We start from the raw sequence: 115,343 nt of genomic DNA, 5'->3' as shown, positions 1-115,343 counted from the left end.
TGCTGCGCGAGTGGCAGCGCCCCAGCCAGCGCACGGCTGGCGAATGAAGCCAGGAGTGCGTAACCTTTTCTCAACCTGTGCGGTCTATCTGGTGTGCGACCGGAGTCGTGGCCGGTCGCACAGAGCATTCGCAGCATTGCCTATCTGAGTTAACACATTCGGCTTCCCCGGCAGGCTTCCCTCATGACCTGCGCATCGCCTGAACAGGCGTTTCGCCGCCTCAGGTAGGCGCAACAAGGAGACGAACATGCGTCAGGTCAGAGGAACCGTCAACACAGTCGAACTCATCGGTTGGCTCGGCGATACGCCCGAAATGCGCTCTTTCCCTTCGGGATCGAGCGTATGCCTCTTCAACGTCGCAACCAAGCATCTCGGCGCACGCAGCGAGAACGGCGAACGATCAATCGAAACCGATTGGACGCTGATCGAAGCGTGGAACAAACTGGGAGAACAGTGCATGCGCTACCTGCATAAGGGAAGTCGTGTGCGCATTGTCGGCAGCCTGCGCACCCATAGCTGGTCAGACCGGGAAACCGGTCTGCACCGCCACCGGACGTTCGTGCGCGCCGATGAGGTGCTGTTCCTCGATAGCCGACCGGGGACCGACGATACTGACCAGGACGTCGCTGAAACTGCGGACGAGACGGAGGACGTGCCGTTCTAAAGCGTTACCCGGGAGAGACGGATCGGGAACGGGCGGGTGGCGGCGACCGCGTCGCCTGCCCTGCTCCCCTGCAATGTGGGGTAAACACCCCCTCACCCCTCATATTCGCCAATCGTCGCCAGTTGTCGCCGGATAAAGTGGCGAACCGCTTTTGCCGACTCCAGGGTAAGCGCCTGGTTTGCCCATTGCTGCACATCCCTGAGCGTCAGTTGTCGCACGAGTTCTTTCGCCTGCGGGATCGAACCCGGCGACATACTGAGTTTCTTCACTCCCAACCCGACCAGTATTGGCAAAGCCTGGCGATCCGCAGCCAGTTCACCGCACACGCTCACCCATTTTCCGGCGGCTTCGGCGCTCTGCACCACCTGGCGAATCTGGATCAGGACTGCCGGGTGCAATCCATCCTGGAGATAGGCGACAGATGCATTGCCCCGCTCGGCGGCAAGGGTATACTGCGTCAGATCGTTGGATCCGATACTGAAAAAATCAACCTCAGGCGCAAAGATATGCGCCAGCAAAGCCGCAGACGGCACTTCAACCATCATACCGACATCCACGTGATCGGGAATCGGCACACCCCGGTTCCGCAATTCGGCGATGGTTTCGTCCAGGATGCTGCGCGCGCGCCGCCACTCGCCAATATCGGCGATCATGGGAACCATGATTCGTATCCGATGACCAGCGGCAGCACGCAGGATAGCGCGCAGTTGCGGTTTGAACAAATCGGGACGTTCCAGACACAACCGGATGGCGCGTTGCCCCAGAAATGGATTCTCTTCGCGCGCCATATGAAGATACAGCAGCGGCTTATCGCCCCCCACATCAAGCGTGCGGATGACAACCGGCCGCTGATCCATCAGACGAGCTATGGCATGATACACCTCGAACTGCTCATCCTCATCGGGCGCCGTCGCTCGATCAAGAAAGAGAAATTCAGTGCGCAGCAATCCAACCCCGTCGGCGCCGTTCGCCAGTGCTGCGCGTGCATCTTCGAGATTGCCGATATTCGCTGCAACCTCGATACCGATCCCGTCTTTCGTCACGGATGGCGCGGCACTCGATCTCTGTGCACGCTCATACGTGGTACGCCATTGCGCAAGTTTCGCTGCATAATCGGCAGTAATCGACTCATCAGGATCGATCCAGACCAGACCGGCGAAGCCATCAATAATAAGCGGCGTCTCTGGTCGCACCTGTGCGACTGCCGGACCGACGCCGACGACGGCAGGGATGCCGAGCGTGCGCGCCAGAATGGCGCTGTGCGAGGTCGAACTTCCGCGTTCGGTACAGATACCCAACACGTTTGCCGGATCGAGCCGCGCGGTGTCGGACGGCGAGAGATCGTCAACAACGACGATCCCGGACTGATCGACATGCGTCACGGCAGTATGTCCCAGCAACTGTGTCAGCACCTGCAATCCGACATCCCGAATATCGACGGCGCGTGCGCGCATGTAATCATTGTCGAGCGATTCGAACGCCTGTACCGACTCGCGCACTGCCTGTTGCCATGCCCACTCGACATTGACGCGCTCACGCTCGACGATCTGCTGGACGCGCGACAACACATCAGGATCGCTGAGAAACATCAGGTATGCGTCGAAGATCGCCGCCTCGTAGGGATGGTGTTGGGCAATCTGATCACGCACCTGGCGTGTCTTGCTGCGAACGGCTTCCAGAGCGACAGAAAACCGGGACATCTCGGCTGCAGGATCGTCGATAGCAAGGCGCTCAATCTGTGGTTCGACGTTGCGCAGCACCACCGCCTGACCAAGAGCATACCCGGGTGATGCGGCAATGCCACGCAGCGCGCCAGGAGGCGTATCTGTCGATCGAGGCGATGGCAGCGGTTGCGGCTCGTCCGCCACATCATCGGCTTCTCCAAACTTCTCTGCCGCGAGTCGCTGCAATGCCGCCAGCGCTTCAGCAGCATCCGCACCGGTGGCGGAGACGACGATCTCGTCGTACTGCCGGATGCCAAGCGCTGCCACTGCGTTGAAACTTTTTGCATTGACCTGCCGGGAGTCATGAGCACGGGCAACACGAATATCGGATTGAAAACGACCGGCAGTCTGGACAAACAGCGCAGCCGGTCGGGCGTGCAGTCCCAGGCGATTTTCAACAACCAGTCGCACCTGCTGCACATCGGTCGCAACCGGAGACGCAGACGATGGTGGGGGTACGGCAGCATCTGTGCCCGCACGCTGACTCAGACTCTCGATCTTGCCGGACAGCGCCCCTTCCGCCTCTGCCGCCACGCGATCAAGCGACGCACCCAGACTGGCTTGAATAGCGGCAGCGATGGCGCCTTCGACGAGCGGAGCAGCGCACAATCGTACACGATTCCGCTTTTCTTCGGCAAGAAAATCGAGCGCCATCTCCGCACTCAGCACTGCGCTGCCCAGATCCATCAGCACCAGCACACCATCATCGCTGTACACGTCTTCGATGGCATCACGGATCTTTGCCGCATCTGTTCCAAGCGTCTGTGATGAGTCGTCGGCGCCTGCCGCCACAGCAATTGAGACCTGCGACTGCTGCATCACCATGCGCATCATGTCCACGATCCCGGCAGCCAGCAGGGAACTATGCGACACAAGGACGATATTCACCATAATCGATACCAGCCTGCAAGATACAATCAGGACAGAGAACGACATCGACGATATCGTTCACCGAGTGTGCGGTGATCGATGCAAACTCAGGCGCAGTGAACCCTATCGCGCCGCAGTGGCAGGCGTACCAGCCAGCCCGATCCGGATCGTACCGCCGGTTATGACCGAGATCGATCACCTCCACGCCCATTTTCCAGCGCGCATTTGTCACCAATCTTCGACAACCAGCCTGCTTCAAACGCTTCACATAGGTCGCAAAATGGTCACGAGTGCAGTGACGCATAAGCAACACCGCCAGGGTCAGATCGTCCGGCAGTTGCCAGACCAGGGCATCGACATTGATCACAACCAGGTTGGGATATGGTTCCAGCAATGGCAACACGCGCTGAACAAGGTCACAGTTTCGTTCGACTGCATAAACCCGGCGAACCATCTGCGCCAGCTGCCGTGCCAGTCTCAGATCGCCAGCGCCAATATCGACCACAACATCGTCTGCACCCACCTGCGCCAGGACGTACTGATACGTCTCATCATCGTATGGCGCCCACATGCTTTCCCAATCGATGGCGTCCATCGGTCGCAATTGTCATCGAAACGAAAGCCAGCATTCGATGAGTAAAAAGCGCATGCCATGATCGGTCGCGTGACTCTCGCTCGATCATGCTGTGATCGGAAGTCAACGGCGACGAATCAGGCATGCGCAGGCGGGATCGCCCTGTGTCAGCGGTCAGTCAACCCAATCGAAGGTACGGGTCACCGCTTTTTTCCAACCGCTATAGAGACGTTCGCGGGTTGCGCTATCCATCTGCGGCGACCACTCGTGATCCTTGCCCCAGTTGGCGCGCAGATCCTCGACTTCTTTCCAGAAGCCGACTGCGAGACCGGCAGCGTAGGCGGCGCCCAGCGCCGTTGTTTCTGACACGGTTGGGCGGATGACCGGCACACCCAGAATATCAGCCTGGAACTGCATCAGGGTGTTGTTGAAGACCATGCCGCCATCAACCTTGAGCGCCGTCAGATCGACGCCCGAGTCCTTATTCATCGCATCGAGCACTTCGCGCGTCTGATAGGCGGTTGCCTCAAGCGCAGCGCGGCAGATGTGGTTCTTCGTAATATAGCGAGTCAACCCGACGATAGCACCGCGCGCGTTGCTCTTCCAGTACGGCGCGAACAGACCTGAGAACGCTGGCACGATGTAGATGCCGCCGCTATCTTCGACCGCATTGGCATACTCCTCGATATGCGAGGAGAAATCGAAAAAGCGCAGATTATCGCGCAGCCACTGCACCAGCGCGCCGGTAATAGCAATCGAACCTTCCAGGCAGTACACCGTCGGCTGATCGCCGATCTTGTACCCGACGGTCGTCAGCAAGCCATTCTGTGACGGCACCGGTTTGAGACCGGTGTTCAGCAGCATGAAGCAACCGGTTCCATACGTATTCTTCGCCTCACCGACGCTGAAACACGTTTGACCGAAGAGCGCCGCCTGCTGGTCGCCAAGGTCGCCAGCGACCGGAATGCCTTCGAGCGCGCCGACTGCGGCGCCATAGACTGCAGCCGACGGCATGATCTTCGGCAGCATTGCGCGCGGCACGCGCATGACGTCCAGAATGTCGTCATCCCAGTCGAGTGTCTCCAGATTCATCAGCATCGTGCGCGAAGCGTTCGACACGTCGGTAATGTGGACGCCGCCATTGACACCGCCGGTCATATTCCAGATCAGCCAGGTATCGATGTTGCCGAAGAGCACCTCGCCCTGCTCGGCTTTTTCGCGCACTCCCGGCACATTGTCGAGGATCCAGGTGATCTTTGGACCGGAGAAGTAGGTCGCAAGCGGCAGACCAACTTTGGGGCGGAAACGATCCTGCCCGCCGTCCTGCGCCAGTTGATTACAGATCTGGTCAGTGCGCGTGTCCTGCCAGACAATCGCGTTGTACACCGGCTTACCGGTCGCCTTCTCCCACACCACCGTCGTTTCGCGCTGGTTGGTCACGCCGACGGCTGCAATCTCGCTGCGTTCCACTCCCGACTTGCGCAACGCCCCGTCGATCACCTCCTGCGTGCGCGTCCAGATCTCCAGCGGATCGTGCTCAACCCAACCCGGTTGAGGATAGATCTGGGTATGTTCCTTTTGATCCACTGCCACCACACGCCCCGCATGATCGAATATCATGCAGCGCGTGCTTGTCGTTCCCTGATCGACCGCTGCCACGTATTTCGCCATAGCCATGACTCCTTTGCACACCAGCAACACTGCCGGCGACTACTCTGTCGTCCAGGCTTCCTCCATCGCCTTGAACATCAAGTATGAAGAGGTCGCCCCCGGATCCTGATGCCCGGCGCTTCGTTCCGCCAGGTACGAAGCCCGTCCTCGTCGCGCCACCATCGGAATGGTGTTCTTCATCCCCTGTTCGGCTGCGACGACGCTCTGGCGCAACGCTTCCCGTTCATCGACGCCATCGGCAACCGCCTGTTTGAGCGCATGCAGCGCCGGTACAAGCGCATCGACCATCGTCTTGTCGCCGACATTCGCCTTTCCACGCGCCATCAGGCTGACGATAGCGCCGTCGATGGCTGTGACCCAGTCGGCAAGCGATAGTTCCATCTTGTTTGCCGTGGCGACGCCCGCCTGCAAGAAGAACGTCCCGTACAACGGTCCGCTTGCGCCGCCAACGGTCTGAACCAGCGTCATACCGACCGACTTCAGAATCGTACCGATATCCTTATCGGCAACTGTCGGCAACTTTCCCAGCACCGCCTTGAACCCGCGGTCCATGTTCACGCCGTGGTCGGCATCGCCGATGCTCGAGTCGAGTTGCGTGAGATAATCCTTGTTCTCCGCCAGCGCCTGGCTGTAGACCCTGAGCCAGGACAGAACGTCGTCGCGACTGATCGGCATAGATCACACTCCCCACCGCAGCGCAGGAGTCTTGACCGGAGCGTCCCACAACCTGATCAGTTCGTCATCCATTTTCAGCAGCGTGATCGAGCAACCCGCCATCTCCAGCGAGGTAATGTACGGTCCGATCAGGTTGCGTACCACCTTAAGACCCGCGTTGACTGCGATCTCATACGCCTTCCGATACACCACATAGAGTTCGATCAGCGGGGTGCCGCCCATGCTGTTGACAAACAGCAGCACATCGTCACCCGCGCGGAACGGCAAATCGTTCAGGATCGGCTCCATCAGCATCTCGGTGATCTCGTCGGCAGACTTGAGTTTCATACGGGTGCGGCCCGGTTCGCCATGGATGCCGATGCCGATCTCCATTTCGTCGTCGGGCAGATCGAAGGTTGGCTTGCCCGCATGCGGTACGGTGCAGCTGGTCAGCGCCATACCCATGCTGCGCCCCCAACCGTTGACCTTGCGGCATATCTCAGCGACCTCGCCGAGCGAACGCCCCTCCTCAGCCGCTGCGCCGCAGATCTTCTCCGCCAGCACCGTGACGCCCACACCGCGTCGGCCCGCAGTGTAGAGCGAATCCTGCACCGCCACATCATCATTGGTCACAACCGATTCTACCTCAATTCCTTCCGCACGCGCCAGGTCGGCCGCCATATCAAAATTGAGGATGTCGCCGGTGTAGTTCTTGACGATGTACAGCACGCCAGCGCCGCCGTGGACCATTTTCGCCGCTTCGAGCATCTGGTCGGGGGTGGGGCTGGTAAAGACAGCGCCAGGACAGGCTGCGTCCAGCATGCCCATACCGACGAAGCCGCCGTGCATCGGTTCGTGACCGGATCCGCCGCCGGAGACGATCGCGACTTTGCCCTGCACCGGCGCATCGGCGCGATAGATAAAGTTCGGATCGTAGTGAACCTTCACCAGATCGGGATGCGCGTATTCAATGCCCTTCAACTCCTCGACAACCACATCCTCGGGTTTGTTGATCAGCTTTTTCATGACTCCTGCTCTCCTTACGTGAGCAGTTCTGGTGTTGTGGAAGGCGACGCAACCCTGCTGACAACACCAGAACCTTCCACATTACGTCCAGGCGGCTCTCTCAGAAAGCCCCCAGAGCAACATACAACGCTGCCGCGACGGCGCCGCCGATGATCGGACCAACAACCGGTATCCAGGCATATCCCCAGTCGCTGCTCCCCTTGCCGGGGATGGGCAGCACTGCGTGAGCAATACGAGGACCGAGGTCACGTGCAGGATTGATGGCATAACCGGTCGTACCGCCTAACGACAGACCGATCACCCACACCAGAAAGGCCACCGGAATAATTCCAAGCGCGCCGAAGCTGCCATTGTTCATGACCGGTCCATCAATGGCAAGAATACCGAAGACCAGAACGAACGTCCCAATAATCTCACTGACCAGGTTCCACGCCACACTGCGCACCGCCGGACCGGTGCTGAACACGGCGAGTTTCAACCCTGGATCGCTGGTTTCCGCCCAGTGCGGATAGTAGTGCAGGAAGACAAGCACAGCGCCAATAAACGCACCGATGAACTGCGCGCCGATATACATCGGCGCCATGGCTGCTTCAAACTTGCCGGCGACAACCAGACCGATGGTCACTGCCGGATTCAGGTGCGCGCCGCTGATCGCCGCAACGGAATAGGCGCCGACAAAGACGGCCAAAGCCCACGCCGTGGTGATCACAATCCACCCGCTGCTGTTGCCCTTCGTCTTGCTCAATACCACATTAGCGACAACACCGTCGCCAAGTAGAACGAGCAGCATGGTCCCGATCAGAGGGCGATCAGAAAACCGGATTTGTGGTATCATGATGGCGACCATGCCGTTCTGATGAGGAGCAATCTCGTATGCCACGACGTGCACGTCGATCCTATCCAACCAAGGATGCGACCGATCTGACCGATGCGCAATGGGCCGCCATCGCGCCACTCGTCATCACCCCGTCGCCCAACGGCGGGCGTCCGACCGAAATTGATCGCCGCGCGATCGTCAACGCGCTGCGCTCCAAAAATCGCACGGGCTGTCAATGGCGCATGCGTCCAAAAGATGTTCCGCCAATGAGTTCGGTTCGGTACTCTTTCGACAAATGGAATCGTGATGGAACATTCATCAAAATCAATGATACCTTGCGCAAACTGGCGCGACAAGCGTTGAATCGCGACCCGGAGCCGTCCATCAGCGTCCTGGACTCCCAATCCGTCAAAACGACCGAAGCAGGCGGAGAACGCGGCGACGATGGGGGAAAAAAAGGTCAATGGGCGCAAACGGCAATGCTGGGTTGATACAAATGGGTTCTTGCTGCGCGTGCTCGTCCATCCGGCAGACATTTCTGATACCGAAGGCGCGGAGTGGCTTTTGGCCGCGCATCATCAATCGTTTCCTCGGATGCAAGAAATTCGGGTGGATGAAGGCTACAAACAAGGGTTAAATGAATGGATGCAACAGAACACGACGATACGCCTGAATGTCATCGAAAAACCGCCTGAACAAAAGGGATGTGCGGTCATCCCGAAGCGATGGGTGGTAGAACGCTCGATTGCGTGGGCGGGACGCAATCGGTTGTTGCGGCGAATAATTATTCGCCGCAACAACCGCAACCCAGAATCAAGCGAAGCCTTTCTTTATCTCGGTTCTATTGCAATGCTCCTGAATAGGCTTTATCCGAGGTTTTAGTTTTTGATCACGCTCTGAGATCGCTGAAGAGGCTCCCTGAAATCGATATTGCTCACAGAGATATCTATTTTGTACGTGGAAACTATCAAGGTCTCCAGATCGATGTTCTCTTGACGAGTAATCCATTATTTTCGCACGTAAAGAAACGCCATGTCGTCAGACAGGATTTTTTCGAGCGATCCATTCCTTCTGCGACAGTTCGTGGACTCATACTGCTGAAGCTGTATGCACTGCCGTCGCTCTATCGCCAGGGTGATTTCGTTCGGGTTGGATTGTACGAGAACGACGTTGCCACGCTTATGTTCTACCACGCCCCCAACATGTCGGAAATACTCGCCGAATTAACCCCATTCGTAAGTCCACAGGACATGTCCGCAATCCAGGACATCATCTCCGATCTTAAGCAACGAATTGCTCGCCTGCGGCGTGATCGTGTATAATCCACTGGACCGCCTCAATCACCGTATTCAGAGTATCGAAGTCCTGGTGGCGCCTGTTTCCTGGTTGGAGCAGCGTTGCAGGTTTCCGCCTGCGTGCAGTGCATCTGGTACGAACGGAACGGTGACACGGCGTCTCGTTGTCGATAGTGCGTGTTTCGCACACCAGTCTGACGAAGGAGGACTCTCAGTATGGCACCGTCCGGCGCAGTCGAACTTCTTCCCTCGGAAACGCCAAACGCCGCCCGCATCTACAGTTATACCCTGGGCGGTTCGTACTATCTGCCGGTTGACAGGGCGGCGGCGGAATACATGTTCTCGCTTGTACCTTCCACACCAAAGTGGGTGCGTATGCTGCGCAATTTCCTCCAGCACGCCGCCCGTCGTCTTTGGGTGGAAGGATTCACCCACTTCATCGACTTCGCCTCCGGACTCCCGACCGACGATCATATCCATCACGTGCTTCCAGACGCCCGTGTGGTCTACTCGGACCTGGATCCCGAAACATACGACATGGCGCAGCAACTGGTTGGACACCTTCCGAATGTACTCTACGTGAGGCATGATGTGCGCGAGGCGCGTTCGCTGCTTGAGTCGCCGGAGGTGCAGAACTTCCTGGGTGGTGAGCGGCGGGTGGCATTCGGGCTGAATGGCATTACCGTCTTTCTCTCCCCCGAGGAGATTTCACGGCTCTTCCACGATCTCTACGAGTGGGCAGCGCCCGGTTCCCGGCTCTACATCACCTACGAAACCAAAATGCCAGGGCTGATGACCCCGCGCATGGAACAGTTCATCGACATGTTCCGTCAGGCGGGATCGCCCTTCTGGCTCTATTCGCTTGAGGAGTGCATCGCGTTCAGCCGACCGTGGCAGATCCCCCCAACAGGATTAATGCCGCTCCACGAGTTCCTGGGGCTTCCCTCCGACTACATCACTGAAGCCGATCAGGAAGGCGTCGGATTGCAGTTCTACGCTGCGATTCTCGCAAAGCCGGAGTGATATTGGTAGAACACGGGGTGGATTTTTTGGGGAAGCCCCTGCGTTCCTTCTCTCGTTTCAGGCTTCAGGATGCTCAGACTCCCCCTTCTCCCCTTATGAGAGAAGGGGGCAGGGGGATGAGGGGCAAAAGCGCGCCGGAACGCAAAGAACTGGCGATCGCTCCCAAGAATTCTACCCTTGAGAGCGGGAGAGAAGGCGGAGGGCAAGGGAAAAAAGGGCGACAGGATGCAGCAAACAATGCACGTGGTTCAATCGTTCTGCTCTTCGTTATCACCGATGCATTGGGTAGAGGTAACGCAGAGAGAGCAGGGTTTCGTGTCAGGACAACATTTCCGCAACGAGGGGCTACAGATTCGCCTCGAAGATGACTTCTTCGCTGGGTTGAGCAGCAGTATCGACTTCGTCCAGCGTAATCATCACCTGGTCATAGGCGTCCATCGGTTCCGGCGCATCGACCACAAATTCGGCGACCCCATCAGGTCCAACCGTAACGACGCCGATAGCGATTGGCTGATTTCCTTTCGCCAGCCACAACCGATAAAGTTTCCCCGGTTCGGCGGATTTCAGCCCATAAATCATCAGCACCAGGCGATTATGCCCCGGTTGCATGAACATGCGCGCGCTTGCATCATCAGGAGCGCGCTCAGTCGTTCCCAGCGGCCGCGAGACGGTCTGCGGCGCAGCAATGAACGAAACGAGTTGTTCATCCTGTCGCTCTGATGTTCTCAACGCCTGGATTTCCTGCTGGCTCTTTGCGAGTTGAAGGCGGGTCTCATCAAGTTCTCGCACACTGGCACGCAGTTGCGCCTCTACTATCGTCGCAGTCTGGCGCACCTCGGCTATCTGCAGCTCCATCGAACGCAGCATCTGCTGATTGGATGCGAGTTGCACTGCAAGCCGGTCAGCGCGTCCGCGCGCCTCGAATGCCGCTGTTCCCAGACCGATAATCAGCGCCAGCATCGCTGCGAATGCTGGCAAAACCCAGCGACCTGGACGGGTAGAACGGGGCATCGCCATTGGGCGCGACGCTGGTGCGGTTTCGGTGGAAGCATCATCATGTGCGGCGGCAATACGCGCAAAAAGTTGACGTTTGACTCGCGGCGGGGGGGTGAGCGCCCCGGACGCATAGGGCAACAACCCGACGACATCGCGGAACGACTCCGCTTCGGCGCGACAGCGGGGGCAGTTGGTGATATGTGCTGCCACTCGTGCGGCTTCGTCCGCATCGAGCGCGCCCAGCACAAACGCAGGAACGAGTTCCAGGATCTCATCGCAGTTCGACAATGTCATTGGCGCGCTCATCAATCGTGCAGGTCGTCTGCCCCTATCTTCTGGTTGTGTAACAGATCGCGCATCTTCTGCAGCGCAAGCCTTGTGCGTGTTTTGACCGTACCGATTGGACTGTTCAGCCGCTGGGCGATCTCGCTTTGAGAAAGTCCACGAAAGTATGCCAGTTCCAGCACTTCACGCTGTTCAGGCGGGATCTGCGCCAGCGCTTGCAGAATGATCCGTCGGCGTTCGCGTTCAATGGCAGCGCTGACGACATCACTCTGTGCATCCGGTTGATCGAGCATCGCCTGTTCTTCATGCTCATTCTGAGCTGTTGTCGGACGGGAGCGTTGCCGGCGCAGTTCATCGATGCACAGATTATGAGCGATGCCGAAGATCCACCCTGCCACCTGTCCGCGTCCGATGGCAAACGACGTACTGCGCCGCCAGACTCGCCAGAACGTTTCCTGAACGATATCTTCCGCAAGTTCAGCGTTACCAAGCATGCGGAGCGCTGTCGCGTACACGATGCGCGCATACCGGTCGTACAATTGCTCAAGTGCACTGCTATCGCGACTCGCAACGCGGGTGATCAACACCTCGTCGTCCAGTGCAGACGAATCAGCGGCTGGCATCCTGACCTGACTCATCGCACTGCCCCGCAGTGTTGCACTGTTTTCTGAGTAGTCATACGGATAATCTTCACAATCGGATGCTGCACAATTATAGCAAAAGGCGCAACCCTGTCTGCCACGCCGATTGTAGCAGATCAGAGGTGCGCCTGATAGTGCGTGCAAAACGCTGAACATTCCGCCGATGTTCAGCGGATCCGTTCCAGCCGTTCCAAAAACCCTGCAATGATCGGCGCCTGCTGGTCGATATCGACCAGGAATGCGTCGTGACCGGCGATTGAGTCGATCTCGATGTGCTCGACCGGTTTCTGATTCCGGCACAGCGCATCGGCGATGGCCAGCGACTCTGCCGTCGGGTAGAGCCAGTCGCTGCTGTAGGAAATGACGAGGAAGTGCGCCTGGGTTTGGGCGAACGCTGCGTCCAGCGAACCGTAGCGCGCCGGCAAATCCCAGTAATCCATGGCTTTCGTAATGTAGAGGTACGAATTCGCGTCAAAACGCGCGTTGAAACTTGCACCCTGGTGCTCGAGGTAACTCTCGATTGCAAATTCCTGCGCCATTGTGTACGAAGGACCGCCGCGCTGGAACGCGCGCCCGAACTTGCGCTCCAGGGCTGGTTCGCTCAGATAGGTGATATGCCCGATCATACGCGCAGTCGCCAGCCCGTCAACCGGCGGCTCGTGACCGTAGTAGTCGCCGCCGCGCCAGCGCGGGTCTGCCATGATTGCGCGCCGTCCGATCGCATTCCATGCCACCGTCTGCGCCGATGAGCGCGCCGTTGTCGCCAGCAAAAGAGCGCCGCGCACCCGTTCCGGGTACGCCGTGGCCCATTCGAGCGCCTGAAAGCCGCCCATCGAGCCGCCAGCGACGGCGAGCAACTGATCAATCCCCAGGTGGTCGATCAACCGTGTTTGCGCGCGCACCATATCGCTGATCGTAATGACCGGGAACCGCAAACCATACGGCTTGCCGGTCGTCGGATCGATGCTGGAAGGACCGGTGCTCCCCTTACACCCGCCGATGACGTTGGAACAGATAATAAAGTAGCGGTCAGTATCGAAAGGACGACCGGGTCCCACCATCGCATCCCACCATCCTGGCTTGGGATCGGTCAGACTGTGACGACCGGCAACGTGTGCATCGCCGGAGAGGGCGTGCAGGATCAGAATGGCGTTGTCACGCGCCGGGCTGAGTTCGCCATACGTCTCATACGCCAGCGTTACCGGCGCCAGCAAAGCGCCGCTATCGAGCGGCAGCGGCTCGAGCCAGGTGGCGTAACGTGTCTGGACGAGACCGACACCGAGTGGTGCGCGCTCTGTCGCATATGCAATCATAGGATGCCTTCCTGGTTCGGTACACACGTGTCCTGGTTTGTTCAATCCTGATGGGCGCCTGTCAGAGGCGACCCGGTGCTGCCTGTTCCCTGGAACCGTCTCGTCTGTGCATCTGCGAATGCACCAGGCGCTGCGGAGGGTGCAGCGCAAACCCTCTGCAACCCTCTGCGCACGTTCAATCCCGTCCTTACACTTTTGCCAGCGCCTGATCCAGGTCGGCGATAATATCGTCGATGGTCTCAATCCCGACCGACAGACGCACAAAATCGTCGGTGACGCCGGTGAGCCGCTGCTCATCGGGCGTCAACTGGCTGTGGGTCGTGCTGGCTGGATGAATCGCAAGACTCCTGGCATCGCCGATATTCGCCAGGTGCGAGAACAGGCGCAGGCTGTTGATGAACTTTGCACCGGCTGCGCGCCCGCCTTTGATCCCGAACCCGACAATACCGCTCTGTCCCCTGGGCATATACTTCTGCGCCAGCGCATAACTCGGATGCTCCGGAAGTCCGGGGTACAGCACCCATTCCACCTTGCTGTGCTCTTTGAGGAACTGGGCCACTGCCAGCGCATTCTGACTGTGACGCTCCATCCGCAATCCCAGTGTCTCGATGCCCTGGAGCAGCAGGAAGGAGTTGAACGGGCTGAGGCATGCGCCAATATCGCGCAGCAACTGCACCCGCACCTTCAAGATGTATGCCAGGTTGCCGAACGCCTGTGTATACACCAGACCGTGATAGGAAGGATCGGGGGTCGTAAACTCAGGGTAGCGCCCATTGGTCCAGTCGAACTTCCCGCTATCGACCAGCAGACCGGCGATGCTGGTCCCGTGCCCGCCGAGGTATTTGGTCGCAGAGTGGACGACAATATCGGCGCCCCACTCGAACGGGCGGCACAGATATGGGGTTGCAGTGGTCGAGTCGACCATCACCGCCACGCCGTGTTCGTGGGCGATATTGGCGATGGTTTGCAGATCGACAATATCCAGACGCGGGTTGCCGACCAGTTCGAGGAAGACCAGTTTCGTGCGATCATCGATTGCCCGGCGAAACCCTTCGTGATCGCGGGCATCGACGAAGCGAGTCGTAATGCCGAGTTTCGGGAACGTATGGCGGAACAGATTGTAGGTGCCGCCGTACAGGTCGCTCGATGAGACGATATTATCACCGGCGCCTGCTACATTCAGGATGCCCAGCGTTTCCGCCGCCTGCCCCGATGCCAGCGCCAGAGCGCCGACGCCGCCTTCGAGTGCGGCGATGCGCTGTTCAAGCACATCGGTCGTCGGGTTCATAATCCGGGTATAGATATTGCCGAACTCCTGCAACCCAAACAACCGCGCAGCGTGATCGGTATCCTTGAACTGATACGATGTCGTCTGATAGATCGGAACGGCGCGTGCGCCGGTGGTCGGGTCGGGTTGCTGCCCCGCGTGGAGCGCCAGGGTCTCGAAGCCGGTGAAACGGATTTCGTCTGTCATGGTGGTGATCGTCTCCTTGTGTTGCAATTGTGCGTACCAGCCCAGTGCACGGTTTCAAAGGAACAGCAGAGCCAGGGCAGCGCAACCTGTCTGGTGGATGCGCTGCCATCTGGTAAGCAATCTCTCGTGCAGCGTGAGGGCAACAAAATTGCCCTCATCTGTACGATGAGGGCTGTCTGTGTGAGCTTTGGGGGATACCGCAGGGTGGGCATCTACTCCCGCAGCGCACGCCTCTCATCTTCCAGATATACTCTGCCGGAATTGGCACCTTCCAGTGTGAACAAGATGCTCAGGTTGCCTGGAGTGAGGAGGCATCGTCACTGACGCCAGTCTCAGCACCTGAACGTCTTACCCTGCACCGGAGGTTGCCGAGGCTTCATCGGGCCGGTCCCTCCGCCTCTCTGGATAAGAGTTGCGCTTATTGACTTGTTTGTTGAGATAGTATACGACATTGGGCGAGATTGTCAAGCGGCATTGGATGCAATCTGGCGGAAATGGGCAAGGTATGCTATACTTCCTCCTGTCTTTACAAGGTTTGGTCGTAGCGAGCTGCTTCTGCACCCTCTGATCCTCGCAGGCGTGCTGTCTTCAGGCTCATCATTCCCCAAACCAAGGACACGGTACGGTATCATTCATCAAAAGGAGCTGGCAAGCGATGAGCTTTGCAGACAAGACACTCACCTGTCGGGATTGTGGCGTGGATTTCGTTTTCACTTCAGGCGAACAGGAGTTTTACGCCCAGAAAGGGTTCACCAACGAGCCGACGCGCTGCCCGTCGTGTCGACAGCAGCGGAAGACGTCGGGAGGCGGGCGCGGCTACAGCGACCGCAACGGGTATGGACGGAACGATAGTTATGGCGCGGGTCGCGGCGGTTACGGCGGCGAGCGCCAGATGCACAGCACAACCTGCGCGTCGTGTGGTCGTGAGGCGCTTGTGCCGTTCGTGCCGCGTGGCGATAAGCCGGTCTACTGCTCCGACTGCTTCCAGGATCAGCGCCGCAGCAGCGGGCGCGGTCGCTGGTAGGCAGGGTGTGCGCACAGGTTCAATGTGCTGCGCCATCTTCACGGTGCACCTTTGAATGAATGCGGCAAGCAAAACCCGATTCCTCCCGCTGGCGCTGGCGCCAGCGGGAGGAAAGTTTGTGCTGTCGCTACGAACTGTGGAAGTGTGCATTCCCGTGATGGTTAGAGGGCGATCAGAAAACCGGATTTGTGGTATCATGATGGCGACCATGCCGTTCTGATGAGGAGCAATTTCGTATGCCACGACGTGCGCTTCGATCCTATCCAACCAAGGATGCGACCGATCTGACCGATGAACAGTGGGCCGCTATCGCGCCACTCGTCACCGCGCCGTCGCCCAACGGCGGGCGTCCGACCGAAATTGATCGCCGCGCGATCGTCAACGCGCTGCTCTCCAAAAATCGTACGGGCTGCCAATGGCGCATGCTTCCGAAAGATGTTCCGCCAATGAGTTCCGTTCGGTACTATTTCGACAAATGGAATCGTGATGGAACATTCATCAAAATCAATGATACGCTGCGGAAACTGGCGCGACAGGCGTTGAATCGCGATCCGGAGCCGTCCATCAGCGTCCTGGACTCCCAATCCGTCAAAACGACCGAAGCAGGCGGAGAACGCGGCGACGATGGGGGAAAAAAAGGTCAACGGGCGCAAACGGCAATTCTGGGTTGATACAAATGGGTTCTTGTTGCGCGTGTTGGTCCATCCCGCCGATATTTCGGATACTGAAGGCGCCGAGTGGCTTCTCGCCGCGCATCATCACTCATTTCCCCGGATGCGCGAGATTCGCGTGGATGAGGGATACAAAAAAGGGTTAGATGAATGGCTGCAACAGAACACGGCGATACGCCTGAATGTTATTGAAAAACCGCCTGGACAAACGGGATTTGCGGTCATTCCGAAGCGATGGGTGGTGGAACGCTCGATTGCGTGGGCGGGACGCAATCGGTTGTTGCGGCGAATAATTATTCGCCGCAACAACCGCAACCCAGAATCAAGCGAAGCCTTTCTTTATCTCGGTTCTATTGCAATGCTCCTGAATCGGCTCTATCCGAGATGTTAGTTTTTGATCACGCTCTCAGTATTCCGACCCTGAACATATCTCAAGAGAGCAATACCCTCGACCAGTGCATAACTGATCCTGCGATTTTGCAGTAAATCAAACAAATCATTCACCACATCGAGCAGATCATCCATCCTGAACCGCACTTCCGGCCAGCGCTGCGTATTGAATACAACAGCATGACGAATAACTTTTCCGATATGAATACCCTGCGATTCTGTCACGCTAGCCGCCTTGCGATCTGTCTTGTTCAGAACATGGCGATGTTTCCCGCCATATTGTAGCGCATAACGAATTCGGAGAGCAAACCGTGCCCCTGACCGCTTCTCGAACAGCAGGTTTTCCCGGTCATCTGCGAAACTACCGAAATGATCCGTCCCAGACTTCGCCCGGCACACTATATGAACAGCGCCCGCCCTGCGCAGTCACGAAGCTCAGGAGTATATAGCAGTTCTCGTAGAGGTTGAACCTCCTCGGACGACCGCAGTCACCATCGCGCTCCCCGCACGGCGACCGACATGCATGTCGGTCGGTAAGAGAAGACATTCGACATCGTCCGTCGTCAGGCGTGACTCCGCACGTGCGGGCTGATGGAGATTGAGAATTACAGCATTTCTCAGATACATCGACCATTATTCCTAGATTATGGAGATTGAGAAGCAACTACTCAGGCTGCCTTGGCGTTCAGCGATTGAAATCGCCTCTGGAAGGCTTTTCGCCGGGCGTCCACCTGCGTGGACGCTGCCACGGCGATCGCAGAGGCGGTCGCCCGGCGCGAAGCGTCCGCTCAGGCGCGGTTTCAACCGCATGCCTGAGCAGTTACGTTGAGAATTATAGCAGTTCTCACAAAGATTGGTCTTGTTGGGCAGGGTTGCACCCACTATCGAAAGCAGACGCCGTGTACGCCATCCCTTCGCGTGCTTCGCGTCTCTGTGTGCATCAGACCGGCTCACGCGGAGGCGCGGAGGCGCGGAGAGCGCGCGCAGGTCTTGCAAGGTCTGTCAGACGGGGCTGCACCCGTCGCTGGAAACGAGCGCTTCACGTGCCACCTCGAGGCGGCGCCGTGGGGGGCACGGCATGCCGTGCCCCCACACCCGTCGCTGGAAGTGGGCGCCTCGTGCAACGCGGCAGACCCGGACGAGGGTCAACGTATTTGAGAACTGCTATAAATCCGGTATCCCGTATAGCCGTGGGGCTGAAGCCCTCGGCTATGCAAGGCAAAGCCCGCCTGCGCGGGCTAGACCGGATTATTTATTCCAAGACCATACGTCCTCGGCTATGGAATGCGAAGCCCGCCTGCGCAGGCCAGACCATATTGAATTCTGAAAACTCATTCCTGCACTCCTGGCGATTGGACTGATGGACGCCCTGCGCCGGAGCGATGTTGCTCATCCACGCCAGGAGCGCAGAATCAATGAAAACAACGCAAGATACAGTAATGCGCGCACATGAACGATGCTTCTCATCCGCGCCACGAACGCCGGATCAATCCCTGATCGGTGTTGAAGACCGGATCGACGCCGCGGGCAAAACAGTCGAGGCTGTTGGCGCCCCACGAGACGCAGGCAGGCGACGATGCGATATTGCCGCCCAGGTCTTCCCATCCAATCCAGCGACTGCCGTCCCAGTAGCGGTGCAGCAGGTTGCCGTTGTCGCCCCGTGCAAACAGACTGATCCGGTTCGGTCCCCACGATGCGACAGTTGGCGCGGAGGTTGCATTCACCCCCATGTCTTCCCAAATGGTCCACTGGATACCGTTCCACACGCGACGGTAGAGCCGATTGTTGCTGCCGCGCACGAAACATTGCACCTGATTGTCGCCCGGCGAGGTGCAGGCGGGCACCGAGGTGAGTATGCCTTCGTGGTTGATCCAGCTGATCCAGCGCTGACCGTCGTAGTATGCCTGGTACATCTTGTTATCGCTGCCGCGCACGAACACCGCCACCCGCTGCGCTCCCCACGAGACCGCCGCTGGCGCTGAGGTGGCGATGCCTCCCAGGTTCTGCCATTCGCTCCAGCGTTCACCGTTCCACCAGATGTGCCAGACGGCGCTGCTCCCCTGCCGAAGAGCGAAGCAACTCATCCGATTCTGCTCCCAGGCAGCGCAGGCAGGCGCCGATGCCAGCCCACCGCCGATGTTGCGCCATCCCGACCATTTCCCTCCGGCGAATGTCTGCCACAGCAGTGCACCGCCATCGCCGCGAACAAAGACTTCCAGCCGATCGCGGCTCCAGGTCGTCACACTTGGCGCTGATGTCGCCAGCACCGCGCCGGGAACCGCTTCCCAGTTTCCCCAACCGCTCTGGGCAACCGGTGACAACCCAACCGGACTGTCCGCAGCATCACCCGTTGTTGCCGGCATCAACACGAGCGTGGTCAGACCCATATCGGCGGACGACGGCGACCGTGTGACACGCGCGTGGAGGGGAACGAATGAAGCAGACGTGAACCAGAGTGCCAGCACCAGCAGCACTCCAGAGACCCGATAGCGGTTCATTCCTGTTCTCTCTTTCTCCTGGCTGTTATTGAGGTGATGCGTACTGCTTCTTTGAGGAATAGCGCAAGAACATATGAGGTGCATGGTACGCTTATGCATTATCATACTATGAAGGGGAGTAAACTTCAAGGGAGGAAGGGCGAGCTCTCAAGGGTAGAGTTCTTGGGAGAGATGGGCGGTTTTCTGCATTCCCGTGCGCCTTTGCCCCTCATCCCCCCAACCCCCTTCTCCCACACGGGGTTGAAAGGGGGGGGATTCGCAGGCAGATTGTCAACCGTTTCCGTTCCACCGAACGCACGGGCCGATCCGTCGGTATCATGATCATGGAAGGATCGCGAGACACGGAGGATGGAATGGCCCGCACGCCCACGGAACGGTTGCTGCAGCAGCAGATCCAGACCCTCTTCCCGCGCTTGTCGCGTCACTGGCGCCGCGCCCTGGCCCGCTGGGTCTTGGGCGCCCTCTTGGCGGGGAGCGCCAATCGTCCCGCGCTGGCGCCAGCGCTCGCCACTGCCGGGATCGCCCGTGCCGCCACCCTGGCGGACGCCTGGGACGCCTGGATCGCCGCCCCGGCCCATCTCATAAACACCGCCGACCCACCTGCGGCGGGTGCGCCACCGGTGGTCAGTCCGCTGGCGTGCGGCGCCGACCTGCTCCGCTGGATTCGCGCGCACTGGACCGGCGGACCGCTCGTGCTCGGGCTGGATGCCTCCCATCGGCGCGCTGACGTCGTTCTGCTGCGCATGAGCGTCCTCTATCGGGGCGCTGCCCTGCCGGTCGCCTGGGTGATCGTCCCGGCGAACCAACCGGGCGCGTGGGAACCGCCCTGGGAGCGGATGCTGCGCTGGGCCCGCAGCGCGCTGCCGCTCGACCAGGAGGTCCTCACGCTGGCGGATCAGGGGTTGTGGAGCCCCCGGCTGTGGCACGCCATCCGGTCGCAGCAGGTCCATCCCATCATGCGGGTGCGTCCCACGTCGACCTTCGCGCCGACCGGTCAGGTGCGCCAGTCGGTGCTGCGTCTGGCGCCCGGACCGGGGCATGGATGGGTGGGCGCGGGGGTCGCCTTCACGCACGCACCCAAGCGGATTGCGGGCACGCTGGCGGTGGCGTGGGGCGCCGGCCATGCGGAACCGTGGGCGCCGCTCGTCGAGCGTTCAGCCGCGCGGGTGGATGCCGCGTGGTATGCCCTGCGCAGTTGGGACGAGGCGGGCTTCCGCCAAAGTACGTCGATGGGCTGGGACTGGCAACGCGGTCAGGTGACGGACCCGGATGCGGTGGCCTGGCAGTATCTGGTGGTGGCGACGGTCACGCGGTGGACGGTGGCCGTCGGCACGCGGATCGACGATGCAGAACCGCAGGGGGTTCCGCCCGGTCGCTTGCGGCGGGCGCCGCCGACGACGGGCGCACCGCTGCGCCGTCGCTGGAGCGGCACGGCGCAGCGGGTGATCAGCCTGCTCCGGCGGGGGGCAGGTCGGCGCCTGCGCTGGTTGCTGGCGCAAGGGCGTTGTTGGGTCCGCTTGTGGTTGCGCCCGGAGCCCTTGCCCAAAATAGGTGACAGCGTAACCATGCATATCGATGACCCGTCCCAATGCCTGAAATCGCCCTAAATCCCCCCCCTTTCAACCCACACGGGGAGAAGGGGGCGTTTGGGCGTCCTGATGGCTGAAACGGGAGATGGCACGCAGGGGCTTGCCAAAACATCCACCCCTGTGAGATTCCCCCAACCCCCCTTCTCCCACAAGGGGAGAAGGGGGCGTTTGGGCGTCCTGATGCCCAAAACGAGTGAAGGAGCTCAAGGGCCTCCCAAACAACCTGCCCCTCATCGATCAAGATTTGATATCAGAGCGAGCGCAAGGCATCGGCAGCGGCGGCAATTGTCTCCTGAATGAGCGCGTCGCTGTGGGCGAGCGATACGAACGCCGCCTCGAACTGCGCCGGGGCAAGGTAGACGCCGCGTTCGAGCATGGCGTGGAAGAATCGTGCATATCTGCGGGTATCGGCTTTCTTCGCCGAAGCGTAATCGACCACCGGATCGCCGGTAAAGAAGAAGCCCCACATACTGCCAGCATACGCTGCGCGCAGCGGAATGTCGGCGTCTGCAGCCGCGCGCTCGAAACCGGCGCACAAGGCGGCTGTCGCCTGTTCCAGACGCTCAAAGACGCCGGGCGCTCCGATGATGCGCAGTGTGGCAATACCTGCCGCCATCGCCAGTGGATTGCCGGAGAGGGTGCCAGCCTGGTAGACAGGACCGGCAGGCGCGATCAGTTCCATCAACTCACGCCTTCCGCCATACGCAGCAGCGGGCAAACCGCCGCCAATCACCTTTCCCAGACAGGTCAGATCAGGAGTGATGCCATACCGTCCCTGAGCGCCGCCATACGCCACACGGAAGCCGGTCATCACTTCATCGAAGATCAGTAACGCACCGTGTTCATCAGCCAGGCGGCGCAGGCCAGCAAGAAAGCCAGGTTGCGGCAGCACCAGTCCCATATTTCCTGCAACCGGCTCGACCGCAATCGCGGCTACCTCGCCAGGGTTCGCCTTCAACAATGCTTCAACCGCATCCAGATCGTTGTAGGGCGCCGTCAATGTGCCGGCAGCCGTCGCCGCTGTGACCCCAGGACTGTCGGGCAGACCCAGCGTTGCCACGCCCGATCCCGCCTGTACGAGAAATCCATCGAAGTGCCCGTGGTAGCACCCGGCGAACTTGATGACTTTGTCGCGGCGGGTTGCGGCGCGCGCCAGGCGCAGCGCGCTCATCGCCGCCTCCGTGCCCGACGATACGAAACGCACCATTTCGACCGCTGGCATCGCCTGGATGATCAGACGCGCCAGTTCGCTCTCCAGTTCGGTCGGTGCGCCGAATGACGTACCACGTGCTGCCTGTTCCGCAATTGCGGCAACCACATCGGGGTGGGTATGCCCTGCGATCAGCGGTCCCCACGAGAGAACGTAATCAATGTAGCGGTTGCCATCGACATCGAAGATCAGGGCGCCTTCGCCACGCGCGATGAATCTGGGTGTTCCGCCGACCGCGCGAAAGGCGCGCACCGGGCTGTTGACGCCGCCGGGAAAGAGCGACTGCGCTTCGGCAAATAGTGATTCTGAACGGGTTGTCTTCATAGTTGTGACCAGGCAATCATAGGGGTTGCGAGAACCGAGAACCGAGAACCGAGAACCGAGAACCAGGAACTGAGAACCGAGAACTGAGAACTGAGAACTAAGAGCCTATCCGAATAACCCAGCGGCACGCACGGCGATCACGCCACAGGCGAAAAGGTTACAGTTTTTCAGATAGGCTCTGAGCACACCGGGTCGCATGACGGTTGCGAGTGTCGGAACGACGAACCTGGTGCGACAGGGTGTTTCCGCTCGCCGCCTGGCGACTGAAGTCGCGGCTGGCAGGCGGGAAGCCCGCCTGCGCGGGCGTGAGGGAGCGCATCCCGCTCGCCCGTAGACCAGCCCGTCGGACTTCCACGTCTTAGAGCCTATCCGAATAACCCGGCGGCACGCACGGCAATCACGCCACAGGCGAAAAGGTTACAGTTTTTCGGATAGGCTCTGAGCACACCGGGTCGCATGACGGTTGCGAGTGTCGGAACGACGAACCTGGTGCGACAGGGTGGTTCCGCTCGCCGCCTGGCGACTGAAGTCGCGGCTGGCAGGCGGGAAGCCCGCCTGCGCGGGCGTGAGGGAGCGCATCCCGCTCGCCCGTAGACCAGCCCGTCGGACTTCCACGTCTTAGAGCCTATCCGAATAACCCGGCGGCACGCACGGCAATCACGTCACAGGTGAAAAGGTTACAGTTTTGCGGATAGGCTCTGAGCACACCGGGTCGCATGACGGTTGCGAGTGTCGGAACGACGAACCTGGTGCGACAGGGTGTTTCCGCTCGCCGCCTGGCGACTGAAGTCGCGGCTGGCAGGCGGGAAGCCCGCCTGCGCGGGCGTGAGGGAGCGCATCCCGCTCGCCCGTAGACCAGCCCGTCGGACTTCCACGTCTTAGAGCCTATCCGAATAACCCGGCGGCGCGCACGGCGATCACGCCACAGGTGAAAAGGTTACAGTTTTTCGGATAGGCTCTAAGAACCAGGAACTGAGAACCGCGAACCTGGAGTCAGGCGTTAGGGGTTAGATCGCTTGCCTTCCCATAGGCGCCCTTTCCACCTTTCCACCTGTAACCCGCAACGCGCAATGCTTTCCGACCGTTCAACAGAAAAATGATCGAACGGTGGGTTCAACCTGCAACCTGCAACCTGCAACCTGCAACCTGCAACCTGCAACCTGCAACCCTCTCGCCTCACTCTGTAGCAATCCAGCGCGCGGCGTCTTTGGCGAAGTAGGTGATAATCATATCCGCGCCAGCCCGTCGAATGGCGATCAGGCTTTCGAGTGCAGCGCGACGCTCGTCGAGCCAGCCGAGTTGCGCTGCCGCTTTGATCATGGCATACTCGCCGCTCACCTGGTACGCTGCCAGCGGCAGGTGGTAGCGCTGGCGCACGGCGCTGATGATGTCGAGATAGGCGCCAGCCGGTTTGACCATGATCATGTCGGCGCCTTCGGCAACATCGAGATCCACTTCGCGCAACGCCTCACGCCCGTTTGCCGGGTCCATCTGGTAGGCGCGCCGGTCGCCGAATGCCGGAGTGGACTCGGCCGCTTCGCGGAAGGGACCGTAAAAGGCGGAGGCGAATTTGGCGGCATACGAAAGGATCGCCACCTGGGTATGACCGGCAGCATCGAGGGCGGAGCGAATGGCAGCGACCTGCCCATCCATCATCGCGCTGGGAGCAACGATGTCGGCGCCAGCGTCGGCATACGCAACCGCACAGCGCGCCAGGATGTCGAGCGTGGGATCGTTGAGCACATCGCCGCTGCCGGGCGTTTCTGCCAGAATGCCGCAGTGACCGTGGCTGGTGTATTCACAGACGCATACATCTGCAATCACGGTCAGTTGCGGGGCGCGTTGTTTGATCGCGCGGATCGCCTGCGGCACCGGTCCTTCTGGATCCCATCCGCTGCTACCGATCGGATCTTTGTGCGCTGGAATGCCGAAGAGCAGCACCGCCGGTATCTGGAGTTCGGCAATCTCGTTGATTTCGAGATCGAGTTGATCGACAGACAACTGGGCATGACCCGGCATCGAGCGGATCGGGCGCACAATGCCGCTGCCGGCGGCAATGAAGAGCGGCGCAATCAAATGGTCGACGCTGAGCGTCGTTTCGCGCACCATGCGACGCAGCGCCGGTGTGCGGCGCAATCGCCGCGGACGCTGGATCAGCATACGATCCTCCTTCGACCTTTAACCTTTTTCTGCCAGCCCATCATACAACGCCTGAAGCACGCCTCCGGTATCTGGCGTTGGCGCCTGCGCTGCAACCGGTAACCCTTCATCCCGCAACGCCCGCGCCGTTGTCGGTCCGATAGCGATCAGCGCCACGCCAGTCAGCAGCGCCCGCGCAACCGAACGGTCGATGCCGAACTGTTCCATGCCATCGAGCAGGTAGCGCAGCGTCGATGGGCTGCTGAACAGAATTGCATCGAGCGCACGCCCGCAGAGCAGCGTGATCAACTCACGCGCCCCTGGACCAGGAACCGTTCGATAGGCGATGACCATATCCGCCACAGCCCCACGCGCGCGAAGACCGGCAGCCAGTGCGTCGCGCGCAATGTCGGCAACAGGCAGGAGAAAACGTTTGCCAGCGACATCGTGCAGCGCCGCCAGCAACCCCTCCGCATTCTGTTCGGCGGGGATCAGATCGACCCGCCCGCCACGCGCTTCGATTGATGCAGCGGTTGCTTTGCCGACCGCTGCCACGCGCACGTGCGCAGGCGGGGGCAGCGCCCCCTGTTCTGCGAGCGCATCAACCGCAGCCGCGCTGGTGAAAACAATCCAGTCGTACCGATCAAGCCGTCGCAACGCTGCTTCGAGCGGCGCTGGATCTTCTGGCGGAGCATAGGCAATGGTTGGGCAGATCGACACCTCCGCGCCTTCCGCGCGCAACGCCGACGCCAGACCTTCGGCGCGTTCGGCGGCGCGGGTGACCGCAATCCGTTTGCCCTGCAATCGACCAACGGCTTTCATAGTCCTTCGTTATCCTGCAAGCAATGCCCGCCCGCCCTGGTCGAGCAACTCGTCCGCCAGCGCACAACCCAGACCAACCGGATCGGACGCTGAGCCACGCTGCATCCCGCGCACCATCCGCCCGTCGCGCGCGCCGATCATCCCGCGCAGCAGCAATTCATCGCCTTCGAGATGCGCCAGCGCTCCGACCGGCACCTGACAGCCGCCGCCAATGCGCGCCAGAAATGCGCGTTCGGCGGTAATGGCGATGCGCGCCGCCTGATCGTCCAGCGGTGCAAGGAGGCGGAGCACCTCCTCATCGTCGGCGCGCGCCTCGACGCCGATCACCCCCTGCCCCACCGCCGGAATCAGCACGTCCGGTTCGATCAACTCGGAGATCGCACCGTCGAGACCAAGGCGCTTCAAGCCGGCTGCGGCAAGCACAATCGCATCGTACTGCCCTTCACGCAACTTTCGCAACCGTGTATCAACATTCCCGCGCAGATCGACCAGCGTGAGATCGGGTCGCAGGGCGCGCAACTGACAGGCGCGCCGCAGGCTGCTGGTTCCGACACGCGCGCCGGAAGGGAGGGCAGCCAGCGTCATACCCGGTTGCGCCACCAGCGCATCGCGCGGATCGGCGCGTCGCGGGCATGCCGCAAGCGTCATATCGGGCGGCAACACCGATGGCAGATCTTTGGCGCTGTGAACTGCCAGATCGATTCTGCCGGCACGCATCGCTTCCTCGATCTCGACGACGAACAACCCCTTGTCGCCAATCGCATTGAGTGGACGATCAAGAATGATGTCGCCGCGTGTTGTAATATGCTCGACAGCGACCGTCAATCCGGGATGCGCCGACTGCAAGGCGTCGCGGACCATATACGTCTGCACCAGTGCAAGTTTACTGGCGCGCGTGCCGATAATCAGAGTCTGTTTCATACGCGCTGCCGGAGTGCATCACGAACCAGCGACACCAGCACGTCCACGAATTCATCATCGGCGTTCGGCATACGTATGCGCCGGAGTTCCATCCCCAACTCCGCCGCCTTATCCTGCGCTTCACGGTCGATGTCCCACAACACTTCGAGATGGTCGGCAACGAACCCGAACGGTGCGCTGATGACGGCACGCACCCCTTCGCTGTGGAGTTCTTCCAGATAATCGAGGATGTCGGGACCGAGCCACGGTTCGCCGGTCATCCCGGCGCTCTGATAGCAGAGGCGCCAGTCGGTCAGACCAAGCAAACCGGCGATGCCTGCCGCGCTCTCGCGCAGTTCATCGGGGTACGGGTCGTTCCATGACAGAATGCGCTCTGGCAGACTGTGCGCGCTAAAGAGCACCAGCGCCTGGTCATGCAAGTCGGGCGGCAGTTCGGCGCGCGCTGCAACAATCCGATCCGCAATCAGGCGGCGAAATCCCGGATGGTCGTGCCAGCGTTCGATGAATGTGATCTGGAGCGGTTGTTCGAGCGTCGCATTCGCCTCATCGACATACCGGCGATAGCCGCCGACGCTCATGCGGGAATAGTGCGGCGCCAGCACAAGCGCAACCACGTCGCGCACCCCATCAGCAGCGATGTGCGGCATCGTTTCGGCAATGAACGGATGCCAGTGCTTCATACCGACATAGACGCGGTAGCGTCCCGGCGCTTCAGCATCCAGCCGCGCCTGCAATTTGTCGGCAGTCGCAAAGGTCAGGTCTTTCAACGGCGTACGCCCGCCGACCAGGCGGTAGCGCTCGCGCAGATTCTCTACCGCTTCGGGTGACGGCTTACGTCCTCCACGGATGTGGGTGAAATACGGCTCGACATCGTCGAGGCTCTCCGGCGTGCCATACGCCAGCAGAAAAACGCCCACAGGCGGTGATGTGTGTGTCATAGGTTATTCCGCTGAATACTCATGAACGAACTCAGCCAGACGACGCACCGTATCGACCGGCGTCTCCGGCACAATCCCGTGACCCAGGTTGAAAATGTGCCCCGGACGACCGGCGGCGCGGTCGAGAATATCGGCGGTGCGGCGGCGCACTTCGGTCCACGGCGCCAGCAGCGTATGCGGATCGAGGTTGCCCTGAACGGCGACGCCGGGACCAACCTGCGCCCATCCATCATCGAGGTGAATGCGCCAGTCGAGACCAATCACGTCAGCATCGGTCTGACGCAGCAACCCCAGCATGCCCGACAGTCCAACGCCGAAATAGATGATCGGCGGCGGGGGAACGATGCCGCAACCGGCGCGCACTGCAATGATGCACTTTTGCACAAACGGCAAAACATAGTCGGCATAGTCGCCGGGCGCCAGCGCCCCCGCCCAACTATCGAAGATCTGCACCGCATCCGCGCCCGCCTCGATCTGTGCAATCAGATAGGCGCTCACCTGCGCCGTCAGACGTTCCATCAACTCGCGCCATGCCTGCGGTTCGGCGTACATCAGCGCCTTGGTAAGCCGGTGATCACGCGATGAACCGCCTTCAATCGCATATGCTGCCAGCGTGAACGGCGCCCCGCTGAAACCGATCAGCGGTGCACGTCCTTCCAGGTCACGTTTCACCAGGCGGATCGCCTGGATCGTGTACGCCACCGTCTCACGCGGATCGGGAGTGCGGAGTGCCGCAACATCGGCGGGCGAACGCACCGGGTTGTGGATGACCGGACCTTCTCCCTGTTCATACGTCAGGTGCAGCCCCATGCCTTCGAGCAGCGGCAGAATATCGGCGAAAATAATCGCAGCGTCAACCGAAAAGGCGCGGATCGGTTGCATGGTGATTTCCGCCGCCAGTTCAGGCGTTTTCACCATCTCCAGAAAGCCGTAACGCTCGCGGATCGCGCGATACTCCGGCATATAGCGCCCCGCCTGACGCATAAACCAGACCGGCGTGGCATCAACAGGCTGACGACGACACGCCGCCAGAAAACGTGAATGTGTCATAGGTTCATCCAATCAGCGCCAGCGCTTCGCGCAGGGGTCGGTGAATAGCGGTGATGATCGGCGTATCGCGCAGCGTGTAACGGCGCGCTTCGGTCGCGCGCAGGTCGGTGACTAACTGGCTGAAGCGCGGCAGGTCTTCGGTTTCGTAAGCCACCACGAATTCCTGATCATCAAGACCGGTGGCGTAGAGCAGCACCTGCCGGATATCGGCATACTCATGACCGACGCGCATATGTTCATTCATCATTCCCTGACGCGCATCGCGGCTCATCAGATACCAGTCCGTCGTTTTGCTGAACGGATAGACGATCAGATAGGTCTGGCGATCATTCAGATCAATCGCCTGTTCCTGACTGGTCGGACGGCGGGTGTACACCGAGGGGCGGGTATAGCCGAAGAGCTGGTAGGAAATCTCGCTGTAACAGCCGATGCCGCTGGTCAGCAGGCGCGCCGTCATCTCCTGCATCGGTTTTGGGTCAATGCCGCGCCGCCAGAGGAGGAGATCGGCGCCGATCTTCAAGCCGATGCCACTGTATGCCCAGGTCGTTATCGACGAGGAATACTCATCGACGACGGCGGCAAAGGCTTCACGTCCATCGGCGCGCGCGCCCTGCGGCAGACGACGCCAGGCAGGATCGACCTTGAAAGCGGTAAACTGAACAAACCAGGGAGTTACGGACGTGGTTGGGTGATCCTGATCGGTCATACGTTTGTGCTTCCTCTCCAGGCTATTGCTTATGTCATGTTAGCCGACGTATAGACTGCGGTATCATCGATATTGAACAACCGGCGCACAGCGGTCAGCAGTTCGCCGCTGGCTTCCGGATCGCGCAGCGCCACAATCGGCTCGTGCAGCAACTTATTGATAATCGCCGTGCTCAGCGCAATGACGGTTTCGCGCTGCTGCGGCGACAGTTCCGGGCAGCGCGCCAGCGCCCGCCGGATCTCGGCGTCGCGGATATCTTCGGCGCGCTTGCGCAAAGCGCGAATGGTGGGAACCGCCTGTTGCACCGCCCACCACTCCATAAACTTCGCAACCTCGCCCTCGATGATCGTCTCAGCGCGTTCAGCTTCCGCAGCGCGCAGCGCGCGATTCGTGCGACAGATCGGCTCAAGCGCATCAACGTCATGGAGATAGACGCCGGGAATTTCTGCGACTCCCTGATCGATATCCCGCGGGACTGCCAGATCGAAGAGGAGCAGCGGCGTCGAGCGCCCTGCTGCGGCGCGTTCCACCATCTGCTGTGACAGAACGATGCCGGGCGCCGAGGTGCAGCTGACAACGATGTCGCTTGCCGCCAGCGCATCCTCCAGATCGCTCCACGGACGCCAGGCGACGCCATAGCGCTGCGCCAGCGCGTCGGCGCGCGCCTCAGTCCGATTGACGATGGTAATGGCGGAGCATCCCCCGGCAAGCAGATGTTTCAACGAAAGTTCGGCAATATGCCCGGCGCCGATCACCAGCGCACGTCCCCGCTTGAGCAGATCGGGATACTGGCGCATCGCATCGATCGCAACCGACACCACCGACACGTGACCGGTCGCGATGCCGGTGTGCGTGCGCGCACGCTTGCCAGCCGCCAGCGCACCGTGAAGCACCCGATGGAGCACCGGACCGATCGCGCCCGCAGCGTGCGCAATTGCCAACGCCTCCTTCACCTGCCCGACGATCTGATCCTCACCCAGCACCATCGAATCAAGACCGGCTGCCAGTCGATAGAGGTGGCGCACGACCGCTTCGTTGTGATAGACGTACAGCGACGGGGCAAACAGCGCCTGATCAACGCCACGCTGTTCGACGAGAAACGTTTTCAGCGCCTCATCGCCTGCCACACCATTGCGCGTCACTGCGCACACCTCGACCCGATTGCATGTCGAGAGGATGATCCCTTCATCGACATACCGGCGCAATGCCAGGAGTGCGTCGGGCAACTCATAGAGGTTGAACGCCAGCCGCTCACGCACGGTCACCGGCGTATTACGCTGATGCACACCGATCAGGGTTATCTGCATACCTGACCACCTCATCTACTGCTGCTCATACCCGGTGATCGCTCCCAGCAGCACTGCATCCATAAAACGGTCAATCCGCGCATGGAGAGCGACCGCCTGATCAAGGTCATTCGGTTGGGCAATGCCGGGCACCGGCATCGCCAGACACGCAAACGAGTTGCGAAAGAACAGGAATGCCTGCACCGTGTCGTGCATACTGACGCCTGCCTCGCGGGTCTCACGTCCATACCCGACGCCAATCGCGCGCGCTTCGTTGAGAAACCGCTCGTCCTCTTCCTGACGGTTGATGTACTGGATGAGCAAGCCCAGGAGACGCTGCCCGAAACCACGCATCCGTTCAGCATTGGAATGCGTCATCAGGCGCGAGTGCCAGTCGGCGCGCGCCATGGCGTGGGCGTCGAAGCGCAGCAACGAGAGCGGCGCCAGCGGCGGGGTGTGATCACGCGACTGCGCCTCTTCCATCGTCTTCAGCAGCCCTGTCCGTGAGAAGCGGCGATGACCGCCAAGGGTGCGCTTCATCGGCACTTTCCCGGCGTCCCCCCAGCGGCGCAGCGTCGCTGCCGCTACACCGACGAGCGCGCTCGCTTCTGCGAGCGAAAGCCATTCGTTGTCGGTTGATTCAGTGCTCATCATCGCAATAATGTTACAATTTTCACAATGATTACGCAAGTTGAGAAACCTTAACTTTTCGCCGGTTGGACAGACGTCACCAGCGCCAGCGCCCGACGCGCAGCGTCCCGCCCCTGTTTGATACAGTCGGGCACGCCGACGCCGCGGTACGCTGCGCCAGCAAGCAACAATCCATCTGGACAACGCGCTTCGAGCGCGGCGATGCGATCGAGATGCCCGACATCGTACTGCGGGTTGCCATTGTGCCAGCGATAGACGCGCGTCAGCACAGGGGCGGCGGTGATACCCAGGATAGCGCGCAGATCGGACTGCGCCAGGCGCACCAGGTCGTCATCGTCCCGCGCGAGCAGTTCCGGGCGGCGCGATCCGCCAGCGAAGCAGCGCAGCAGCAGATAATCGTCGGGGGCGCGGTGGCGGAACTTCACCGATGAGAGGGTGCAGGCGTTGATCCAGGTCTGTTCGCTGCGCGGGATCACCAACCCATACCCATCGAGCGGCGTGCCAACTTCACTACGTCGGTAGACCATCGAGATCGTCGCCGTCGAAACGTACCGGATGGCGCGCAGAGCGCTCGCCAGATCCGGGAACGCTTCGTCCACCAGATCGGCAGCAGTGTAGGATGGGGTCGCCAGGATGACGGCGTCGGCATCCAGCGTGGCGCCATCGTCCAGCCGCAGACGATATGGACGCGCAGCAGTCGGATCATATGCCAGCGCCATGACCTTGCGGTTGGTCAGGACACGCGCCGTCAGGCGCTGTTCCAGCCGCTCGACCAGCGAACCCATGCCGCCGCGAAGGGTCATGAAGGGCGACTGATGCGCTGAAGACGGCGGCATTGAGCGACGCGCGGCAAGCATGCCGCGGATCAGGCTGCCGTGCCGTTTCTCTAACTCGCGGAAGCGCGGGAAGGTCGCCATAATGCTCTGGCGCTCACATTCTGCACTGTGGATGCCGGAGAGGATCGGTTCCGCCAGACGGTCGAGCGCCTCATTCCCCAGGCGTCGGCGGATGAAGTCGGCGAGGGTTTCATCGCCATCGTCACGACGCGCTGGCACGAACAGGTCGAGCGCCATGCGCAGTTTACCGAGCGGAGAAATCAGTGGCGAGAAAGCGAAAGGAGCGATGCGCGTCGGCACAATGAGCAGCATGCCTTCGGGCAGGGGGTGGGGACACCCGTTGTGCAACACCCAGGTGGTACGGCGCATCGGCGAGGCGACCATCAACTCATCGCCCAACCCGATTTCACGCGCCAGTTCAGCCGCCCACGGCTTCTGCGCCATGAAGGAGTCGGGACCTCCCTCGATGATGAAGGGGCCGTTCCGTTCGGTCACCACTTTGCCGCCTAAACGCGCCTCGCGCTCGATCAGCGTGACGGCGACTGGCGCAGCGCCGTCGCGCACTGCGCGACCCAGTTCATACGCTGCGCTCATTCCGCTGATCCCGCCGCCAACCACCACGATGTGGGGATGATCATGCGAGAACGGCATCGCCGTCGATGTGGCATACATCGCAGTCATGGACGCACCAAATTCTTTCAAATCTGTCAAATTCGCGCTTACTATAGTAGATTTGAAAGGTTGCGTCAAGGTTTACAAAAGCGGCACATTGCATATGCAAGGGATGAACGTGGGGTAGGAGAGCGGCGCTCCATCCGGCGCGCGGGACGTGAGACGGCTCACTTTTGCCAGGAGCGTTTGTGGCGCCCTGACGTCCTTTTTCTTCTGCCCCTCATCCCCCCACCCCCCTTCTCCCACAAGTGGAGAAGGGGGAGTATGAGTGTCCTGATGCCTGAAACAGGAGATGGCACGCAGGGGCTTTCAAAAAATCTACCCCCATGAGACATCTCCTACGCATGGGAGATGGGAATGTGGGCGTCCTGATGCCTGAAACGGGAGATGTTAAGCAATACGACAATTACAGGCGCCTATCCTGGCATTTCTCAATCAAATCATTATTAAGATAACCCTTTTTATGAAAAAACTGTCACTTTACTCATCTATGGACATACTGGTACAATGATGCACATCAGCGAACTTCTACGACCCAGACCAGGGTACAGTTCTTTTGTCAGATTCAGCCAGTTGCAGGCTGATTATCATTCGTCACCCATCCACTGCCAACTGGAACGCACGGCACAGTCGAATACGGTTTGGCAGACTGGCGATCATCCATATCTCTGTGTTTGTTCAGTCAGCCCCTCTCCTCTGTCGTGCGAGGCGACCAGGAAATCTATCGACGTCGCTTCACATCGTCGCTGCCTGAAAACCAACCTGGCGGAGTCCTGATTTGGGTGTTGTTCTGAAGGAGGTGAGTCGCAGAGACGTCGAAGTTCGTATATCGCCCTCACAACGTTATCACGTCCAGCACGGTCGGCCACGCAATCTCACTGTGTACCGCATGAGACGACAGTTCGCACAAACGACAGGAGGAGAGAGGCTATGAATCTTCGTCGCCGATACCAGCGCTTGCTGTGGACGTTCGCTGGCATCATCTGTCTACTTTTTCTGACCACCACCGCAGCGTTTGCAGTTGTCGTCACTCCCAGTGCACCCGACGGTTGGGCGCCGGCCAATGTGCGCGCCAACGCCACCGTCGCCATTACCACTGCCCAACCACGTTCGGGCAACGGCTCGCTGGAGTTTACCACCAATACCATTACTCCTGGTCAGGACAAGGCCGATTACGAGAAGATCTGGAATCCCGCCAATTTTTCTGGCCGCACACTGGCGGGACTGACTGCGCTCAGCTATGAGTACTACCGCGCCAGCAGCAGTACAACAGCAAACCATCTCGCGCCAGTCCTCCGCCTGTACGTGGTTGACGCCAACCCATCATCGTCGACCTTCGGGAAGTATGCGCTCCTCATCTGGGAGCCTGTTTACAATGGGGCAGCCCCGATACCGACCGATCAGTGGATCACGCAGAACATTCTGAACGGAAAGTTCTGGATGTTCGTCCCTTCAGGGCAATCCATTCCGAGCGGGGTTGTACAAAACTATAATGCCACGTTGAACGACTGGATCACCGGTTCGCCGGTCGGTCAACCGGGTGATCCGCCGCCGATCAATATTGATAACCTGTCGCTCGTTTTCGGCGTGAATGTCGGCGTCGGCTCCGGCTGGGGCGCCATATTCCGCGGCTTCGTCGATAATGTGACGTTGCAGTGGGGCAGCGATGAGGTGCACGCCAATTTTGAGGTCGATCAGTGCACAACGGTTTGTTATGTCGATGCGGTTAACGGCAATGACGCCAACAGCGGTCAGACGCTGACCTCTGCAAAGAAAACCATTCAGGCTGCTATCGATGCCGTCCAGCCCGGCGGTCAGGTACGTGTGCTCCCCGGCACGTATAACGAGGTGGCTACGAATCGCTTTGTTCTCGGCAGCAATGGTCCACACCAGTTCGGTCTGTTCATTGCGAAAAACGGTGTGACGATCATGGGCGTTAGTGCGAGCGATGCCCCGATCACCGATGCAACAGCCGTTCTTGCCACCGTCAACACCAACGCTACGAATACGTTTGGCTACAGCGGCATTTTTGTTGAAGGCGACAATGTCACGATTCAGGGGTTGCGCATCGGTCCGAACACGCCAGGCAACAACAAGACGATCGAAGTGATCGGCGATGACTTTACCCTGCGCGATGTCCATTTGAAGGTAACCGCTCCGGGCTTCGGCGCCGTGTATTTCGGCGACTGGCGGTACGACACCGTCAACAATATCGCTCATATTCAGTCGTACCTGATCGAAGAAAACTGGTTCGATCTGGGTGGGCTGATTTCGATCAACAATGGGACGGGTGTTGGCGGCTCGGTAAGCAACCGTATTATCCGCAATAATACCTTCACAATGAACGGTTCAACGAATCCCGCTATCAGCCTGACCGGTTCGGGAACAACCGTTCCGTGGTTCGTCCATCCGGTTGGTGGCGCGATCATTCAAGGCAATACCTTCAGCGGCTCTACACAGTACATTCGCTCGCGCGGAACCGTCATCGCCGGTGAGTTCGACTGGACGAGCTACTGGTCTGCCAATACCTACGACAAGGCGGTTGTCGCACTGGTGGGAAGTTATCCTCCATTCGATGTGCGAAGTTACACATATACGGCTGGATATACCTTCCCAAATACCAAACGGATCGGCGCCGTGATCCAGAATGAGGTCGATAACGCGCAACCGACCGATACCGTTCTGGTCAAGGCAGCAACCTATGTCGAGCAGGTGGTGATCACCAAGACGTTGCAACTGGTTGGTGAAAGCGGCGCATCCGCCACCTTCATTCAGGCGCCGACGAGCATTCCGCCCGCTTCCAACCCCGACTCGACAATTGTCAAGATTTCAGGATCAGGCATCGATGTTGAGGTGACCGGCTTTACCATCACCGGTCCTGGACCAGGCGGCTGCGGCACCATCAGGGCGGGCATCTTCGTGCGTGATGGCGCAGACGCCTTCATCCACGACAACGTTATCCGCGATATCCGTGATAACCCGATCAGCGGCTGTCAGAATGGGATCGGCATTCTTGTCGGAAGCTCAACGACCAGTGGAACCGCTACCATCCAGAACAACACTGTCTTTGGTTACCAAAAGAACGGCATCACCATCAGCGGCACGGGATCGAATGCGCTGATAGAGAGCAACACCGTCACCGGCGCGGGTGCGGTGAACTTCATCGCCCAAAACGGTGTGCAGGTAAGCTTCGGCGCTACGGCAACAGTAAAGGGTAACACGATCAACGGTCATTCGTACACCCCCTTTACCTATGTTTCTACCGGTGTCCTCATCTATGATGCGAATGCCGATACCGAAGGGAACACGATCAACCAGAATCAGGTGGGTATCTACCACATTAATGGCAGTGGCACGCACAACGGCAACCTGATCTTTGCCACCGCAACTGGCACCGGCTCACCCGGTTTCTGGGGCATCATTGCCGATGATCCGCCCCCCGGTCGATTACCTTCGCCGTTCGGGAAGAGCAGCAACCCGCTGTCCATCACCGTTCCAAATGCGGCATCTGCCGCAATGAACAGCACTGCTGCCACCAACGTCAAGACCATTCTGGTTATCAACAATGAACTCGATAGTGATGGATCAGCAGGCGGCGTCGGCATCGAAGCCGATGGCGGCTTTGGACCCATGAATCTCGATTTTACGGCGACGAACAATTATGTGCGAAACTGGGAATACGGCGTAGTGCTGTATCAATGCACCGGGAAAGGTTACTGCACAAGCAGCGACTTCGTCAATGCTACCGTACAGCTCAACAGTATTACCGCCAACGACAACGGTCTGGTCAGTGACACCGACGACTTCACCAGCAACAGCGAGTTGAACTGGTGGGGCGCTGCTACCGGTCCGAATAGCACCGGCGCCGATACGGCTGCTGGCAATACCGATTTTACACCCTGGCTGTGCAATGGCGCGGATACCGATCCGGCGGTTGGTTTCCAGCCCGATGTTACAACCAACTGCGATGGACTGGGCGATCTGACCGTTACCAAAGTCGTCAACTGGAACGGCGCTCCGCCGGCTGCGGGCCAGACCTTCGAGATCTGCATCACCGGTCCGTCGTATCCATCAGGAAACTGTCAGACGACCAGCGGCGGCGCTGTGACGTGGAACAATTTGCAGTCCGGTGACTATATCGTCACCGAGACCGATCCCGGTCCGGCGTGGAGCGTCACGCTTCCTGGCACGGTGAGTGTTTCTGACACGCAACCGGCGAACGCGACGGTCACGAACACGCTGAGTCCAGGCATGTTGCAGGTCACAAAGACGGTCAACTGGCAAGGGGTGACACCCATCCCTGGAACAACCTTCAACATCTGCATCAGCGGTCCATCCTACCCCACCCCCTTCTGCCAGAGCACAAGCGGTGGTTCGCTGACGTTTGGACCGCTCGTACCGGGCAGCTACACGGTGAGTGAGGCGCCGGGAAGTGACTGGGTCGTCAACATTACCGGCTCACCGGCTATCGTCGCACCGCAGCAAACCGCTCAGGCGACAGTACAGAACACCTACGTCGGTCCAGCGCTGGTCTGCCCGTTGCTCGACAACTTCAATCGGGCGAACACAACGAAGGGGCTTGGGAGTAACTGGACAGGCGCAACCAGCACCTACCGCATCCTGAGCAACCAGGTGCAACCCTTCACCACCGCAGGAACGATCTTCTGGAACCGGGCGCCGCGCACGTTTGGCGCCGATCAGACGGCCTGTGTGCAACTGGCAACTATCGATCCGCAGGGTAAGCATCATACGCTCATCCTGAAGGCGCAGGCCACGAACAATTATGCGAAAGGGATGATCCTCGTCTCGTATGATGCAGTCAATCAGCAGGTCGTGGTTGAGAGCATCCAACCCGGCCAGAGCTGGACAACCCGTGTCACCATTCCTGTTGCCTTCGCCAACGGCGATACCCTTGGGGCGCGCGCCCTTGCCGATGGTTCGGTGCGGGTGTACAAGAACGGGGTGCTCATCGGCGCGACTTCAACGAGCAGCTTCTTCGTCAACCGCGGCGGTCGGATTGGTGTCTGGTATCATCAGACGGCAAACGCCAGGTTCGATGATTTCGGCGGCGGCAATACGCCGTAACCGTCATCGACAACGCCAACCCTCGCTACCCGGCTGAGTTGCCGCTCACGATCCCACTTCCAGAGCACCACCGCTCCGGGGGTGGGATCGGCTCATTGTCACATCAACTCTCGACGGTTCGTTCACGGAACCCGGCATCTCCTTACGGGTGGCGCACACGTGGTTGGAGCGCCTCCCATCCACATCGTTCCGCCAGATTTTGATATAATACCCATGTCCCCATCACAAGACGCAACCAGACAAGTGGCAAATCGTGCAAAGAAGCAGAAAGGAGTTTCCCGATGGCGGCGAAGAACATCCTGATGCTCGTCGGCGATTACGTCGAGGACTACGAGGTAATGGTGCCGTTCCAGGCGCTTCAGGCGGTCGGGCACAATGTGCATGCGGTCTGCCCCGACAAGAAGGCGGGCGATAAGGTGCGCACGGCGGTGCACGATTTCGAGGGCGATCAGACGTACAGCGAGAAACCCGGGCACAACTTCACGCTAAATGCAACATTTGCCGAGGTTCGGGCGGAGGATTACGATGCCCTGGTGATCCCCGGCGGGCGCGCGCCTGAATACATTCGTTTGAATGAGAAGGTGCTGGAGATTGTACGCCACTTCGCAGCAGCCAACAAGCCGATTGCCGCGATCTGCCACGGTGCGCAGGTGCTGGCAGCAGCTGGCGTCCTCGAAGGCAAATCGTGCTCAGCATACCCGGCGGTGGGTCCCGATGTCAACCGCGCCGGCGGTCGGTACGTCGATATTCCGGCGGATAAAGCGCATGTCGATGGCAACCTGGTGACGGCGCCCGCCTGGCCTGCGCATCCCGACTGGATTGCGAAGTTCCTCGCCGTTCTGGGCACGAAGATCGAGCCGTAAGCCGCTACACGCCGGGTTCTGGACAACGGCGAGGGGTACTGTCTGGTGGAATAATCCGCTATGCCGAACTTGCCGTGGGGCTAATGAAGATTGAGTATTAAATCCGGTATGCACCCCTTGCCGTCGGGCTGATGGAGATTGAGCATTTATTCCGCTCTACCGCGCTAGCCGTGGGGCTGATGAAGATTGAGAAATAAATCCACTATCCCGCACTAGCCGTGGGGCTGAAGCCCTCGGCTAGCTAAGGCAAAGCCCGCCTGCGCGGGCTATACCGGATTATGTATTCAAAGACCATAAGCCCTCGGCTAGCCAGGGCGAAGCCCGCCTGCGTGGACTATGGCGGCATAAGCCCTTGGCTCTGCAAGGTGAAGCCCGCCTGTGCGGGCGAGAGCGGATTATTTATGAGGGGCGCTGCACCCCGCGCCCCCGCGCCCCCTGTACGGGTGCAGCGCTGCTGCGCCCCCTCGTATGCGCCTCGTGCCGTCGGGCTGATAAGATTGAGCATGAAATCCGCTATGCGCCCCTTGCCGTCGGGCTAGAGCCCTCGGCTATCCAGGGCGGAGCCCGCCTGCGCGGGCTATTGTGGATTATTTCTTCAAAGACCATAAGCATACGGACTGGATGAGGGCGAGACGCCTGTACATCGAGCGCACCGCTTCTTGCGGGCGAGATGCCCGCGCTCCCAGGCGACGCTGCCTGCGGGCAAGATGCCCGCGCTCCCAGGCGCGCTCCCACGCGGCGCTGCCTGCGGGCAAGATGCCCACACTCCCAGGCGTGCTCCCAGGTGGCGCTGCCTGCGGGCAAGATGCCCGCGCTCCCACGCGGCGCTGCCTGCGGGCAAGATGCCCGCGCTCCCAGGCGCGCTCCCAGGCAACGCTGCACGCGGTCGAGATGCCCGCACTCCCAGACCTAGCGTTTCACTTCGCCTGCCAGATAGCGTCGCGCTGTTTCGGCGAGAATTGCCGCGCCGATCGGCAGCGCGCGCTCATCGATGTCGAAGATCGGGGTGTGATGTCCGCGATTCACACCATCGTCAATCGCAGCGCCGAGCATGAACATCGCACCAGGCGCTTTCTGGGTCATATAGGCGAAATCTTCCGCCCCCATCCCGCTGCGACTCCGGTCGATTGCATCGGCGCCGATCAGATCGGCGGTCGTGGCGGCGATCCATTCGCTGACGGTGGCATCGTTGTGCCCGGCAGGATAGCCGCGCTCGATCTCCAGCCGATAATCGCCGCCTACGGCGCGTGCAACCGCGAATGCGCGTTCGACTTCGACGATCAACTGCTCGCGCACCTGCGGATCGAAACTGCGCAATGTTCCTTCCAGATACACCCCGGCGGGAAGAACGTTCGACGCTGTGCCGCCCCGCACAATGCCAAGGCTGACGACCGCCGGGTGCATCGGGTTGATCCGGCGCGCAACAATCCCGTGCAACGCCTGCATCACCGGCAACAGCATCCAGAGCGGATCCGTGCCCAGGTGCGGGTAGGCGCCATGCCCGCCACTCCCCGTGATCCACCCGCGAAAGGTATCGACCGCTGCCGAACTCGCTCCGTCACGGATGGTGATTTTCCCAACCGGCAGTCCCGAGTCGACGTGCAGGGCAATCACGTGATCGACCCCATCGAGCGCGCCGTCGTTGATCATGCGCGGCGCACCGCTGAGACCCTCGTCGTCCTGCGCTTCTTCGGCTGGCTGAAAAAGGAAGCGCACGGTGCCGTGCAGGTTGCCGGCGGCAAACTCCTGCCGGAGCAGGTGCGCCACGCCGAGCAGGATCGCGGTGTGGGCATCGTGACCACATGCGTGCATCACCCCTGGATTCCGGGAAGCAAACGGCAAACCGGTCGCCTCATCGATCGGCAGGGCATCCATATCGGCACGGATGCCGATCGTCGGTCCGTTGCCGTCACCGAGTTGTCCCACGACACCGGTTTTGCCGACGCCGGTACGAATGTCGATGCCGCCGATTTCGCGCAATGTTTCGACAACCAGTTGCGCGGTTCGCACTTCCTGGAACGCAAGCTCTGGATGCGCGTGGATTTCACGACGCAGACGAATGATTTCAGGAGCGATGGCTTGAGCTTTGTCGAGCATACAGGGTTCCTTTCTGAGCGCTTGCAACGTGAATGAGATAGGTGTTGACGAGTGTTTCCACCCGGCTGCCCCGCAGGATCAGCTCCAGGCGATACGTTCCGGGATCGGGCGGGATCAGACGCAGACGCTCAACTTCCATCGCCATACAGTCGGAAGGAAGCGTGAACGAACGCTCGACACACGCCAGCGTTGCATCGTCGGGACCGATCAGGCGCGCGGTAATGGCAACGACATCGTCACGGTGGTCGTCGTTGACGATATACACCGGCAGATCAAGGGCTTCGCCAACCGTGATCGACTCTTTTTCCAGCACGGTGAAGAGATACTGGGGACTGAACGCCATGCGCATGGCATCATATGATCGCTTCGGCGCCCGCCAGTAGTCGATGATCGACCAGGAAACCGACGGGTTCGCATCGTGAAACATAAACGGCATAATACCGCCGGTTGGACGATATTTGCGCAACCGCAACCGGTCGATATAATGGCGATTGATCTTGATTTGATACTCCTGCGACATCTGCACCAGTTCGTCGAGCGAACGGGCGGCGCGCCAGTCGTACCAGTGCGCCATGATATCCGCCTGAAACTGGTGGCGCTCAACCAGATGCTGCCAGTCGATGCGCCTGATGTCGGCATCCATGAATCTGACGCAACTCTCGACATTCGGGAAACTCTGGGCGCCAAACTCGGTGACGAAGCGCACCAACTGCGGGAAGCGACGGATCAGCGGCTCCCACTCTTCGAGGCGTCCATAGATTTTGTACCAGCCGTAGTAGAAATGGGTGCTGGTTCCTTTGCGAATTCCCGGTATGGGAAACTCATTCGATGAGCGCACGACCGGGCGTTTGCCATCTTCCCGTTCGACGACGCGCTTCAACTCGCTATCCATCACATCGCGGTTCCAGCTGAAGATGAACATCGATGCATAGGTGCGCAGGCGCGTTATCAGGCGTTCGTCGCGCGTATCGACGACGTACACCGGTTCGTTGTGCATGCACCAGAGTGCGACCGATGGATGGTTGCCCAGCAGGCGCACCATGGCACGCGCCTGACGCCGCGCTTCGGGCAGGATTTCACGACGGTAGAGCCAGTGCAGCGGGAAATCCTGCCAGAGCAGAACGCCCATCTCATCGGCGGCGTCGTAGAGCGCCGGGTGCGCAATGTGCCCATGGACGCGCAGCATGTTCATATGACACTCGCGCGCCAGGCGGAGATCTACGAGACACCGTTCGCGTGTGGTGGTTGCAATCCGCACATCGGTCGGCGGATAGTTGTTCCCCTTGACAAAGAAGCGCGTTCCGTTGAGATAGGGTATCCAGTCGTGCAGTTCGAATGTGCGAATGCCGAAGCGGAAGGTGCGCGCATCTGAGACTACCCCATCGCAGAGCACTTCGAGCGTCACCGCATACAGGTTCGGCGCACCCATGTCGTGGGTCCACCAGAGACGCGGATCGTTCAGCAGCAGAACGCCAGCGATCTCATGCGCTCCATCCGCCAGGGCGCGGCGCTGCTCAATCGTCTGCACGGCGCCAGCGAAGTTGACCGGCGCAAACGTCCAGCGCAACACGACATCACGCGCTGCGCGCGCATCGAACAGCGCACGAAAACGCAACTCCGCCAGCGACTCGCCGGATGCCTCGGTCTGAAGCAGCACCTCACGGAGACGCACTGGACCGGTCTTCACCAGTTCGACCGGCAACCAGATGCCGCCGGGGTTCGCCAGCGGGTCCATGCAGTCCCAGTGCGAGAAGATGCCGGTGATCAGGCGCTTGCCGGACTTATTGACCTCATCGGGACATTCGACCTCGACGACAATGTCATTCTCCGGAGCGATCCAGGCGGTCACCTCGTGCTCGAACGGCTCGAAGTACCCTTCGTGGCGCCCCAGATCAACGCCGTTGAAGTACGGCTGCGCCCAATAGAAAACGCCGTTGAAGCGCAGGAAATAGCGGATCGGCGCGGACTGATCCGGCGGGATGGCAGGCGCGTCCGGCAGGGTGAACCGCCGCCGGTAGACCATACACCCCGCATAGCGTTCCAGCAGCGGGTGCTGTTGCCAGTGCGCCGGTATCTCCTGCGCCAACCAGGTATCATCATCAGGCGGATAAAACCCCTGACGAAACGTGTCGACCGGCAGCAGTTTCCAGACGCCATCGAGCGAAAGAAGAGCGGGAGCATTCGTCATGCGCGTGCATCGATGAGCATTCAGATCACCTTCCAGAGCTTTGGCATTCTATGGGATCGGTCGGAGCGTGTCAACCGGCGCAAGGGGTCGCAGCCACGCACGACACCGGCGAGACGTGATACAATGAGAACATCACCGCACTACCGCGCATGAGGAGGCAGCATGTCTGGCGGTCTCAAATCGGGGCTTATTTTTGCCCTGGTCAGCATTATCGCCGTGGTTGGCTTTTCCTTCATTCCGGCGATCGGGGTCTTTTGCTGCGGACCAATCGCAACCATGGCGCTGGGCGCAATTGCCGGCTATATCGGGGTGCGCTGGAGCGGTCCGACTGCCGGGATCGGCAGCGGTACGCTGGCGGGGGGCATTTCCGGGATCGGTGCGCTCATCGGGTCGGTCATTTTCTGGATCGTTGCGATCCTGATCGCGCAGAGTGATCCGGCACTTTTCGATGAGATCATCAGGCAGGTTGAGGAGCAACAACCCGCTTCGGGACTGACCGAAGACGATATTCGCAACCTGATCGGGTTTGTGGGTCCGGTAATCGGTTTCTGCGCCGGGTTGATCCACCTGCTCTTTGCTGTTCTCCTTGGAGCGCTTGGGGGGTGGCTGGCAGTGCGTCAGCGACCGCAGCCGCCGATGGCGCCGCCAGCATACACCGTCGGATGATCGACTACAGGCAGGCGCGCAGCGCTGCCTCGAAGATGGTCAATCCTTCATCAACCTGCGCCTCGGTCAGAACCAGCGGCGGGCAGAGGCGAATCGTTGATGCGCCGCAGGTCAGGATCAGCAAACCGCGCCGGAATGCTTCTTCCATCACACCCTGCGCCAGGGCGCGCGCCGGTTCGCGCGTTTCCCGATCCTTGACGAGTTCGATGCCGATCATCAAACCGCGCCCGCGCACATCGCCGATCACGTCGTACCGCTGCTGAAGGTCGCGCAACCCCTGCATCAGATATGCGCCGACGCGCGCAGCATTGGCTGCCAGTTCGTGCTGCACCAGATCGAGCACTTCGTTCGCCGCAGCACACGCCAGTGCGTTTCCGCCAAAGGTGTTCCCGTGCGAACCGGGTTCCCACACGGCGGTCAACTCTTTCCGCGCCACAATTGCGCCAATCGGCACGCCGCCGCCCAACCCTTTGGCAGTCGCCAGAATATCCGGGACGCATCCGATCGGTTGAGCGCGACCACAGGCAACGCAGGCGCCGGCAGCATTCGCGGGGCACTCCTGCTCGAATGCCCACATCGTTCCGGTGCGCCCCACGCCGCTCTGCACCTCGTCCAGGATCAGCACGATCCCGTACCGGTCGCACAACTGACGCAATCCGCAGAGAAAACCCGGCGCCGGAACGACATAACCGCCCTCGCCCTGGATCGGCTCGACCACGATGGCGGCAATGTCGCGTGGCGGCGCAACCGTGCGGAACAGCGTATCTTCGATGTACGCCAGGCATGCTTCCGCCACCCGTGATGGATCGACATCGAACGGCGGGCGGTAGGGATTGGCGTAGAACGCATGGAACGTACCGGGAACCAGCGGGAAATAGCCGCGTCGCTGCACCAGTTTCGACGCCGTCAGCGACAGTGCGCCGTAGGAGCGCCCGTGAAATCCGCCGAAAAAGGCGATGATCCCCTGACGACCGGTGGCATACCGCGCCAGTTTGATCGCCGCCTCAACCGCCTCCGTGCCCGAATTCGCCAGAAACACCTGCCAGTCATACGCGCGCGGCATGGTGGCGACCAGTTTTTCGCCGAGCGTGATCATCGGCTCGTTGTAGAAATCGGTCGCTGCCATATGGATGAAGCGCGCCGCCTGATCCTGAATGGCGCGCACAATCCGCGGGTGCGCATGCCCGGCGGACACGACTGCAATGCCAGCGTTGAAATCCAGGTAACGGTTGCCATCGACATCCCACACCTCACACCCGATGCCGCGTTCCATCACAAAGGGGTAGACCCGCCCCATACACGGAGCGTAGACCCTGTGATCACGGGCGATCAGCGCCATCGCGCGCGGTCCGGGAATGCCTGCTTCAACAGAGATATGCGTATTTGAAGATGAAAGGGTCATGGAAACATCTCCATCGGGGGGATGGGAAGCGCCCCATCCCGGCAACATTGTTTGGTCGTGATTGCTGGCGGTCACGTCACACGGAGATGCACGTCGTCCTGCCAACACGGGCAGATTATACCGCAGCGCGGGATCGTCGCGCCAGGAGACTGCGGGCTGAAGTCTCTGGGTGCGCGGGCGTCCCGAACCGAGAACCAAGAACCGAGAACCAGGAACCAGGAACCAAGAACCGAGAACCAGGAACCGAGAACCACGTGCGTCCCTGGGTGCGCGGGCGTCCCCGCCCGCGTGCGGCGACGGCGGGCTGATGGAGATTGAGAATTTATTCCGCTATCCCGCGCTAGCCGTGGAGCTGAAGCCCTCGGCTATGCAAGGCGAAGCCCCCCTGCGCGGGCTTGCCAGCAGGCCGCGTCAGCGGCCTTCGTCCTGCTAGCCGAGCCCTTCAGGGCGACGGCACGCCGTCGGGCTGATGGAGATTGAAAATTAAATCCGCTATACTGCGCTAGCCGTGGGGCTGAAGCCCTCGGCTAGCCAAGGCGAAGCCCGCCTGCGCGGGCTTGCCAGCAGGCCGCGTCAGCGGCCTTCGTCCTGGTAGCCGAGCCCTTCAGGGCGACGGCGCGCCGTCGGGCTGAACCTCGGCTATGCAAGGCGAAGCCCGCCTGCGCGGGCTATACCGGATTATTTATTCAAAGACCATCATTTCGGTCGCTGTGTGGGAAGCGCAATGGTGATTGCGGTCGTCCGAGGAGTGTCAACCCTGTCCAATATGTCCAGCCTTTGCGAGAACTGCGCTCCACCCCTCCGCGTCTCCGCGCCTAGTATAATCTAACGGGACACGGTATACCGTTCTGCGCCAGGTTCACGAGATCGCCGCGGAGTGTTGGGTAGCCGTGTCCTTCAACGCGACCAAGCCGAACAGTTATCTGGGCCCTCAAACCCGCATATGCTAGCAAGGCTGGCGCCGTTTTCCTCAGGAGGTTCTGTGTATGGCTTCCCGTGAGTCGCTCTTTATCGGCATTGATGTCTCCAAACAGACGCTGGATGTGGCGTTTGGCGCCGACCCGCACGCGCCACGCGAGACGATACCGTCTACCGACGAAGGTGTCCAGCTCCTGGTCACGCGACTCCAGCGCCTGCAGCCGACCCTGATTGTGCTGGAGGCGACCGGCGGGCTGGAGCGCATGGTGTTCGCCCAACTGCTCCAGGCTGGCTTGCCGACGGCGCGGGTGCAGCCACGCCGCGTGCGCGCCCTGGCGCACGCGGAAGGACGCCAGGCGAAGACCGACCGCCTGGATGCCCGGTTGCTCGCCCGCTTTGCCGAACGGGTGCGCCCGCCGCACCACCAAGCGACGGACGAGCAGCGCGCATCCTTGCGCGACCTGCTGGTCCGGCGGGAGCAGGTGATTCAGATGCGGACGGCTGAGATCAATCGGTTGACGGCTGCCGCGCCGAACCTCCGCCCGGGCATCCAGAAGCATATTGATTGGCTGGATCAGGAGATCCGTGCGCTTGAGCAGGAACGCGACAACGAGGCGGAGCGCACCGACGAGGTGCGCCGGAAACGGGAGCTGCGCGACAGCGTGCCCGGCATCGGCGCGATCACCGCACTGAACCTGCTGCTCCGCCTGCCCGAACTGGGGACCATCAAGCGCACGGAAGCGGCGGCCGTTGTGGGCGTTGCGCCGTATGCCAATCAGAGCGGCGCACAGCACAAACCCCGGCATATCTCCGGCGGCAGGAGGGATGTGCGCAGCGTGTTGTACATGGCGACCCTGGCGGCCACGCGGCGCCGTCTGGTCAGGCGCGCCTTCGATCAGCGCCTGTGTCAAGCTGGCAAGCCGCGCAAGGTCGCCATCGTCGCTGCGATGCGCAAGCTGCTGACTATTCTCGGCGCAATATTGCGTCAGCAAAAGCCCTGGGATCCGGCTGTGCATACGAGCGCCCCTTGACAAGCAACACAGTTACTCCGCGTGAGACCATCCGATGCACAAGGATTATGACAGCATCGCTTAGCCACGTTGACCATCGCCACGGCTACGCTTTGCGCACTGCATCCACCAGCCAGCCCAGCAGCGTCGCCAGCGCCCCCAGCCCAAACACCAGCCCGACAGACACCCACCACGGCTGCACCTGAAGGACGGGCAACACCGCCGCCATCACCGCATCACCGACACCGGCCAGCGCCACCGTCACTACCCCGACCAGACCCGCCAGCAGCACCACCAGCCCGCCCCGACCGATCCGCAGCACCCATCGCTGCCAGACGGGTACCGGCAGTGGTTGCAGCGGGTCTTGCCATGGATCGAGCGCCGCCTGCCAGGCCGCCCGTCGCTCCAGGATAGCGGTGAGGAGATCGTATTCGCCTCGTTGCAGGGCTGTGCGCTGCATCGCAGCCATTGCCTCCTGCCAGACACGGCGTTCCTTGCGGTCGTGCGGAGGAGCATTCGGGAGCAGGTTTCGCAACGCCGCCGCCGCCACTGCGCGCACCCACCACGCTGTGTCGCCCAGCGCGTGCAGCAGACCTGGCACGGCTGGAGTGCCAATTTGCCCTAATGCCTTCGCCGCCGACTCGCGCACATCCGCATCATCGTCGACCAGCGCGCGCAGCAGCCCCGGCACTGCCGGTGCGCCAATCCGCCCCAACGCCGCCGCCGTCGTCTCGCGCACTAACTTATCCGCATCGCGCAGCGCTGCCAGCAACCCCGGCACGGCTGCCGCATCACCAATCTGCCCCAACGCCTCCGCCGCTGCTACGCGTACCCCCACACGCGCATCGCACAGCGCGCGCAGCAGCCCCGGCACCGCTACTTTGTCACCGATTTGCCCCAACGCCCGCGCCACCATCCGGCACGTATCTGCATCCGCATCGCGCAGTGCTTGCAGCAGCCCCGGCACGGCTGCCACATCGCCGATCTGCCCCAACGCCGCTGCCGCTGCTGCGCGCACTCCCACACGCGCATCGCGCAGCGCCCGCAGCAGCCCCGGTACGGCTGCTTTGTCACCGATTTGCCCCAACGCCCGCGCCACCATCCGGCACGTATCTGCATCCGCATCGCGCAGTGCTTGCAGCAGCCCCAGCGCCACTGCTGCATCGCCGATCTGCCCCAACGCCCGTGCTGCCTCCTTGCGTACATCCGCATTCGCGTCGCCCAGCGCGTGCAGCAGCCCCGGCACGGCTGTTGCATCGCCGATCTGCCCCAACGCCCACGCCGCCGCCCGGCGCACGTCCGCATCCGCATCGCCCAGCGCTGCCAGCAGCCCCGGCACGGCTGGTGCGCCGATCTCCCCCAACGCCTTAGCCGCCGCCCAGCGCACCCACCCATACGCATCGCGCAGCGCTGCCAGCAGCCCCGGCACGGCAGCCGCATCGCCAATCTGTCCCAACGCCGCCGCCGCCGCTTCGCGCACGTCCTCATCCGCATCGCCCAGCGCTGCCAGCAGCCCCGGCACGGCAGCCGCATCGCCGATCTCTCCCAACGCCGCCGCCGCCCGGCGCACGTCCGCATCCGCATCGCCCAGCGCTGCCAGCAGCCCCGGCACGGCAGCCGCATCGCCGATCTCTCCCAACGCCGCCGCCGCCGCCTGGCGCACGTCCGCATCCGCATCGCCCAGCGCTGCCAGCAGCCCCGGCACGGCTGCCGCATTACCGATCTGCCCCAACGCCCACGCTGCCGCCCGGCGCACGTCCGCATTCGCATCGCCCAGCGCTGCCAGCAGCCCCGGCACGGCTGGTGTGCCGATCTGCTTCAACGCCGCCGCCGCCGCCCGGCGCACCGACCATTCCGCATCGCGCAGCGCTGCCAGCAGCCCCAGCGCCACTGCTGCATCGCCGATCTGCCCCAACGCCCGTGCTGCCTCCTTGCGTACATCCGCATTCGCGTCGCCCAGCGCGTGCAGCAGCCCCGGCACGGCTGTTGCATCGCCGATCTGCCCCAACGCTTCCGCCGCCGCCTGGCGTACATTCGCATTCGCGTTGCCCAGCGCTTGCAGCAGCCCCGGCACAGCTGGAGCACCGATCCGCCCCAACGCTTCCGCAGCCGCTGCGCGCACCAACCACGCTGTGTCGCCCAGCGCGTGCAGCAGCCCCGGCACGGCTGTTGCATCCCCGATCTGCCCCAACGCCTTCGCCGCCGCTTTGCGCACCCTCGCCTCTGCATCGCGCAGCGCGTGCAGCAGCCCTGGCACTGCCGCCGCATCCCCGATCTGCCCCAACATTTCCGCCGCTGCTCGGCGCACACCCGCATTCGCATCGCGCAGCGCTGCCAGTAGCCCCGGCACGGCGGCCGCATCCCCGATCCGCTCCAACGCTGCCGCAGCCGCCCAGCGTACATCTGCATCCGCATCGTGCAGCGCTTCCAGCAGCCCCGGCACGGCGGCCGCATCCCCGATCCGCTCCAACGCTGCCGCAGCCGCCCAGCGTACATCTGCATCCGCATCGTGCAGCGCTTCCAGCAGCCCCGGCACGGCTTCTGCATCGCCGATCCGTCCCAATGCTTCCACTGCCGACTCGCGCACGCTATACCCTACCTGCCGACCACGCAGCACCTGCAGCAATCGCGGTACCAGCATCACTCCTATCACCTGCGCATACCCACTCTCAATCGCCAGCTCAGCCGCCAGCAGCAGGTCGCGGTGCAGATACTGTTCCTCCGGCGAGCGAGCACGCACGATCCAGGTCAGCAGGTGTCCGGCGTCGGCTTCGTCGAGCAACCCTGCCAGCAGCGCGAGCGGTTCGCGCCATTCAGTCAGATGCAACCGCAGGTTCAGGAAGCGCCAGGTGCGGCGTGCGTTCTGCTGCCAGGCGTTGTACAGGCGGGTAGCGACCAGGTATTCGCGCAGGGTCAGGTGACTGAAGATGAAGAGGTAGCGGTCGCTGTCCACCTCGCTCAGCCGCGCTAGCAGCCCGGTCTGTTCGCGCAGGCGGTGTAGCAGGTCAGCAGCGGCATGGTCATTGGGGGCCAGGCCCGCGTTGCGTAGCGCGGCTTGCAGAGCGGTTGCACTGCTGTCGCCGCCGGTGTGCATGTGCCATGCCAGCGCTTGCAGTGCCGCCAGATACTGTTGTTTGTCCTGCTCCGCTGCGCCACGCTGCCGGGCGCGCTGCCAGGCTTCCTCCACCCACTGCCGGTACAGGTCGGCGCGACTGCGGGCGATCGCGCCGGTTGCGGCGTAGTGCTGGGCGCTCAGGCGCAGCAGCAGCGGGTTGTTGAGCAGGCGGCGCAGGGCGGCGCTTGCCTGCATCTGCTCGATCAGGGATTGTGCTTTCTCCTCAACCTGCGCCTGCCATTCGGGCTTCAGCGCCCGCAGCCATCCCTTCAGGTAGGGCAACGCTTCCTGCCTGGTATCTGCGAAGGGTTTGAGCGTGTATTCCTGCAACCCGCCCAGGGTGAGAAACCCGGCCGGGCGCGAGGTCAGGATGACCCGACCGATCCCGCTGCGGGCGGCCCGCTCGATCCGCTCACGCACCAACTGGCGCACCTCCGCCGGCACCTCGTCCAGCCCATCGAGCAGGATGATCAGACCGGGCGACTGGCGCCAGGCGTCGAACAGTCGGTTGGCGTCCTCATCCTGACACTGCAACCTGCTTTGAATCTCGGCGCGCAGGGCAGTGCGAAGCGTGGATCGGACAATGGTAGACGCGCTGACCTGCAAGCGCAGCAGGATGGGAATGGCAGGGCGCTTGATCGTCAACTGTTCAACCGCCTGACTCGTAGCAGCGCGGGCGTAACACAGACCGATGAATTGCAGCGCGGTTGACTTGCCAGCGCCCGGTTCACCCAGGATCGCCAGGTGCTCGTCGGTCTGCATCACCGTATCAAGCGGCACGGGTGGGGGCGGCTCGGCGGTTTTGGGGGCGCCTGAAAGCCGGTCATTCTCCTGATCGGCGGTGCGAAGCATATCGCGTGGATCGAGGTCTCCCGCATCCGCCAGCCGCTGCTCCGTCGATTCGATGTCCGGCAATGGCGGGTCGGTTGGCCGCGGTTGCGGGCGCGGACGAGCCTGGAGCATGAAAAAGACCCCCTCCAGCGGCAACCGGCGATCGTCGCCGCGCGTGGTGATGGTCAGGTACTGCCAGTCGTCGGCGACGGCGCGCAGGTAGCGTTCGGTGAGATCATCGATCTCGATCTGGCGTAATTTTTCAGCGGCAGCGCCGTGCAACACCTGGACGGTGTTGCCATCGCCGGTCACGATGACCGTGCCCTCGGAGTTGCCGCCGACCGTCACCGTGCGGGTGGCGGGCGCCAGCGTAATCAGGCGCGTCTGCAATGCAGCCCGCACTGCCTCAAGATCGGCAGGGGTATCGGTTCCGTCGTGCAGTCGTTGCAGGGCCTGGTGCAGTTCCGGTGGGATCATCGTCGCTCAGCACGCTTGCGCCTGGCTCTCGTTGACGGTCATGATACTACAGCAAAGGCAGAACTTTAAACGCTGGGGCTGCACACATGCGGGCGGGACGCCCGCGCACCCAGGGACACTCTCCGCCGTAGCCCCGCAGGGGCTTCCACGTGCTCAGCGAGGGCTTATGGTCTTTGAGTAAATAATCCGCTACAGCCCGCGCAGGCGGGCTTCGCCTTGCCTAGCCGAGGGCTTTAGCCCGACGGCAAGAGGCGTATAGCGGATTTATTTCTCAACCTCCATCAGCCCCACAGCAAAAGCGCATACCGGATTGAGTGCTCAATCTCCATCAGCCCGCAGTCTCCGCATGCGGGCGGGACGGCCCGCGCACCCAGGATGCATGTGGTTCTCGGTTCCTGGTTCCTGGTTCTCGGTTCGGGACGCCCGCGCACCCAGGATGCATGTGGTTCTCGGTTCCTGGTTCCTGGTTCTCGGTTCGGGACGCCCGCGCACCCAGGGACGCGCAGGATTGCGCGTATGCGGGCGGGACGCCCGCGCACCCAGGATGCATGTGGTTCTCGGTTCCTGGTTCCTGGTTCTCGGTTCGGGACGCCCGCGCACCCAGGGACGCTCAGGATTGCGCGTATGCGGGCGGGGACGCCCGCGCACCCAGGGGGCATGTGGTTCTCGGTTCCTGGTTCTTGGTTCTCGGTTCGGGACGCCCGCGCCCCCAGGGACGCTCAGGATTGCGCGTATGCGGGCGAGACGCCCGCGCACCCAGGGACGCTCAGGATTGCGCGTATGCGGGCGGGGACGCCCGCGCACCCAGGGACGCTCAGGATTGCGCGTATGCGGGCGAGACGCCCGCGCTCCTGGCACGCGCAGGATTGCGCGTATGCGGGCGGGACGCCCGCGCACCCAGGGGGCGCGTGGTTCTCCGTTATTGCAGGGATGGTACGGGATTGGTGCCAGGCGGGTTCCGGGCTGTCCTATTGCTGTCCGCCCGGTCCATGCCACATTTCGGGACGGGAAACAGAAACCACGAACTCGTTCGCCACAACTTCCAGGCGCAGTGTGGCGCGCGCGTCCTGCTCAATGAGTTGTCTGGCGCGCAACACGCCGCTGCCGAGGTGAGTGACCAGTCCGGCGCGACTGAACATGGTGTAGATGATGGGATTGCGCAAAACATGCGCAGCGCCCAGAAGAATTGCCTCGATCGTAACTGTGTTGGGCAGGTTGCCCGGTGTGCGGATTTCGATGCGATCATCGAAGATCAAGACGCGAATCGGAGAAGTGACGGTGTAATCGCGATGCACCAGCGCGTTGACCAGCAACTCGCGCAAGGCTTCTTCGGGGATCTCCGGGCGTTCTTCAGGCTCAAATCCCTGGATGACGTGCGGGCGGCGCAGATGAATCCGCAGAAAGCGGGCGGCATCTTCCAGCATGTCGAACAACGTGCCGCCGATCGTCCTGGCATCGGAAGGCGCCAGCGCCAGCGTCTCACCGGGGATGCGGGCAGCGCTGATCTGCGCATACGGCAGAAATCGCTGCGGCTCTCGTCCGAAGCAGAGCAGGCCCGCCAGTGTGGGACGCCATGCGCCCTCACGTTCTTCCAGCAAGCGCATGTTTTTCATCAGGCGCTCTGTTTCTTGCTCTGACGTGATCTCGCGGTTATAGGACCGCCGGAAGAAATCGGCAAAACGCTGTTCGTCCAGATCGCGTAACGTGGCGCGCCAGACCACGGTCTCATCGTAATAGAGACTCTCCGTCGATTGAAACAGGCGGAGCAGTTCTTGCCGGGAAGCCCGTCGGCGTCCCGAGGTGGTGCGTATGAAGTAGTCGCCTCTGATGGTACGATAGGGGCGCTGATCCCCTTTAGGGATGTTGACAACCACCACGACGCGGCCTTCCTCGCTGCGAATGGTTTCTTGCAGGACGGTGAGCGGCGGCTCGCAGTTGTTCCAGGCAATCTGATCAACGCGCTGCATCAGGCGATCAGGGTCATCAACGCCGATAATGGCCCGGTTTTGATTGATGCCGAAGATCAACTGTCCGCCATCGGTGTTGGCAAAAGCCACCAACGCCGCAGCAATGTCATCGGTATGGACATCCTGCTCTTTGAACTCAGTATGTATATCTTCCCAGCGCGCAATCCGCCGTTGGAGTTCCCACATATCCATACTTACGTCCTCCCGCCCTCCAGGTTTACCCCGTACTTTTCGGCACGTCGCCGGAACGCCTCATCGCCGCCCTCCATGATGTTGCGAACAATGTCCTGCACGTCGTGGCGATCAATCGCGCCCTGCACCCGTGGGGATGCCCGGTCATCACGGGCTTCCAGAGCCACGACCAACTCAGCGTGACCCAGAACAGGGATGTTCGGATTGTGCGTGGCGACGATAATCTGGCGCCGCCCCTTTTGCTCGCGCAGGAGCGGTACCACATCATCGAAGATGAAACGATTGTCCAGATCGTCTTCCGGCTGGTCTGCCAGCAGGAGACGATCGTGCCGGGTGAGCAGGATGAGCAGCATAGCGGCAGCCCGCTGCCCGGCTGAGAGTTTCTCGAGCGGGAGCCACGTTTCATTCACCCTGAGTGCGACTTCGACTTCATCTTCTGGCGTCAGCAGTTCCAGGTCGTAGATTCTCGGCGGACTCTGTTCGACAAAGCGGATCATCTGCCGGGCGCGGGAGAGGGTTAGGTTGGCTTCGTTGACCAGGCTCTCTTCGCCCTGCCGAATCCATTCAGCCAGCTCCAAGCCGTCCGTCGCTCTCTCGGCCACCCGATGCAAGGTTTCCTTATCCAGCCCGGAGCCGCTGAAGAAAGCGATCAGCGCTTCGGCGAAGTCTTTGCGCTGACTTCGGCACTTCACCTGGACGGTCACGCGGTCCCTGAGCGCCTGCGAGATAGCTTCGGCTTGCTTCTGCCGCAACTGGAACACCTGCCGACGCTGTTCGCGCAGGTCGCCCAGTTTCTGCCGCCGCTCTTGCTGCAACGCGACGATGGCTGCCTCCTCTCGCCTGAGCAGATCCAGCTGAGGGCGGAGGGTCTCCTGCTCCTGTGTCAGACGGATGAGAACATCAGGGTCTGGCAATTGCATTCCCAGTTCCTGCTTGAGACGCTGGATTGCTTCATCGAGCGGCCGTCGTTCCTGCTCCCAGCGTTCCAGCAAGCGGTCAAACTCGGTCAGCGCCTGCTGAAGGCTTGTTTCACCCTGTTGCAGGGAGCCGTCAAGCGTCTCTCGCAGGTGGCGCACCAACCTGGCGGCTTCCTGAAGCAGGGCTGCCTGCGCGCTCCCGGCCTGCCCTAACCTCGATAGAGCGCTCGCCCATCGTTCAGACAGACGTTGCCGGAACTCGTGCCAGTCACTTCGCGCCTGATCAAACTGCTCGCGGGCTTGCCTGAGCCGCTCCGCATCGCGGGTCAGCGCCGTGGCCTCCTGCAATTTTTGCGCAATGCCGTACTGCCGATAGAGCGCCACCTGATGTTCGATTTCCTGCCAGCGCTTTTCCAGGTCCTCCCGTTGCGCCAGCCGTTCCTGACGCTCCAGGATGGCGCGCATATTGCGCCGCGCTTCCTCTTCGAGTTTTTTGACCTGGCGTCGTTGTTGATCGGATTCGCGGCCAATGATCGCATCCAACAGGCGACGACGCAACGCAGGCACCTGAGTGACCTCGTACATCTCACGCTGACCGAAGAAGAGCGGGATTTCGCGTTCTCCCAGGACTTCGCGCGGTAAAAGTTGCACTGCCCGTTCGCCTTCAAAAACGCGCGGCGCTTCGCCCAACACGCGCTCGATCCGAAATTCTCGTTCTACGCCAGGACGAACCGCCTGGCACAGGGTCAGGATGGCTTTGCCCCCGCTGCCCAGGGCATGCTCCACCAGCCTTTCCCGATATTCGGTAGGGGAAAAGGCTTCCAGGTCCAGCACAAACCGCACTGTCTCCAGAATAGCCGACTTGCCCACACCACGTCCACCGACCAGTACGTTGAGTTCAGGGCTGAACGTCAGATCCACGCCGCCCAGGAAGCCGCTCCCTTCGACGGTCAGACGCAGGAGACGGGTATAGTCTGGCGCAGGCGGATCACCCACACGCACCAGCAGGGCGTTATCGCGCAGCGCCAGGCGAATAGCGCGCAGGTCGTCCGGGGCGCTGAGCTTAAGGTATGTGCGGCGCAGCCGACCATCGTGCGCTTTTGTGCCAATCTCTGCAATGCTATGGTTGTCACTATTCTCGATCCCGGCGATCGTTCGCAGATATTCCAACGTCACCTTGCCGGTGCTGTGCAGGCGCTGACGGTCGTCCTCGTCGAACGATTCGATGGCCTCCGGTGACAGGGATCTGAGCACGTCTGCTGCTTCGACCGGGCTATAGGTTTTGAAGAGACCATGACTATCGTGAGGATGGGCAAAGATGAACAGACAATCCTGCTCCTGGCGCAATCTGGGCAAACACTCCCGGATCGGCGCTTGCGGCTTCAGGTCGCGGTGTCTGCCATCGTCCAGGAGTAATTCGGTGGTATCATCGTCTAGCAGTTTGTCAATAGCGCGGTTGATGGACTCCGGATTGGCCTGGTAGGGGAAGATAGCCAGCACATGCAAGCCATGCTTCCCCGCCACTCCCCCGCCAAACGAGAGTTCCACGCCGGGATAGATGTAAATCCCTTTGTGTGCCGCTGCGTCCCGAATGGGAACGAACCACTCCACCCGAACGTGCTGATAATCGGTGATTGCGGCGATTTCGATGCCTTGCGCCTGTAACTGATCCACGTAGCGACGGATCAGTTCATTGCGATCCTTTTGAGAAAGACCGTCGGGAAAACGAAAGGAGTACGCACCAGGCGAATGCAAGTGAAAATCGGCACGAACCCAGCGGGCGCCATAATAGTGGCTCTGGCTCATCTTTATGCCCTTGAATGACACGGATTTGCGCGCGTCATGACTATTCTACCGATTGATCCGGCAGATGGCATCCATCTTTTTTCTGAAGTTTTCGCGCAGACTTGAATTTCCTTCGCGCAGATCCCCTCACCCCTTCGCCACCTGTTCCAGGCGCAACTGCGCGAACACGATCCGACCGGTCTGCGTCTGATACACGCGCGTCACAATCGTGTCTACTTCGCGCCCGATCAGGCGTCGTGCATCTTCCACCACCACCATCGTGCCATCTTCCAGGAAGGAGATGCCCTGCTCGCGCTCGCGCCCGATGTCCCGAATCGTCACCCGCAGGTCCTGACCGGGGATGACGGGTGGGCGCACGGCATCGGCGAGCTGGTTCAGACTCAGGACTTTGACCCCCTGGAGTTCGGCGACCCGCCCCAGATTATGGTCGTTCGTGATCACCGGGCAACGATACTGGCGCGCCAGAATGACCAGTTTCTCGTCTACCCCCATCGTTCCCGGCACCTCGACGTTCAACACCTCGACCGTGTTGTGCATCTGTTTTTGCATCGTGTTCAAGATTTCAAGACCACGACGCCCCTTCATCCGACGCAGTTCGTCGGCTGAGTCCGCCAGCGATTGCAGTTCGTGCAGCACAAAATTGGGCACCAGGAGCGTCCCCTCGATGAAGCCGGTCTGCGCCACGGCTGCAATGCGCCCATCGACAATCGCAGACGTATCGACCAGGTAGCGCCGCTGTGGCTGGATCGCATCGCCAACCTGCTGCGACCAGGAGAACGTTCCGCGCCGCGATGCAAGCAGGAGATCGGCAATGTCCTTTTTGCGACTGGAGAAGATCAGGGCGCCGAGATATGCCAGCGCCCCGGCAACGATGATCGGCGCAAACTGACCGAACGGCGGCGGCAGTTGCGCCAGCGGAACAGACAGGAGGACGGCGAAGATGAGACCAACCAGCGCACCAAAGACCAGCGCCGTCAACTCGGCTATCGACACGCTGCGCATATGGCGGACCAGATCGCGCACCGGTTCGACCGTCCAGCGATGGGTGGTCAACAGTCCCAATCCTGCTCCTGCCAGCGTCAGCAATTGGGTCGCCAGTATTTCGATTTCAGTTGGCGGTTCGCCCGATAACGCGATACCAATGCGAAAACCCAGGTACCCTAATCCGAACATCCCTGCCAGACGAACCAGAAAATTGAGACTGATTTTCATGAATGTGAATGCCACCAGAAGAGACTACCATGTCACTGATCGCCAGATACAGAATCTGGCGCCGCGGTTTGTGAACCGGCGTCAGGAGCGCCACACGCCGACCCGTGCCGCACGCCGGGGTTGTGCAGCGCAATCTCGATGGCATCGGCGAGTGCGCGCGCCATCACGACGCCAAGACCATCCACCCGGGGCGGATGGGTCGTTTCCGGGCAGAGCGCGCGGGTGAAACCGAGTCCCGACGCTTCCATCAGGCGTCGTTCCAGCTGCCCCGCGCTGCGTAACTCCCCCGCCAGCCCGACTTCGCCAACCATGGCAAGGTCCGGGTGCACGCGCTGGTTGCGGAACGACGACGCAATAGCGACCGCAACTGCCAGATCGACGGCTGGTTCATCGATGCGCAGACCACCTACAATGTTAACATAAACATCCTGATTGAACAAAGGCAACCCGACACGTTTGGTCAGCACTGCCACCAGCATGAGCAACCGGTTCATATCGAATCCGTTGGCAGTACGGCGCGGCTGAGCGCTGGCGCTGCTGGCGGTCAGCGCCTGGACTTCAACCAGGATCGGGCGCGTTCCTTCCATTGTCACTGCCACTGCCGATCCAGGCGCATCGGCGGTGCGCTCCGAGAGAAATGCCTGCGAGGGATTGGGCACTTCGCATAACCCCTGCGCAGTCATCTCGAACACGCCGACCTCGTCGGTCGAGCCGAAGCGATTCTTGACGCCGCGCAGCAAGCGGTACTGATGGAAGCGATCTCCTTCGAGATACAGCACCACATCGACAATATGTTCCAGCACGCGCGGTCCGGCGATGGTTCCTTCTTTGGTCACGTGACCGACCAGAAACATGGGAATGGCGTGATCTTTGGCGAGCCGCAGCAGGCGCAATGCCCCTTCGCGCACCTGACTGACGCTGCCGGCGGCGGAACCGATCTCGTCCAGGTACACCGTCTGGATCGAATCGACCACTACCAGGTGCGGTTTGAGCGCTGCAATCTGATCAAGAATGACGTTCAGGTTCGTTTCGGAGTAGACCAGCAGGTGTTCCGGTTCCAACCCCATGCGCGCTGCGCGCAGTTTGATCTGCTGCACCGACTCTTCTGCTGAGACGTAGAGCGCCGGACCGACATGCTCCGCAAAATGGGCAGCCGCCTGAAGCAACAGGCTGCTCTTGCCAATCCCCGGTTCACCGCCGATCAACACCACGCTGCCGGGTACCAGACCGCCGCCCAACACCCCGGCAAACTCACTCCCCAGCACCGGCAGTCGCACAAAGCCGCCGATGGCGACATCGCGCAGACCCACCGGACGGCTCTGCATACCTGGAACAGCGCTGCGACTGCGCGGCGTCACATCTCGTCGCTCGGTCTGTTCAACCAGGCTGTCCCATGTTCCACAATCGGGGCATCTGCCCATCCAGCGCGACTGCTGTGAACCGCACTGCTGGCAGACGAATACGGTACGCGCTTTCGCCACACTGCACCGCCTGACTTGCACTGAATAGCGATTCCGTAGAACTCAGCGATGCTGACCTGGAAAGCCAGTAACGCTCATATGTTCCATTATACACCGGGATCGCGCTCCTTATCCAGGCTGCTCTCCATCGCAAAAAAACCAGAGCCGAAGCAGTCACATCAACTGCTCCGGCTCCAGGGCGTCGCTTATTCTGTGTGTCGATCAACCGGAGACTTCAACCGTCTCCGTTTCCACCGTCTCCTCCACTTCACGCGCCGGACGCAGGCGGAGGTACTGTTCGCCATTGTCGAGGGTCGCCACATCGACCAGCACCCGATCCCCGGAGCGGAAGCGACCTTCCAGCACTCCTTCCGAGAGCGGGTCTTCGATCAGGTTGGTGATGATGCGGCGCAACGGGCGGGCGCCATACGCCGGATCGTAGCCGCGCTTTGCCAGCAGATCGCAGGCTTCGTCGGTGATCTCGAGCGTCAGATTGTGCTCCTTGAGTTGATCCTGCACCCGCTTGAGCATCAACCGCGTAATCTGCCGGATCTCATCGTTCGTCAGCGCGTGGAAGATGATCGTCGCATCGATGCGGTTGAGGAACTCAGGGCGGAACAACTGCTTGAGCGCATCATCCACCTTCTTGCGAATATCCTCGTTGTCCAGCTCGCTGCCGCTACTGTAACCGGAGAACCCAATGCGCGACGCGCGTCGGATGTGCTCGGTGCCGACGTTCGAGGTCATGATGATGATCGTATTGCGGAAATCGACCCGCCGCCCCTTGCCGTCGGTCAGGTGCCCGTCCTCCAGCACCTGGAGCAGCAGGTTGAACGCATCGGGGTGCGCTTTCTCGATCTCGTCGAACAGCACCACCGAGTACGGTTTGCGGCGCACCGCATCGGTCAACTGACCACCTTCGCCATACCCCACATACCCCGGCGGCGACCCGACCAGACGCGACGTGGTGTGGCGCTCCTGGAACTCGGACATATCGATCTTGATCAGGTGCTCTTCGGAGCCGAACATGAACTCCGCCAGCGCCTTTGCCAGTTCGGTCTTGCCGACGCCGGTAGGACCGAGGAAGATAAACGAGCCGATCGGTCGCTTGGGGTCTTTCAGACCGGCGCGGGCGCGGCGCACCGACTTGGAGATGGTCACAATCGCCTCGTGCTGACCAATGACGCGACTGTGCAGATACTCCTCCATCTGGAGCAGGCGCGTGGTTTCGTCACCCTTCAGGCGCTTGACCGGGATGCCGGTCCACATGCCGACGACCTCGGCAATATCGTCTTCGGTGACATACGGGCGCTCCATCAGGTGCGCATCGCTGCCGATGCCCAGTTCGGCTTCGATCTTCTGGATACGCGCAAGCATGCGCTCTTCCCGCTCGCGGAGATCGGCAGCGAGTTCGAACTGCTGATCCTCGATTGCCGCCTCACGCTCCTTGCGGATCGCCTCCAGACCACGCAGCGCATCGCGCAGCGAAGGGGGAGTCGCCGAGCGCGTCATGCGCACGCGCGCCGCAGCCTCATCGATCAGGTCAATCGCCTTATCCGGCAGGAAGCGGTCGGGCACGTAGCGCGCCGAGAGGTGCGCTGCCGCCTTGATCGCCTCATCGGAAATCTGCAACTGATGGAAATCCTCATAGCGACTCTTGATGCCGCGCAGGATTTCGATGGTTTCTTCTTCGGTCGGTTGTTCGACCATCACGGGCTGGAAGCGCCGCTCAAGGGCTGCGTCACGCTCGATATACTTGCGATACTCGTCGAGCGTTGTGGCGCCAATCGTCTGCAACTCACCGCGCGACAACGCTGGCTTCAGAATGTTCGCAGCATCAAGCGTACCTTCCGCGCCGCCGGCGCCGATGATCGTATGGAACTCATCGATGAACAGGATGCAGCGGGTTTCCTTGATCTCATCGACCACCCGCTTCAACCGCTCCTCGAACTGACCACGATACTTCGTGCCAGCGACGAGTGCGCCCATATCGAGCGTCACGACCCGCTTCCCTTTGATGCTGTCCGGCACATCGCCTGCCACAATCCGCTGCGCCAGACCCTCGACAATCGCCGTCTTCCCAACGCCTGGCTCGCCGATGAGCGCCGGGTTATTCTTCGTGCGACGGCTGAGAATCTGAATGACTCGCTCGATCTCGTGCTGACGACCGATGACCGGGTCGAGGCGCCCGGCTTCCGCCATCTCCGTCAGATCGGTGCCCAGGGCGTCGAGGTACGGCGTCTTACTCTGGCGTTGCGATGATTGCGATGAACCCGACGAGACCGTACCGGGGCGTTCGAGACCCGCACCGGCGCCCTGACGCAGCACGCGCATCACGTTTGTGCGCACCTGTTCAAGTGATACGCCAAGAATGTCGAGCACACCGGTCGCCACGCCCTCACCGTTACGCACCAGTCCGAGCAGCAGGTGTTCGGTGCCGATGTAGTGGTGATTCAGCCGCTTGGCTTCCTCGACCGCATATGCAATTACCTTCTTGGCGCGTGCCGTGAGTTCCAGGTCCTGTCGCGGCGCACCCTCGCCATGACCAACGATGAACTCAACAGCGTGGCGCGCCTGCACGAGTTTGACCCCCAACTCGTCCAGCACACGTGCTGCAACGCCTTCACCCTCACGGATCAGACCGAGCAGCAGATGCTCGGTGCCGATGTACGGGTGATTGAACGCACGCGCCTCTTCGGTGGCAATTTGCAGCACCTGTTTCGCGCGTTTTGTAAACTTATCGAACGCCCGATCGGACATGGCTATTCTCCCTGGCACTGTGAAATACAACCAGAAACCTGGAACCGTCCCTTCGCCGCGCACCAGATGGGCGGCGCACTCACTCCCCGGCGGCGACCTCCGTATCGTCAGATGGCGGGCGCATACTCAAACCGATGCGTTTTCGCGCCGGATCGATCCGAATGATACGCGCCTGGACGACATCCCCTTCCTGCAACACATCGCGCGGATGCTGGACGCGCCCATCACCCATTTCAGAGACGTGGATCAGTCCTTCGACGCCATCTTCGATCCGCACAAACGCCCCGAACGGCGCCAGCTGCGTCACCACTCCTTCGACCATCTGGCCGATCTGGTAGCGTTCACCAACCGTCGCCCACGGCTCGTGTTGGGTGCGCTTCAGCGAGAGCGCAATGCGCTTCCGTTCGTTATCGATGCTGAGAACGTAGACCTGCACTTTATCGCCAGGTTTCAGCACCTCGCCTGGATGCTTGATCCGGCTCCAGGAAATCTCGGAAAGATGCACCAGGCCATCAGCGCCGCCTATATCAACAAACGCGCCGAAGTCGCAGACGGATGTCACGATCCCTTCGCGGACATCGCCTTCCTTCAGCGCCGAGAGCAACTCGCCCTTACGCCCTTCGCGCATATCCATCGCAGCCTGGCGTTCGGAAAGGATCAGCCGGTTGCGGTTCCGATTGATCTCGATCACCTTCAGCATCAGAGTCTGACCAACCATCCGCGCCATCTCCGACTGCTTCTGGGTATCAGAACCGCGACTGATGCCGCTGACCTGCGACGAAGGCACGAAGCCGCGCACCCCGTCGAGATTGACCAGCAAGCCGCCTTTATTGTAATTGACAACCCTGGCTTCGATGACCTCGCCGGTCTCGTAGCACTGCTGCAACCGCCGCCAGCTCTTTTCCTGGCGCGCCCGGTCGATCGACAGGGTTGCTCGCCCTTCCTTGTCTTCCGACTGAACCACAAAGACCAGCAGTGAGTCGCCGGGCTTCAGCGCCGCGCGATCTTCTTCGGAGAGCGATTGCATCTCCTTCGCCGGCACCACACCCTCAGCTTTGGCGCCGATATCGACCAGAATCTCATCACGGCTGACCCGCATAATAATGCCGTCAACCGTGTCGCCGTACTGAAGATTGCGATAGTCGTGAGCAGGGTTGGCGAGGAACTGTTCCATCAGTTCCCGGTCGCTCCGTTGATCGGCGCCCTGACCGTTGGCGTAGTCAGCATCACCGGGCGACTGAGCAGTACTCGTCGTATGATGGTTTGTTGCAGCCTGTTCTTGCTGTTCCATGCCCTTTCCTTATCCCGGCGGCAAGAGGTGATATGCGCCAGAGGGCGAATAGGTGCGCGGGACTTTGTGGTATTATACGGCGTTCACATGCAAAACGCAAGCGTAACGGTGCGCAATCGCTCGCCTGAGGCGGGTCAGTTCGGCGTTGCCTGAATGCAGCTTTTTTGCTATACTTGTCAGTTGGATTGATACGCTTGCTGCATTCATATGCAGAACGTACACCCGCCAGGTCTGGAAAGCGAGTTTCGTCGCCGTGGAGCAGTTGACCACCATCGTGGGGCATCTCGCTCCGGATCTCGATTGTCTGACGGCAATCTGGATTCTGGTGCGGTTTGGCGGCGCAGGCAACGCGGCGCTTCAATTTGTGCCTGCGGGACAGACCCTCCACAATCGCCCGCCCGATGAAGACCCCCACATCATTCATGTCGATACTGGCGGTGGACGGTTCGACCACCATCGGCCCGACGCACAGGGATTGTGCGCCGCTGAACTGGTACGCCGCAGTGTCGCTCCCGACGATGAGGCGCTTGCCCGGCTGGTCGAGCAGGTCAATCAGATTGACCACGCCTCCGCTCCACGCGGTTCGCAGGGGTTTTTCAACGTCAACGCCCTGGTCTCCGGCTACAACTTGCTGTTCCCTAATCGCCCTCACCATGTGGCATACGCTATGCTCCCCAATCTGGATGCATGGTATGAGCACGAGCAGCGCCAGATCCGCCTCGAAAAGGCGTTTGCGCGGCGCGTCGAGTTCGAGACGCCGTGGGGGCTGGGGATTGCGCTTGACGGCGATGATGGCGGGTCGAGTAAACTGGCGTATCGCCACGGCGCAGTGCTGTATGCGTATCGGAATGAACAGGGATGGATGGGCATCGCCGCCCGATCACGATCGAATGTCGATCTGTCGCCGGTCTATCACGACCTGCGCATCATTGATCGTGACGCTGACTGGTATCTGCACCCGGGAAAACGGATGCTGCTCTGTGGCACGCCCAAGGCGCCGCCTCGCTCCCTCTCGCGCCTGACGCTGGCAGAACTGGTGCGGGTCATCCAGGGTGAGGCGCTGTTTATGGAACACGCGGCGCCGGTCGTCAACCGGCGCAAGTAGTTTCAGCATGAACGTTCCGCCATACCTGGCGGTTGCTGCAAGCGAGAGCGCGTCTCCGCCGCGCTGTCGCTTCTTCCGAGTCTATCATCATAGTGTGGATGCTGTTTGGACTATGCAATAGCGCACTGAATCGCGTGGAAGCGCCATTGCAATGGAAGCGTGTGCGCCCGCAGCGCGGGCGCCAGGCGATTGGAGCAATATGCGCCATGCCTCTGGCGCATCAACGAAAGGGAAGCACGATTTATGGCGCACGTTGATGAACATGGACGCAACTCTGCTGGCATCCTCTCGAACGACTCCGGGCTTGATGCTGCAACGCTGATCGACTATTACCGTCAGATGGTGCTCATCCGTCGCTTCGAAGAGAAATGCCAGGAGATGTATACCAGAGCGAAAATTGGCGGGTTCCTCCACCTGTACATCGGCGAAGAGGCGACTGCCGTCGGCGCGATTGCCGCTCTGCGACCCGATGACCATATTTTCACCCATTATCGTGATCACGGTCACGCGATTGCGCGCGGACTCGACATTAATGCACTGATGGCGGAACTGTTCGGCAAGGTGACCGGTTGCTCGAAAGGGTTGGGCGGCTCAATGCACTTTGCCGATGCCAGCAAGAACTTCTGGGGCGGGTATGCGATCGTGGGCAGCCACCTGCCCCTGGCGACCGGTGTGGCGCTGGGAATGAAAATGCAGCGTAAAGACTCGGTCGTGATGGTCTTCTTTGGCGATGGCGCCACCAATGGCGGCGAGTTCTACGAGTCGCTCAATTTTGCGCAACTCTGGAAATTGCCGGTTGTCTTTGTCTGCGAGAATAATCTCTACGCCATGGGGACGCCGCTGGAAGTCCATTCGTCGGTCACCGAAATCTACCGCAAAGCGTGCGCCTTTGATATGAAGGCGGAACGGGTGGACGGCAACGATGTGCTGGTGATGCGCGAAGCCTCCCTGCGCGCGGTTGAGCATGCGCGTTCCGGCAAAGGACCGGTGCTGCTCGAAGCGATGACCTACCGCTTTCGCGGTCATTCGGCGCAGGATACGCAAAAGTACCGCACCAAAGAGGATATCGAACGCCACCGGCGGAACGATCCGATTGTGCGGTATCGCACGCTGCTGCTCAACGAGGGCATTGCCACCGAACAACAGATCCGTGATATTGACCGGATGATCGACGATCAGGTCGAAGCGGCGGTACGCTTCGCCGACGAGAGTCCGGAGCCAGGGCACGAATGGATTACACAGGCAGGCGTGTATGCCGCGCCGATTGCAGTCGACCCACCCATCCATGGAGAATGAACTATGCCGGTCATAACTGTCCGCGAAGCGCTGCGCCAGGCATTGCACGACGCAATGCAGGACGAGCGCGTCTTTATCATTGGTGAGGATATCGGGCATTACGGCAGCACGTATGGCGTCACTGCCGGATTCCTCGAACAGTACGGACCAGAACGCATCCGCGACGCTCCGATCGCCGAATCCGGCATTGTCGGCATCGCCATTGGCGCAGCAATGGTCGGCATGCGCCCGATCGCCGAAATTATGTCGGTGAATTTTTCACTGCTGGCGTTCGATATGCTCTTCAACCACGCCGCCAAGATCTACAGCATGTTCGGCGGCCAGATGACGGTGCCGATGGTGCTGCGCACGACTAACGGCTGGACGCAACTTTCCGCCACCCACTCGCAGTCGTTCGATGTCTACTTTGCCCATATGCCGGGTCTCAAGGTCGTTGCGCCAGCGACGCCCTACGATATGAAGGGAATGCTGAAGGCGGCGATCGAGGACCCCGATCCGGTGGTGTTCATCGAGCATACCTTGATGTACACCGTCAAGGGTGAGGTACCAGAGGAGAGTTATACGGTTCCGCTGGGCAAAGCGCGTCTGGCGCGCGAAGGGCGCGATATGACCGTCGTCACCTATTCGCGCATGGTGCACCTCTCGCAGCAGGCAGCCGACATTCTTGCCCGCGATGGCATCGAGGTCGAAATCGTTGATCTGCGCACGTTGCGTCCGCTCGATATGAGTGTGGCGATCGAAAGTTTCAAGAAAACCAACCGCGCTGTCGTCGTAACCGAAGACTGGCAATCGTTCGGCACGAGCGCGGAAATTGCGGCGCGCCTGTATGAATATGGCTTCGATTATCTCGACGCGCCAATTGCGCGGGTCAACTTCCGCGAAGTGCCCATGCCTTACTCGAAGAATCTGGAGTTGCAGACCGTGGTGACTGTCGATCGGATCGTGCATGCGATCCGCAAGACGCTGTCGTAGTGGAGAAGTATATGCCTGACATTACTATGCCCAAGATGGGCTTCGATATGCAGGAGGGCACGATCGTTCGCTGGCTGAAAAAGCCGGGTGACGCGGTGCGCCGCGGCGAACCGATTGCCGAAATCGAGACCGATAAGGTGACGATCGAAATCGAGGCGTTCGAGTCTGGCACTCTGACGGAGATTGTCGTTCAGGAAGGGCAGTCTGCGCCGGTCAATGCGGTCATCGCCCGGCTCGACGGCGGGAATGGTTCGCAGGCGCCTGTACCGGTCGCCGCTGCGCCAGCAGTTCCCCCGCCTGCGGAGGTGTCGCCTCCGCCTGCGCCGCTTCCCGAAACACCGGCGCCTCTGGCAGAGCCTCCGGCGGACATTGGTGACATCCGCGCATCCCCGCTGGCGCGTCGGCTGGCGCGTGAGTACGGCATCGACCTTCGCCAGGTGCGCGGCAGTGGTCCGGCAGGGCGAATCGTAAAGGAAGATATTGAGGCGTACCTGAGCGCTCGCGGCGGTGCACCCGCCCCCACGCCGGTCAGTGCGCCCCCGCCCGCTCCCGCAGCGGTCAGCGCACCCCCGCCCGCTCCCGCAGCGGTCAGCGCACCCCCGCCCGCTCCCGCAGCGGTCAGCGCACCCCCGCCCGCTCCCGCAGCGGTCAGCGCACCCCCGCCCGCTCCCGCAGCGGTCAGTGTGGCGCAACCCACAGCGGGCGCCGTTGTACCGTTGAGCAATATGCGCAAAACGATTTCGCGCCGGATGATCCAGAGCTGGCAGCAGTTCCCCCATATTTTCGTCTCGATCGAGGTTGATATGGGCGCGGCGCTCGCTCTGCGCGCCCAGGCGAATGCCGGACGCCCCAGAGAGGATCAGATCTCGGTCAACGATATGGTGGTCAAGGCATGCGCTGTCGCGCTCCTGGCATTCCCGAACCTGAACGCTTCCTACAGCGATGATGGGATCATCCTGCACCCGACTGTGAACATCGCCATCGCGGTGGCGCTGGAGAGCGGACTGATGGCGCCGGTCGTCGCCAACTGCCAGGATCGGTCGCTCGGATCAATCGCGCGTGAAACCAAACGAATCGTTGCGCTGGCGCGCGAGGGGAAGATCACCCCCGACCTGCTCCAGGGGGGCACATTTACGGTCAGCAATCTGGGAATGTACGGCATTCCCGAATTCACCTCGATCATCACCCCGCCACAGGCGGCGAGTCTGGCAGTCGGCGCCATTCGCCGCACCCCGGCGTTCAAGGACGACAGCGACGAAGTTGTGGCAAAGCACCTGATGATGCTGACCCTCTCGGCGGATCACCGGGTCACCGATGGCGCCGAAGTTGCCCGGTTTCTCAACGACGTCAAACGACTGCTCGAACAGCCGCTGGCGCTACTGGTCGGTTAGAGGCGGGATCGATAGAGGGAGGGAGAGACGTTGCGGTGCAGCGTCTCTCTTTTCGTGCCCGGTTGTCGCTACGGAACCTGCATGGTCTCCAGCGCCCGCACAATGTCGGTCATCGACAGAATGCCGACGGGCCAGAAGCGCCCGTCATTCCGCTCTTCGACCACCACAAGCCGGTGGATATGGTTGCGGTTGAGCAGCTGAATAGCGCGCTCAAGTTCCATTTCCGGCATACAGGTGATCACGCTCCGGGTCATAATTTCGCCGACCGGACCGCGCATCACGTTCTCAAACGATGACCCCTCCTTCCACGCGCGCAACAGGTCGGTCTGCGACACGATGCCAGCCAGGTAACCAGGACCATCGACCACGACCAGCGCGTGGATGCGATGCTTCTGCATCAGTTCGATGGCTTCCTCGACCGGCGTTTCGACCCGACACGAAATGACGCCGTAGTGCATCACATCACTGACTCGTTTATGTTCCACGTGAGTCTCCCTTTCCCCGCACGGCTGCCGCTGGCGAACCTCAGCGTTCACCGCTCCTGCGCCGTGCGTTCGATGGCTTCTTCCTGCGTGGCGCAGCGAACGCCGCCCGCGCTTATATATCCTATCACACGCGCCGGGTTGCCAGCGACGATAGCATGGGCGGGCACATCGCGCGTGACGACCGCGCCAGCGCCGCACAATGCCCACTCCCCGACAGTCACCCCGGTGACGATGATCGCCCCTGCTCCGATCGAGGCGCCACGCCGGATGAGCGTTCGCCCCACCACCCAATCTGCGGCGCCTTTGAGCGACCCGTCTGGATTGATGGCGCGCGGGATGCGATCATTGGTGATCACAACGTGGGGACCGATAAAAACTCCATCTTCAACAGTGAGACCGTGGTAGAGCGAGGAGTTGTTCTGAATTTTGACGTGATCGCCGATGACCACCTCGAAATCGATATAGACATTCTTGCCGACGATGCACCCCTTGCCCAGCCTGGCGCGTTCACGAATCTGCGCGCCATGCCAGACGCGCGTTCCCTCGCCAATCTCCGCCTGCGGCGATACGTCGGCGGTTGGATGAATGAATGCCATACGATACTCCCGAATCGTTTCCGGTGTAGCGTCGCCATCGAACGGGTGACGGCGGTTCATGTCTCTTCAACAGCCGCGAGAATATGGTCAATCGCCACCCGCCCCTGCGATGCGACGGCAATCGCAACGACATCGATGCGCCATGGCGTATCTGCCGGAAGGTCATGGGCTGCAAGAAACAGGCAGGCAAGCATCATCAAACGCGCACGCTTGGCGCCGGTGATCGATCCGGCCGCCATTCCCGGATCGACACCCCGACGCGTGCGCACTTCCACGAACGCCAGCACACCGTCACGTTGTGCCACAATGTCGATCTCGCCAGCCGCGCAGCGCCATTTTTGCGCCACAACCTGGTACCCATGCTGCGCCAGGTACGCGACTGCCACCGCTTCGCCCCAATCACCGAGACGCCTGCGCCGCTCAGCCATGCCGCCTCATGGATAAATGCCGCGGATGCGGGTGGCCTCGGCAACGCGATTAACGGCGATCAGGTAGGCGGCAGTTCGCATATGAACGCGACGCTCGTGCGCGACACGCAGCACATGGTTGAACGCGCCCACCATGACGCGCTCGAGTTGGGCGTTGACTTCGCGTTCGGTCCAGAAGAACTCCTGCAATCCCTGCACCCATTCAAAATAACTGACCGTCACACCGCCAGCGCCAGCCAGGATATCCGGGATGACGAACACTCCGCGATCATACAGGATCGCATCGGCATCGGGAGTCGTTGGTCCGTTGGCGGCTTCGCCGATGATCCGCGCACGGATCCGGTCGGCGTTACGCGCCGTGATCTGCGAGTGAATCGCCGCCGGCACCAGAATATCGCACGGCAGTTCAAGCAATTCCGCATTCGTGACCTGATCGGCTTCCGGGAAACCGGCGACTGTGCCGGTGCGCTGCTTGTGGGCAATGACCGACGCCAGCGGCAAGCCGTTCCGGCGATAAATGCCGCCCTTGCTGTCCGACACGGCAACGATGGTCGCCCCCATTTCCTCCAGCAGACGCGCACAGGTGGCGCCAACATTGCCGAACCCCTGAATGACGATCCGCGCGCCAGCGATCGGGAAACTCAGCGCCTCGGCGGCTTCGCGCAGTACATACGACAACCCGCGCGCAGTCGCCTCACGCCGCCCATAGGAACCGCCGATATCGATCGGCTTGCCGGTGACGACCGCAGGAACCGTGTGCCCGCTATGCATCGAGTAGGTATCCATGATCCAGGCCATGATCTGCGGATTCGTGCCAATGTCCGGCGCCGGAATATCACGATCAGGACTGATCAGAATGCTGATTTCAGATGTATAGCGGCGGGTCAGCCGCTCGAGTTCACCCATCGACAGCGTGCGCGGATCGACAACCACCGCGCCTTTTGCACCGCCGTAGGGAATATTGACCGTCGCGCACTTCCATGTCATCCACATGCTCAGTGCGCGCACATCATCGATCGTGACCTGCGGATGGTAGCGAATGCCCCCCTTTGCCGGACCGCGTGTAATGTTGTGATGGACACGGTACCCGACGAACGTTTCGATCCGACCATCATCCATCTTGACCGGAAACGTCACCGTCAGTTCGCGTTGCGGAACTCGCAGGATGCGGCGGAGACCGGGTTCGAGTTGCAAGAGATCGGCTGCAATGTCGAACTGGCGCTGCGCGCTGGCGAGCGCGCTTTCCTGCTCCATAGTCATACTTCCTGTCCTCCTCGTTGAGCGTACTGTATCAGGACGACATCGTCCGCCTGTGCCACACGTTGCGTAGTATAGCACGATAGATGCGGGTGGCGGAAGATATGCAAAGTTAAGAGTTGTGAAACCAGAGCATGCTGTCCTGTTACGGAATGTTCACCCGGCGGCGCACACAGCGCACCGGATGACGCTTGTGGTATGATACTCCAGCACTGATACGATAATAAGCGATAGAGATATGTTGCGATGGTTGCCAGTTCTGCTTACGATATTGCGCGCGTGCTGATCGAGGCGGGCGCGGTGCTCATTCGCCCTTATCAGCCATTCACGTTCGCTTCCGGTCTCCGCTCGCCGATCTACTGCGATAACCGTATTCTGCTCGGCGATGTGGCAGCGCGCCGCATTGTGATCCGCAGTTTCGCCGCACACTGCACCGACGCCAGCGTTGTGTCCGGTCCGGCGACCGGCGGCATCCCGTGGGTTGCGTGGGTTGCAGAGATGAACGGCATACCGATGGCGTATGTCCGCAGCGCTGCAAAAGGGCATGGACGCGGGCGTCAGATCGAAGGCGCAGCGGTTGGCGGTCAGCGGATCGTTCTGCTGGAAGACACCGTCAGCACCGGCGAGAGCGCGCTCCAGGCAGCCGCAGCGATCCGCGCCGAAGGCGGCGTTGTGATGCGCTGTGTCTGTATTTTCACCTGGGGATGGCGTGAGACGACGGCGCGTTTTGCAGCGACAGACCTTGATCTTGTAGCGCTGGCAACCCTCGCCGACGTGCTCGAAGTCGCCCAGCACACCGGGCGCCTGACAGCGGACGAGCGTACCATGATCGAGGCATGGGCGATCAACCCCCAGGGCTGGTCGCCGCCGTCGGATGGATAGGCGCAGGTTGCCAGCAATGGAATCCACGAATGTCGCAAGCTCAGCACCGGCGATCAGGCATGACCATGCACCAGCGCTCCCGGTCGTCTGGCAATCGCGCTGGGGTCTCCCGATCGGGTATGCTGTCTCATCGGAAGCGCTGGCACTCGAACTTCTCTCGCGCGGCGTTGAACTGATGTATCGCCCGACACCCTGGCATATGCCGGGGGTGATCCGCCACCCGGCGCTGCGTGCAGCGGCGGCGCGCACGCCACGCGATGATGCGATCCAGGTCAGCTACGATCAGGCCGATCTGTTCTTCACTGAACATCCAGGGTACAAAATCGGATACACCATGCTGGAAGTCGATGGTCTGCCGCGCGAATGGGTCGCCGCATGCAACGCGATGGACGAAATCTGGACGCCAGGCCGCTGGGGGGCGACAGTGTTTGCCGATGCTGGCGTCACACGCCCGATTGTTGTGATGCCGCTGGGGTACGATCCGGCGCGTTTTCGTCCCGATGGACCGGCGCGTCGCATTGCCGGGCGATTCACCTTCCTGTCGATCTTCGAATGGGGTGAGCGCAAAGCGCCGGAGGTGTTGTTGCGCGCCTATGCAGCAGCGTTCACGCGACGCGATGATGTGCTGCTGGTGTTGCGCGTAAACAATTTCGATGCAGACGTCGATGTCGCCCGACAGATCGCTGCGCTCCGGCTGCCTGCCGATGCGCCGCCCATCGTTGTGATCTACAACCGTCAGATCAGCGACGATAGCCTGGGATCGCTCTACCGCAGCGCCGACTGTTTCGTGTTGCCGACTCGTGGTGAGGGATGGGGATTGCCCATTCTCGAAGCGATGGCGTGCGGGTTGCCGGTGATCGCCACCGACTGGAGCGGCCAGACCGAATTCTTCCACAGCGGGGTCGGCTACCCATTGCGTGTACGCCGACTGGTCGCCGCCAATGCCAAATGCCCCTACTATCTGGGATGGCGCTGGGCAGACCCGGATGAGGAGCACCTGATTGCGCTTATGCGCTATGTCTATGAACACCCTGGCGAAGCGCGACAGGTTGGCGCACGTGCGGCGCAGGAAGCAGCGGCGCGCTGGACGTGGGCGCACGCAGCAGAGCGGATCCATGCACGGCTGCTGGCAGTGGCAGCACCGGTTTGACGCTGTGCGTAATGTCGATTACACTTAGCGTTACTCCCGAAACGTGCGTTGTTGTGTACAGGAAGAACTGCTGGTAAAGGAGGCTGTCTATGATGCCGCCACGAGCATTTCTCATGCCGGCGCAGGTTCTCATCGGCTCAGGCGCGGTTGAACAGGTCGGCGCCGAGTGTCAGAAGCGCGGTTGGAAGAAAGCCCTGATCGTTTCCGACAAAATCATGCTTGGGCTGGGGCTGGTCGGCAAAGTCGAGCAGTATCTTGCCGAGAGCGGAATCGCCAGCACGGTGTACGCCGGCGTCAACACCGAACCGGTGGTGGAATACGTTCAGGAAGGCTTGCAGACGTATCGGGAAGGCAACTGCGACTTCGTCGTCGCGGTTGGCGGCGGCAGCCCCATCGACACAGCCAAAGCCATCGCAGTGCTGGTGACCAATCCCGGTTCCATCGAGCAGTACAAGGGTATCGGGAAAATCGCCGCACCCGGCGTGCCGGTCGTGGCTATCCCCACCACAGCCGGCACCGGCAGCGAAGCGACGGTCTACACCGTCATCACCGACCAGAAGACCGATGTCAAGATGTTGATCGGCAGCCCGTATCTCATGCCGACCATCGCCATTGTCGATCCCATGCTGACGGTGTCGTCGCCGCAGAGCGTGACAGCGGCGACCGGAGTCGATGCGCTGGTGCACGCTATCGAAGCGTATGTGTCGGTCAAGCGTCAACCGATGACCGACATTTTCTGTCTGTCGGCAATCCGGCTGATTTCCCAGAATATTCGCCAGGCATGGGCAAACGGCAACAACATCGAAGCGCGTGAGCAGATGATGCTCGGCGCCTTCCAGGCGGGAGTCGCATTCAGCAACTCGTCGGTTGCGCTGGTTCACGGGATGTCGCGCCCGATCGGCGCGCACTTCCATATCGCGCATGGCGTTTCTAACGCGGCGCTGCTGGCAGCCGTCACCGAGTTCAGTCTGATCGGCGACCCGGTGCGCTATGCGCAGATTGCCGAAGCGATGGGCGAACCGATTCAGGGTCTCTCGGTCATGGAGGCTGCGGATCGCGTCGTGCACGCCATCCGCCGTCTGGTCAGCGATATCCGCATCCCATCGCTGAAGCAACTGGGGGTCGAGCGTGAACGCCTGATCGAACTCGCGCCTTCGATGGCAGATGCAGCCATCGATAGCGGCAGCCCGGCGAACAACCCGCGCAAGCCAACCAGGCAAGAGATTATCGATCTGTATATCAAGGCATACGATCAGGAGTGAACAGCGCGTGACCGTCCCAGGGCGGCGCTGAGTCTCGTCAGGTATGGCTTCCGCAACAAACCCCTCGCACTCCGAACCGGGCGCTGCGGGAACGGATGACGCGGCGGCAGTACGTTATGCGCCGCCGCGTTTCAATCTGATCCTCGATGCAGTGATGGTGATCGCGGTCGCAATCACGTCGTTCGTTTTCCTCAACCGCCCTCTGGACACGCAGCATCTGGTGATCATCGGCGCCAGTGATCGCGGCATCGCAACGGGATTCCATGGAGCAGAGATCAGTCAGGCGGACGGGCGCCCCTTCCGGTGGACAACCGCAGAAGCAACGGTTCGACTGCCAGCGCACGGTGTGACCGACCACCTGCTGATGTTGCGCCTGGCTGCGCCGACGGGTGTCGCCCCCTCTATGCCGCAAGCGGTTGCGGTCGATCTGAACCGCACTCATCTGGCAACTCTGCCGGTTCTGCCAGCGCCGCGCGTCTATCGACTGCTGGCGCCGCACCATCGGATCGCTATCGCCGGGAATGACATCACGCTCCGCACTGCCACCACGCGCGTACCCGGTGATCGACGTGATCTGGGTGTGGTTGCGTTTGCAGTAACATGTGCAGCGCTCAACGAAACCGCCTGGTTGCCGTCTGTGCAGGCGGCAGCAGTGACCGGCGCTGCCTGGGCGCTGTTGATTGCGCTCCGATCATCCGGCATTGGCGCGCTGCGATGGATTGTTGTTGCACTATTCACACTGATCAGCCTGAGCATGCGCCATTCCGATCTGCGCTTTGCCCATCGTTGGGAAGCATTGCTGCTGACCCTGGGGCTGGCAACGGTCTTCGCCCTCTTCCTCTTAATTACTGCGCGATGGAAAGGTTCCGAAGCAAGCGTTGAACGTTCAACGTTCAACGCTCACCATTTAGCCTTTCCCTTGATCACCACCGGCGTCGCGACCCTTCTCGCTGTGCTGCTCCTTGCACCGCTCACTCCCGATCCTGCACGCTTCGTCCCCGGTCCGCCCGGCGATAACCTGGAGTACGTCTGGAAACTCCAGTGGTTCGCCGACGCGATTGCCGAGCGGCGATCACCGACCTTCGTTCCATACCTGTTCTATCCCACCGGATACGAACTGGCATATTCCGAGTTGACGCCCGCCCACACGCTTCTGGGTCTACCGCTGACATTGCTTGCAGGATCGACGCTCACATACAATGTTCTGATCGTCATATCGTTCGTCCTGACAACACTTTTGACCGCATTGCTGGCAGAGCGTCTGGGCGCCGGGCGACTGGGCGCATTTGCAGCAGGTATTGGCGTTGGTTTCTGCCTGTGGCGATACCAGCATACTCTGGGGCAGATGAACATGATCGGTACGCAGTGGACGGTTCTTGCACTCTATGGACTGGAAGGCTTCATCAGGCGGCGAAGCTCCTCTGATGCAGCGCTGATGGGAACAGGCGTCGCACTGGCGGCGTGGTCGTCGTGGTACTACGGACCGACGCTGTGGCTGATCATGGCGCTCTGGTTGCTGATGCGCTGGCCCTGGAAGGAAACGCGCTCGCTACGAACGGCAGGTCCGGCGGCGCTGACGGCGCCGCTCGTCGCACTGGCGCTGATCGCACCCTATGCCCAACCGACCATCCAGGCGCTGCGCGGCGGCGACACCCGTCACGAGTACACTTCGCTTCTGTCCCTTTCCGCGCGTCCGCTCGACTACCTGACTCCCAGCCGATACCACGCGACCTGGGGCGCGTGGTCGGCGCAGATTGCGCCCGATACCGCCGGCGCACAACTCGTGGCGCCAGGGTTTGCGCTGCTGGCGCTGGCGGGCGTTGGGGCATGGCGCTGGCGACGAAGCCCAATCACGTGGACGCTATTGATCATCGCAGGGGTCTGTTTTGTGTTGAGCCTGGGACCGGAGTTGCGTCTCGGCGACCGGACGATCCCGCTCCCGGCGCTCCTGGCATATGAGCATATACCGGTGCTGCGCAGCATCCGCGCCTGGTCACGCATGGCATTCTACGTCCAGATATGCGTCGGTCTGCTGGCAGCCCTCGGTTTGACCGGTTTTGCGCAGTGGCGTCGAGCGTGGCAGGCGCTGGGGGTGGTTGCGGTCTGCGGTGTTCTGCTGGAAGTCGCTCACGCCGCTCCATGGAGCGCATCGACCGCACCACGACCGGTTGATCGCTGGCTGGCGACCCAACCGGGATCCGGCGCAACGCTTCAGGTCCCTGATTCTTTCTCCGGTGCGATCGAGTACTACGCCCTTTTCTCGAAACGTCCAAGTCTGACGGGCTATGGCACATTCGAGCCGGCTGGCGCGACAGCCGACCTGGTATGGCTGCGCGAGTTTCCATCCGAACGCGCCCTGACAACCCTCCGGCGATTAGGGGGCGAGTATATCCTGGTGCGCCGCAATGCTATGGACCGTGAGCGGCCCGGATGGCGCGAACGCGCTACGCAGCAACCGGAACTCGCGCAGGTCTATGAGGATGATGAGTTTACTGTGTATCGCATTGTGACAGGACCACACCCATGAACGACGGTAAGCCACACCCTGAACCGATCTTCCTCGTCCCGCCTGGACCGGACGATGAACCACTGGCGGCGCAGATCGCGCGCGCGTTGAACGAACGTCGCTCCGCGCCTGATGGCCTGCCATTGCTGACCGATGTTGCGCAGGGCGACCCGTACCTGGCGGAGCAACTCGCAGCGCTGCACGCCATGTGGGAAATCCAACCGCAACCGCCACGCGGGTTGCTCGACCGGCTGCGGCGGCGCATTGCCTGGTGGCTGCTCGAACCGGAATTGCGCCAGATCAATGCGGTTCATGCCACCCTCACCCGCCTGATCGACAGTCTGATCGTCCTGGCAGATCGCGAGCGCGCAGCACGACGACGAATAGAAGAGCACATATATTAACACGAGTTAACAAAAATCTTACAAGAACTTTACAGCCAGCGCACCCAATCATCTCGACCCGCACGCTAGAATCACAACTGCTCCGGGAAGTATGTAATCTGCACTACACACCCAAGCAACCGCCAGGGGCATCTATTCTGATTCTAGAAAGGGAGAAAGCTGTTATGGGTGGACGCGACGAACAGGACAAACTGATCGTCCGGTCGGTCGATGGCAAGGGTGAGCACTTCGAAGACATTCTGGAACAGCATCTGAGCCGCCGTTCTTTCCTCAAGACTGCCGCGGTTACTTCAGGGCTGGTAGTCGCCGCCACAGCGATGGGCGTTGATGTTGCTACAGCGCAAACGCGCCCGGCGCCGATGCTGCCAAAGTTCCGCAAAGTTTCGCCAACCGCACCAGAAGTAGATGAGATTGCCGTACCAGACGGGTACTATGCAGCAACGCTCATCCGCTGGGGTGAGCCGATCTTCGCCGATGCGCCGGAGTTCGACGTCTGGACGCAGACGAAGGAAAAGCAGGAGAAGCAGTTCGGCTACAACTGCGACTATATCGGCTATTTCCCGTTGCCGTCGTACACCTCGAACAATTCGACGCGCGGTTTGCTGGTCGTCAACCACGAATATACCAACCCCGAACTGATGTTCCCCGGCTACGATGTCGAGAACCCCAACCCTACGAAGACGCAGGTCGATGTCGAACTGGCAGCGCATGGCGTAACGGTTATCGAAGTCGCGCGCGGTCGCGATGGTCGCTGGAATGTAGTGCGCAATTCGCCCTATAACCGCCGACTGACTGGCTACACGCCGATGACCATCAGCGGTCCGGCAGCCGACCATGAATGGATGAAGACGAGTGCTGACCCGACGGGGCGCAACATTCTCGGCACGCTGAATAACTGCGCTGGCGGCAAGACGCCGTGGGGCACAGTGCTGACCGCCGAGGAGAACTTCCACCAGTATTTCGCCAACCTGCGCGGGTTGCGGGATGGCGACTATCGCAAGGCGATCCACGCACGCTACGGGATGCCGACTGGCGCATCCGAGCGCAGGTGGGAGAACTTCTATGATCGCTTCGATGTCGCCAAAGAACCGAATGAAGGGTTCCGCTTCGGCTGGATCGTCGAGTTCGACCCCTACAATCCTAAATCAGTGCCGGTGAAGCGCACCTGGCTGGGGCGCTTCCGCCACGAGGCGGCGACGATTGTGATCGCGCCCAGCGGTCAGGTTGTGGCGTACTCCGGCGACGATGCACGCGGCGAGTATGTCTACAAGTTCGTCTCGAACGGGCGCTACAACCCGCGCAACCGTGAGGCGAACTTCAACCTCCTCGACGATGGCATGCTGTACGTTGCGCGCTTCAACGCGGACGGCACCGGCGAGTGGCTGCCGCTGAAGCACGGCTTCGGTCCGCTGAACGAGGGCAACGGTTTCATGTCGCAGGGAGACGTGCTGATCAAGACGCGCAACGCTGCCGACGCGCTTGGCGCAACCAAGATGGACCGGCCGGAGGACATCGAAACCAACCCGGTCAACAAGAAGGTCTACATCATCCTGACGAACAACAGCCAGCGCGGCGTCGGCAGCGGTCCGCCGGTCGATGCTGCCAACCCGCGCGCGAACAACCGCGCTGGTCACATTATCGAACTGACCGAGGAAGGGAACAACCACGCAGCAACTCGCTTCACCTGGAACATCTTCATCCTGGCAGGTTTGCCGACCGACGAGTCGACCTACTTCGCCGGGTACGACAAGAGCAAGGTCAGCCCTATCGCCACGCCGGACAACATTGTCTTCGACCTTGCTGGCAACGCCTGGGTCGCTACCGACGGCGCCCCCAGCGCGATCAAACTGAACGATGGTCTGTTCGCCATTCCGGTCGCCGGTTCGGAGCGCGGCCACGTCCAACAATTTTTCTCGTCGGTGGCGGGAAGCGAGGTGTGCGGTCCGGAGTTCACGCCCGATAACCGCACGCTGTTCCTGGCAATCCAGCATCCGGGCGAGGGTGGCACATTCGAGAAGCCGATCAGCACCTGGCCCGACCGTCAGGGTCTGCCGCGCCCAAGCGTGATCACCATTCAGGCGTTCGACAACCGCCGCATTGGTCAGTAGTTGCAGTCAGGCGCATATACAGCAGCACAAAGGGGGGAACAGAGTGTTCCCCCCTTGTTTGTGGCAAGGCAGTATGCAACACGACGGCGTGATTGCGCTGGCGCTTGCCTGGCAGTGTTCCCCCCTTGTTTGTGGCAAGGCAGTATGCAACTCCTGCCATAGCTTATGTATATGCGTATTTTCGCCACACATCGTGGCGTTCGAGTTCACCAAGGAGCGCAAAAGCGACATACTGCGGCTGGCGAGGAATGGTCAGCAGGGTCATGCCGGCTTCTTCCGGCGTGCGCCCACCTTTGCGGTGATTGCAGTCGCGACAGGCAGTCACCACATTTTCCCAGGTTGTCTCACCGCCACGGGAACGCGGCACCACGTGGTCGACCGTCAGGTGAGCGCGACCAGGCTGCGCACCGCAGTACTGACACGTCTCCCGGTCGCGCAGCAGGATACTGCGCCGTGAACAGGGGAGACGCATGCGACGAGGGATGCGGATATATCGCACCAGCCTGATAACCAGCGGAACTTCGAGGGAGATGCCGCGCGCGCGAAGACGCTGCTGGGCAGCTTCGACCAGCTCTGCTTTATCCTGCAGCAAGAGAACGATCGCGCGACGAACAGAAATAAACTGTAGCGGCTCGTAGCTTGCGTTGAGAACAAGAACTCGTTGCCCCAAGCCTTTCCCCCTTTCCAGAAGCTGCAAAGCCAACTCACTGCGCTCTGGCGAAGGGGGAATGACCCTACGCTCGAGCGCGTATGACATCAGCGGCGCTCGCAGAGAGCACCACCCTGAAGGAGCGTGTGACGCATCGCCGGGCAACAGTGCAAACAATAGCAGAATCTCCGACGATCGCTGCGCATAGTGCGCATCGGTCGATTTCGGTATGCGTCCTGTCGCTGTTGTGTCGAAACGTCACGTTTGATAAACCCTTAATAATGACGCTATTTCGTGCAGTCATAACGCCTGACTGTCGTACTTATAGAATACACGACATTTATGGCATCTGTCAAATATGAGGATACGAGCGCTATGGTATAATCACGCGCCAGAAATCGATCCTGCACGAGGATTGCATGTGGCAAATGATTATCGGCAACGATCCGGAAACGGTACGACAGCGCGCGAGCGCATTGCAGCACGCCGGCGTGCACGGCGCACCACCAGTTGGACCACGTTTGCGCTGGCAATTGGAGCGCTGGCGCTGCTGGCGCTTTTGACCGCTGGCGTCATGGCGCTGCGTCAGGCCGGTCGCGTCCTGGAGCGCCTCGAACAGGAAGATCCACGCCAGCGCGCAACGACTGCTCCATTGCCGCTTCCAACCACGCTCCAACCCTCGAACCACGACGCAACCGTTGCGGCAACGGCTCCCGCAACGTCCGACCAACCCTCAACACAGTTGTTGAGCCGTCCTTTTACCGTGCTGCTGCTCGGGGTTGATCGTCGCCCAAACCCCGAAGAGGGGGTGCGCAGCGACACGCTGATCCTGGTGCGGGTCGATCCGCAGGCGCGCACTGCCAGTATGCTCTCGATCCCACGCGACTCAGTCGCGCCGATCCCACACCTCGGTTGGGCAAAGATCAACGCTGCCTATGGATACGGGTACGCCAACGCTGCCGCGCTCTATGGCGCAGCAACCGATCCATCGGCGGCTGGCGGCGCACTCGCAGCTGAAGCAGTCGAGCAATTCCTCGGCGTCACGGTCGACTACATCGCACAGGTCGATTTTCGCGGCTTTGAGCGACTCGTCGATACGGTCGGCGGTGTGCTGATTGACGTACCGGCGCCGATCCTCGATGCAGAATATCCCACCGAAAACTATGGCGTTGAGCGGATCTATATTCCAGCGGGTCTGCAAGTGCTCGATGGGCGCATGGCGCTGATCTACGCCCGCACGCGCCATGGCAGCAGTGATTTCGAGCGGGGCAGGCGGCAGCAGCAGGTGTTGCGCGCGCTCCTCGATCAGGTGCGCGCCCGTGGATTGCTCGATAACGCAGCGCTGCTCCCACGCTGGATCGAGGTCGTCAGCGAACATGTGCGCACTACCCTGCCGGTCTCCGATCTGCGCGCGGCAGCGGAACTGGCGGCGCTGGCGCGCGATCTCGATGGCAATCGCATTTTGCAACTCTCAATCAATCCGAACGATGTGGCAATCGACCGCGAGGACGGCTCGGATATTTACTGGAACCCGACCGATCTGGCGGCGCTGGTGGCGCGCTGGAAGGCTGGACCAGACCTGAGCGTTGCACCATCGATTACGAGTCTGCCGACCCAGGCGGCTGCACCTGATTCGCCGCCGCTCGACCCGGCGCAACCAACGCCCACCCTGCTCCCCGCCGTCGCCGAGCCGGACACGGTTGTCCAGGTGCTCAACGGCGCCCGTGTCGAAGGGATCGCCGGACGTGTGAGCGCTTTCCTTGCAGATCGCGGGTTTATCATTGCCGATCCGGCGACTGTCACCCGCATCTATGAACACACGGTGATCATCGACTACAGCGGACGACCGGAAACACGCCGCCGCCTGGCGGAGGCGCTGGGTATCGAAGCGCGCTACGTCCTGGCGACGGCGCCGCCTGATGCGCCGCCGCCGGGATATAATGTCGATATTGTCGTGGTTATCGGGCGTGATTACCGCCAGGAGTGGCTGAGCAACGATGGGAGGTGAAGAAACGCATGACAACACTGCAACTGGCGATACCGTATCTCGAAAGCGGCGACCGGCTCACGCGGGCGGAGTTCGAGCGACGCTACAACGCTATGCCGGATGGCTTCAAAGCCGAACTGATCGAAGGAGTTGTCTCCGTGGCTTCCCCCGTTCGCTTCGCAACTCACAGCGAACCGCACAGTCGGATTATCACGCTCCTTGGCGTCTATGCAGCGGCAACTCCCGGCGTCCGTGTCGGCAATAACGCAACCGTGCGGCTCGACTGGGAGAATGAACTCCAACCTGACGGGCTGTTGCGCCTCGAAAACGGCACATCAACCATCGACGCCGATGGCTACGTTTGCGGACCGCTGGAGTTCGTCGCTGAAATTGCTGGAAGTAGCGCTGCGCAGGACATGCACGCCAAACTGCGCGTCTACCGTCGCGCCGGCGTGCAGGAATATCTGGTGTGGCTGGTCTTCGAGGAGCGCATTGTCTGGTTCACACTCGACGAAGGCGAGTACCGTCAGATACCCGCCGACCCCGACCATATCACGCGCAGCCGCATCTTTCCCGGTCTCTGGTTCGACCTGCCCGCGCTTCTGCGCGGCGATATGGCAACCGCACTTGCGGCGCTGCAGCAGGGGATCGCCGCTGCCGACCACGCCGCTTTTGTCATCCGCCTGCGATCCGGTGAGTGAACGACACACTTATGACCATTCATACGCCCGACTGGGTCAAACACGCTGTTTTCTATCAGATTTTTCCCGACCGTTTCGCCTGGAGCGCCCGGGTCGCCAAACCGAACAACCTCCAGCCCTGGGACAGCCCTCCAACACCAGAAGGGTACAAAGGCGGCGATCTGTTGGGCGTCGTCGAACGGCTGGATTACCTGCAGGATCTGGGGATCACGGCGATCTACTTCACGCCGATCTTCCAGTCCGCCTCGAACCATCGGTACCACACCCACGACTACTATCAGGTCGATCCGATGCTCGGCGGCAACCGGGCATTCCGTGAGTTGCTGGAAGCGTGCCACCGGCGCGGCATGCGCGTCGTGCTCGATGGCGTCTTCAATCACGCCAGCCGCGGCTTTTTCCAGTTCAACGACATTCTCGAAAACGGACCCCACTCCGCGTACCTGGACTGGTTCTTCATCGAGGGATGGCCCCTGCATCCGTATGATGGCGCGCGCCCGGCAAACTATCGCGCGTGGTTCAACAACCGGGCGCTGCCAAAGTTCAACACCGACAACCCGCAGGTGCGCGAGTTTCTCATGCAGGTCGCCGAGCACTGGATCCGCCAGGGCATCGACGGCTGGCGACTGGATGTGCCGTTCGAGATCACGACCGAAGGGTTCTGGCAGGAATTCCGCCAGCGGGTGAAAGCCATCAACCCTGAAGCCTACATCGTCGGCGAGGTATGGCGCGATGCGCGCCAGTGGTTGCAGGGCGACCAGTTCGATGGCGTGATGAACTATCTCTTCGCCGGACCGACGATTGCCTACGCCGCCGGACCGCGCGTCGATCCGGCGCAGGTGGTCGGAAGGGATTATGTCACATCACCGCCGCTGACCGGTGCCGAGTATGCGCGGGTGATCGACGACGTGGTGACTCTCTACGACTGGGAGATCCAACTGACGCAGCTGAACCTGTTCGACAGCCACGACACGGCGCGCCTGCTGACCATCGCGCGCGGCGACCGCAGCAGTGTGCGCCTGGCGACGATCCTGCTCATGACCTTTCCCGGAGCGCCGTCGGTGTTCTACGGAGACGAAATCGGACTGGAGGGAGGCGTCGATCCGGATGCCCGTCGCACGATGCCGTGGGATCGCCCGGAAACCTGGGATATGGCGGCGCTGGCGTACCACAAGCGCCTGATCGAACTGCGTCACACACTGCCAGCGCTGCGCACCGGCACATTCCATACGCTCTACGCCGATGACGCTGTGTTCGCCTTTGCGCGCAAACTGGAAAACCAGACGGTGATTGTCGTGGTCAACAATGATGATCAACCGCGCCGCGTCTCCATCCCGGTCGCCGGTATGCTTCCCGACGGGCACGACCTGATTGCTCGCTACGGCAACTACCGCAACCGTATCATTCATGGTACACTTGAAGTACAGGCGCCGGCTCGCGATGGACTGATCCTGGCATGACATTCGACCTCAACCGGTTCCGTGCGACACTCGATGCCGCGCATGTGCGCAATGACGACCCGACCACGCTGGTGTTCGACAACTACCTGCGCTGGAAGGGTGTGCCCGCATTTCTTGTACGTCCGGTTTTCAAGAATGACGCGCCGCCAGCCGAAGTGTTCGTGTCACCCCACTTTACGGTGCTGGTATACCGGGCAAACCCGCTCTATACGACGCTCTGCACCCTCGGCGCCAGTTACCGCACCATTCCCTTCAGCCGCGCCAGTTTCGGCGATGAGCGCGGCGTGCGTTACGAGTACATCATGCATGCTGCGCCGTCGCACGAACAGCAGGTCGCCCAACTCCTGGCGCTGATAGCCGAATACCCGTTCATCCATACCATCGAGATCGGACCCGGATATATTCTGCCTGTTGGTGAACCGGTTGTGCCGGGATCGTCGATGGAGTACCTCTACTTCACTTACCCGTATCTTGATGATGGTCGATTGTACGAAAGCGATCCCTGGGGTCAGATTGAACGTCCCGACCTGTTGATCCAGATGCTGTGGGTGCTGCCGATCTATCGATCCGAAGCACAGTTTATTCGCACAAACGGCATGGAGGCATTCGAGCAGCGCTTGCAGGAACGTCATTCACGCATCTACGACGCTTACGATATGCTGCGTTTGCCGGTTGTGGAGCACGTACCATGACACAGCGCCAGGTTGTCACTGCCCTGCTGATTATCCAGATCTTTGGAACAATATTGCTGGCGACCGGTCAGGTGCTGCGCGATGCCTCCAGCATTATTCTGCCGATGAGCATTGCCATCGCAATCCTGCTGATCGTCTTGCTGTGGGCATACCGGCGCGGGTGGGAACCGGCGCGCATGATCGACATCGTGATTGTGACGGTTGCGGTTGGCATCGCCACACCTGACGAGTTCGTCGTGCAACGTCAGGCGCTGATTGCGCTTGTGCCGATGGCGCTGGCGCAGGTGCTTGGCGGGCCCCGCTGGGTGGTCGGCAGCGCGCTGGGGATGCTCGCCATTTTCACCCTGCGCGCCGGATCAGAGCATGGTTTCGTGACCACCTACACCGCCGATCTGCGCACAATTGCCATCTTTATCTTCATTGTCGCCAGCATGGCGCTGAGTCGCATCATCGCCGATACCGCCGTGCGCAACGCGATGAAGCAGCAACAACGGGCTGAAGAGGCGTTTGCGCGCATCGAGACGCAGGCGCAGACCCTTCAGGAACAAACGCAGGCGCTGCAAGCGCAGAATCAGCGCCAGCAACGGTTGCTCGATCTCGTAGCGCAACTGGAAACCCCGGCAATCCTGCTGGCAGAGGGAGTGCTGCTGGCGCCGGTCGTCGGACCGATCGATGATCAACGGGCGCAATCGTTCGTCGGGCGGTTGCTCGAAGCTGCCAGCCTCCAGCGGGCGCGCCTGGTGATTATTGACATCGCTGGCGCCTCGAATGTGGACAGCCGCGCGGCTGCGCTGCTGGGGCAGGCGGTGCAGGCGCTGCGCCTGATCGGATGCCAGGTGGCAATCAGCGGCATCTCGGCAGAACTGGCGCACACCCTGGTGACTGCCGGCATCTCCTTCAATGGCGTACCCACGGTGCGCACCCCGCGCGAAGCAATCGAACACTTCCAGATACTGATCGAATTGTCTTGATAAGAAAACAGTAACACGTTTTCCCCCGTCTGGCAAGCATCTGTGAAACCACAAACGCGATCAGCACCCTGTGCCACTATCAACTGCCTCAGACGCTGGCATAACACGGTAACACGGTTGCGGAGTCGCTACCAGAAATTAATCTCTTTCATCTTGTCTGTATGCAAAATCTTGCATATACTGCCGCTATGCGATCACATGAGACAACATTCATTTCTGAGGCGCTCATCTTCAAGGCGTTGATGCATCCAACGCGGATTGCGCTTCTGGAAGCGCTCCGCGAAGGTGAGCAGTGCGTCTGTCGTCTCGAAGAGGCGTTCGCCATGCCGCAGGCGTACATCTCGCAGCAACTGGCAGTCCTGCGCCGGGTCGGGCTGATCGCCGACCGCCGCAGAGGGGTGAACATTTTCTACCGCATTGCGAAGCCGGAAGTGCTCCAGATGATCGACCTGGCGCGCACGATGGTGAACAGCGATGCGCACAGCATCAGTGCAGGAACGCTCTCCGCCTGCACGTGCGCACGACGTACTGATCGCATATCGACCGTTCTCGATAGCACTGAGTAGCAAGGAGGTCTCGGATGGTCTCGGTCAAGATTCTTGGGTCGGGTTGCGCCAATTGCAAACGTCTCGAAGCGGTTGTGGCAAAAGTGATCGCCGAACGCGGCATCGATGCCGCAATTGAAAAAGTGACCGACTATGCGCACATGATGCGCTGGAACATTCTGCAAACCCCCGGTCTGGTCATCAACGACACGCTGGTCTCCGCTGGCCGCATTCCCAGCGAGTCCGAAATCACCGCCTGGCTGACGCAACATTGAGCGTTCGTCGCGGCATTGCCGGGCGCTGCGACCACGCAGAAGCCCTGCCACTGGAGTGGCGCCACGTATGGCGACAAGGATGCAGGGAGATTTTTGTCCTTTTTACGTGAGGTTCTTCGTTATGGCACAGGTTCTTACATCACCGGCAGAACACGCGAGAGCCGCAGATCGTCGCGCCTGGTTGATGGTGGCCGGAGCGGCGGTTGTCTGGCTCGTGGCGTACAGGAGCATCCAACCGCTGGCAAACTGGCTGACCTATGGGTTGATCGGTCTTCAACCAGGATCGCACCTGGGAGAGTCGGTCGCCTTCTTTCTCTACGATGTTCCCAAGATCCTGCTCCTGCTCAGCGGTATGATTTTCGTTATCTCGACAGTCCGTTCCTTTTTCAGCCCTGAACGAACGCGTGCGTTGCTTACCGGGAAGCGTGAGGGGGTCGGCAACCTGTTGGCAGCGAGCCTTGGCGTGGTGACGCCGTTCTGTTCCTGTTCCGCCGTGCCGCTCTTTATCGGTTTCGTTGAAGCGGGCATTCCGCTGGGTGTCACCTTTTCGTTTCTCATCGCCGCCCCAATGGTGAATGAAGTCGCTCTGGTGATGCTCTTCGGTCTCTTCGGCTGGCAGATCGCGGCGCTCTACATGGCAGCGGGGTTGGCGATTGCCGTGGCGTCGGGAATGGTCATTGGGCGTTTGCAGATGGAACGGTACGTAGAGGACTTCGTCTGGCAGATCCGATCCGGCGGCGGAGCAGTTGCCGCCACCGACCCGACATGGTCGCAACGCTTCGCGCTTGCCTGGCAAAGCACGCGCGAGATTGTCGGGCGGGTCTGGCTGTATGTCATCATTGGCATTGCCGTCGGCGCCGGCATTCATGGCTACGTGCCGGAACAGGCGATGGCCGACATTATGGGACGCGAAGCGTGGTGGTCGGTTCCGGCGGCAGTGCTGCTGGGGGTCCCGCTCTATGCGAATGCCGCTGGTGTGATGCCGGTCATTCAGGCGCTGATTGCGAAAGGCGCAGCGCTCGGAACGGCGCTGGCGTTCATGATGGCTGTCGTCGCCCTGAGTCTGCCGGAGATGATCATTCTCCGACGGGTGCTCAAGCCGCGCCTGATCATCACCTTCATCGGCATCACAGCGGCGGGCATTGTTGCTATCGGGTATCTGTTCAACCTGGTGATCTGAGCGGCAGTTGCGGCGGGAAGATCCGGGTGCGCCTGGAGCACAAGACGCGCACGATGACGCTGGCGCTGCGTTCGACCGAAACAGGTACACCGTCGTTGCCGCATCCCATCGCTCTGTCCGCCCAACCGCGCCCGTGAGCCAGCCGACCACGCCTGGCTCACGGGACGCACCGTGAATGCGACGAGCGCTACACCGCCTCTCCCTGCGGCAGACCGGCAATCACCAGTTCGGCGGTCGCCAGGTTGGTGGCCAGCGGCACATTGTAGAGATTGCACACCCGCAGCAACCCCTGAATATCCGGCTCGTGCGGATGGGCGTAGAGCGGGTCGACCAGGAAAATGACCCCATCGATCTCACCCTGGGCAACCCGCGCTGCGATCTGCGCATCGCCACCCATCGGTCCCGACAGCATTCGTTCGACCTCCAGGCGCGTCGCTCGCGCGATTCGCTCCCCGGTCGTTCCGGTGGCGATCAGGCGACACCCGGCAAGCGCATCGCGGTGGCGTAACGTAAAGAGCACGATGTCGTCCTTTTTGCGGTCATGCGCAATCAGCGCCAGCGTTGGTCGTCGTCCGATCACGACTCACTCCCTCGACAAACCCGATGAAACCGCCAGTATCATACACCACTCAGGTTGCAGCAACGACGCTGTAATCTCAAGCCCTGGAAACACCCCGGCGTTCGCGGTATGCTCATGGCAGAAACTATCTGTTGTAGGACACTGCCGTGATAACCCGTCGCCAGTTTCTTAAAGTATTGATCGCCACATGTGCGACTGCCGCCGCTGGATCAACCGGTCGAGCCAGTGAACGTTCAGCATACCAGGTCTATCTGCCGCTGGTTCAGGCGTCCGCCGCAGCACCGCCCGAACCGACCGAACCGCCCCTTCCGCCCACGCCGGTTCCACCGCCCGATGACGATCTTCCACCCATCCTCGATGATGCACCGATTGTCGGTCGAGCAACCGGTACGGCAGAGATGGCGATCGCCTGGTTGACGCCGCGCGCCGATTCCGGTTATACCCCCTTCGATATTGGCGTCATTGTCCAGGCATACCGCTCCATCGGCGACGCAGCCGGCATAGACTGGTTTCTGGCGCTGGCACAGATGGCGCACGAAACGGGTCACCTGACCAGTTTCTGGAGTCTGCGCCCGCAGCGCAACCCGGCGGGTATCGGCGTCACCGGCGAGTGGCGCAGCGATCCGCCGCCCGATCCGAGTGGATGGGCGTACAATACGCAGCGGCAACGCTGGGAACGCGGCATCAGTTTCCCGACATGGGTTGACCATGCTATCCCGGCCCACCTGGGGCGGTTGCTGGCATACGCCCTCACCGATGCACAGGCGAACGAGACGCAACGCGCGCTGATCGCCACGGCGCTTGCAGTCCGACCACTCCCCTCCCATCTGCGGGGCATCGCTCCGACAATTCCCGGTCTCAACGGTCGATGGGCATCACCCGGTACGACCTATGGACAGTCGATCATTGCGCTTGCACGGCGGATGCGGTACGGACCGGCAAGCATCGAGGGGGAGGAAGGTTAAAAACCCGGCTCTCAGTCCTCAGTTCTCAGTCCTCAGTTCTCAGTCCTCAGTTCTCAGTTCCCGGTTCTCAGTTCTCAGCCCTCATCCGCAACGCATGGTATACTACGTCGCAACGACCAGAATGACACGGAGCAAGCGCCATGAACGATGCCTCGTTGCGACGTGAGATCACCGACCTCGCCTGTGACCTGATTGCCTTTGAGTCGACTGCCGACCATCCATCAGAATTGAAGGCAGCGATTGATTATGTCGAGCAATACGCCCGTCAGATCGACGGAGTATTGATCCGGCGATACGAGGTTGAACAGAAGCCAGGTCTGATGGTGACGCTGCGCGACACGCACACGCCAGCGCTTCTGCTCAACGGACACCTCGATGTGGTCGCTGCGCGTGCAGAGCAATACCGTCCCGTTGTGCGCGACGGGCGCATCTACGGTCGCGGCAGTCAGGATATGAAAGGCGCATGCGCTGTGCTCATGCGGCTGATGAAAGACCTGGCTGCGGCGCCCCAACCGCCCGACGTTGGCTTTATGTATGTCACTGATGAGGAGATCGGCGGCTTCCACGGAACGAGTTATCTGCTGGAGCAGGGGTGGCGCACCCGCTTCTTCATCGCTGCGGAACCGACCGACCTCAACATCTGCTATGCAGCAAAAGGCATGGTGCGGTTCGATGTCACACTCCATGGCAAACCGGCGCACGGTTCGCGTCCGTGGGATGGAGTCAACCCGATCCTGCTGCTGCGCGACGGGTTGCAGGCGCTCGAACGACGCTTCCCCACCCCCACGGAAGCAGTCTGGGCAACGACCGCCGTGCCGACCGTAGTGCGTGGCGGCGAGACGCTCAACCGCATTCCTGAGACCGTCACCCTCTCGCTCGATATTCGCCACATTCCTGAAGAAACCCCTGACGAGATCGAAGCTGCTGTGCGCGCCTGTTTCCCCGGCGCGACTGTGGTTCGCAACAGCAACGGCGGCATCCCGCTGCTGACCGACCCCAACGACCCGCACCTTGCGCGCCTTGCTGCCAGCGTCGAGCGCATCACCGGGCGCCAGCCAGCATTCTACCGTGAGCATTACGGTTCAGACGCCCGGTTCTACAGCGGCGCTGGCATTCCGGCGATCTGTTTCGGACCGGTGGGCGCCGGATTGCACTCCGATGAAGAGTGGGTCGATATTGCCAGTCTGGAGCGCCTCTACCGGATTCTGTACGATTTCGCACGGGTGGCGGCTCATGAAGATCAGGAATAGCAACCGGTATTCACCCGGTAGCCCGGCGGCTCATGACGTTCTGTTCGTGGGGCTTCAACATATCGCGTGCATCCCCTCCGCGAACGCACGATGCAACGCCTCAACCACGAGCGCCTGCCAGGGATCCAGGTCTGGCGGAGGCGCGATGGTCGTCTCATCCCACCCATGGGCAACCACAATCGCCTGATCGCGCAGGAAGAGTGCGCTGCCCCCTGCTGCACGATGCGCCCGCAGCACCGCATGCTCCGAGCGGGCTATCAGGATCAACGGGCACGGCGCATAGTCAGCGAGCGCCAGGATCGACGGATCATCGGCATTGAGAATCCCGCGCCCGCCCGGCGCCGTCACCAGCAGTGCAACGCCCAACGCACGCGCCAGATCGTCACGGCTCCCGGCTTCAGATACCAGCGCATCCGGCAGATCGATCAATGCACTGACCAGGCAGTGCTCGACCGGCAATCCGCGCCGCAGCAGATCGAACGGATCCAGGTCCAGGATCACCATTTCAGCCTGCGGATCCGTCAAGCAAGCGCGTGCTGCGTCGAATGACGCCGACAGGGCGCTGACCGTTCTACCCCGTCGTTCTGCCACTTGAGCGGCAAAGATGCCTGCGGTTGACGCCGGGGCGCTGCCGGAAATGACGACCACCGGAACGCTCCCCAGACGATCCCAGGGAACTGCCGCACTCAGCGGCGATGACGCGAAGGGTGGCGCGCTGGCGCCGGCATCGGATGGACGCGGATTCGACTCGCTTTTGTGAAACAATGCTGGATCAAGCGTGTAACCACGCGCACCGTAGCCGATCTGAATCAGACCATCACGCCGCGTAAAAGCCGGGATCCGCCGCGCCGACGCTTCGGCGATCAGTTGCAGCGCCTGGATCGGCAGGGCTTCAGCCCGGCGTTTCTTCTGCAAATCCCACAGACGCCCGTCCGCATCCCACTCCTCATCACCGGCATCGCGCGCGTTGAGCAGCGCCACGACATAGCGCAGCATCTCTGCGCCAATCGCCGGCATCGGTGTCACGAAGAACGCTTCATGCCAGACCTCACCCTCTGCAACACGGCTATCGATATGCGGGGCAGCGATCACCAGACCGATACGCTGTGCAGCGTCTTTGAGCGCCGCGCGCAATGCCAGACTATAGTCGCGCCCGGCGCGGAGATGCGCCAGGACGCCAGGGCGTGGATCGAAACGATTGGGACCGTCAAACGTCGCCAGGGTGCAGATGTCAATTGTCATACATCTCTCCGCAACAACTGACAACATGGTACCAGCCTGGCGCGTCACACGCAAAAAAGGGGCGATGTCCAGGACATCGCCCCTTCGGACCTCATCCTGTCAGCGCACAAGCAGCGGCAGGAATACCCGATACTCTGGCGTCGAAGCAACCTCGCGCGTCACCGTGATCCGCACCTCGACCGGCGCCGACTGCGCCTCGCCGTCAGAGGCAGCGATCTGGAACACATCCTCGCCGATGAAATCCGAACGCGGCGTGTAGGTGTACGACCCGTCCGGGTTGAGGCTCAGCGTTCCGCCAGCGGGCGAACTGATCAGCACCGCCGTCAGCGGATCGCCGTCAGGGTCGCTCGCCCCCTCCAGCACCCCCGGCGCCGGCACAGTCAACGGGCGCAGGTTAGTCGTCGTTGCGCTGCTCCCCCGCGCCGTCGGCGGACGATTTTCCTTGCGCACCGTGATCCGCACCTCGACCGGCGCCGACTGCGCCTCACCGTCAGAGGCGGCGATCTGGAACACATCCTCGCCGATGAAATCCGAACGCGGCGTGTAGGTGTACGACCCGTCCGGGTTGAGGCTCAGCGTTCCGCCAGCGGGCGGACTGATCAGCACCGCCGTCAGCGGATCGCCGTCAGGGTCGCTCGCCCCCTCCAGCACCCCCGGCGCTGGCACAGTCAACGGGCGCAGGTTAGTCGTCGTTGCGCTGCTCCCCCGCGCCGTCGGCGGACGATTTTCCTTGCGCACCGTGATCCGCACCTCGACCGGCGCCGACTGCGCCTCACCGTCAGAGGCGGCGATCTGGAACACATCCTCGCCGATGAAATCCGAACGCGGCGTGTAGGTGTACGACCCGTCCGGGTTGAGGTTCAGCGTTCCGCCAGCGGGCGGACTGATCAGCACCGCCGTCAGCGGATCGCCATCCGGGTCGCTTGCCCCTTCCAGCACCCCCGGCGCCGGCACAGTCAACGGGCGCAGGTTGGTCGTCGTTGCGCTGCTCCCCCGCGCCGTCGGCGGCTGATTGGGGGAAACCAGGATGGTCACCGTCGTTGGCGGGGCGCTGAGCCGCCCATCGCTCGCCGTATAGGTGAAGACGTCGGCGCCGACGAAGCCTTCATTTGGAACATAGATGAAGGAACCGTCGCTGTTGAACGTGAGTGTGCCGTTCTGCGGCTCACCGGTCAGTGTCACCTGGAACGGATCGCCATCGCCGTCGCTGTCATTGGCGCGCACGCCGGGCGCTGGCACATTCAGCGTCTGACCAGGGCGAACGCTGTAGGTCTCTCCCGGCGCCCACGGCGCAAGGTTCGGCGCCAGGCGCTCACCCCGCCCGACGGTCGCTGCCAGATCACGGTAACGCCCCTCGATCTCGCGCCCCACAGCGCTATCGAATGTCAATGGCGCATTATCGATGAACCCAAGCGAGAAACGGCGTTGATTTCGCAGTTCCGGGCGCAACGTCTGCGACGACCCGTCCCATTCGCGCCGACCGAAACCGAAGACAGTCATGCCATTCTGCCAGCCGGAGGAGTCATTCTGATAGCGATACATCTCAATCGTCGTGTCGGTATCATCATGGTGCGCCAGCCACAGCGCCCGTCCGCCCTGAGACGGTTCACCGGCACGGAAGTAGACCCACTCCGGACCGTTGATGTCGGCATGGAAGCGTTCGTTGAAGGAGAAACTGGGATCGACGGCGATACCAGACAATCCATCGCCGCGCACCCAGCGGTCGCCCTCATTGAGCGTTCCGCCTGGCGTCCCTTCGTACAGCCACCAGTAGAGGAACGGATTTGAACCGCGCGGCTCTCTGGGCAGCACCAACATCCGCACACTGTTGGGGAAGAACTCCCACACTGCCTCCCACTGCCCATTGCTGCTCACCGAGCGCACGATAGTGCGCAGCGTTCCTTCCCGTTCGATGGTCGTCGATGATCGCTGGTTCGTACCGGGTTCGTTCCCCTGAAGCGGACCTGACGCGCTCGGAATGGGGAACACATTGTAGTATCCGGGATGGAAGACCGGACCGACGTTCGGAATACCGCGGTACGCGCCTGCCGAGTCGGCTGCCGGATTGTACGAAATCCAGTCCGCATTCGAGCGATCAAACATGCTGATAAGCGCGCCACCGTTGAGCGAGTAATAGAACGTAGCGTTGCGCTGACCATCAGACGTGCGCGTCTCGATAACAGTTGCCAGGTCACGCTGATAGATCAGCGTCGGCGTGACGACCACCGTCAGCGGCGTGAATGTCGGCGGCGCAAAGCGCCCCTGCGTCTCGAAGTAGACATAGAAACGACGGGTTGTGTTTGCCTCGGTGCGTCCGCGTAACAGCACCAGCAGCGTTCCGCGCGCATTGGTCGTCGGATTGTAGGCGCTCACCGGATCGAACTGATAGACGACATTCGGATCAATCACATTACCGCCTGCGTCAACCTCGACCACACGGATCGATTCGCGCAGCAACGCGCCGCTTCCACCTGCCTGTGACAGCGCAGTGGTAAAGTTAACATCAAACTCGGCAACGTGATCGACACGCGGATATGCGCCTGAGCGCGCCTCCAGCGGCACACGATAGCGCCATCCTGTCAGGCTCCAGTCACCGGGGGGCGGAGGCGTGCCGGGGGTGATCACGGTCACCAGCACGGTTGCAACGCTGGTCTGCGCGCCATCGCTGACCCGCACCGTCAGCGGAAAGCGCCCGCCGTTGCGGTATCGGTAGATCAGCCGGAACGAGCCGTCTGCCCCAAGACTCAGCGGTTGCTCACCGCGGCCATCGCCATAATCGACCGTCGCCGTCAGCGATGAAGAATCCGGATCGCGCACCCTGCCGGAACGATCCAGCACATCGTCGGGATTCAGCAACGCCCCGCCGCCCAGCGTTATCTCCGGCGGGTCATCAACCGCCTGAATATTGATGGCGACGGTCGCCGTAGCGCTACGTCCATACTGATCATCGACGCGGAACACAAAACTATCGCTGCCGTTGACATCCGGGTTGGGGATGTAGGTCAGATTGGGAGCGATGCCACGCAGTGTTCCGAGCGCAGGCGGAGTCAGAATCGTATACTGGAGCGCGGCGCGCGCCTGATTGCTCACCGGCAGCGTGAACGACAGCGATTGATCCTCCGGTGTGCTGAAGGAGGTATCGATAGCGCGCAACACCGGGGTTTCGGGCGGAGCGCTATACTCAACGAAGATCGCCGGACCGGGCCAGAGCACTTCAAGTGCGTGATCGGTACGATTCGACCAGATGCGCAGGATATTGTCGCCCTGATTGAGAAAATCGCGGGGATTATTAAGGTCGCGCGTATCGAAATTGTAATCGTGGAATATACCGAAGGAATTTCCAGACCAGACTGAGAAGGCATTGATAGCAACCGTGGTGCTCAACGCAGTCGACGAACGACCGCTCCAACTGTAGAGAATAACCCGCGCTCTGGTTGCATTCGTGAGCGGATCCGGGATGGAAATGAACGCTGTCTTTCCAATCCGCGGCTGACTGTAGGTATTAAAGCCAAAGTTGCGCGGCGGACCGAACACCCGCTGCCCATAGTAGTCGCTCCAGGTGGTGTACATCCGCACACTGCGCCCGACGCGGTTGAACGTGACCGTCACCGCCTCGGTCATGTAACTGACCCCGGTGTTATCGGTGATCCGCGCCATCAACTGCACTGGTTGATCCTGATCCGGAATCCATTCCGTATTCCAGGTAAAATCGTACTCTCCACTGGTTGCCGTACCGCGCGACGGCGACGTGCTCGTCCCGATGGTGCGTTCCCAGACGCCGTGGCGCAGCGCGTAGTGCCATTCGCGCAATATGCCATCGCCATCCCAGTCATAATCGAGATAATTCCCGATCAGGTCGACGCGCGCAATCGAGCGACCGGTCGATGCCTGCGCCCGCACCGTGATGCGCGGAAACTGGTTGGCGCTGCGGTTCTCGGTGATTGTGGCGCCATCCGTAGGCGAAGTGATTGCGCCATCAGGGCGCGGGATGGTCGAGTTGTAGTAGATGCGCGTTGTCACCTCATAGATCCACATGTTGCCCCAGTAGAAGTTCGTGCCTGAGGCGCACTGCGGCAATGACCGCTGCGGACCGATCCGGTAGCGGTAGTTGACCGTCACGGTACTGCCGGTGCTGCCCGGTGGACGAACACCACCGGTTCCACTCAGGGGCAACGGCGCAATCGCGTTGGTTGGCGCGCGGAAATAACAGGTCGGGAGCGTATCAGGAGGGATGCCCTGAATATCCGGGTAGGGCGTCCACGGACCGCCGTTCACATTGAATTCCTGCTGCGTCGAAGCGAGGTGCCCGCCCCAATACTCGAACACTGCTTCGGCGCGCACCGCGTTGGCAAGATCGACGTTTCGCGCCTGCCGTTGCTGTTCCGACGGTATCGTACCGCAATTCGCAGGTGATGAATTGCAGACAGAGGTCTGCCGGGAGTTCAGGTCGTCCTGAAACTGCCGGAACACATCACCCGGCTGCGGACCGACTGGCGCAGCACTCTGTGCGATGGCGGCCGGAGGAGTTGTCATTCGTTCTATGAAGGACGAATGCCCCGGCGCCGATAGAAGCGGAATGGAAACAACAAGAAGCACAACAATCAGCACATAGCGAAGGAACCGGAAACGGGCTGGCATATTTCCCTCCTACGAAACCATATTACCGACGCGAAGCAATGGCAAAAACGTCTTGATCTGCGCAGCAGAATCATCCCTCATACGACGGTAACAAGACTATAGAAGAAAGAGAAAATCGTGTCAATGATGATGAAAATAATGTAAACCTTAAGAATTAACAAAATCGTCATTCTGCCTGATAAAAGACATTTCATTGTATTAACGACTTCGCCGCGAGAACGCACCGCTGAGACGCTGAGAGCGCAGAGAACCCTAAAAACGAACCACGATGGATGCATAGCGAAGCAATAGTGACCGCCCGGAGCAACGGTTGACACGGCGGTGAAAACTGGTATATTTGTGCGAGGAGTGGTGCAGAAGGGGGACGTATGGCGCCGTTCAACCGCAAACGTCTGGGAGTTGTGACCGACGGCTCACTGGTCGAAGGGTTGAATGTCCGTCTCGACAGCCGGCTGAGCGTCGAGGATGTGCGCGTTGGGCAGTTTGTGGTGATCCAGGGGGAGAAGCACGAGTTCTTCTCAATGGTGACCGACATTGCGCTTGCGGCAACCAACCGCAGCGTGCTTGCGAGTCCGCCGGATGGCGATGATTTCTTCCACGAGGTTCTGGCAGGAACGGCGACCTACGGCGCCATGCAACTCAAACCGATGCTGATGCTCCCCCACGACACAAACGAAGGGCTGCGCCCGGTCAAGACCGTCCCGCGCCATTTTGCGCCGGTGCTCGAAGCGAACGAGCAGGATTTCATGCGTGTTTTTGGTGCGGAAGACGCCACCCACTTCGAGATCGGCAGACCGCTCGATATGGATATTCCGGTCTGCATCGACCTCAACCGTCTGGTGGAACGCTCGAACGGCATTTTCGGCAAGAGCGGCACCGGCAAAAGTTTCCTGACTCGTCTGATCCTGTGCGGCATCATCCGTTCTGGCGTTGCGTCGAACCTGGTGTTCGACATGCACAGCGAGTACGGCTGGGACGCGGCTGCGGAGGATGGGTCCTTTGTCAAAGGATTACGACAACTCTTCGGCGCGCAGGTGCTGATCTATTCACTCGATGCCGAATCCTCGCGCAAACGCGGCGTCAGCGTGGATGAAGCCATCACGATCGGGCAGGATCAGATCGAGGTCGAAGACATTCTTCTGTTGCAGGACGAGCTGAATCTGACCGCCACCGCCGCCGAGTCGGCCTACCTGCTGGTTGATCGTTACCGGCAGGAGTGGATGAAGGCGCTGCTCGCAATGAGCAGCGACGACATCCGGGCATTTGCTGAGAGCGCCGGAGCGCACGCGGGATCGATCAGCGCTTTGAAGCGCAAACTGGAGCAGATCCCGCGCCTGGGGTTCATCCGGCAGCAGTCGCAGACGGATGCGATCGACCGCATGATCGAGCATCTGGCGCGCGGGCGGCATGTGGTGCTGGAGTTCGGGCAGTACCGCAGCGCCCTGGCGTATATGCTGACGGCGAACATCATGACCCGCCGCATCCATCGTCGCTGGGTCGAACAGACCGAAACCTTCCTGCGCACGAAGAACGCTGCCGACAAGCCACGGCAACTGGTGATCACCATCGAAGAGGCGCACAAGTTCCTCAACCCTTCTGCTGCGAAACAGACGATCTTCGGCACGATTGCGCGCGAGTTGCGCAAATACAGTGTCACACTGCTCGTCGTCGATCAGCGCCCGTCGTCGATTGACCCGGACGTGATGAGTCAGCTCGGCAGCCGGATCACGGCGCTCCTCAACGACGACCGGGATATCGAAGCCGTCTTTACCGGCGTCAGCGGCGCCGCTGGCTTACGCGCCGTGCTTGCCAGCCTCGATACGCGCCAGCAGGCGATGGTGCTGGGTCACGCCGTGCCGATGCCGGCAGTCATCCGTACCCGTTCCTACGATGCCGCATTCTACAAGGCGATGGGACATGTCGAAACATCACCCGCCGAACGCCGACGTCGTGCGTATGCAGAGGCGGATGAGTTGTTTCCCTCGTAATTCAGGCAGGCGCTGCCTGCGCCCACCCTTCCACGCTCAACGTTCCACGTTCAGCGGCAGCGATTGCAGGATCATGCCCAGGCGGGTTTTGGCAATGACTTCGAGCTGTGGTTTGTTGGCAGCGGCAGCAAGATCGGCAGCCTGCTGAAACGCGGCGATTGCGCCCTCACGGTCGCCGCGGGCTTCACGCACGCTGCCAAGGAGCAGATACCCTTCCGCCCCGGCGTCGGACCGGGCGATAAGCGTGGCAGCATCAGCTTCGGCGGCATCAGGAAGACCCGCCTGGATCAACAGATTGCCGCGTTCAAACAGAAAAGCGACATCGCTGGCAGCCTGGCGACGCGCCTGCGCAAAGAGTTCCTCCGCCACCTGCGGATCACCGGCGCGCAGTTCGAGGACGCCACGCCAGAGCGCCGCCTCTGGATCATCGGGAAAGCGTTCATACTCCGCGCGCGCCAGGTCGAGCGCCGCAGCAACCTCACGATCAGCGAGCAGGCGACTGATCGACGCAATATCAGGCGCCGGTTCGGCAGGAACGATCACCGGCAGCAGCGCCAGGAGCGCGATCACGACCGCTGCGCCAGCGCCGATGAGCGCCATCCGGCGGAAACGACGGGCGCGTGCATCCGCAGCAATCGTCAGCGCCTGCTTCCAGGAGGGGCTATCGTGCAGGTCACGATCACGACCGGCGCGCTGAACCACACCGACGATCGCCCCGGCATTCGCCCGCAGTCGCTCCCGCAGGAAGTCGGCGCGGTTCGTTTCCGGGCGAATATCGGCGCCCGCGCCGATCGCATCGATCAGCATATCGATCGTGTCACACGCCCGGAGAAATGCCACCGCATCGTCCGCCGCCATGCGGGCGCTGACCGCCACCCGCTCGGCGTCGTCCAGCGCAGCGCGCAACCGCCCCAGCGGGGTCTGCGCAGCCGCTTCGATTGGTGATCGCCGTTCACGTTTCATCGCACAGACAGGTTCACTTTCAGATATAATGCCTGACGTTTGTATCATATCGCATGATGGCACAGAATGGCGAATCATCGTCGCATCAGCAGGAGGAAGACAACCCATGCGCCTGATCATCATTCGCCACGGCGAAAGTGTGTGGAACCGCGAGGGGCGGTACCAGGGGCAAATGGACGCGCCGCTTTCCGAACTCGGTTTGCGTCAGGCGGAAGCGCTCGCTGAGCGCCTGCGCAACGAGCCGCTGGATGCGATCTTCACCAGCCCATTGCAGCGCGCGGCGCGTACTGCGGAAGCGATCGCGCGCTATCACCCTCACGTTCCGTTGCACACCACCCCCGCACTGCTCGAAATCCATCACGGCGAGTGGCAGGGGTTGCTGGTCGAAGAAGTGATCGAGCGCTACGGCGATGGTTTGCGCGAATGGCGCCAGCATCCAACCCGCGCCCAAATGCCCGGCGGCGAGAGTTTCAGCAACGTGCTGAAGCGTGTGCTCGATTTCAAAGAATGGTTGCTGCGTGAGTACAACGAACGCACGGTGCTCGTCTCGACTCACGATGTGGTGGTCAAGATTCTGGTCGCCGACGCGCTCGGCATGAATATGGATCGGATCAATCGCATCTGGGTGACAAACGCCAGCATCAGTGTCGTTGAATACGGCGATGACCTGCCTTACCTGGTGAGCCTCAGCGAAGCGTGCCATCTTGGTCGGCTCGAAGTCGCGCGCGAAAACCAGAAAGCACTGTAGCGCCGCTGCAATCGAGAGATGCGCGCAGGAATGGCGTTACGTGAATGGCACGACCCGTGCACAGGCATCCGCACCTGAGGTGAACATGGTATAATTTAATGCAAAAGGTGTGCAAATTCGGGCAAAACCTTTGCAAATGATTCGGGTATTGACACACGCGGTGACCGGGCACTATAATTGTTCAGTATTTCACAATCTTATGCGCCGCATAGAAAGGTGCGCGTAATGGCACACACCCCTTTGCACCTCGGCGTGCCTGAGCAGCGGTTGAACGAGCCGGCTGCGACGACGCGCACGATGCCGATCGGACTGGGAGACATTCTTCGCCGCGCCGATCTGCTCAGCGATATGGCAGAAGTCGAGCGACAGATGCTGGCGCGTACTGCTTCACGCTCACCGTTGCTGACCGCAGCCGGAACCTACACCGTCGCCGCCGGGGGTAAACGGTTGCGCGCTGCGCTGGTGCTGCTCAGCGCCCGACTTGGCGCTTACGACCCGGGACGCGCGCTGCATCCGGCGATTGCAATCGAACTGCTGCACGCCGCTTCGCTGATCCACGACGACCTGGTGGATCATGCCGGTCAGCGCCGCGGGCATGTGACCGTCCATACCCGCTGGGACGCCGATGTTGCGCTGCTGCTGGGGGATTACCTGTTTGCGCTGGCGGCGAACGAACTGGCCGCCGAACCCGATCCGCGCATTATCGCCTTCTACACATCCGCAGCGCAGACGATGGTCGAAGGGGAGCTGAATCCGGTGACCCATGTTGAGCCGCTGGCAACTGCGGTGGAACAGTACTACCGCAAGATCGGGCGCAAGACAGCGGTGCTATTCGAGGCGGCATGCAAAGCGGGGATTGCCGTGGCGGGCGGCGATGAGGAGCAGATCGATGCCCTGGGGCGCTTCGGCTACGACCTGGGGCTGGCGTTCCAGATCGTGGACGACGTGCTCGACTATACTGGCGACGAAACCGCGCTCGGCAAGCCAGCCGGCAATGATCTGCGTGAAGGAACGCTGACGCTGCCGCTCATGTATGCGGTGGCGCAGAGCCGCAACCCGCTGCTGCGCGCGCTTGCGAATGGTCAGCGCCCGGAACCGTCGCGTGTGCCGCAGATCGTTGCTGCGGTGATCGCCAGCGGCGGCGCCGATCGAGCGATGGAGGAGGCGCGGATGCTGGTGGAACGCTCCTATCAGCACCTTGCATCATTCGCAGCAACCCCGGCGCGCCGCGCACTGGCAGAGATCGGCGAGTTCGTGTTGAACCGGAAGAGTTGAGGCGTCTGCACGCCCGTCACCCATTCCCTTCCTGCGCCAGGGCGCGCAGTACGCCCCGTCGGGTGACCATGCCCGCCAGGCGCCCTTCGCTATCAACCACGACCAGATGCTGGCGCCGGTTCTCAATCAGCATGCGAATAGCGTCGTACTCGCTGGCGCGCGATGATATGAGATCAGGCGTCGATGCCAGTTCCATCGCAGTGACCCCGCTCGTCGATGCCAGCGCCGCAAGCGGCGCCCGATCCCCTGCCAGCGCCGCAATCCAGGCGGAACGCAACGGATCGCGCACTCGCCGGGTTGCATCGGGGATCGAGACGATACCGGTTGGATAGAACCCATTCACCAGTACCACTGCCTGGATCGGGGTCTGGAGCGCCTGCAACAGGACGGTGGCTGCATCAGCGCTGCCAGCAGCGGTTGGCACGAGCATCTGCATGATCAGGCTCACCGGCGGCGGCTCACTATTGCGCACATACTGAGACGGTTGGGCTCCATCGAGCGCGGCGCGCAACGCCTGGTCGATCCCGAAGATGCCGACCAACCGCCCATCGCCATCGGTGACCGGCAGGGCATCGAGGCCCCATTCGACCAGCAGGTTCACTGTGTGGGCAAGCGGCGATTCGATATAGATCGCACGCGGCTCGCGCATCACATCGCGCACCGGACGCACTGCGACGCGCGCCAGCACCGCGGTGCGTTCGGCATCATCGAGTTCTGCCAGCGCATCGAGCGGAATGGCGCCGAAACGTTCGGCATCACCCGACATCAGAACGCCAGCAAGACGTTGACCTTCCACAACCGCCAGCAGTGGCTGACGTGAGCGCGCCAGACGTTCGACCGCTTCAGCGAGCAGCATATCCGGCGGAATGATCGCAATCTCGTCGCATGCGGCATCGGCGACCGAGCGACTGCCAAATGGACCGCTCGAACGGAGCGCTGCGCGGTACGCCTTGATATCTTCAATGGTGATCAACGCATCCCCCAGCATTTCATCGAGCGTCGGCAGCACCCGCGCCACACGCTCAGCCCGATCAAGCCATTCGATCACAACCGGCGTCTGCTGGCTGAAATCGGCAATGCCGGCGGTGCGCAGGCGATGCCCGGATCCAAACCCGGCAATACCGCGCAGCACCGTGGCGCCCGATGCGCCTTCGCGTCGCAATCGGTCGAGCGCGACGAGATAGAGCGGTTGACCATCAGCGCTGTCACGCTCGCTGAGGTAGATCCGCACACGCTGAAGAGGTTCGCCTGCTGTCATGGTTCTTCACCTTATCGGTTGTGGTTGCACTGCCCGGCGTCGCCGGTCTCGGGCATGGCGCCCGAACAGGTTCCAAGTATAGCACTCCTGTGACGGATGAAAAGTTTGTTATCCGATTGCTCTTGACAATGTATAAATCGCGTGATATACCAGAGTATCATCAAGGCGTCAGCGATGCACCGCCCTTTTCCCTCGTTCCAGCCGTGACGGTCATCCGTGAAGTCTGTGGAAGACGTCCGAACAGCGCACACCGGGCGCGTTTCCCGTTACGCTGCGCTCTTCGGTCAAAGCACGCACGCAGAGGGAGAGGAACGATGGTCAAAGCGCTCGTTCTCACTGCAATCACCGGCATGCAGATCGGCAGGCGCTACACCGTCAGCGAGCGCGTCAACACCATCGGCAGCGGACCACAGTGCGACGTCGTGCTCAATGACCGCCATCTGAGCACGCGCCATGCCGAGATCCGCCAGATTCTCGACCGCTGGTTCATCGTCCCGCTGGCGCCGGGCGGCATTTCGCTGAACGGGCTGCCGGTACGTGGGCAGAGCCGGCTCAACCCTGGAGACCAGTTAACGCTCGGCGGAACAACCTATCTCATCTCATACGAGGAGCTGGAAGAGCGCGCGCTGGGCGTAACACCCAACACACAGACCGGCAGTGTCCCGCGGTTGGGTGAGTATTTCGTCCGCCGCGGCATCCTCACGCCGGAACAGGTTGCGCGAGTAGTGCAACGGCAGCGCGACGTCTCATCAAGCGGCGTGAGACTGCCGTTTGGACAGATCGCCTACGAGATGGGGCTGATCAGCCGGGCGCAGCTCGAACAGGCGCTGAACGAACAGCGCGCCGACTTCCAGACCAACTTTCATGATTGAACGTTTGCGCCAGCGTGCGTCGTCAGCGCTGCTCTTGCCGCTTCCAGGCGGCGGAGGGTGCGCGATTTGCCGAGCGCAACCAGGGTATCGAAGAGCGGCGGCGCAACGGTTCGCCCCGTCACCGCAACGCGGATAGCGCCGAATAACTGACCGGCTTTCAGCCCCAACTCCTCGCACAGCGCGCGTAGTTCGGCTTCGAGCCGATCATGCGTCCACGGTTCCAGCGGCGCAAGCCGGGCGTGCGCCGCTTCGAGCGCGGCGACAGTTGTGGCCGCGTCCATTTTCTTCTGGATGAGCAGCAGGGGATCGGGCAGCGTCACCTCACGGAAGAAGAACTCCAGCAGTTCAGGCGCCTCGCCTAATTCCTTCAGGCGCTCGTGGATCAACGGCGTCAGTTGCACCAGATACGCGCGTTCGTCGGGTGTCGGCGGATCGCCGATCAGACCGGCGCGCGCCAGAAACGGCGCGATAGCATCGGCGAGTTGCTCCGTTTTCAGGCGACGAATATAGATGCCGTTCATATCGAGCAGTTTCTCGGGGTTCCAGCGCGCCGGCGACGGTTGCACCCGGTCGAGGGTGAAGCGTTCGATCAACTCTTCGCGCGACATAATCTCGGTGTATCCATCGTAACTCCACCCCTGAAGCGCCAGATAGTTGAACATGGCATCGGGGAGATAGCCGCGCTCCCAGAAGCGGTTGGCCGCCACATCATCGGTGCGCTTCGACAGTTTGCCGCGCCCATCCTGACGCAGGATCGGCGGAAGATGGGCAAACGCTGGCATCTCCCAGCCAAACGCCTGGTACAAAAGCACGTGATATGGCGTGCTGGCAACCCACTCATCACTGCGTAACACGTGCGTGATGCGCATCAGGTGATCGTCAACCAGGTGCGCCAGGTGGTAGACCGGCATCCCGCTCGACTTCACCAGCACAATATCGTACAGTTCCTCATTCCTGAACTCGATGCGTTCACCGCCACGCACCAGATCGCGAAACGCCGTCACCCCTTCGGTCGGCGTTTTCAGGCGCACCGTGTAGGGGCGACCGGTCGCCGCCATCTCACGCTGCCGGTCGAGCGACCAGTCGCGCTCAGGACCGCGGAAGCGGAAGGCTTTCACGCCGCCTGCCAGCGCCTCAGCGCGCATGCGCTCAAGTTCCTCTTCGGTCGTGAACGACATGTAGGCATGCCCGCTCTCCAGCAACTGTTCAACGAACGGGCGATAGATGCCAGCCTCGTGGCGCAACGACTGGACATACGGCGCATACGGACCGCCGATGTCAGGACCTTCGTCCCACTCAATGCCGACCCAGCGCAGCGACGCCATGAGATCGTCGGCTGAGCCTGGAACGTAGCGCTTCTCATCGGTATCCTCGATGCGCAGGATAAACTGCCCGCCGTGATGACGGGCGAAGAGCCAGTTGAAGAGGGCAGTGCGCACACCGCCAATATGGAGATACCCGGTGGGGCTGGGAGCGAAGCGCACCCGCACCGGACCCTGAATCTCACCCATCGTCGTGCTCCGTGATCCTCATTGTAACGGGGAGTATACCAGTGTGACAATCGCGCGTCAAGACGCTTGACATTCACACGGAAACGGATATACTTTACGAAAACGTGTAGGTATACCATGATACATCTCGGTGTTGCCGCCAGAATCCTGGGACACGTACCATTATCCCGCGCAGGGGCGCATCAATCGGAAGCCGGCGCACATCTCAGTGTCCGGCTCCTGTGGGTCATTGAGGCGCTCCGCTACCTGAATGCGCACAATATCCGCTTCTACCGGCTGCCCGACGATCTGCTGGCGCCGGAGGATCGCGCCGGGACGCCGGCGGATCAGATCGCCGCTGCCGCCGCCATGCTCGACGAGGTGGGGTCGTATGCGCGATCCGCCGCCATCCGGCTCAGCATGCATCCCCACCCCGGCACAACGCCCGGCGCCGCCTCTGAGGAAGCTGCAACACGCGCCCTGGCGCACATCGCTTCCCTGGCAGCACTCCTCGATGCGCTTGGCGCCGGTCCGGAGAGTGTTGTCGTGGTCCACATCGGCGGCGAGGGCGGGGATTGTGCAGCTGCGGTGGAACGATTCGCCGTCCGTTTCGAGCGGATGTCTCCCGCAGCCCGGCGGCGCATCGCCATCGAACCCGATGGCGAGCGATTCGGGTTGTTCGCTGCGTTGCGTCTCCACCGGTTTACGGGCATCCCGGTGGTGTTCGACGCCTTCCATTTTCAGTTGCGCAATCCGGAGCGCATCGGGCTGAGCGAGGCGTTGGGGCTTGCCCTGGCGACGTGGTCTCCCGGTGTGCGCCCGGAGGTCCATTTCAGCACCCAGCGCACCGAAGCGCATCTCAGGCGAGCGGGGCATGGCGCGCCACAGGTGGTTGCGCCGCGCGCCGGGCAGCACAGCGATTTTGTCAATCCGTTCGAGTTCATTGCATTTCTCGATGCAGCGCGCGGGTTGCCGCCCTTCGATGTCATGCTCGAAGCCAAAGCCGCCGATCTGGCGCTGCTGCGGCTGCGCGACGATCTCCGACGCTATGCGCCTGAGTATGTCGGTTGGGTCGTCTGAGCGCATGTCGGGGTGCGGGTGTTTCCCCTGCTGCGTTGAAATGAACCGATGAGTAATGTTCTGCATTCCGACTACGCTTTTGCCCCTCATCCCCTCAACCCCCTTCTCCCACAAGGGGAGAAGGGGGAGTCTGGAGGTCCTGATGACCCAACGATGCCTGAAGCACGAAACAGGAGCGACTATGCCTGATCATCCAAATGGTTCCTTTCTCGACGATATTCCGGCCGACGCGCCGGTGCTGGTGTGCGTGGTGACGCGCGTGGCGGATTTTGACCGGATTCGCGCCGGGTGGTATCGCGTGCCGCTCGACAGGGCGCGCGTGCCGCTCACCGCCAGCTACCTGGCGTTCTACCAGACGGCGGCGTTCGCTGCAGAGCGCTGGTCGGTGCGGTACCTGGCAGCCGTGCGCACAGTCGGGCTGGCGTACCGTTACGAACTGATCCCCGATGAACCGCACCATCCGCGCGCCACTGCGCGTTACTACCGCTTTGCAATCGGTCCGCTGCTCCAGCTGCCGGTTGCTGTGCCCAGTCGTCGCTTGCGGCGCGTCACGTTCATCCCAACGACCTTCGGTCAACTGCTGACGGCGCGCGACATTGTCGATCTGTGGCAACCATCGCCGGCAATACCGGAGATTCCAGTGTGGGGCGCGGGGGTCAATGCGCGTGTGTAGTCACCCTGCCCCATGGAGAAGACACGACGTCGCCCCATTCTTGAGGTTCGCAGGGATCGATGTGCGTTTGCGGGCGTCCCGCCGCCACCTGCACGCCATCGTGCTACAATGGTCATCTGTGGCGCGGCGGATTGCGCTGACACCCGACTGACGTCTCTGCCAAAGCGCACCGCTGGGACGCCGGGGGCGCGGAGAACGTCAAAAACGAGATGGATGCGCGGCAAAGCAGTGTTCGAGCGGCACGATATGGTTCTTCACTCTGCGAACTCCGCGCCGCTGCGGTGAAATAATGGTCGCTGCAAAGCGCACCGCTGAGACGCCGGGGGCGCAGAGGATAGGTGATGACAGGTGATGTATGAGTGAACAACTCTCTATTCAGTGGCGCGCTGCGGCGTCTTCCGCTTCCGAATCGCGTCGCGGCGCTGCCATCACCATGATCGTCTTCCACGACGATCCATCTCCTGCGGAACAGGCGATCGCGCGATGGAGCGCCAGAGCCAGCACCCGTTCGCCGCACTATCACATTGCCGCCGATGGAACCATCACCCAACTGGTGGATGAAGCGCGCGCGGCGCGCCACAGCGGGCTGGCAAAACTTGGGCGGGTGCGGAATATCGACCGGATCAGCATTGGTATCGTTATCGAGGGCGCGCCGCGCGCGGCGCGATCCCGCGATCAGGTGATTGCACTGCGTCGCCTGACGCTCGATATTCAGCATCGTCACGGGTTGCTGGCGGAAGCGGCATTGCTGCACTGGGCGCCGCCACGTCCCGGTGTTGCGTATGGGACGCTTACTCCCTTTACGCTGCCGCCGCTGCCGGAGGCGCCACCGGTAGCGCTGCTGGGAGCGCCAGCGATCGATGATACCCCTGAACGCCAGCGGGCGCTCTGGCTCTTCCTTCAGAACGAAACGGCAGCACGCGCCAGCGGTTTCAACATCGGCGCTGCATTTCACCTGCATGCCGCAAAGCATGGTTTCGGCGCGCCGATTGCGCCCGGTTCGCCACGCTCTGCATGGCTGACAGTCAACGGACGACAGTACAACTACCAGCATTTTGCGCGCGACACGGCGTTCAACGAAGGGGAAAAGTGGGCTGAGGTGCAGACCCTCAGCGATCTGATCGCTGGCAACTTTCCTGCTCCTGGAACGCTCGCCTTTGAACTGTTGAAATCAAGTTTCAACGCCGGGATCGCTGGCAGTCGCACGAAAAACGGGAACACGCAGTTCAATCCGGGTTGGGCGTTCCATCGCACGGCGGCTGAGCAACGCCTGGGTCCGGCATTGAGCGGCAGTTACCGCGTAACGGTCGATGGGCAGCAGTATTCGATGCAGGTGTTCTGCGGCGATGTGCTGTATACGCCGATTGCTGCCCCGGAAACGAAAACCAACTGGAACGATGTGCGCAAACTGAGTGAGACGCCGCCGGGACCGCTGTCCAGTCTCCTGTGGGCTGAAATGTACAAGGCGAGCGGCGTCGCCTTCGATCCGGCGTCGCCCTTCCATCAGGCAGCGGTCGCCGCCCGGATCGGCGCACCACTGACCGATGCGTACCAGAAGGAGTTCCAGGGAATAACGCTCACCATCCAGGTGTTTGCCTTCGATACGCTCTATCGGGTCGGCAACGGACCGGTCAGACGCCAGAGTCAACTGGCATTGCCGCCGCAGGTCGAGCAGTGGAAACCGAAGACCGCCACGCCGCCGCCGGTGGTCGAGCCTGCCGTGACGCGCCAGACCACGCTGCCGACCGGCGGCTTCCCCATGCCGCCGGGGGACCGCACCAGCCCGCAGTGGCCCCCGCCGCCCGATTTCAAGCCGCTGGTGACGGCAGCACAGCGCCAGGCGCTCTTCGGCGCGTATGAGTTTGTGCCCGACCCAAGCCGCGACAAAGACGGCATCCGCATCCTTGGGTCGTGGGAGCAGGAGAATATCGTGACTGTGCAGATTCCGCAGTTGATCGGGCGCAACATTCGTGGCGCACCCGCCAATGGCGCAATCCGCTGGCATCGCCTGGCGGTCAACCAGTTGCTGCGTCTGTGGAAAGCGTGGGAAGAGGCCGGGTTGCTCGACCGGGTCATCATCTGGAACGGTTCGTACAGTCCGCGCTTCATTCGCGGACGCAAGGACGATACTGCCGACAGTTTGAGCAATCATGCCTTCGGCACAGCGTTCGACATCAACTATGATCCCGCCACGAATCTCAACGGGCTGAATGCCGTTCCCGCACTGGTCGGTCAGCCTGGATCGGTGCGCGAACTCGCCGCGATTGCGCGCCACTTCGGGTTCTACTGGGGCGGGCATTTTCCGCGTCTCGACGGCATGCATTTCGAGGTGGCGGTGGTGCAGCCGTAGGCGAGAGGGGATGAGGCGAGAGGCGCGAGGGGCGACGGAGGGGCGCAGCGGCGCTGCGCCCGTACCGGCAGTAGGAGCAGCGGCGAGGGGATGAGGCGCGAGGGCGTCGCGGCGCCGCTGTCGAACATCCCTCTCCTGCAAGCCAGGCGCTCTGTGGGAGAGGTGTGGTCATGCTTCGTCTGCGCCTGTTCTGTCCGGTTGTGACCCTCGCGCTGGTTGCGACCCTGCACAGCGGCTTCCCAATGGCGGCGCCTGTGCAGGCGCCGGTTGTCCCGTTCACCCCCCCACCACCTATGACACGCTCTTGCCGCCTGACCCGGCGCCCGTCCCGGCGCCGCCCGTCGATCCACCGCTTCCGGCGCTCACCCTGACCCTCGCCGCCAATCCGTCGGTCGTCTCGGTTGGCGAGACGGTCGTCGTTACGCTGACCCTCACCAATGCTGCTGACGTTCCGGATGACGACGCCGCACCCCGCACCAGAACCGCATTCGTCCGCCCATCACACCGCGTCGTCTGTTTCTGGCGCGCGGGCTGGCGCGCCAGCCGCCATCTGCGCCTGACGGATCGCTGCGGCAATCTCTGCCACCGTCAGCGACCCGACCAACCGATCCTTGTCGGCGACTGCATCGCCCTCGCCCAGGGTATACTGGCTCAAAAACCGCACGGTGTCGATCGGTCCCAACTCCGCCAGCAACAGACGCAACGCTCGCTCGGTGAGCAGCGCCAACGGCTGCGGCGTTCCTGTCAGCATGGCACGACCTCCTGGATCAGTTCGAGCGGCGTGACCGCTTTCAACGTCACGCCCGGCACTGCTTTCATTTTGCGATAGAAGCGATCATCGCAGGTGCAAAAGCGGTCCACCCCCGCCGCCTCCGCCGTCGCCCAATGCAATGCATCAATCGCTTTGACGCCTGCGCGCTCCAACTCCTGCGCCCGCGCCTCAATCTCATCCGTCAGCGGGATATACTCGGCAGCCCGCGCCATGATCGCCTGGACGAACAGCGCCCGCTGCGGGCGGGGATTACGCGCTGTTTCAAAGGCGTTCACCGCAGAGACGACCAGCGTGAGCGTTCCTTGCGCGCACAGCGTCAAGAGCGTGAGCACCGCGTCCGCTTCGAGCGCGATACGCAGCTGCGTGCGATCATCAAGCGGCCGGTGCAGGGTGCATGTGTCCAGATAGATCCGCATTGCGGCTCCCGCGCATCACGCCATATCCCGGCGGTATTGTACCACGTGCATCTGATATCCGGTCCCCGCCGCAGACCGCATCCTCCGACGGTCGCCTGGAGACGACGACCGGAGCGGCGACCCACGCCGCGCGGGACGAAGTCACGCCGGAGCGCGGCGCTCCGCCCGGCGGCGTGCCGACGCCGACCGCCACCGCCACCCCCTCCCCCACGCCTGCGGCGGTCGCCCCGCCGACGTTGCGCGAGACGTATGCCTACGACCGGCTGGGGAACCTGCGCGTCAAAGCCGGCGTGGGATATGAGTACCCGGCGGCGCGCCAGCCGCGCCCGCACGCCCCCATCCGCGTCGGCGGGCAGCCGTATGCCTACGACGCCAATGGCAACCTCACGAGCGGCGGCGGGCGGACCTTCGTCTGGAACGGCTGGAACCAGCTCGCCAGCGTCTCCCAGGCGGGCGTGACCGAAACCTACGCCTATGACGCCGCCGGCGCGCGGGTGACGCGCACGAGCAACGGCGCGACCGTCGTCACCGTCGCTGACCTCTGGGAGCGCACCGTCGGCGGCGCAACGACGCACTTCTACCGTTTCGGCGCCGACGTCATCGGCGTGCGGCGCAGCGACCAGGGAACGCAGTATCTCTTCAGCGACCACCTGGGGAGCGTGAGCGCAGCGACGAACGCAAGCGGCGCGCTCGTAGGAATGCAGCACTACGACCCGTGGGGACGGGTGCGCACCGGCGGCATCGGGCTGACGGCGCGCACCTTCACCGGGCAGCGGCTTGATGCGACCGGATTGTTGTATTACCATGCTCGGTACTATGATCCGACGCTCGGACGGTTCATCTCACCGGATAGCATCGTTCCTGAGCCGGGCAACCCGCAGAGCTTCAACCGCTTTGCGTACGTTTACAACAATCCGCTGAAGTACACCGACCCGACGGGGCACTGGATCGAGAGCGCGGTTGATATTGCATTCATCGCCTACGATATCTGGGACATTCACCAGAACGGGCTGACGTGGGACAATGGGCTGGCGCTGGCGGCGGATGTGGGCGGGCTGCTCCTGCCGGGGCTGACCGGCCTGGGCATGGCGGTGCGCGGCGGCAAGGCGGCGAAGGCGGCTGCAGAGGCGGCGAGCCACGGCGATGAGGCCGCAGACCTGGCCCGATCAGCAACCAGGATTTCCGAGAACCTGGCTCAGGAAGCAGCTCAGCGCACCCTCCCTCTTGGTTTCAAGAACGCCGATGAATTCGCCCAATTTGGCGCTCGACTAAAACAAGGATTGCAAAATGCAGGGTACGGAGATGTTCAGGCAGCCTTCCGTGGTAGTTCCGTCACTGGCGTAAGCTTCAAGACAGGTGCACCCTTCGACGTCGGACGCGTGAGTGACTTTGATCTCGCTTTGGCGAGTTCCACTCTCCTGCAGCGCGCTAAAGAACTCGGCATCGGGCTTCGGGGCGGCGGAACACGGACCGAACCGCTCGATGAGGAACACCTGAAAATGCTGGGCCTCTTGGATTTAAGCCGAGAACTTGGTGAAATGACCGGGAGACCTGTGACCTTTATGATCTACGAGTCCATCGAGTCCATCGCACAAAGGGGTCCTTACATCATCGTGCGCTAATCATAAACCGTTCAGGCCAAGTCGCAGGCAAGCCGAGAAAATCCTGCGCCGGGTCAAGCGCTGGCGATTGAGCAGCCATACAAATCCCGACAGGTTGTGCCCTGGAGTTGGTCATTCTGTGCAGTATCCGATACAAGCTCGATTGCGGATGGACATCAACGCTTGCCCTTTGCTTTACAAGTTGGATGCGGCTTTTGTCCCGACCGATTATACAAAACTCTCACGACTTCTCTCGGTCAAAGGAGGAAGCATGAAGACGTATGACCTTTATGGATTCGACCACGATGACCTGGAGGCGGCGCGGGTGGCCGTCGAGCAGGCGCTCGGCGTCCAACTAGCGCCACACGAAAGCTTACATCGGGGAGATTACTATCGGCTTGATACAGTAGGTGAGGAAAACTTCGTCCTGCAGCGGAATTTCGATCCTTTTTACGAGGAATTGTACAAGAGCGAATTTCCTGAGATTAGCATTCTTTTTTACGTCAACGGAACAGAGCGACCAGAAGAGCTTGAGCGGATACTGACCGCCAGGATTCCGAATCTACGGCTCCTGAGGCGAAGGACCCTTTAGCGGCTGCGAGATAGTGGTGTGCACCGGCCGTGCGCCGATATGCGCAACTGCACTGGCAGCGGCGGAACGCCAGCGGGTTGATGTAGTATCATAGCCGATACGATGATCCGGCGACCGGGCGGTTTCTCAGCCTCAATCTGTCGGCGCCGCAGCCAGGCGCCCCGCAGAGCCTCAACCGGTATGCCTATGTTCACAACAACCCGCTGAAGTACACCGACCCGACGGGGCACTGGATCGAGCGCGCAGTTGATATCGCATGCATCGCCGACGATATCTGGGACATTCCCCAGAACGGGCTGACGTGGGACAACGGGCTGGCGCTGGCGGCGGATGTCGGCGGGCTGCTCCTGCCGGGGCTGACCGGCGTGGGCATGGCGGTGCGCGGCGGCAGGGCGGCCGTCGCGGCAGCCAACCACGGCGATGAAGCCGCCAGACTGGTAGGCCGAGTCACCACCCGTGCTGTTGGAGAAGGAGCACAACGCTTTGTCCTGGAAGCGGCGCAAAAAGCCGAAGAGGTCGTTGCCCAGAAAAGGCTACTGGGCTCGGTGGAGAAGGCGAGGGGGGAAGCTGAAGAAGGCAAGGAAATTTTGTCAGGATTGTTCAAGTACAGTCCCAGGCCTGAATTCCGTATTGACGATTATCAACAACATCACCTCTGGCCCATTGCCTTGGGCGGTCCCAAGGAGGGATGGGTGGTCTATGCGAGGAACTACCACACGGCGGCTGGCGGAATCCAAGACAGGCTGAATCAATTCTTGAGAGGAAGACTAAATATGGCACAGCGAGGACTTGAGGAGTGGGCTAGACAAAACCCCGAAAAGATTCTCCCATTGCTGCGCGAATTCTACCAGCACGAGGGGATTCCTTTCCCCTACTGATCCCAGTCAGCGAGGAGGGAAGAAAAAGGTGTCCATCATCAACACATATCTGAAGGCCATTTTGGAGCAACAGGTGCTCGTTTGCCCCAAGAGAATGCATACGCGGGAGGGTTTGATTTTCACATTTGGCGATGTATTGATTGAGACGGAAGATGCGTGGCTCGTGCCATGTACACACACAACGTATTCACCAGCCTTACCAGAAGATATAAGGGCAATTGAGCAGTCACTAGGATTCGCTCTGCCAGAAAGCCTGCATCATTTTCTGCAACTAACCAATGGTGCTCAACTTTATGTGGCGCCATTAGCCTGGAAACCCTCTTGGTCAACAAAGGGCGATTATATCCACTACCACATCTTCAGCACGCTTGAATTGGTCACTATTAACCAGAATTTGCTGAAGGATTTTCGAGCCATGCTTGGTAACGATCCCGATTTCCGTGATCTTCATACACTCAACTACGTGGCCTTCTGCGACGCTCACGATGGAAACTACCTGGCCATTCTGCGTGAAGGGCCCGAGCAGGGCAAGGTCTTTTTCCTTGATCACGAATACCTGTTCCGCCCTTATAGCGAACGCGATGCTGACCTTTACTATACTGTCGCAGAATCGCTGGAAGCATGGCTGGAACTGGTGGTGAAGACAAAGGGGTGGGGCGGCTTTGGAAGGCGTGTGCCGCCACTTTAGTTCGGCGTCCATACGCAGGCGGCTACTTGCATGGAGAGCAATGCGCTCTCCATGTAGGCTGATCAATTGACTGCGACCGCAAACGTAACAACTCTATCTTCTATGACAGCAACGACTGCCCCATCAGGACGCGAAGGCCAACGGTAACGCACGACCTTCTATGCGGGGAATCACGATGGAGTGACGAAGATGCCAGGGTCAACCACACGGCACGCTGCGCACCATCAGCGAAAGCGCCCGGCATACCGACTCCACCTTCACCGGCCAGCGCGTTGACCCTGGCGTGGGGTTGATGTATTATGGCGTGCGGTATTGCGACCCAGCGTTCGAGCGGTTCATCTCACCGGATAGCATCGTTCCCGGCGCGGGGGCGCCGACCGCTGCGCCGCGCGATGCGGTGGCGCGGCAGGGGCGAATCCAAGGCAGCCGATTGGGAACCGCACCCCGCACCAGAACCGCATTCGTCCGCCCATCACACCGCGTCGTCTGTTTCTGGCGCGCGGGCTGGCGCGCCAGCCGCCATCTGCGCCTGACGGATCGCTGCGGCAATCTCTGCCACCGTCAGCGACCCGACCAACCGATCCTTGTCGGCGACTGCATCGCCCTCGCCCAGGGTATACTGGCTCAAAAACCGCACGGTGTCGATCGGTCCCAACTCCGCCAGCAACAGACGCAACGCTCGCTCGGTGAGCAGCGCCAACGGCTGCGGCGTTCCTGTCAGCATGGCACGACCTCCTGGATCAGTTCGAGCGGCGTGACCGCTTTCAACGTCACGCCCGGCACTGCTTTCATTTTGCGATAGAAGCGATCATCGCAGGTGCAAAAGCGGTCCACCCCCGCCGCCTCCGCCGTCGCCCAATGCAATGCATCAATCGCTTTGACGCCTGCGCGCTCCAACTCCTGCGCCCGCGCCTCAATCTCATCCGTCAGCGGGATATACTCGGCAGCCCGCGCCATGATCGCCTGGACGAACAGCGCCCGCTGCGGGCGGGGATTACGCGCTGTTTCAAAGGCGTTCACCGCAGAGACGACCAGCGTGAGCGTTCCTTGCGCGCACAGCGTCAAGAGCGTGAGCACCGCGTCCGCTTCGAGCGCGATACGCAGCTGCGTGCGATCATCAAGCGGCCGGTGCAGGGTGCATGTGTCCAGATAGATCCGCATTGCGGCTCCCGCGCATCACGCCATATCCCGGCGGTATTGTACCACGTGCATCTGATATCCGGTCCCCGCCGCAGACCGCATCCTCCGACGGTCGCCTGGAGACGACGACCGGAGCGGCGACCCACGCCGCGCGGGACGAAGTCACGCCGGAGCGCGGCGCTCCGCCCGGCGGCGTGCCGACGCCGACTCCCACCGCCACGCCCTCCCCCACGCCTGCGGCGGTCGCCCCGCCGACGCTGAGCGAGACGTATGCCTACGACCGGCTGGGGAACCTGCGCGTCAAAGCCGGCGTGGGATATGAGTACCCGGCGGCGCGCCAGCCGCGCCCGCACGCCCCCATCCGCGTCGGCGGGCAGCCGTATGCCTACGACGCCAATGGCAACCTCACGAGCGGCGGCGGGCGGACCTTCGTCTGGAACGGCTGGAACCAGCTCGCCGGCGTCTCCCAGGCGGGCCTGACCGAAACCTATACCTATGACGCCGCCGGCGCGCGGGTGACGCGCACGAGCAACGGCGCGACCGTCGTCACCGTCGCCGACCTCTGGGAGCGCAC

General features: G+C 61.3%; 92 protein-coding genes, 4 pseudogenes and 1 riboswitch (2 of these 97 only partly in view). Of the genes and pseudogenes, 48 read left to right on the top strand and 48 right to left on the bottom strand.

Annotated features, from left to right (window positions below):
- A protein-coding gene (locus ROSERS_RS09175; RefSeq protein ID WP_011956509.1) for a hypothetical protein crosses the window boundary here: on the top strand, positions 1-47 show its final stretch. Its footprint begins 649 nt before the window's first position; 47 of the gene's 696 nt are visible here — the last part of the coding sequence; its start codon lies off the left edge, out of view; the stop codon is at positions 45-47.
- Positions 48-247: 200 nt separating this feature from the next.
- Positions 248-664 carry a single-stranded DNA-binding protein gene (locus tag ROSERS_RS09170; RefSeq protein WP_011956508.1) on the top strand — a complete coding sequence of 139 codons (417 nt, stop codon included), beginning with the start codon at positions 248-250 and terminating at the stop codon, positions 662-664.
- Between the two features lie 92 nt (positions 665-756).
- Here the strand turns inward: ROSERS_RS09170 and ptsP are convergent, their stop codons facing one another.
- The 6 genes from ptsP to ROSERS_RS09140 all read right to left on the bottom strand — a co-directional run bounded on the left by ptsP (position 757) and on the right by ROSERS_RS09140 (position 8,018).
- Positions 757-3,279: a phosphoenolpyruvate--protein phosphotransferase gene (gene ptsP / locus ROSERS_RS09165; RefSeq protein WP_011956507.1), complete on the bottom strand. Its 2,523-nt coding sequence runs from the start codon at positions 3,277-3,279 to the stop codon at positions 757-759.
- Entirely contained in the window at positions 3,251-3,853 is a 603-nt protein-coding gene (locus ROSERS_RS09160; RefSeq protein WP_011956506.1) for an rRNA adenine N-6-methyltransferase family protein, read from the bottom strand. Before ROSERS_RS09160 ends, ptsP begins: the two co-directional genes overlap by 29 nt.
- 153 nt (positions 3,854-4,006) lie before the next feature.
- A complete protein-coding gene (gene glpK / locus ROSERS_RS09155) occupies positions 4,007-5,503 on the bottom strand; it encodes a glycerol kinase GlpK (RefSeq protein WP_011956505.1) in 1,497 nt (498 codons plus the stop codon).
- 39 nt (positions 5,504-5,542) lie between these two features.
- Positions 5,543-6,178, bottom strand: a complete 636-nt coding sequence (dhaL, locus tag ROSERS_RS09150; RefSeq protein WP_011956504.1) for a dihydroxyacetone kinase subunit DhaL — start codon at positions 6,176-6,178, stop codon at positions 5,543-5,545.
- A gap of 3 nt (positions 6,179-6,181) precedes the next feature.
- Positions 6,182-7,183: a dihydroxyacetone kinase subunit DhaK gene (gene dhaK / locus ROSERS_RS09145; protein WP_011956503.1), complete on the bottom strand. Its 1,002-nt coding sequence runs from the start codon at positions 7,181-7,183 to the stop codon at positions 6,182-6,184.
- 100 nt (positions 7,184-7,283) lie between these two features.
- A complete protein-coding gene (locus ROSERS_RS09140) occupies positions 7,284-8,018 on the bottom strand; it encodes an MIP/aquaporin family protein (RefSeq protein WP_011956502.1) in 735 nt (244 codons plus the stop codon).
- A 38-nt stretch (positions 8,019-8,056) separates the two neighbouring features.
- Between ROSERS_RS09140 and ROSERS_RS27355 the strand changes: the two are divergent.
- Positions 8,057-8,882: pseudogene (locus tag ROSERS_RS27355) on the top strand (IS5 family transposase).
- Between the two features lie 629 nt (positions 8,883-9,511).
- Positions 9,512-10,318, top strand: a complete 807-nt coding sequence (locus tag ROSERS_RS09125; RefSeq protein WP_011956499.1) for an SAM-dependent methyltransferase — start codon at positions 9,512-9,514, stop codon at positions 10,316-10,318.
- Between the two features lie 345 nt (positions 10,319-10,663).
- Here ROSERS_RS09125 and ROSERS_RS09120 read toward each other — a convergent pair whose 3' ends face one another.
- The 4 genes from ROSERS_RS09120 to ROSERS_RS09105 form a co-directional block, all read right to left on the bottom strand.
- Positions 10,664-11,608 carry an anti-sigma factor gene (locus ROSERS_RS09120; RefSeq protein ID WP_157041020.1) on the bottom strand — a complete coding sequence of 315 codons (945 nt, stop codon included), beginning with the start codon at positions 11,606-11,608 and terminating at the stop codon, positions 10,664-10,666.
- An 11-nt stretch (positions 11,609-11,619) separates the two neighbouring features.
- Entirely contained in the window at positions 11,620-12,222 is a 603-nt protein-coding gene (locus ROSERS_RS09115; protein WP_232282799.1) for an RNA polymerase sigma factor, read from the bottom strand.
- 185 nt (positions 12,223-12,407) lie between these two features.
- Positions 12,408-13,553: a homoserine O-acetyltransferase MetX gene (metX, locus tag ROSERS_RS09110; protein ID WP_011956496.1), complete on the bottom strand. Its 1,146-nt coding sequence runs from the start codon at positions 13,551-13,553 to the stop codon at positions 12,408-12,410.
- A 187-nt stretch (positions 13,554-13,740) separates the two neighbouring features.
- Complete coding sequence (locus tag ROSERS_RS09105; protein ID WP_011956495.1) at positions 13,741-15,027, bottom strand: homocysteine synthase; 1,287 nt, start codon at positions 15,025-15,027, stop codon at positions 13,741-13,743.
- A gap of 231 nt (positions 15,028-15,258) precedes the next feature.
- A riboswitch (SAM riboswitch) is annotated at positions 15,259-15,439 on the bottom strand.
- Positions 15,440-15,682: 243 nt separating this feature from the next.
- On the opposite strand from ROSERS_RS09105, the gene ROSERS_RS09100 reads away from it, so the two are divergent.
- Together ROSERS_RS09100 and ROSERS_RS27350 are read left to right on the top strand one after the other, a co-directional pair.
- On the top strand, positions 15,683-16,051 hold the full coding sequence (locus ROSERS_RS09100) for a zinc-ribbon domain containing protein (RefSeq protein ID WP_011956494.1): 369 nt from the start codon (positions 15,683-15,685) through the stop codon (positions 16,049-16,051).
- Positions 16,052-16,287: 236 nt separating this feature from the next.
- A pseudogene (locus tag ROSERS_RS27350) lies at positions 16,288-17,113 on the top strand (IS5 family transposase).
- Here the strand turns inward: ROSERS_RS27350 and ROSERS_RS09090 are convergent.
- Complete coding sequence (locus tag ROSERS_RS09090) at positions 17,110-17,337, bottom strand: hypothetical protein (RefSeq protein WP_041333379.1); 228 nt, start codon at positions 17,335-17,337, stop codon at positions 17,110-17,112. The pseudogene ROSERS_RS27350 and the gene ROSERS_RS09090 sit on opposite strands and share 4 nt — an antisense overlap.
- Before the next feature lie 1,238 nt (positions 17,338-18,575).
- Positions 18,576-19,610: a DUF346 domain-containing protein gene (locus ROSERS_RS09085; protein ID WP_083763281.1), complete on the bottom strand. Its 1,035-nt coding sequence runs from the start codon at positions 19,608-19,610 to the stop codon at positions 18,576-18,578.
- Positions 19,611-19,933: 323 nt separating this feature from the next.
- On the opposite strand from ROSERS_RS09085, the gene ROSERS_RS09080 reads away from it, so the two are divergent.
- The gene (locus tag ROSERS_RS09080; RefSeq protein WP_232282798.1) at positions 19,934-21,217 is read left to right on the top strand and encodes a transposase; all 1,284 of its coding nucleotides are present in this window, start codon (positions 19,934-19,936) and stop codon (positions 21,215-21,217) included.
- A gap of 232 nt (positions 21,218-21,449) precedes the next feature.
- On the opposite strand, the gene hemL is transcribed toward ROSERS_RS09080, so the two are convergent.
- Positions 21,450-22,733 (bottom strand): glutamate-1-semialdehyde 2,1-aminomutase, encoded by a 1,284-nt coding sequence (gene hemL / locus ROSERS_RS09075; RefSeq protein WP_011956490.1) that lies wholly within the window; start codon positions 22,731-22,733, stop codon positions 21,450-21,452.
- 196 nt (positions 22,734-22,929) lie between these two features.
- Here hemL and ROSERS_RS25970 point away from each other — a divergent pair, with 196 nt between their 5' ends.
- The 3 genes from ROSERS_RS25970 (at position 22,930) to ROSERS_RS25960 (ending at position 23,587) form a co-directional block, all read left to right on the top strand.
- Complete coding sequence (locus tag ROSERS_RS25970; RefSeq protein WP_157041017.1) at positions 22,930-23,067, top strand: hypothetical protein; 138 nt, start codon at positions 22,930-22,932, stop codon at positions 23,065-23,067.
- 122 nt (positions 23,068-23,189) lie between these two features.
- Entirely contained in the window at positions 23,190-23,327 is a 138-nt protein-coding gene (locus ROSERS_RS25965) for a hypothetical protein (protein WP_157041018.1), read from the top strand.
- 122 nt (positions 23,328-23,449) lie between these two features.
- A complete protein-coding gene (locus ROSERS_RS25960) occupies positions 23,450-23,587 on the top strand; it encodes a hypothetical protein (protein WP_157041017.1) in 138 nt (45 codons plus the stop codon).
- Between the two features lie 322 nt (positions 23,588-23,909).
- Here ROSERS_RS25960 and hemB read toward each other — a convergent pair whose 3' ends face one another.
- The 9 genes from hemB to hemG are packed head-to-tail and all read right to left on the bottom strand — an operon-like array spanning position 23,910 to position 32,763.
- Positions 23,910-24,893 carry a porphobilinogen synthase gene (gene hemB / locus ROSERS_RS09070; protein WP_011956489.1) on the bottom strand — a complete coding sequence of 328 codons (984 nt, stop codon included), beginning with the start codon at positions 24,891-24,893 and terminating at the stop codon, positions 23,910-23,912.
- An 18-nt stretch (positions 24,894-24,911) separates the two neighbouring features.
- Positions 24,912-25,694: a uroporphyrinogen-III synthase gene (locus tag ROSERS_RS09065; RefSeq protein ID WP_011956488.1), complete on the bottom strand. Its 783-nt coding sequence runs from the start codon at positions 25,692-25,694 to the stop codon at positions 24,912-24,914.
- Positions 25,695-25,703: 9 nt separating this feature from the next.
- A complete protein-coding gene (gene hemC / locus ROSERS_RS09060; RefSeq protein ID WP_011956487.1) occupies positions 25,704-26,615 on the bottom strand; it encodes a hydroxymethylbilane synthase in 912 nt (303 codons plus the stop codon).
- Entirely contained in the window at positions 26,612-27,553 is a 942-nt protein-coding gene (hemH, locus tag ROSERS_RS09055) for a ferrochelatase (RefSeq protein WP_011956486.1), read from the bottom strand. Before hemH ends, hemC begins: the two co-directional genes overlap by 4 nt.
- A gap of 3 nt (positions 27,554-27,556) precedes the next feature.
- Positions 27,557-28,603 (bottom strand): uroporphyrinogen decarboxylase, encoded by a 1,047-nt coding sequence (gene hemE, locus ROSERS_RS09050; protein ID WP_011956485.1) that lies wholly within the window; start codon positions 28,601-28,603, stop codon positions 27,557-27,559.
- 4 nt (positions 28,604-28,607) lie between these two features.
- Positions 28,608-29,309 carry a chlorite dismutase family protein gene (locus ROSERS_RS09045; RefSeq protein ID WP_011956484.1) on the bottom strand — a complete coding sequence of 234 codons (702 nt, stop codon included), beginning with the start codon at positions 29,307-29,309 and terminating at the stop codon, positions 28,608-28,610.
- Between the two features lie 29 nt (positions 29,310-29,338).
- Entirely contained in the window at positions 29,339-30,616 is a 1,278-nt protein-coding gene (hemA, locus tag ROSERS_RS09040; protein WP_011956483.1) for a glutamyl-tRNA reductase, read from the bottom strand.
- A gap of 15 nt (positions 30,617-30,631) precedes the next feature.
- On the bottom strand, positions 30,632-31,249 hold the full coding sequence (locus ROSERS_RS09035) for a MerR family transcriptional regulator (RefSeq protein ID WP_011956482.1): 618 nt from the start codon (positions 31,247-31,249) through the stop codon (positions 30,632-30,634).
- Between the two features lie 47 nt (positions 31,250-31,296).
- On the bottom strand, positions 31,297-32,763 hold the full coding sequence (gene hemG / locus ROSERS_RS09030; RefSeq protein ID WP_011956481.1) for a protoporphyrinogen oxidase: 1,467 nt from the start codon (positions 32,761-32,763) through the stop codon (positions 31,297-31,299).
- A 921-nt stretch (positions 32,764-33,684) separates the two neighbouring features.
- Here hemG and ROSERS_RS26755 point away from each other — a divergent pair.
- Positions 33,685-37,839, top strand: coding sequence for a right-handed parallel beta-helix repeat-containing protein (locus ROSERS_RS26755; protein ID WP_011956480.1), 4,155 nt, complete (start codon positions 33,685-33,687; stop codon positions 37,837-37,839).
- A gap of 281 nt (positions 37,840-38,120) precedes the next feature.
- Positions 38,121-38,702: a DJ-1/PfpI family protein gene (locus ROSERS_RS09015; RefSeq protein ID WP_011956479.1), complete on the top strand. Its 582-nt coding sequence runs from the start codon at positions 38,121-38,123 to the stop codon at positions 38,700-38,702.
- Positions 38,703-39,611: 909 nt separating this feature from the next.
- On the opposite strand, the gene ROSERS_RS09010 is transcribed toward ROSERS_RS09015, so the two are convergent.
- The gene (locus ROSERS_RS09010; RefSeq protein WP_011956478.1) at positions 39,612-40,799 is read right to left on the bottom strand and encodes a M20 metallopeptidase family protein; all 1,188 of its coding nucleotides are present in this window, start codon (positions 40,797-40,799) and stop codon (positions 39,612-39,614) included.
- Positions 40,768-42,987: a glycoside hydrolase family 2 protein gene (locus ROSERS_RS09005; protein ID WP_011956477.1), complete on the bottom strand. Its 2,220-nt coding sequence runs from the start codon at positions 42,985-42,987 to the stop codon at positions 40,768-40,770. Before ROSERS_RS09005 ends, ROSERS_RS09010 begins: the two co-directional genes overlap by 32 nt.
- A 162-nt stretch (positions 42,988-43,149) precedes the next feature.
- Between ROSERS_RS09005 and ROSERS_RS09000 the strand changes: the two genes are divergently transcribed.
- A complete protein-coding gene (locus tag ROSERS_RS09000; RefSeq protein ID WP_011956476.1) occupies positions 43,150-43,653 on the top strand; it encodes a hypothetical protein in 504 nt (167 codons plus the stop codon).
- A 4-nt stretch (positions 43,654-43,657) separates the two neighbouring features.
- Here ROSERS_RS09000 and ROSERS_RS08995 read toward each other — a convergent pair whose 3' ends face one another.
- A complete protein-coding gene (locus tag ROSERS_RS08995; protein ID WP_011956475.1) occupies positions 43,658-45,055 on the bottom strand; it encodes an acetyl ornithine aminotransferase family protein in 1,398 nt (465 codons plus the stop codon).
- Positions 45,056-46,041: 986 nt separating this feature from the next.
- Here ROSERS_RS08995 and ROSERS_RS08990 point away from each other — a divergent pair.
- Entirely contained in the window at positions 46,042-47,004 is a 963-nt protein-coding gene (locus tag ROSERS_RS08990) for an IS110-like element ISRfsp2 family transposase (protein ID WP_011956474.1), read from the top strand.
- Positions 47,005-47,089: 85 nt separating this feature from the next.
- Here the strand turns inward: ROSERS_RS08990 and ROSERS_RS08985 are convergent, their stop codons facing one another.
- The 7 genes from ROSERS_RS08985 to rpsA form a co-directional block, all read right to left on the bottom strand.
- Positions 47,090-51,406, bottom strand: coding sequence for a HEAT repeat domain-containing protein (locus ROSERS_RS08985; protein WP_011956473.1), 4,317 nt, complete (start codon positions 51,404-51,406; stop codon positions 47,090-47,092).
- A 968-nt stretch (positions 51,407-52,374) separates the two neighbouring features.
- The gene (locus ROSERS_RS08980; RefSeq protein WP_011956472.1) at positions 52,375-53,565 is read right to left on the bottom strand and encodes an RNA-binding domain-containing protein; all 1,191 of its coding nucleotides are present in this window, start codon (positions 53,563-53,565) and stop codon (positions 52,375-52,377) included.
- Between the two features lie 2 nt (positions 53,566-53,567).
- A complete protein-coding gene (locus ROSERS_RS08975) occupies positions 53,568-56,288 on the bottom strand; it encodes a TrlF family AAA-like ATPase (RefSeq protein ID WP_011956471.1) in 2,721 nt (906 codons plus the stop codon).
- Positions 56,289-56,414: 126 nt separating this feature from the next.
- Positions 56,415-57,500: a PIN/TRAM domain-containing protein gene (locus ROSERS_RS08970; protein WP_011956470.1), complete on the bottom strand. Its 1,086-nt coding sequence runs from the start codon at positions 57,498-57,500 to the stop codon at positions 56,415-56,417.
- 32 nt (positions 57,501-57,532) lie between these two features.
- A complete protein-coding gene (gene radA / locus ROSERS_RS08965) occupies positions 57,533-58,981 on the bottom strand; it encodes a DNA repair protein RadA (RefSeq protein WP_083763280.1) in 1,449 nt (482 codons plus the stop codon).
- 201 nt (positions 58,982-59,182) lie between these two features.
- On the bottom strand, positions 59,183-61,720 hold the full coding sequence (locus ROSERS_RS08960; protein WP_011956468.1) for an ATP-dependent Clp protease ATP-binding subunit: 2,538 nt from the start codon (positions 61,718-61,720) through the stop codon (positions 59,183-59,185).
- A gap of 79 nt (positions 61,721-61,799) precedes the next feature.
- Positions 61,800-63,011: a 30S ribosomal protein S1 gene (gene rpsA / locus ROSERS_RS08955; protein ID WP_011956467.1), complete on the bottom strand. Its 1,212-nt coding sequence runs from the start codon at positions 63,009-63,011 to the stop codon at positions 61,800-61,802.
- A 253-nt stretch (positions 63,012-63,264) separates the two neighbouring features.
- On the opposite strand from rpsA, the gene ROSERS_RS08950 reads away from it, so the two are divergent.
- From ROSERS_RS08950 to ROSERS_RS08935, 4 genes are all read left to right on the top strand, one after another.
- The gene (locus ROSERS_RS08950) at positions 63,265-64,116 is read left to right on the top strand and encodes a hypothetical protein (protein WP_049767490.1); all 852 of its coding nucleotides are present in this window, start codon (positions 63,265-63,267) and stop codon (positions 64,114-64,116) included.
- A gap of 243 nt (positions 64,117-64,359) precedes the next feature.
- Complete coding sequence (pdhA, locus tag ROSERS_RS08945; protein WP_011956465.1) at positions 64,360-65,412, top strand: pyruvate dehydrogenase (acetyl-transferring) E1 component subunit alpha; 1,053 nt, start codon at positions 64,360-64,362, stop codon at positions 65,410-65,412.
- A 3-nt stretch (positions 65,413-65,415) separates the two neighbouring features.
- Positions 65,416-66,384, top strand: a complete 969-nt coding sequence (locus tag ROSERS_RS08940; RefSeq protein WP_011956464.1) for an alpha-ketoacid dehydrogenase subunit beta — start codon at positions 65,416-65,418, stop codon at positions 66,382-66,384.
- Between the two features lie 11 nt (positions 66,385-66,395).
- A complete protein-coding gene (locus ROSERS_RS08935; protein WP_011956463.1) occupies positions 66,396-67,775 on the top strand; it encodes a dihydrolipoamide acetyltransferase family protein in 1,380 nt (459 codons plus the stop codon).
- A gap of 68 nt (positions 67,776-67,843) precedes the next feature.
- Here ROSERS_RS08935 and ROSERS_RS08930 read toward each other — a convergent pair whose 3' ends face one another.
- Genes ROSERS_RS08930 through ROSERS_RS08915 form a run of 4 tightly spaced genes read right to left on the bottom strand, consistent with a single transcriptional unit; the run spans position 67,844 to position 70,544 of the window.
- Positions 67,844-68,260 (bottom strand): CBS domain-containing protein, encoded by a 417-nt coding sequence (locus tag ROSERS_RS08930; RefSeq protein ID WP_049767489.1) that lies wholly within the window; start codon positions 68,258-68,260, stop codon positions 67,844-67,846.
- Between the two features lie 47 nt (positions 68,261-68,307).
- Positions 68,308-68,916 (bottom strand): acyltransferase, encoded by a 609-nt coding sequence (locus ROSERS_RS08925; protein ID WP_232282797.1) that lies wholly within the window; start codon positions 68,914-68,916, stop codon positions 68,308-68,310.
- The gene (locus tag ROSERS_RS08920) at positions 68,913-69,284 is read right to left on the bottom strand and encodes a YraN family protein (RefSeq protein WP_011956460.1); all 372 of its coding nucleotides are present in this window, start codon (positions 69,282-69,284) and stop codon (positions 68,913-68,915) included. The genes ROSERS_RS08925 and ROSERS_RS08920 overlap by 4 nt, the downstream gene beginning before the upstream one ends.
- Before the next feature lie 6 nt (positions 69,285-69,290).
- Positions 69,291-70,544, bottom strand: a complete 1,254-nt coding sequence (locus ROSERS_RS08915) for a Glu/Leu/Phe/Val family dehydrogenase (RefSeq protein ID WP_011956459.1) — start codon at positions 70,542-70,544, stop codon at positions 69,291-69,293.
- A gap of 243 nt (positions 70,545-70,787) precedes the next feature.
- Here ROSERS_RS08915 and ROSERS_RS08910 point away from each other — a divergent pair, with 243 nt between their 5' ends.
- From ROSERS_RS08910 to ROSERS_RS08885, 6 genes are all read left to right on the top strand, one after another.
- Positions 70,788-71,423: an orotate phosphoribosyltransferase gene (locus ROSERS_RS08910; protein WP_011956458.1), complete on the top strand. Its 636-nt coding sequence runs from the start codon at positions 70,788-70,790 to the stop codon at positions 71,421-71,423.
- 16 nt (positions 71,424-71,439) lie between these two features.
- Positions 71,440-72,573: a glycosyltransferase gene (locus tag ROSERS_RS08905; RefSeq protein WP_011956457.1), complete on the top strand. Its 1,134-nt coding sequence runs from the start codon at positions 71,440-71,442 to the stop codon at positions 72,571-72,573.
- Positions 72,574-72,662: 89 nt separating this feature from the next.
- Positions 72,663-73,835: an iron-containing alcohol dehydrogenase gene (locus ROSERS_RS08900; protein WP_011956456.1), complete on the top strand. Its 1,173-nt coding sequence runs from the start codon at positions 72,663-72,665 to the stop codon at positions 73,833-73,835.
- A gap of 43 nt (positions 73,836-73,878) precedes the next feature.
- Positions 73,879-76,362, top strand: a complete 2,484-nt coding sequence (locus ROSERS_RS08895; protein WP_011956455.1) for a hypothetical protein — start codon at positions 73,879-73,881, stop codon at positions 76,360-76,362.
- Entirely contained in the window at positions 76,359-76,745 is a 387-nt protein-coding gene (locus ROSERS_RS08890) for a hypothetical protein (RefSeq protein WP_011956454.1), read from the top strand. The genes ROSERS_RS08895 and ROSERS_RS08890 overlap by 4 nt, the downstream gene beginning before the upstream one ends.
- A gap of 164 nt (positions 76,746-76,909) precedes the next feature.
- Positions 76,910-78,853, top strand: coding sequence for a PhoX family protein (locus ROSERS_RS08885; protein WP_011956453.1), 1,944 nt, complete (start codon positions 76,910-76,912; stop codon positions 78,851-78,853).
- A 163-nt stretch (positions 78,854-79,016) separates the two neighbouring features.
- Here ROSERS_RS08885 and ROSERS_RS08880 read toward each other — a convergent pair whose 3' ends face one another.
- Positions 79,017-79,523: an HNH endonuclease gene (locus tag ROSERS_RS08880; protein WP_041333374.1), complete on the bottom strand. Its 507-nt coding sequence runs from the start codon at positions 79,521-79,523 to the stop codon at positions 79,017-79,019.
- Positions 79,524-79,923: 400 nt separating this feature from the next.
- Between ROSERS_RS08880 and ROSERS_RS08875 the strand changes: the two genes are divergently transcribed.
- From ROSERS_RS08875 to ROSERS_RS08840, 8 genes are all read left to right on the top strand, one after another.
- The gene (locus tag ROSERS_RS08875) at positions 79,924-81,510 is read left to right on the top strand and encodes an LCP family protein (protein WP_011956451.1); all 1,587 of its coding nucleotides are present in this window, start codon (positions 79,924-79,926) and stop codon (positions 81,508-81,510) included.
- 8 nt (positions 81,511-81,518) lie between these two features.
- A complete protein-coding gene (locus ROSERS_RS08870) occupies positions 81,519-82,190 on the top strand; it encodes a Uma2 family endonuclease (protein ID WP_011956450.1) in 672 nt (223 codons plus the stop codon).
- A gap of 11 nt (positions 82,191-82,201) precedes the next feature.
- Positions 82,202-83,647 carry a glycoside hydrolase family 13 protein gene (locus ROSERS_RS08865; RefSeq protein ID WP_011956449.1) on the top strand — a complete coding sequence of 482 codons (1,446 nt, stop codon included), beginning with the start codon at positions 82,202-82,204 and terminating at the stop codon, positions 83,645-83,647.
- Positions 83,644-84,339, top strand: coding sequence for a suppressor of fused domain protein (locus tag ROSERS_RS08860; protein ID WP_011956448.1), 696 nt, complete (start codon positions 83,644-83,646; stop codon positions 84,337-84,339). The genes ROSERS_RS08865 and ROSERS_RS08860 overlap by 4 nt, the downstream gene beginning before the upstream one ends.
- Entirely contained in the window at positions 84,336-85,310 is a 975-nt protein-coding gene (locus ROSERS_RS08855; protein WP_011956447.1) for an STAS domain-containing protein, read from the top strand. The genes ROSERS_RS08860 and ROSERS_RS08855 overlap by 4 nt, the downstream gene beginning before the upstream one ends.
- Before the next feature lie 188 nt (positions 85,311-85,498).
- Positions 85,499-85,876, top strand: a complete 378-nt coding sequence (locus ROSERS_RS08850; protein WP_083763363.1) for an ArsR/SmtB family transcription factor — start codon at positions 85,499-85,501, stop codon at positions 85,874-85,876.
- Between the two features lie 14 nt (positions 85,877-85,890).
- Positions 85,891-86,130, top strand: a complete 240-nt coding sequence (locus ROSERS_RS08845; RefSeq protein WP_011956445.1) for a thioredoxin family protein — start codon at positions 85,891-85,893, stop codon at positions 86,128-86,130.
- Between the two features lie 121 nt (positions 86,131-86,251).
- Positions 86,252-87,310 carry a permease gene (locus ROSERS_RS08840; protein WP_011956444.1) on the top strand — a complete coding sequence of 353 codons (1,059 nt, stop codon included), beginning with the start codon at positions 86,252-86,254 and terminating at the stop codon, positions 87,308-87,310.
- Between the two features lie 187 nt (positions 87,311-87,497).
- Here ROSERS_RS08840 and mgsA read toward each other — a convergent pair whose 3' ends face one another.
- Positions 87,498-87,890: a methylglyoxal synthase gene (gene mgsA, locus ROSERS_RS08835; protein WP_011956443.1), complete on the bottom strand. Its 393-nt coding sequence runs from the start codon at positions 87,888-87,890 to the stop codon at positions 87,498-87,500.
- A 146-nt stretch (positions 87,891-88,036) separates the two neighbouring features.
- Here mgsA and ROSERS_RS08830 point away from each other — a divergent pair, with 146 nt between their 5' ends.
- Both ROSERS_RS08830 and ROSERS_RS08825 read left to right on the top strand, forming a co-directional pair.
- The gene (locus ROSERS_RS08830) at positions 88,037-88,855 is read left to right on the top strand and encodes a glucosaminidase domain-containing protein (protein WP_011956442.1); all 819 of its coding nucleotides are present in this window, start codon (positions 88,037-88,039) and stop codon (positions 88,853-88,855) included.
- A gap of 140 nt (positions 88,856-88,995) precedes the next feature.
- A complete protein-coding gene (locus ROSERS_RS08825) occupies positions 88,996-90,105 on the top strand; it encodes a M20 family metallopeptidase (protein ID WP_011956441.1) in 1,110 nt (369 codons plus the stop codon).
- Positions 90,106-90,159: 54 nt separating this feature from the next.
- Here the strand turns inward: ROSERS_RS08825 and ROSERS_RS08820 are convergent, their stop codons facing one another.
- Together ROSERS_RS08820 and ROSERS_RS08815 are read right to left on the bottom strand one after the other, a co-directional pair.
- Positions 90,160-91,347 (bottom strand): DUF4938 domain-containing protein, encoded by a 1,188-nt coding sequence (locus tag ROSERS_RS08820; protein WP_011956440.1) that lies wholly within the window; start codon positions 91,345-91,347, stop codon positions 90,160-90,162.
- A gap of 99 nt (positions 91,348-91,446) precedes the next feature.
- The gene (locus ROSERS_RS08815) at positions 91,447-95,985 is read right to left on the bottom strand and encodes a tandem-95 repeat protein (protein WP_011956439.1); all 4,539 of its coding nucleotides are present in this window, start codon (positions 95,983-95,985) and stop codon (positions 91,447-91,449) included.
- Positions 95,986-96,353: 368 nt separating this feature from the next.
- Between ROSERS_RS08815 and ROSERS_RS08810 the strand changes: the two genes are divergently transcribed.
- Entirely contained in the window at positions 96,354-97,973 is a 1,620-nt protein-coding gene (locus tag ROSERS_RS08810) for a helicase HerA domain-containing protein (protein WP_011956438.1), read from the top strand.
- Between the two features lie 36 nt (positions 97,974-98,009).
- Here ROSERS_RS08810 and ROSERS_RS08805 read toward each other — a convergent pair whose 3' ends face one another.
- Complete coding sequence (locus ROSERS_RS08805; protein ID WP_011956437.1) at positions 98,010-98,936, bottom strand: tetratricopeptide repeat protein; 927 nt, start codon at positions 98,934-98,936, stop codon at positions 98,010-98,012.
- Positions 98,937-99,042: 106 nt separating this feature from the next.
- Between ROSERS_RS08805 and ROSERS_RS08800 the strand changes: the two genes are divergently transcribed.
- Both ROSERS_RS08800 and ROSERS_RS08795 read left to right on the top strand, forming a co-directional pair.
- On the top strand, positions 99,043-99,684 hold the full coding sequence (locus ROSERS_RS08800) for a histidine phosphatase family protein (RefSeq protein ID WP_011956436.1): 642 nt from the start codon (positions 99,043-99,045) through the stop codon (positions 99,682-99,684).
- A 225-nt stretch (positions 99,685-99,909) separates the two neighbouring features.
- Positions 99,910-100,959 carry a polyprenyl synthetase family protein gene (locus tag ROSERS_RS08795; protein ID WP_011956435.1) on the top strand — a complete coding sequence of 350 codons (1,050 nt, stop codon included), beginning with the start codon at positions 99,910-99,912 and terminating at the stop codon, positions 100,957-100,959.
- 16 nt (positions 100,960-100,975) lie between these two features.
- Here ROSERS_RS08795 and ROSERS_RS08790 read toward each other — a convergent pair whose 3' ends face one another.
- Positions 100,976-102,217: a DUF190 domain-containing protein gene (locus tag ROSERS_RS08790; protein WP_011956434.1), complete on the bottom strand. Its 1,242-nt coding sequence runs from the start codon at positions 102,215-102,217 to the stop codon at positions 100,976-100,978.
- A 314-nt stretch (positions 102,218-102,531) separates the two neighbouring features.
- Between ROSERS_RS08790 and ROSERS_RS08785 the strand changes: the two genes are divergently transcribed.
- Entirely contained in the window at positions 102,532-103,089 is a 558-nt protein-coding gene (locus ROSERS_RS08785) for an FHA domain-containing protein (protein WP_011956433.1), read from the top strand.
- On the opposite strand, the gene gltX is transcribed toward ROSERS_RS08785, so the two are convergent.
- Positions 103,080-104,600, bottom strand: coding sequence for a glutamate--tRNA ligase (gene gltX / locus ROSERS_RS08780; protein WP_011956432.1), 1,521 nt, complete (start codon positions 104,598-104,600; stop codon positions 103,080-103,082). The genes ROSERS_RS08785 and gltX overlap by 10 nt on opposite strands.
- A gap of 117 nt (positions 104,601-104,717) precedes the next feature.
- On the opposite strand from gltX, the gene ROSERS_RS08775 reads away from it, so the two are divergent.
- The 3 genes from ROSERS_RS08775 (at position 104,718) to ROSERS_RS08765 (ending at position 108,682) form a co-directional block, all read left to right on the top strand.
- On the top strand, positions 104,718-105,659 hold the full coding sequence (locus tag ROSERS_RS08775; RefSeq protein ID WP_011956431.1) for a UV damage repair endonuclease: 942 nt from the start codon (positions 104,718-104,720) through the stop codon (positions 105,657-105,659).
- Between the two features lie 181 nt (positions 105,660-105,840).
- Positions 105,841-106,332: a hypothetical protein gene (locus tag ROSERS_RS08770; RefSeq protein WP_011956430.1), complete on the top strand. Its 492-nt coding sequence runs from the start codon at positions 105,841-105,843 to the stop codon at positions 106,330-106,332.
- A gap of 355 nt (positions 106,333-106,687) precedes the next feature.
- The gene (locus tag ROSERS_RS08765; RefSeq protein ID WP_011956429.1) at positions 106,688-108,682 is read left to right on the top strand and encodes an N-acetylmuramoyl-L-alanine amidase; all 1,995 of its coding nucleotides are present in this window, start codon (positions 106,688-106,690) and stop codon (positions 108,680-108,682) included.
- Between the two features lie 291 nt (positions 108,683-108,973).
- On the opposite strand, the gene ROSERS_RS25955 is transcribed toward ROSERS_RS08765, so the two are convergent.
- The 3 genes from ROSERS_RS25955 to ROSERS_RS08755 all read right to left on the bottom strand — a co-directional run bounded on the left by ROSERS_RS25955 (position 108,974) and on the right by ROSERS_RS08755 (position 109,870).
- On the bottom strand, positions 108,974-109,117 hold the full coding sequence (locus ROSERS_RS25955; RefSeq protein WP_157041016.1) for a hypothetical protein: 144 nt from the start codon (positions 109,115-109,117) through the stop codon (positions 108,974-108,976).
- A 64-nt stretch (positions 109,118-109,181) separates the two neighbouring features.
- Positions 109,182-109,433 carry a hypothetical protein gene (locus ROSERS_RS08760; protein WP_011956424.1) on the bottom strand — a complete coding sequence of 84 codons (252 nt, stop codon included), beginning with the start codon at positions 109,431-109,433 and terminating at the stop codon, positions 109,182-109,184.
- The gene (locus ROSERS_RS08755; protein WP_011956423.1) at positions 109,427-109,870 is read right to left on the bottom strand and encodes a type II toxin-antitoxin system VapC family toxin; all 444 of its coding nucleotides are present in this window, start codon (positions 109,868-109,870) and stop codon (positions 109,427-109,429) included. Before ROSERS_RS08755 ends, ROSERS_RS08760 begins: the two co-directional genes overlap by 7 nt.
- Here ROSERS_RS08755 and ROSERS_RS24900 point away from each other — a divergent pair.
- The 6 genes and pseudogenes from ROSERS_RS24900 to ROSERS_RS27345 all read left to right on the top strand — a co-directional run.
- On the top strand, positions 109,870-111,492 hold the full coding sequence (locus tag ROSERS_RS24900) for an RHS repeat-associated core domain-containing protein (protein ID WP_157041015.1): 1,623 nt from the start codon (positions 109,870-109,872) through the stop codon (positions 111,490-111,492). The two genes, ROSERS_RS08755 and ROSERS_RS24900, sit on opposite strands and share 1 nt — an antisense overlap.
- A gap of 250 nt (positions 111,493-111,742) precedes the next feature.
- On the top strand, positions 111,743-112,063 hold the full coding sequence (locus ROSERS_RS08740; protein WP_041333370.1) for a hypothetical protein: 321 nt from the start codon (positions 111,743-111,745) through the stop codon (positions 112,061-112,063).
- A 98-nt stretch (positions 112,064-112,161) separates the two neighbouring features.
- Positions 112,162-112,281, top strand: a pseudogene (locus tag ROSERS_RS27165) (hypothetical protein); the annotation flags it as partial.
- A 153-nt stretch (positions 112,282-112,434) separates the two neighbouring features.
- Positions 112,435-112,941 (top strand): hypothetical protein, encoded by a 507-nt coding sequence (locus tag ROSERS_RS08735; protein ID WP_011956426.1) that lies wholly within the window; start codon positions 112,435-112,437, stop codon positions 112,939-112,941.
- 28 nt (positions 112,942-112,969) lie between these two features.
- Positions 112,970-113,629, top strand: coding sequence for an SMI1/KNR4 family protein (locus ROSERS_RS08730; RefSeq protein WP_011956425.1), 660 nt, complete (start codon positions 112,970-112,972; stop codon positions 113,627-113,629).
- Positions 113,630-113,843: 214 nt separating this feature from the next.
- A pseudogene (locus tag ROSERS_RS27345) lies at positions 113,844-113,975 on the top strand (hypothetical protein); the annotation flags it as partial.
- Positions 113,976-114,101: 126 nt separating this feature from the next.
- Here ROSERS_RS27345 and ROSERS_RS26745 read toward each other — a convergent pair.
- Both ROSERS_RS26745 and ROSERS_RS08720 read right to left on the bottom strand, forming a co-directional pair.
- Positions 114,102-114,353: a hypothetical protein gene (locus ROSERS_RS26745; protein ID WP_011956424.1), complete on the bottom strand. Its 252-nt coding sequence runs from the start codon at positions 114,351-114,353 to the stop codon at positions 114,102-114,104.
- The gene (locus ROSERS_RS08720; RefSeq protein ID WP_011956423.1) at positions 114,347-114,790 is read right to left on the bottom strand and encodes a type II toxin-antitoxin system VapC family toxin; all 444 of its coding nucleotides are present in this window, start codon (positions 114,788-114,790) and stop codon (positions 114,347-114,349) included. Before ROSERS_RS08720 ends, ROSERS_RS26745 begins: the two co-directional genes overlap by 7 nt.
- Here ROSERS_RS08720 and ROSERS_RS25940 point away from each other — a divergent pair.
- Positions 114,790-115,343 carry the beginning of an RHS repeat-associated core domain-containing protein gene (locus tag ROSERS_RS25940; protein ID WP_049767488.1) on the top strand. 1,045 nt of this gene lie beyond the right edge of the window, so 554 of the gene's 1,599 nt are visible here — the first part of the coding sequence; the start codon lies at positions 114,790-114,792; its stop codon lies beyond the right edge, outside the window. The genes ROSERS_RS08720 and ROSERS_RS25940 overlap by 1 nt on opposite strands.

It is taken from the genome of Roseiflexus sp. RS-1 (genome assembly GCF_000016665.1).
Taxonomy (GTDB): domain Bacteria; phylum Chloroflexota; class Chloroflexia; order Chloroflexales; family Roseiflexaceae; genus Roseiflexus.
This window is presented reverse-complemented; position numbering and strand designations above follow the sequence as displayed.

Bases quoted from the DNA above. Each gene is read 5' to 3' on its own strand.
- ROSERS_RS08855 (WP_011956447.1), top strand. From the start codon at position 84,336: ATGACACAGCGCCAGGTTGTCACTGCCCTGCTGATTATCCAGATCTTT.
- ROSERS_RS08975 (WP_011956471.1), bottom strand. From the start codon at position 56,288: ATGAGCCAGAGCCACTATTATGGCGCCCGCTGGGTTCGTGCCGATTTT.
- ROSERS_RS09085 (WP_083763281.1), bottom strand. From the start codon at position 19,610: ATGAACCGCTATCGGGTCTCTGGAGTGCTGCTGGTGCTGGCACTCTGG.
- metX (WP_011956496.1), bottom strand. From the start codon at position 13,553: ATGATTGCATATGCGACAGAGCGCGCACCACTCGGTGTCGGTCTCGTC.
- hemA (WP_011956483.1), bottom strand. From the start codon at position 30,616: ATGCAGATAACCCTGATCGGTGTGCATCAGCGTAATACGCCGGTGACC.
- ROSERS_RS09160 (WP_011956506.1), bottom strand. From the start codon at position 3,853: ATGGACGCCATCGATTGGGAAAGCATGTGGGCGCCATACGATGATGAG.
- ROSERS_RS08800 (WP_011956436.1), top strand. From the start codon at position 99,043: ATGCGCCTGATCATCATTCGCCACGGCGAAAGTGTGTGGAACCGCGAG.
- ROSERS_RS08810 (WP_011956438.1), top strand. From the start codon at position 96,354: ATGGCGCCGTTCAACCGCAAACGTCTGGGAGTTGTGACCGACGGCTCA.
- ROSERS_RS08895 (WP_011956455.1), top strand. From the start codon at position 73,879: ATGGCTTCCGCAACAAACCCCTCGCACTCCGAACCGGGCGCTGCGGGA.
- pdhA (WP_011956465.1), top strand. From the start codon at position 64,360: ATGGCGCACGTTGATGAACATGGACGCAACTCTGCTGGCATCCTCTCG.
- ROSERS_RS26755 (WP_011956480.1), top strand. From the start codon at position 33,685: ATGAATCTTCGTCGCCGATACCAGCGCTTGCTGTGGACGTTCGCTGGC.
- ROSERS_RS08990 (WP_011956474.1), top strand. From the start codon at position 46,042: ATGGCTTCCCGTGAGTCGCTCTTTATCGGCATTGATGTCTCCAAACAG.
- ROSERS_RS08840 (WP_011956444.1), top strand. From the start codon at position 86,252: ATGGCACAGGTTCTTACATCACCGGCAGAACACGCGAGAGCCGCAGAT.
- ROSERS_RS08865 (WP_011956449.1), top strand. From the start codon at position 82,202: ATGACCATTCATACGCCCGACTGGGTCAAACACGCTGTTTTCTATCAG.
- ROSERS_RS08815 (WP_011956439.1), bottom strand. From the start codon at position 95,985: ATGCCAGCCCGTTTCCGGTTCCTTCGCTATGTGCTGATTGTTGTGCTT.
- glpK (WP_011956505.1), bottom strand. From the start codon at position 5,503: ATGGCGAAATACGTGGCAGCGGTCGATCAGGGAACGACAAGCACGCGC.
- ROSERS_RS08735 (WP_011956426.1), top strand. From the start codon at position 112,435: ATGGCGGTGCGCGGCGGCAGGGCGGCCGTCGCGGCAGCCAACCACGGC.
- ROSERS_RS08860 (WP_011956448.1), top strand. From the start codon at position 83,644: ATGACATTCGACCTCAACCGGTTCCGTGCGACACTCGATGCCGCGCAT.
- dhaK (WP_011956503.1), bottom strand. From the start codon at position 7,183: ATGAAAAAGCTGATCAACAAACCCGAGGATGTGGTTGTCGAGGAGTTG.
- ROSERS_RS08770 (WP_011956430.1), top strand. From the start codon at position 105,841: ATGCCTGATCATCCAAATGGTTCCTTTCTCGACGATATTCCGGCCGAC.
- ROSERS_RS09010 (WP_011956478.1), bottom strand. From the start codon at position 40,799: ATGCTCGACAAAGCTCAAGCCATCGCTCCTGAAATCATTCGTCTGCGT.
- ROSERS_RS08740 (WP_041333370.1), top strand. From the start codon at position 111,743: ATGAAGACGTATGACCTTTATGGATTCGACCACGATGACCTGGAGGCG.
- ROSERS_RS08785 (WP_011956433.1), top strand. From the start codon at position 102,532: ATGGTCAAAGCGCTCGTTCTCACTGCAATCACCGGCATGCAGATCGGC.
- ROSERS_RS09115 (WP_232282799.1), bottom strand. From the start codon at position 12,222: ATGCCAGCCGCTGATTCGTCTGCACTGGACGACGAGGTGTTGATCACC.
- ROSERS_RS08870 (WP_011956450.1), top strand. From the start codon at position 81,519: ATGACAACACTGCAACTGGCGATACCGTATCTCGAAAGCGGCGACCGG.
- ROSERS_RS09125 (WP_011956499.1), top strand. From the start codon at position 9,512: ATGGCACCGTCCGGCGCAGTCGAACTTCTTCCCTCGGAAACGCCAAAC.
- ROSERS_RS26745 (WP_011956424.1), bottom strand. From the start codon at position 114,353: ATGCTGACAGGAACGCCGCAGCCGTTGGCGCTGCTCACCGAGCGAGCG.
- ROSERS_RS09015 (WP_011956479.1), top strand. From the start codon at position 38,121: ATGGCGGCGAAGAACATCCTGATGCTCGTCGGCGATTACGTCGAGGAC.
- hemG (WP_011956481.1), bottom strand. From the start codon at position 32,763: ATGACTGCGATGTATGCCACATCGACGGCGATGCCGTTCTCGCATGAT.
- ROSERS_RS09170 (WP_011956508.1), top strand. From the start codon at position 248: ATGCGTCAGGTCAGAGGAACCGTCAACACAGTCGAACTCATCGGTTGG.
- ROSERS_RS08970 (WP_011956470.1), bottom strand. From the start codon at position 57,500: ATGAAAATCAGTCTCAATTTTCTGGTTCGTCTGGCAGGGATGTTCGGA.
- ROSERS_RS08825 (WP_011956441.1), top strand. From the start codon at position 88,996: ATGAACGATGCCTCGTTGCGACGTGAGATCACCGACCTCGCCTGTGAC.
- ROSERS_RS08790 (WP_011956434.1), bottom strand. From the start codon at position 102,217: ATGACAGCAGGCGAACCTCTTCAGCGTGTGCGGATCTACCTCAGCGAG.
- ROSERS_RS08805 (WP_011956437.1), bottom strand. From the start codon at position 98,936: ATGAAACGTGAACGGCGATCACCAATCGAAGCGGCTGCGCAGACCCCG.
- ROSERS_RS09120 (WP_157041020.1), bottom strand. From the start codon at position 11,608: ATGACATTGTCGAACTGCGATGAGATCCTGGAACTCGTTCCTGCGTTT.
- ROSERS_RS08850 (WP_083763363.1), top strand. From the start codon at position 85,499: ATGCGATCACATGAGACAACATTCATTTCTGAGGCGCTCATCTTCAAG.
- ROSERS_RS09105 (WP_011956495.1), bottom strand. From the start codon at position 15,027: ATGACAGACGAAATCCGTTTCACCGGCTTCGAGACCCTGGCGCTCCAC.
- ROSERS_RS09080 (WP_232282798.1), top strand. From the start codon at position 19,934: ATGGAAGGATCGCGAGACACGGAGGATGGAATGGCCCGCACGCCCACG.
- hemC (WP_011956487.1), bottom strand. From the start codon at position 26,615: ATGAAACAGACTCTGATTATCGGCACGCGCGCCAGTAAACTTGCACTG.
- ROSERS_RS08720 (WP_011956423.1), bottom strand. From the start codon at position 114,790: ATGCGGATCTATCTGGACACATGCACCCTGCACCGGCCGCTTGATGAT.
- ROSERS_RS08925 (WP_232282797.1), bottom strand. From the start codon at position 68,916: ATGAACCGCCGTCACCCGTTCGATGGCGACGCTACACCGGAAACGATT.
- ROSERS_RS08890 (WP_011956454.1), top strand. From the start codon at position 76,359: ATGAACGACGGTAAGCCACACCCTGAACCGATCTTCCTCGTCCCGCCT.
- ptsP (WP_011956507.1), bottom strand. From the start codon at position 3,279: ATGGTGAATATCGTCCTTGTGTCGCATAGTTCCCTGCTGGCTGCCGGG.
- ROSERS_RS09140 (WP_011956502.1), bottom strand. From the start codon at position 8,018: ATGATACCACAAATCCGGTTTTCTGATCGCCCTCTGATCGGGACCATG.
- dhaL (WP_011956504.1), bottom strand. From the start codon at position 6,178: ATGCCGATCAGTCGCGACGACGTTCTGTCCTGGCTCAGGGTCTACAGC.
- ROSERS_RS09100 (WP_011956494.1), top strand. From the start codon at position 15,683: ATGAGCTTTGCAGACAAGACACTCACCTGTCGGGATTGTGGCGTGGAT.
- ROSERS_RS25965 (WP_157041018.1), top strand. From the start codon at position 23,190: ATGACGGTTGCGAGTGTCGGAACGACGAACCTGGTGCGACAGGGTGGT.
- ROSERS_RS08960 (WP_011956468.1), bottom strand. From the start codon at position 61,720: ATGTCCGATCGGGCGTTCGATAAGTTTACAAAACGCGCGAAACAGGTG.
- ROSERS_RS09035 (WP_011956482.1), bottom strand. From the start codon at position 31,249: ATGATGAGCACTGAATCAACCGACAACGAATGGCTTTCGCTCGCAGAA.
- hemL (WP_011956490.1), bottom strand. From the start codon at position 22,733: ATGAAGACAACCCGTTCAGAATCACTATTTGCCGAAGCGCAGTCGCTC.
- ROSERS_RS08995 (WP_011956475.1), bottom strand. From the start codon at position 45,055: ATGACCCTTTCATCTTCAAATACGCATATCTCTGTTGAAGCAGGCATT.
- gltX (WP_011956432.1), bottom strand. From the start codon at position 104,600: ATGGGTGAGATTCAGGGTCCGGTGCGGGTGCGCTTCGCTCCCAGCCCC.
- ROSERS_RS09000 (WP_011956476.1), top strand. From the start codon at position 43,150: ATGTCTGGCGGTCTCAAATCGGGGCTTATTTTTGCCCTGGTCAGCATT.
- ROSERS_RS08980 (WP_011956472.1), bottom strand. From the start codon at position 53,565: ATGGATATGTGGGAACTCCAACGGCGGATTGCGCGCTGGGAAGATATA.
- rpsA (WP_011956467.1), bottom strand. From the start codon at position 63,011: ATGGAACAGCAAGAACAGGCTGCAACAAACCATCATACGACGAGTACT.
- ROSERS_RS08795 (WP_011956435.1), top strand. From the start codon at position 99,910: ATGGCACACACCCCTTTGCACCTCGGCGTGCCTGAGCAGCGGTTGAAC.
- ROSERS_RS25960 (WP_157041017.1), top strand. From the start codon at position 23,450: ATGACGGTTGCGAGTGTCGGAACGACGAACCTGGTGCGACAGGGTGTT.
- ROSERS_RS08775 (WP_011956431.1), top strand. From the start codon at position 104,718: ATGATACATCTCGGTGTTGCCGCCAGAATCCTGGGACACGTACCATTA.
- ROSERS_RS08905 (WP_011956457.1), top strand. From the start codon at position 71,440: ATGGAATCCACGAATGTCGCAAGCTCAGCACCGGCGATCAGGCATGAC.
- ROSERS_RS09065 (WP_011956488.1), bottom strand. From the start codon at position 25,694: ATGAAAGCCGTTGGTCGATTGCAGGGCAAACGGATTGCGGTCACCCGC.
- ROSERS_RS08910 (WP_011956458.1), top strand. From the start codon at position 70,788: ATGGTTGCCAGTTCTGCTTACGATATTGCGCGCGTGCTGATCGAGGCG.
- ROSERS_RS08760 (WP_011956424.1), bottom strand. From the start codon at position 109,433: ATGCTGACAGGAACGCCGCAGCCGTTGGCGCTGCTCACCGAGCGAGCG.
- ROSERS_RS09045 (WP_011956484.1), bottom strand. From the start codon at position 29,309: ATGACCGATCAGGATCACCCAACCACGTCCGTAACTCCCTGGTTTGTT.
- ROSERS_RS08940 (WP_011956464.1), top strand. From the start codon at position 65,416: ATGCCGGTCATAACTGTCCGCGAAGCGCTGCGCCAGGCATTGCACGAC.
- ROSERS_RS08885 (WP_011956453.1), top strand. From the start codon at position 76,910: ATGGGTGGACGCGACGAACAGGACAAACTGATCGTCCGGTCGGTCGAT.
- ROSERS_RS08985 (WP_011956473.1), bottom strand. From the start codon at position 51,406: ATGATCCCACCGGAACTGCACCAGGCCCTGCAACGACTGCACGACGGA.
- ROSERS_RS08920 (WP_011956460.1), bottom strand. From the start codon at position 69,284: ATGGCTGAGCGGCGCAGGCGTCTCGGTGATTGGGGCGAAGCGGTGGCA.
- hemB (WP_011956489.1), bottom strand. From the start codon at position 24,893: ATGCTGATCCAGCGTCCGCGGCGATTGCGCCGCACACCGGCGCTGCGT.
- hemE (WP_011956485.1), bottom strand. From the start codon at position 28,603: ATGACACATTCACGTTTTCTGGCGGCGTGTCGTCGTCAGCCTGTTGAT.
- ROSERS_RS08755 (WP_011956423.1), bottom strand. From the start codon at position 109,870: ATGCGGATCTATCTGGACACATGCACCCTGCACCGGCCGCTTGATGAT.
- ROSERS_RS08765 (WP_011956429.1), top strand. From the start codon at position 106,688: ATGAGTGAACAACTCTCTATTCAGTGGCGCGCTGCGGCGTCTTCCGCT.
- ROSERS_RS25970 (WP_157041017.1), top strand. From the start codon at position 22,930: ATGACGGTTGCGAGTGTCGGAACGACGAACCTGGTGCGACAGGGTGTT.
- ROSERS_RS08820 (WP_011956440.1), bottom strand. From the start codon at position 91,347: ATGACAATTGACATCTGCACCCTGGCGACGTTTGACGGTCCCAATCGT.
- ROSERS_RS08915 (WP_011956459.1), bottom strand. From the start codon at position 70,544: ATGACTATGGAGCAGGAAAGCGCGCTCGCCAGCGCGCAGCGCCAGTTC.
- hemH (WP_011956486.1), bottom strand. From the start codon at position 27,553: ATGACACACACATCACCGCCTGTGGGCGTTTTTCTGCTGGCGTATGGC.
- ROSERS_RS09005 (WP_011956477.1), bottom strand. From the start codon at position 42,987: ATGACGAATGCTCCCGCTCTTCTTTCGCTCGATGGCGTCTGGAAACTG.
- ROSERS_RS08935 (WP_011956463.1), top strand. From the start codon at position 66,396: ATGCCTGACATTACTATGCCCAAGATGGGCTTCGATATGCAGGAGGGC.
- ROSERS_RS08845 (WP_011956445.1), top strand. From the start codon at position 85,891: ATGGTCTCGGTCAAGATTCTTGGGTCGGGTTGCGCCAATTGCAAACGT.
- ROSERS_RS08900 (WP_011956456.1), top strand. From the start codon at position 72,663: ATGATGCCGCCACGAGCATTTCTCATGCCGGCGCAGGTTCTCATCGGC.